This is a genomic window from Streptomyces sp. WZ.A104 (genome assembly GCF_002382885.1).
Classification (GTDB): Bacteria; Actinomycetota; Actinomycetes; order Streptomycetales; family Streptomycetaceae; genus Streptomyces.
The window spans coordinates 112,629-224,944 of the sequence record NZ_NWVL01000002.1 but is presented as its reverse complement, the minus strand read 5'-3'; the positions used below and the strand labels follow the sequence as shown (position 1 = coordinate 224,944).

101 protein-coding genes, 2 tRNA genes and 1 pseudogene are annotated in these 112,316 nt (G+C 71.3%); 74 read left to right on the top strand and 30 right to left on the bottom strand.

Features of this window, described 5'->3' with window-relative positions; all coding sequences use genetic code 11:
- Positions 1-1,123, bottom strand: a 1,123-nt coding sequence (locus CIB93_RS02105) for an ALF repeat-containing protein (RefSeq protein WP_257001969.1), incomplete at its 3' end; no start/stop codon positions are given.
- A gap of 295 nt (positions 1,124-1,418) precedes the next feature.
- Here CIB93_RS02105 and CIB93_RS02100 point away from each other — a divergent pair.
- The 13 genes from CIB93_RS02100 to CIB93_RS02040 all read left to right on the top strand — a co-directional run bounded on the left by CIB93_RS02100 (position 1,419) and on the right by CIB93_RS02040 (position 18,502).
- Positions 1,419-1,766: a hypothetical protein gene (locus CIB93_RS02100; protein WP_257001968.1), complete on the top strand. Its 348-nt coding sequence runs from the start codon at positions 1,419-1,421 to the stop codon at positions 1,764-1,766.
- A gap of 317 nt (positions 1,767-2,083) precedes the next feature.
- Complete coding sequence (gene rplU, locus CIB93_RS02095) at positions 2,084-2,404, top strand: 50S ribosomal protein L21 (RefSeq protein ID WP_008738952.1); 321 nt, start codon at positions 2,084-2,086, stop codon at positions 2,402-2,404.
- A 14-nt stretch (positions 2,405-2,418) separates the two neighbouring features.
- Positions 2,419-2,676 carry a 50S ribosomal protein L27 gene (gene rpmA / locus CIB93_RS02090; RefSeq protein WP_006124388.1) on the top strand — a complete coding sequence of 86 codons (258 nt, stop codon included), beginning with the start codon at positions 2,419-2,421 and terminating at the stop codon, positions 2,674-2,676.
- 145 nt (positions 2,677-2,821) lie between these two features.
- Positions 2,822-4,258 (top strand): GTPase ObgE, encoded by a 1,437-nt coding sequence (gene obgE, locus CIB93_RS02085; RefSeq protein WP_096623383.1) that lies wholly within the window; start codon positions 2,822-2,824, stop codon positions 4,256-4,258.
- Between the two features lie 476 nt (positions 4,259-4,734).
- Entirely contained in the window at positions 4,735-6,234 is a 1,500-nt protein-coding gene (locus CIB93_RS02080; RefSeq protein ID WP_096623381.1) for a bifunctional cytidylyltransferase/SDR family oxidoreductase, read from the top strand.
- Between the two features lie 225 nt (positions 6,235-6,459).
- Positions 6,460-8,565, top strand: a complete 2,106-nt coding sequence (locus CIB93_RS02075; RefSeq protein ID WP_257001967.1) for a hypothetical protein — start codon at positions 6,460-6,462, stop codon at positions 8,563-8,565.
- Positions 8,566-8,742: 177 nt separating this feature from the next.
- A complete protein-coding gene (locus CIB93_RS02070; protein WP_096623377.1) occupies positions 8,743-9,975 on the top strand; it encodes a glycosyltransferase family 2 protein in 1,233 nt (410 codons plus the stop codon).
- Between the two features lie 184 nt (positions 9,976-10,159).
- Positions 10,160-12,928 carry a CDP-glycerol glycerophosphotransferase family protein gene (locus tag CIB93_RS02065; RefSeq protein ID WP_096623375.1) on the top strand — a complete coding sequence of 923 codons (2,769 nt, stop codon included), beginning with the start codon at positions 10,160-10,162 and terminating at the stop codon, positions 12,926-12,928.
- Between the two features lie 220 nt (positions 12,929-13,148).
- A complete protein-coding gene (gene proB / locus CIB93_RS02060; RefSeq protein WP_096623373.1) occupies positions 13,149-14,267 on the top strand; it encodes a glutamate 5-kinase in 1,119 nt (372 codons plus the stop codon).
- Between the two features lie 128 nt (positions 14,268-14,395).
- The gene (locus CIB93_RS02055; RefSeq protein WP_096623371.1) at positions 14,396-14,887 is read left to right on the top strand and encodes a hypothetical protein; all 492 of its coding nucleotides are present in this window, start codon (positions 14,396-14,398) and stop codon (positions 14,885-14,887) included.
- Between the two features lie 99 nt (positions 14,888-14,986).
- The gene (locus CIB93_RS02050; RefSeq protein WP_096623369.1) at positions 14,987-16,270 is read left to right on the top strand and encodes a glutamate-5-semialdehyde dehydrogenase; all 1,284 of its coding nucleotides are present in this window, start codon (positions 14,987-14,989) and stop codon (positions 16,268-16,270) included.
- A 158-nt stretch (positions 16,271-16,428) separates the two neighbouring features.
- Positions 16,429-17,013 carry a hypothetical protein gene (locus tag CIB93_RS02045; RefSeq protein ID WP_096623367.1) on the top strand — a complete coding sequence of 195 codons (585 nt, stop codon included), beginning with the start codon at positions 16,429-16,431 and terminating at the stop codon, positions 17,011-17,013.
- Positions 17,014-17,350: 337 nt separating this feature from the next.
- Positions 17,351-18,502 (top strand): hypothetical protein, encoded by a 1,152-nt coding sequence (locus tag CIB93_RS02040; protein WP_096623365.1) that lies wholly within the window; start codon positions 17,351-17,353, stop codon positions 18,500-18,502.
- Between the two features lie 22 nt (positions 18,503-18,524).
- On the opposite strand, the gene CIB93_RS02035 is transcribed toward CIB93_RS02040, so the two are convergent.
- The gene (locus CIB93_RS02035) at positions 18,525-19,643 is read right to left on the bottom strand and encodes a M48 family metallopeptidase (RefSeq protein WP_096623363.1); all 1,119 of its coding nucleotides are present in this window, start codon (positions 19,641-19,643) and stop codon (positions 18,525-18,527) included.
- 111 nt (positions 19,644-19,754) lie between these two features.
- On the opposite strand from CIB93_RS02035, the gene CIB93_RS37620 reads away from it, so the two are divergent.
- The 10 genes from CIB93_RS37620 (at position 19,755) to CIB93_RS01995 (ending at position 24,902) form a co-directional block, all read left to right on the top strand.
- On the top strand, positions 19,755-19,907 hold the full coding sequence (locus CIB93_RS37620; RefSeq protein ID WP_179499923.1) for a hypothetical protein: 153 nt from the start codon (positions 19,755-19,757) through the stop codon (positions 19,905-19,907).
- A gap of 84 nt (positions 19,908-19,991) precedes the next feature.
- Complete coding sequence (locus CIB93_RS37615; protein WP_179499922.1) at positions 19,992-20,156, top strand: hypothetical protein; 165 nt, start codon at positions 19,992-19,994, stop codon at positions 20,154-20,156.
- 69 nt (positions 20,157-20,225) lie between these two features.
- Positions 20,226-20,843 carry a nicotinate-nucleotide adenylyltransferase gene (gene nadD / locus CIB93_RS02030; protein WP_047176562.1) on the top strand — a complete coding sequence of 206 codons (618 nt, stop codon included), beginning with the start codon at positions 20,226-20,228 and terminating at the stop codon, positions 20,841-20,843.
- Positions 20,844-20,862: 19 nt separating this feature from the next.
- On the top strand, positions 20,863-22,677 hold the full coding sequence (locus CIB93_RS02025; protein WP_096623361.1) for an LCP family protein: 1,815 nt from the start codon (positions 20,863-20,865) through the stop codon (positions 22,675-22,677).
- A 149-nt stretch (positions 22,678-22,826) separates the two neighbouring features.
- The gene (rsfS, locus tag CIB93_RS02020) at positions 22,827-23,258 is read left to right on the top strand and encodes a ribosome silencing factor (protein ID WP_010062919.1); all 432 of its coding nucleotides are present in this window, start codon (positions 22,827-22,829) and stop codon (positions 23,256-23,258) included.
- Positions 23,255-23,908, top strand: coding sequence for a histidine phosphatase family protein (locus tag CIB93_RS02015; RefSeq protein WP_096623359.1), 654 nt, complete (start codon positions 23,255-23,257; stop codon positions 23,906-23,908). The genes rsfS and CIB93_RS02015 overlap by 4 nt, the downstream gene beginning before the upstream one ends.
- A gap of 143 nt (positions 23,909-24,051) precedes the next feature.
- A tRNA-Ala gene (locus CIB93_RS02010) sits at positions 24,052-24,124 on the top strand.
- Positions 24,125-24,256: 132 nt separating this feature from the next.
- The gene (locus CIB93_RS02005) at positions 24,257-24,445 is read left to right on the top strand and encodes a hypothetical protein (protein WP_096623357.1); all 189 of its coding nucleotides are present in this window, start codon (positions 24,257-24,259) and stop codon (positions 24,443-24,445) included.
- Between the two features lie 3 nt (positions 24,446-24,448).
- Positions 24,449-24,682 carry a hypothetical protein gene (locus tag CIB93_RS02000; protein ID WP_096623355.1) on the top strand — a complete coding sequence of 78 codons (234 nt, stop codon included), beginning with the start codon at positions 24,449-24,451 and terminating at the stop codon, positions 24,680-24,682.
- A 147-nt stretch (positions 24,683-24,829) separates the two neighbouring features.
- Positions 24,830-24,902: transfer RNA gene (locus CIB93_RS01995), tRNA-Ala, on the top strand.
- Between the two features lie 71 nt (positions 24,903-24,973).
- Here CIB93_RS01995 and CIB93_RS01990 read toward each other — a convergent pair.
- Positions 24,974-26,551 carry an NADH-quinone oxidoreductase subunit NuoF family protein gene (locus tag CIB93_RS01990; RefSeq protein WP_096623353.1) on the bottom strand — a complete coding sequence of 526 codons (1,578 nt, stop codon included), beginning with the start codon at positions 26,549-26,551 and terminating at the stop codon, positions 24,974-24,976.
- Positions 26,548-28,143: a hypothetical protein gene (locus CIB93_RS01985; protein ID WP_096623351.1), complete on the bottom strand. Its 1,596-nt coding sequence runs from the start codon at positions 28,141-28,143 to the stop codon at positions 26,548-26,550. Before CIB93_RS01985 ends, CIB93_RS01990 begins: the two co-directional genes overlap by 4 nt.
- Before the next feature lie 531 nt (positions 28,144-28,674).
- Here CIB93_RS01985 and leuS point away from each other — a divergent pair.
- The 5 genes and pseudogenes from leuS to CIB93_RS01960 all read left to right on the top strand — a co-directional run bounded on the left by leuS (position 28,675) and on the right by CIB93_RS01960 (position 37,521).
- On the top strand, positions 28,675-31,548 hold the full coding sequence (leuS, locus tag CIB93_RS01980; protein ID WP_096623349.1) for a leucine--tRNA ligase: 2,874 nt from the start codon (positions 28,675-28,677) through the stop codon (positions 31,546-31,548).
- 157 nt (positions 31,549-31,705) lie between these two features.
- Positions 31,706-32,506, top strand: a complete 801-nt coding sequence (locus tag CIB93_RS01975) for a hypothetical protein (RefSeq protein WP_096623347.1) — start codon at positions 31,706-31,708, stop codon at positions 32,504-32,506.
- A 112-nt stretch (positions 32,507-32,618) separates the two neighbouring features.
- Positions 32,619-33,464, top strand: coding sequence for a DegV family protein (locus CIB93_RS01970; RefSeq protein WP_096623345.1), 846 nt, complete (start codon positions 32,619-32,621; stop codon positions 33,462-33,464).
- Positions 33,465-33,995: 531 nt separating this feature from the next.
- Positions 33,996-34,850 (top strand): ComEA family DNA-binding protein, encoded by an 855-nt coding sequence (locus tag CIB93_RS37610; RefSeq protein WP_306454797.1) that lies wholly within the window; start codon positions 33,996-33,998, stop codon positions 34,848-34,850.
- Positions 34,851-35,041: 191 nt separating this feature from the next.
- A pseudogene (locus tag CIB93_RS01960) lies at positions 35,042-37,521 on the top strand (ComEC/Rec2 family competence protein).
- 175 nt (positions 37,522-37,696) lie between these two features.
- On the opposite strand, the gene CIB93_RS01955 reads toward CIB93_RS01960, so the two are convergent.
- Entirely contained in the window at positions 37,697-38,158 is a 462-nt protein-coding gene (locus CIB93_RS01955; RefSeq protein WP_096623343.1) for a pyridoxamine 5'-phosphate oxidase family protein, read from the bottom strand.
- A 104-nt stretch (positions 38,159-38,262) separates the two neighbouring features.
- On the opposite strand from CIB93_RS01955, the gene CIB93_RS01950 reads away from it, so the two are divergent.
- Positions 38,263-39,252 (top strand): arylamine N-acetyltransferase, encoded by a 990-nt coding sequence (locus tag CIB93_RS01950; protein ID WP_257001965.1) that lies wholly within the window; start codon positions 38,263-38,265, stop codon positions 39,250-39,252.
- Between the two features lie 162 nt (positions 39,253-39,414).
- On the top strand, positions 39,415-40,308 hold the full coding sequence (locus tag CIB93_RS01945) for a YceI family protein (RefSeq protein WP_096623341.1): 894 nt from the start codon (positions 39,415-39,417) through the stop codon (positions 40,306-40,308).
- Between the two features lie 78 nt (positions 40,309-40,386).
- Here CIB93_RS01945 and CIB93_RS01940 read toward each other — a convergent pair whose 3' ends face one another.
- Positions 40,387-40,632, bottom strand: coding sequence for a hypothetical protein (locus CIB93_RS01940; RefSeq protein ID WP_096623339.1), 246 nt, complete (start codon positions 40,630-40,632; stop codon positions 40,387-40,389).
- A gap of 83 nt (positions 40,633-40,715) precedes the next feature.
- On the opposite strand from CIB93_RS01940, the gene holA reads away from it, so the two are divergent.
- The gene (gene holA / locus CIB93_RS01935) at positions 40,716-41,702 is read left to right on the top strand and encodes a DNA polymerase III subunit delta (protein ID WP_096623337.1); all 987 of its coding nucleotides are present in this window, start codon (positions 40,716-40,718) and stop codon (positions 41,700-41,702) included.
- Between the two features lie 410 nt (positions 41,703-42,112).
- On the opposite strand, the gene rpsT is transcribed toward holA, so the two are convergent.
- Positions 42,113-42,379: a 30S ribosomal protein S20 gene (gene rpsT / locus CIB93_RS01930; protein WP_003969243.1), complete on the bottom strand. Its 267-nt coding sequence runs from the start codon at positions 42,377-42,379 to the stop codon at positions 42,113-42,115.
- Positions 42,380-42,594: 215 nt separating this feature from the next.
- Here rpsT and lepA point away from each other — a divergent pair, with 215 nt between their 5' ends.
- From lepA to hemW, 4 genes are all read left to right on the top strand, one after another.
- The gene (gene lepA / locus CIB93_RS01925) at positions 42,595-44,469 is read left to right on the top strand and encodes a translation elongation factor 4 (RefSeq protein ID WP_096623335.1); all 1,875 of its coding nucleotides are present in this window, start codon (positions 42,595-42,597) and stop codon (positions 44,467-44,469) included.
- Between the two features lie 317 nt (positions 44,470-44,786).
- The gene (locus tag CIB93_RS01920; protein ID WP_096623333.1) at positions 44,787-46,676 is read left to right on the top strand and encodes a long-chain fatty acid--CoA ligase; all 1,890 of its coding nucleotides are present in this window, start codon (positions 44,787-44,789) and stop codon (positions 46,674-46,676) included.
- Between the two features lie 483 nt (positions 46,677-47,159).
- Complete coding sequence (locus CIB93_RS01915) at positions 47,160-49,178, top strand: SpoIIE family protein phosphatase (protein ID WP_096623331.1); 2,019 nt, start codon at positions 47,160-47,162, stop codon at positions 49,176-49,178.
- Between the two features lie 52 nt (positions 49,179-49,230).
- Entirely contained in the window at positions 49,231-50,472 is a 1,242-nt protein-coding gene (gene hemW / locus CIB93_RS01910) for a radical SAM family heme chaperone HemW (RefSeq protein ID WP_096623329.1), read from the top strand.
- 15 nt (positions 50,473-50,487) lie between these two features.
- Here the strand turns inward: hemW and CIB93_RS01905 are convergent, their stop codons facing one another.
- The 3 genes from CIB93_RS01905 to CIB93_RS01895 form a co-directional block, all read right to left on the bottom strand.
- Entirely contained in the window at positions 50,488-53,364 is a 2,877-nt protein-coding gene (locus tag CIB93_RS01905) for an ABC transporter substrate-binding protein (RefSeq protein ID WP_096623327.1), read from the bottom strand.
- Between the two features lie 181 nt (positions 53,365-53,545).
- Positions 53,546-54,364 (bottom strand): DUF3097 domain-containing protein, encoded by an 819-nt coding sequence (locus CIB93_RS01900; protein ID WP_096623326.1) that lies wholly within the window; start codon positions 54,362-54,364, stop codon positions 53,546-53,548.
- Positions 54,365-54,471: 107 nt separating this feature from the next.
- Complete coding sequence (locus tag CIB93_RS01895; RefSeq protein ID WP_096623325.1) at positions 54,472-55,203, bottom strand: MBL fold metallo-hydrolase; 732 nt, start codon at positions 55,201-55,203, stop codon at positions 54,472-54,474.
- Positions 55,204-55,367: 164 nt separating this feature from the next.
- Between CIB93_RS01895 and hrcA the strand changes: the two genes are divergently transcribed.
- From hrcA to CIB93_RS01860, 7 genes are all read left to right on the top strand, one after another.
- Positions 55,368-56,384, top strand: a complete 1,017-nt coding sequence (hrcA, locus tag CIB93_RS01890; RefSeq protein WP_096623323.1) for a heat-inducible transcriptional repressor HrcA — start codon at positions 55,368-55,370, stop codon at positions 56,382-56,384.
- Positions 56,385-57,527, top strand: a complete 1,143-nt coding sequence (gene dnaJ / locus CIB93_RS01885) for a molecular chaperone DnaJ (protein ID WP_096623321.1) — start codon at positions 56,385-56,387, stop codon at positions 57,525-57,527.
- Positions 57,528-57,659: 132 nt separating this feature from the next.
- Complete coding sequence (locus tag CIB93_RS01880) at positions 57,660-58,733, top strand: nitronate monooxygenase (protein ID WP_096623319.1); 1,074 nt, start codon at positions 57,660-57,662, stop codon at positions 58,731-58,733.
- The gene (locus CIB93_RS01875) at positions 58,730-59,476 is read left to right on the top strand and encodes a 16S rRNA (uracil(1498)-N(3))-methyltransferase (RefSeq protein ID WP_096623317.1); all 747 of its coding nucleotides are present in this window, start codon (positions 58,730-58,732) and stop codon (positions 59,474-59,476) included. The genes CIB93_RS01880 and CIB93_RS01875 overlap by 4 nt, the downstream gene beginning before the upstream one ends.
- A gap of 445 nt (positions 59,477-59,921) precedes the next feature.
- A complete protein-coding gene (locus CIB93_RS01870; RefSeq protein WP_096623315.1) occupies positions 59,922-60,281 on the top strand; it encodes a histidine triad nucleotide-binding protein in 360 nt (119 codons plus the stop codon).
- 26 nt (positions 60,282-60,307) lie between these two features.
- Entirely contained in the window at positions 60,308-61,222 is a 915-nt protein-coding gene (locus CIB93_RS01865) for a ribonuclease Z (protein WP_096623313.1), read from the top strand.
- A 114-nt stretch (positions 61,223-61,336) separates the two neighbouring features.
- Positions 61,337-62,329: an adenosine deaminase gene (locus tag CIB93_RS01860; RefSeq protein ID WP_096623311.1), complete on the top strand. Its 993-nt coding sequence runs from the start codon at positions 61,337-61,339 to the stop codon at positions 62,327-62,329.
- Here the strand turns inward: CIB93_RS01860 and CIB93_RS01855 are convergent.
- Positions 62,293-63,654, bottom strand: coding sequence for an MFS transporter (locus CIB93_RS01855; protein ID WP_096623309.1), 1,362 nt, complete (start codon positions 63,652-63,654; stop codon positions 62,293-62,295). The two genes, CIB93_RS01860 and CIB93_RS01855, sit on opposite strands and share 37 nt — an antisense overlap.
- Positions 63,655-64,076: 422 nt before the next feature.
- Between CIB93_RS01855 and CIB93_RS01850 the strand changes: the two genes are divergently transcribed.
- The 7 genes from CIB93_RS01850 to CIB93_RS01820 all read left to right on the top strand — a co-directional run bounded on the left by CIB93_RS01850 (position 64,077) and on the right by CIB93_RS01820 (position 70,137).
- Positions 64,077-65,180 (top strand): carbohydrate kinase family protein, encoded by a 1,104-nt coding sequence (locus CIB93_RS01850; RefSeq protein WP_096623307.1) that lies wholly within the window; start codon positions 64,077-64,079, stop codon positions 65,178-65,180.
- A gap of 161 nt (positions 65,181-65,341) precedes the next feature.
- Positions 65,342-66,418 carry a PhoH family protein gene (locus tag CIB93_RS01845; RefSeq protein WP_096623305.1) on the top strand — a complete coding sequence of 359 codons (1,077 nt, stop codon included), beginning with the start codon at positions 65,342-65,344 and terminating at the stop codon, positions 66,416-66,418.
- 12 nt (positions 66,419-66,430) lie between these two features.
- Positions 66,431-66,928 (top strand): rRNA maturation RNase YbeY, encoded by a 498-nt coding sequence (gene ybeY / locus CIB93_RS01840; RefSeq protein ID WP_096623303.1) that lies wholly within the window; start codon positions 66,431-66,433, stop codon positions 66,926-66,928.
- Positions 66,925-68,229 carry a hemolysin family protein gene (locus tag CIB93_RS01835; RefSeq protein WP_096623301.1) on the top strand — a complete coding sequence of 435 codons (1,305 nt, stop codon included), beginning with the start codon at positions 66,925-66,927 and terminating at the stop codon, positions 68,227-68,229. Before ybeY ends, CIB93_RS01835 begins: the two co-directional genes overlap by 4 nt.
- Positions 68,226-68,582 carry an MmcQ/YjbR family DNA-binding protein gene (locus CIB93_RS01830; protein ID WP_096623299.1) on the top strand — a complete coding sequence of 119 codons (357 nt, stop codon included), beginning with the start codon at positions 68,226-68,228 and terminating at the stop codon, positions 68,580-68,582. The genes CIB93_RS01835 and CIB93_RS01830 overlap by 4 nt, the downstream gene beginning before the upstream one ends.
- A 71-nt stretch (positions 68,583-68,653) precedes the next feature.
- On the top strand, positions 68,654-69,016 hold the full coding sequence (locus tag CIB93_RS01825; RefSeq protein WP_096623297.1) for a cytidine deaminase: 363 nt from the start codon (positions 68,654-68,656) through the stop codon (positions 69,014-69,016).
- A gap of 86 nt (positions 69,017-69,102) precedes the next feature.
- Complete coding sequence (locus CIB93_RS01820; RefSeq protein ID WP_179499920.1) at positions 69,103-70,137, top strand: GTPase Era; 1,035 nt, start codon at positions 69,103-69,105, stop codon at positions 70,135-70,137.
- 168 nt (positions 70,138-70,305) lie between these two features.
- On the opposite strand, the gene CIB93_RS01815 is transcribed toward CIB93_RS01820, so the two are convergent.
- Both CIB93_RS01815 and CIB93_RS01810 read right to left on the bottom strand, forming a co-directional pair.
- Positions 70,306-70,572, bottom strand: coding sequence for a protealysin inhibitor emfourin (locus CIB93_RS01815; RefSeq protein WP_096623295.1), 267 nt, complete (start codon positions 70,570-70,572; stop codon positions 70,306-70,308).
- A gap of 55 nt (positions 70,573-70,627) precedes the next feature.
- Complete coding sequence (locus tag CIB93_RS01810; RefSeq protein ID WP_096623293.1) at positions 70,628-71,704, bottom strand: M4 family metallopeptidase; 1,077 nt, start codon at positions 71,702-71,704, stop codon at positions 70,628-70,630.
- Between the two features lie 292 nt (positions 71,705-71,996).
- Between CIB93_RS01810 and leuA the strand changes: the two genes are divergently transcribed.
- The 4 genes from leuA (at position 71,997) to CIB93_RS01790 (ending at position 76,423) form a co-directional block, all read left to right on the top strand.
- Positions 71,997-73,781, top strand: coding sequence for a 2-isopropylmalate synthase (gene leuA, locus CIB93_RS01805; RefSeq protein ID WP_096623291.1), 1,785 nt, complete (start codon positions 71,997-71,999; stop codon positions 73,779-73,781).
- Positions 73,782-73,984: 203 nt separating this feature from the next.
- Positions 73,985-74,689 carry a TerB family tellurite resistance protein gene (locus CIB93_RS01800; RefSeq protein WP_096623289.1) on the top strand — a complete coding sequence of 235 codons (705 nt, stop codon included), beginning with the start codon at positions 73,985-73,987 and terminating at the stop codon, positions 74,687-74,689.
- 78 nt (positions 74,690-74,767) lie between these two features.
- Positions 74,768-75,514 (top strand): DNA repair protein RecO, encoded by a 747-nt coding sequence (recO, locus tag CIB93_RS01795; protein ID WP_096623287.1) that lies wholly within the window; start codon positions 74,768-74,770, stop codon positions 75,512-75,514.
- Between the two features lie 93 nt (positions 75,515-75,607).
- Positions 75,608-76,423, top strand: coding sequence for an isoprenyl transferase (locus CIB93_RS01790; RefSeq protein ID WP_096623285.1), 816 nt, complete (start codon positions 75,608-75,610; stop codon positions 76,421-76,423).
- A 56-nt stretch (positions 76,424-76,479) separates the two neighbouring features.
- Here CIB93_RS01790 and CIB93_RS01785 read toward each other — a convergent pair whose 3' ends face one another.
- The 4 genes from CIB93_RS01785 to CIB93_RS01770 form a co-directional block, all read right to left on the bottom strand.
- On the bottom strand, positions 76,480-76,914 hold the full coding sequence (locus CIB93_RS01785; protein ID WP_096623283.1) for a Fur family transcriptional regulator: 435 nt from the start codon (positions 76,912-76,914) through the stop codon (positions 76,480-76,482).
- A gap of 113 nt (positions 76,915-77,027) precedes the next feature.
- On the bottom strand, positions 77,028-77,927 hold the full coding sequence (locus CIB93_RS01780; RefSeq protein WP_096623281.1) for a metal ABC transporter permease: 900 nt from the start codon (positions 77,925-77,927) through the stop codon (positions 77,028-77,030).
- A complete protein-coding gene (locus CIB93_RS01775; RefSeq protein ID WP_096623425.1) occupies positions 77,927-78,709 on the bottom strand; it encodes a metal ABC transporter ATP-binding protein in 783 nt (260 codons plus the stop codon). Before CIB93_RS01775 ends, CIB93_RS01780 begins: the two co-directional genes overlap by 1 nt.
- 83 nt (positions 78,710-78,792) lie before the next feature.
- Positions 78,793-79,833 carry a metal ABC transporter substrate-binding protein gene (locus CIB93_RS01770; RefSeq protein WP_096623279.1) on the bottom strand — a complete coding sequence of 347 codons (1,041 nt, stop codon included), beginning with the start codon at positions 79,831-79,833 and terminating at the stop codon, positions 78,793-78,795.
- Between the two features lie 230 nt (positions 79,834-80,063).
- On the opposite strand from CIB93_RS01770, the gene CIB93_RS01765 reads away from it, so the two are divergent.
- From CIB93_RS01765 to CIB93_RS01755, 3 genes are all read left to right on the top strand, one after another.
- The gene (locus tag CIB93_RS01765) at positions 80,064-81,446 is read left to right on the top strand and encodes a glycine--tRNA ligase (protein ID WP_096623277.1); all 1,383 of its coding nucleotides are present in this window, start codon (positions 80,064-80,066) and stop codon (positions 81,444-81,446) included.
- 101 nt (positions 81,447-81,547) lie between these two features.
- A complete protein-coding gene (locus CIB93_RS01760; RefSeq protein WP_096623275.1) occupies positions 81,548-81,751 on the top strand; it encodes a hypothetical protein in 204 nt (67 codons plus the stop codon).
- A gap of 195 nt (positions 81,752-81,946) precedes the next feature.
- A complete protein-coding gene (locus CIB93_RS01755; protein ID WP_096623423.1) occupies positions 81,947-82,162 on the top strand; it encodes a DUF6243 family protein in 216 nt (71 codons plus the stop codon).
- A gap of 114 nt (positions 82,163-82,276) precedes the next feature.
- Here the strand turns inward: CIB93_RS01755 and CIB93_RS01750 are convergent, their stop codons facing one another.
- Positions 82,277-82,657, bottom strand: coding sequence for a DUF6463 family protein (locus tag CIB93_RS01750; protein WP_257001964.1), 381 nt, complete (start codon positions 82,655-82,657; stop codon positions 82,277-82,279).
- 60 nt (positions 82,658-82,717) lie between these two features.
- Between CIB93_RS01750 and CIB93_RS01745 the strand changes: the two genes are divergently transcribed.
- A complete protein-coding gene (locus CIB93_RS01745; RefSeq protein ID WP_096623273.1) occupies positions 82,718-83,281 on the top strand; it encodes a TetR/AcrR family transcriptional regulator in 564 nt (187 codons plus the stop codon).
- Between the two features lie 81 nt (positions 83,282-83,362).
- Here CIB93_RS01745 and CIB93_RS01740 read toward each other — a convergent pair whose 3' ends face one another.
- The 3 genes from CIB93_RS01740 to CIB93_RS01730 all read right to left on the bottom strand — a co-directional run bounded on the left by CIB93_RS01740 (position 83,363) and on the right by CIB93_RS01730 (position 84,485).
- Positions 83,363-83,788: a hypothetical protein gene (locus CIB93_RS01740; protein ID WP_257001963.1), complete on the bottom strand. Its 426-nt coding sequence runs from the start codon at positions 83,786-83,788 to the stop codon at positions 83,363-83,365.
- Positions 83,764-84,105, bottom strand: coding sequence for a hypothetical protein (locus tag CIB93_RS38575; protein WP_096623417.1), 342 nt, complete (start codon positions 84,103-84,105; stop codon positions 83,764-83,766). Before CIB93_RS38575 ends, CIB93_RS01740 begins: the two co-directional genes overlap by 25 nt.
- Before the next feature lie 119 nt (positions 84,106-84,224).
- The gene (locus tag CIB93_RS01730) at positions 84,225-84,485 is read right to left on the bottom strand and encodes a hypothetical protein (RefSeq protein ID WP_096623271.1); all 261 of its coding nucleotides are present in this window, start codon (positions 84,483-84,485) and stop codon (positions 84,225-84,227) included.
- Positions 84,486-84,578: 93 nt separating this feature from the next.
- Here CIB93_RS01730 and CIB93_RS01725 point away from each other — a divergent pair, with 93 nt between their 5' ends.
- The 3 genes from CIB93_RS01725 to CIB93_RS01710 all read left to right on the top strand — a co-directional run bounded on the left by CIB93_RS01725 (position 84,579) and on the right by CIB93_RS01710 (position 87,011).
- Complete coding sequence (locus CIB93_RS01725; RefSeq protein WP_096623415.1) at positions 84,579-85,418, top strand: helix-turn-helix transcriptional regulator; 840 nt, start codon at positions 84,579-84,581, stop codon at positions 85,416-85,418.
- Positions 85,415-85,624 (top strand): DUF397 domain-containing protein, encoded by a 210-nt coding sequence (locus tag CIB93_RS01720; RefSeq protein ID WP_096623269.1) that lies wholly within the window; start codon positions 85,415-85,417, stop codon positions 85,622-85,624. Before CIB93_RS01725 ends, CIB93_RS01720 begins: the two co-directional genes overlap by 4 nt.
- Positions 85,625-86,042: 418 nt before the next feature.
- Entirely contained in the window at positions 86,043-87,011 is a 969-nt protein-coding gene (locus CIB93_RS01710) for a glutaminase (RefSeq protein WP_096623267.1), read from the top strand.
- 105 nt (positions 87,012-87,116) lie between these two features.
- Here CIB93_RS01710 and CIB93_RS01705 read toward each other — a convergent pair whose 3' ends face one another.
- Positions 87,117-88,598, bottom strand: a complete 1,482-nt coding sequence (locus CIB93_RS01705; protein ID WP_096623265.1) for an MFS transporter — start codon at positions 88,596-88,598, stop codon at positions 87,117-87,119.
- A gap of 101 nt (positions 88,599-88,699) precedes the next feature.
- On the opposite strand from CIB93_RS01705, the gene CIB93_RS01700 reads away from it, so the two are divergent.
- Positions 88,700-89,662, top strand: coding sequence for a helix-turn-helix domain-containing protein (locus CIB93_RS01700; protein WP_373558705.1), 963 nt, complete (start codon positions 88,700-88,702; stop codon positions 89,660-89,662).
- On the top strand, positions 89,659-90,807 hold the full coding sequence (gene dusB / locus CIB93_RS01695; RefSeq protein ID WP_096623263.1) for a tRNA dihydrouridine synthase DusB: 1,149 nt from the start codon (positions 89,659-89,661) through the stop codon (positions 90,805-90,807). The genes CIB93_RS01700 and dusB overlap by 4 nt, the downstream gene beginning before the upstream one ends.
- 62 nt (positions 90,808-90,869) lie before the next feature.
- Here dusB and CIB93_RS01690 read toward each other — a convergent pair whose 3' ends face one another.
- Positions 90,870-91,625 (bottom strand): GntR family transcriptional regulator, encoded by a 756-nt coding sequence (locus CIB93_RS01690; protein WP_096623261.1) that lies wholly within the window; start codon positions 91,623-91,625, stop codon positions 90,870-90,872.
- A 267-nt stretch (positions 91,626-91,892) separates the two neighbouring features.
- Between CIB93_RS01690 and CIB93_RS01685 the strand changes: the two genes are divergently transcribed.
- The 8 genes from CIB93_RS01685 (at position 91,893) to CIB93_RS01650 (ending at position 102,251) form a co-directional block, all read left to right on the top strand.
- Complete coding sequence (locus CIB93_RS01685) at positions 91,893-93,071, top strand: ABC transporter substrate-binding protein (RefSeq protein ID WP_096623259.1); 1,179 nt, start codon at positions 91,893-91,895, stop codon at positions 93,069-93,071.
- Positions 93,071-93,988 carry an ABC transporter permease subunit gene (locus tag CIB93_RS01680; RefSeq protein WP_096623257.1) on the top strand — a complete coding sequence of 306 codons (918 nt, stop codon included), beginning with the start codon at positions 93,071-93,073 and terminating at the stop codon, positions 93,986-93,988. The genes CIB93_RS01685 and CIB93_RS01680 overlap by 1 nt, the downstream gene beginning before the upstream one ends.
- Positions 93,976-94,881 carry an ABC transporter permease gene (locus CIB93_RS01675; protein WP_179499918.1) on the top strand — a complete coding sequence of 302 codons (906 nt, stop codon included), beginning with the start codon at positions 93,976-93,978 and terminating at the stop codon, positions 94,879-94,881. Before CIB93_RS01680 ends, CIB93_RS01675 begins: the two co-directional genes overlap by 13 nt.
- 6 nt (positions 94,882-94,887) lie before the next feature.
- A complete protein-coding gene (locus CIB93_RS01670; protein ID WP_257001962.1) occupies positions 94,888-96,069 on the top strand; it encodes an ABC transporter ATP-binding protein in 1,182 nt (393 codons plus the stop codon).
- Entirely contained in the window at positions 96,066-96,728 is a 663-nt protein-coding gene (locus tag CIB93_RS01665; protein WP_257001961.1) for an HAD family phosphatase, read from the top strand. Before CIB93_RS01670 ends, CIB93_RS01665 begins: the two co-directional genes overlap by 4 nt.
- A 412-nt stretch (positions 96,729-97,140) precedes the next feature.
- Positions 97,141-99,852, top strand: a complete 2,712-nt coding sequence (gene ppdK / locus CIB93_RS01660) for a pyruvate, phosphate dikinase (RefSeq protein ID WP_096623255.1) — start codon at positions 97,141-97,143, stop codon at positions 99,850-99,852.
- 733 nt (positions 99,853-100,585) lie between these two features.
- Positions 100,586-101,617, top strand: a complete 1,032-nt coding sequence (locus CIB93_RS01655; protein WP_096623253.1) for a helix-turn-helix transcriptional regulator — start codon at positions 100,586-100,588, stop codon at positions 101,615-101,617.
- Between the two features lie 223 nt (positions 101,618-101,840).
- Positions 101,841-102,251: a VOC family protein gene (locus CIB93_RS01650; RefSeq protein WP_096623251.1), complete on the top strand. Its 411-nt coding sequence runs from the start codon at positions 101,841-101,843 to the stop codon at positions 102,249-102,251.
- A gap of 62 nt (positions 102,252-102,313) precedes the next feature.
- Here the strand turns inward: CIB93_RS01650 and CIB93_RS01645 are convergent, their stop codons facing one another.
- The 3 genes from CIB93_RS01645 to nirB form a co-directional block, all read right to left on the bottom strand.
- A complete protein-coding gene (locus CIB93_RS01645; RefSeq protein WP_096623407.1) occupies positions 102,314-103,480 on the bottom strand; it encodes an alkaline phosphatase PhoX in 1,167 nt (388 codons plus the stop codon).
- Between the two features lie 153 nt (positions 103,481-103,633).
- Positions 103,634-104,011 carry a nitrite reductase small subunit NirD gene (gene nirD / locus CIB93_RS01640; RefSeq protein ID WP_096623249.1) on the bottom strand — a complete coding sequence of 126 codons (378 nt, stop codon included), beginning with the start codon at positions 104,009-104,011 and terminating at the stop codon, positions 103,634-103,636.
- Positions 104,011-106,599, bottom strand: a complete 2,589-nt coding sequence (nirB, locus tag CIB93_RS01635; RefSeq protein WP_096623247.1) for a nitrite reductase large subunit NirB — start codon at positions 106,597-106,599, stop codon at positions 104,011-104,013. The genes nirD and nirB overlap by 1 nt, the downstream gene beginning before the upstream one ends.
- Before the next feature lie 258 nt (positions 106,600-106,857).
- Between nirB and CIB93_RS01630 the strand changes: the two genes are divergently transcribed.
- Positions 106,858-107,649: a TSUP family transporter gene (locus CIB93_RS01630; protein WP_096623245.1), complete on the top strand. Its 792-nt coding sequence runs from the start codon at positions 106,858-106,860 to the stop codon at positions 107,647-107,649.
- A 15-nt stretch (positions 107,650-107,664) separates the two neighbouring features.
- Here CIB93_RS01630 and CIB93_RS01625 read toward each other — a convergent pair whose 3' ends face one another.
- From CIB93_RS01625 to CIB93_RS01610, 4 genes are all read right to left on the bottom strand, one after another.
- Complete coding sequence (locus CIB93_RS01625; protein WP_096623243.1) at positions 107,665-108,297, bottom strand: class F sortase; 633 nt, start codon at positions 108,295-108,297, stop codon at positions 107,665-107,667.
- A 140-nt stretch (positions 108,298-108,437) separates the two neighbouring features.
- Positions 108,438-108,965, bottom strand: coding sequence for a hypothetical protein (locus CIB93_RS01620; RefSeq protein ID WP_096623241.1), 528 nt, complete (start codon positions 108,963-108,965; stop codon positions 108,438-108,440).
- 384 nt (positions 108,966-109,349) lie between these two features.
- The gene (locus tag CIB93_RS01615; RefSeq protein WP_096623405.1) at positions 109,350-109,811 is read right to left on the bottom strand and encodes a DUF5990 family protein; all 462 of its coding nucleotides are present in this window, start codon (positions 109,809-109,811) and stop codon (positions 109,350-109,352) included.
- Between the two features lie 62 nt (positions 109,812-109,873).
- The gene (locus CIB93_RS01610) at positions 109,874-110,677 is read right to left on the bottom strand and encodes an aminotransferase class IV (protein WP_096623239.1); all 804 of its coding nucleotides are present in this window, start codon (positions 110,675-110,677) and stop codon (positions 109,874-109,876) included.
- Positions 110,678-110,758: 81 nt separating this feature from the next.
- Here CIB93_RS01610 and CIB93_RS01605 point away from each other — a divergent pair, with 81 nt between their 5' ends.
- The 3 genes from CIB93_RS01605 (at position 110,759) to CIB93_RS01595 (ending at position 112,299) form a co-directional block, all read left to right on the top strand.
- Complete coding sequence (locus CIB93_RS01605; RefSeq protein ID WP_096623237.1) at positions 110,759-111,370, top strand: NADPH-dependent FMN reductase; 612 nt, start codon at positions 110,759-110,761, stop codon at positions 111,368-111,370.
- A 69-nt stretch (positions 111,371-111,439) separates the two neighbouring features.
- Positions 111,440-111,781, top strand: coding sequence for a divalent-cation tolerance protein CutA (gene cutA, locus CIB93_RS01600; RefSeq protein ID WP_096623235.1), 342 nt, complete (start codon positions 111,440-111,442; stop codon positions 111,779-111,781).
- Between the two features lie 8 nt (positions 111,782-111,789).
- Positions 111,790-112,299 (top strand): gamma-glutamylcyclotransferase family protein, encoded by a 510-nt coding sequence (locus tag CIB93_RS01595; RefSeq protein WP_096623403.1) that lies wholly within the window; start codon positions 111,790-111,792, stop codon positions 112,297-112,299.
- Positions 112,300-112,316: the final 17 nt, after the last annotated feature.

Sequence of the window (112,316 nt, the reverse complement as noted above, 5' to 3'; positions counted from 1 at the left end):
AGCGTGCCGCGGAGGCCTTCGAGGCGTCCTTGGACGCGGCGATCGCGGCGTTGTAGGCGCGGGCGGCGGCGTTTCCGGCCGAGGCGGCGGCAGCGGCCGCGGCCTGTGCGGCCTGGGCGGCGCGGCTGGAGGCGGCCTGGGCCGTACGCGAGGCGGCGATGGCCGTATTGGCGGCGGACGCGGCCCCGCGGGCGGCGCTCGCGGCGTTGTTCGCGGCTCTGGCCGACTTGCGGACGTCCTGCTGGGCGGCCTTGGCTTCCTCCGCCGCCTTCAGGGCGGCGGTCTTGGCCTTCTCGGCGGCCTCCTTGGCGCGCTCGGAGTAGGCGACGGCCTTGTCCGTCGTCTGCTTGGCGCGCTTGCCCTCGCGCTCCACGATCGCGACGAGCTGCTCGATCGTGGCGGCTTCCTCGTCGCGGGCACGGGCGATGTGCTGGCCGGAGGAGAGGAAGAGGCGGATCGCCTCGGGGGATCCGTCCTCCAAGGCGCGCTGCGCGTACTTCTTCACCTCGGGCGAAGCGGTGCTGAGGATGGTGAAGACCGCTACCCGGTCGTCCTCCTCCTGCGCTGTGTACTGGGTCGTCCTCAGGAAGGTCTCGAACGCTTCCTCGGTGTTGGCGTCCAGGGCCTTGGAGGCTTCGCGCTTCACCGCGGTGCCACCGTGGTTGAGGGCGGAGAACACCGCGACCCGCAGGTCTTCCTTGACCGGTGCGACGAAGCCGTCGCTCAGGAACTCGGCGATCGCCTCGTCCCCGCCGGACAGCGCCGCGTTCGCGCTGTCCGTCACGGACCGGCCCGCCTCGGAGAGGCTGGTCAGGATGGCGAAGCGGTTGTCCTCCGCGCGAGCGGCGGGCAGTTCGGTGGTGAGGAAGGCGGTCAGCGCGGCCGGCGTGCCGACGAGCGCGGCCGCCGCCCCCTCACGAACAGCGCGCCCGCCGGTCTTGTAGGCCCAGACGGCCTTGCCCTGATCGGTGGCGGGGAGGCCGTTCTCCGGATCACCGGGCGCGGTCGGAGCCGCGTGGGCGGGAGAGGCGCTGAGCGTGAGGATCGATGGCAGGGCGGGGACCGCCGCGGCTCCGGCGACGGTGGCGAGTATCCGGCGTCTGCTCCACAACGAAGGCGACAAGACGTGCATCCTTCCCGTTCGGGATACGTCGGTACAGAACTGCACGCATCCCCCAACTGCGCCTGTTACTTGTGGTGTTGAAGGGAAACGCGGCGTGTCCTGTGATTCCGCGGGAACATTACCTGCCTCAGCACAATCGTTCACGGTCCGTCAAAACCTTCTCCGCAAAGCCACAATGGGGATCGCGGCCGGGGCGGTACGGGCCCCGGCGGCCCGAAGGAGAAGGGGTACGTGTCGCGCTGATGCGGTTCTCTCCGGCGAAGTGGTCTGCCGCGTCCGGCTCAACCTGGAACGCGTGCGCACAGCCGAGGAAGCGCTGCGCACCTGGCTGCCGCTGATCTCCGAGCTCCAGCCGGTATCAGTGGCGGTAGAGGCGGCCCACCCGGACGGGCTGCGCGGGGGCTTCCTGGCCGACCTCCTCGTGGTGCGCCCCCTCCCGGAAGGCGGGGCCGCGGGCGACGGGGCCGCGCCGGACCGGCTGCTCGCCTCGGTGGGCACGCTGGCCCGGAGGCTCGGCCTGGACCCGGCGGGGTTCGTGGCCGACGAGGACGGCGTCGGCGGGGTGCTGAACGTGCGGGGCGAGGGTGGGGCCCGCCCGCGGTGCCTACCTGATCCTCGCCCTGACCGGTGCGGGCCCCCGTGACCCCGAGGGCGAGGAGGCGGAACACGTGGACCCGGGAGAGGGTCTGCCCTGAGCGTGAAGCCCCGTCGGGCATCCGGGACGTCCAAGGCCTCCAAGGCGGCGGTCGGACCCGGTTTGACCCCCGTCACCCCGCCCCGTAACCTTGACCCTCGGTGTGTTTCCGTACGCACCTACCCCTGAGCACATCCCTCCCGGTAACGGTCGGTGTTCGCGCCGTCCGCCAGGAGAGGCCGCTCATCCTTCCGGATCGACACGGGCCCCGGCCCGTGCGAGCGGCTGGCATCAGGGGATCCGTTCCGAGCGAGAGAGAGATCCGCGTGTACGCCATCGTGCGCAGCGGTGGTCGCCAGCACAAGGTTGCTGTCGGCGACATCGTTGAGGTTGACAAGATTTCCACTGCCAAGGTTGGCGACACGGTCGAGCTCTCGACCCTGCTCGTTGTCGACGGCGACGCCGTGACCAGCGACCCGTGGGTGCTGGCCGGGATCAAGGTCCAGGCCGAGATCGTGGACCACCACAAGGGCGCGAAGATCGACATCCTTCGCTACAAGAACAAGACCGGCTACCGCCGTCGCCAGGGTCACCGCCAGCAGTACACGGCGATCAAGGTCACCGGTATCCCCGCGGCTGCGAAGTAAGGGACTGAGAACACATGGCACACAAGAAGGGCGCATCGTCCACTCGGAACGGGCGCGATTCCAATGCTCAGCGGCTCGGCGTGAAGCGCTTCGGCGGTCAGGCCGTCAACGCCGGTGAGATCCTGGTCCGCCAGCGCGGCACCCACTTCCACCCCGGCGCGGGCGTCGGCCGTGGCGGCGACGACACGCTGTTCGCGCTGACCGCCGGTGCGGTGGAGTTCGGCACGCACCGTGGCCGCAAGGTCGTGAACATCGTTCCGCTCGCCGTCTGAGTTCTTTCGACGCGCGCAGAACGACACACAGCACCTTCCGAGGGCGGATCTCAGCTTTCCCGGCGAACGGGGAAGCGGGTCCGCCCTCGGCGTGTTACGACAGAGACAATTCCGTATTTTCCTGCTGTACCTGGAGGCACCAACCATGACCACCTTCGTGGACCGCGTCGAGCTGCATGCCGCCGCGGGTAACGGAGGCCACGGCTGCGCCTCCGTACACCGTGAGAAGTTCAAGCCGCTGGGCGGCCCCGACGGGGGCAACGGCGGACGCGGCGGCGATGTGATCCTCGTCGTCGAGCAGTCCGTGACCACGCTGCTGGACTACCACCACAGCCCCCACCGCAAGGCCACCAACGGCCAGCCGGGCGCCGGTGACAACCGTTCCGGCAAGGACGGCCAGGACCTCGTCCTGCCCGTGCCCGACGGCACCGTGGTCCTCGACAAGGCCGGGAACGTGCTCGCCGACCTCGTCGGCCAGGGCACCACCTTCGTCGCCGGTCAGGGCGGCCGCGGCGGCCTCGGCAACGCGGCGCTGGCCTCCGCCCGCCGCAAGGCCCCCGGCTTCGCGCTGCTCGGCGAGCCCGGGGAGAGCCGGGACATCGTCCTGGAGCTCAAGACCGTCGCCGACGTGGCCCTCGTCGGCTACCCGAGCGCGGGCAAGTCCTCGCTGATCTCGGTGCTCTCCGCGGCCAAGCCGAAGATCGCGGACTACCCCTTCACCACCCTCGTACCGAACCTCGGCGTCGTCACCGCCGGCTCGACCGTCTACACCATCGCCGACGTCCCCGGGCTCATCCCCGGCGCCAGCCAGGGCAAGGGCCTCGGCCTGGAGTTCCTGCGCCACGTCGAGCGCTGCTCGGTGCTCGTGCACGTCCTGGACACCGCGACCCTGGAGTCCGACCGCGACCCCGTCTCCGACCTCGACATGATCGAGGAGGAGCTGCGCCTGTACGGCGGCCTGGAGAACCGGCCCCGCATCGTCGCCCTCAACAAGGTCGACATCCCCGACGGCCAGGACCTCGCCGACATGATCCGCCCCGACCTGGAGGCCCGCGGCTACCGCGTCTTCGAGGTCTCCGCCATCGCGCACAAGGGCCTCAACGAGCTCAGCTACGCGCTCGCCGGGATCATCGCCGAGGCGCGTGCCGCCAAGCCGAAGGAGGAGGCGACCCGCATCGTCATCCGCCCCAAGGCCGTCGACGACACCGGCTTCACGGTCACCGCGGAGGACCAGGACCTCTACCGGGTGCGCGGCGAGAAGCCCGAGCGCTGGGTGCGGCAGACCGACTTCAACAACGACGAGGCCGTCGGCTACCTCGCGGACCGGCTCAACCGCCTCGGGGTCGAGGAGGCCCTGATGAAGGCGGGCGCCCGGGCGGGCGACGGCGTCGCCATCGGCCCCGAGGAGAACGCGGTCGTCTTCGACTGGGAGCCGACCGTGATGGCCGGTGCCGAGATGCTGGGCCGCCGCGGCGAGGACCACCGCCTGGAGGCCCCGCGCCCGGCGGCGCAGCGCCGCCGGGACCGGGAGGCCGAGCGCGACGACGCGCAGAAGGAATACGACGAGTTCGACCCCTTCTAGGCCCGCGTGCCGGAGGGCCTTCCGGGCCCGCCCGCGGAAGAGCCTTCCGGGCTTGTGTGCCCGAGGGCCTTCCCGGCCCTCCGGCCGGGGAGTATCCCGGGCCCGCCCGCCGAAGAACCCTCCGATCCCCGCCGTACGGCATCCCGGCTCCCGGGCCCCCAGCTCCCGGCCCCCGCCGGCGGCACCACCCCCACGGCCCGTCCTTGCGGAGGCGGGTCGTCCGGTAGCCTCGGGCCCGGGTGCCGGACGGTTCCCGCCGGTCACTCCGGGTGCGCGTGCTTCAGATGTGCGGATTACGCAACAAGTCTGTGGATTCGGTCACCCCGCGTGCCGACTCGGCGGCGCCCAACCTCCCTGGCCAGATGGTGAACTGCGGGTTTCCGCAGGCCTAGCGGCGGACGACGTCCACCTTGCGAGACGGTCACGGAGAGTGCGACCATCACACTGTTCCCCCGTCATAGCAAGGTAGGTCGTCTGTGTCTGTGCCGCACGAAGCCAAGCCCCGGACCACAGCGGTCGTGCTCGCTGGTGGTACCGGACAGCGCGTGGGCCTGTCGATCCCCAAGCAGCTGCTGAAGATCGCCGGCAAGGCCGTCATCGAGCACACGCTGACAATCTTCGAGAACGCCGAGGACATCGACGACGTCATCGTGCTGATGGCGCCCGGATTCGTGTCCGACGTCGAGAAGATCGTCGCCAAGGCCGGACTGTCCAAGGTCACCCGGATCATCGAGGGCGGCACCACCCGCAACGAGACCACCGAGCGCGCCATCGCGGCCCTCGGCGAGGGCCTCGCCGAGGGCGAGGACCGCAACGTCCTCTTCCATGACGCGGTTCGCCCCCTGCTGTCACAGCGTGTGATCAAGGACTGCGTCGACGCGCTGGAGCGCTACCAGGCCGTCGACGTCGCCATCCCGTCCGCGGACACGATCATCGTGACCCGTACGCACGGTGAGGACGGCGAGTTCATCACCGACGTGCCCGACCGCTCCCGGCTGCGCCGCGGCCAGACGCCGCAGGCCTTCAAGCTCTCGACCATCCGCAAGGCGTACGAGGTTGCGGCGGGGGACCCCAACTTCCAGGCCACCGACGACTGTTCGGTGGTCCTCAAGTACCTCCCCGACGTGCCGATCTACGTGGTCGCGGGCGACGAGTACAACATGAAGGTGACCCAGCCGGTCGACGTCTTCATCACGGACAAGCTCTTCCAGCTGGCCTCCACCGCCGCCCCGCGCCAGGCCGACGAGGCCGCCTACCGGGAGCTCCTCACCGGCAAGACCCTCGTCGTCTTCGGCGGTTCGTACGGCATCGGCGCCGACATCGCGGCCCTGGCCGAGAGCTACGGCGCGAAGGTGTACGCCCTGGGCCGCTCCACCACCGGTACGCACGTGGAGAACCCGGAGCACGTGGACGACGCGCTCTCCAAGGCGTACGGCGAGACCGGACGTATCGACTACGTCATCAACACCGCGGGCGTGCTGCGGATCGGCAGGCTGGCCGAGACCGACAACACCACGATCCAGGAGGCGCTGAACGTCAACTACCTGGCGCCCGTCCAGATCGCCCGCGCCTCGTACAAGTATCTCGCCGAGACCCAGGGGCAGTTGCTGCTCTACACCTCCAGCAGCTACACCCGCGGCCGCGCCGAGTACAGCCTGTACTCCTCGACCAAGGCCGCCATGGTCAACCTCACCCAGGCGCTCGCCGACGAGTGGGCGGGCGAGGGCATCCGGGTCAACTGCGTGAACCCGGAGCGCACCGCGACCCCCATGCGTACCAAGGCGTTCGGCCAGGAGCCCGAGGGGTCGCTGCTCTCCTCGGAGGCCGTGGCGCGCACTTCGCTGGACGTCCTGCTCTCCGCGCTGACCGGTCACGTCATCGACGTACGGCAGCAGGACCCGACCGCGGGTGCCTCCGAGTCCTCCGGGTTCGAGCAGGCGCTGGCCTCGGTGCTGGACCGTCAGGAAGATGTGTAATAATTCTTGACAAAAGTGCTTATTCGGGCCTCTGTTATCGCTTAGAGCGAGCACAGGGGCCCGAATGCGTGAAGCCGCACCTTCACATTTCCCCCAATAGGTGAATTAACCGGCACCCCCTGGAGCAGGTTCTTCGTGATCTCGACAGCCATTCGCCTGGCCCGTGTGGGCAGCAGGTCGGAACTGGCGGCAGCGTTGTTGATGGGGCTGGGATATCCCTGCGTCATGATCGCCGCGCTCGTTCCCCACATCTGGTTCTTCGCGGCGGCCGCCGCTGTCACGTATGCCGCGGACTGGTATCTGCACCAGCGGGGGAGCTATCTGATCAACCGGCTCAGCAAGGTGCGGGCCGGGCTGCCGATCCGCTTCCTGCTGCGCCAGTTGATGCTCATCCTGCTGCTGGCCCGGCTGGACCTCGCGGAGGAGCCGCTGTTCTACACGGCGGTCGCCTGCTTCCTGCTCTTCTACGGCCTCCAGGCACCGCACGGCGCCCTGGTGACCCTGATCCGGCTCCGCCGCACCATGCCGGTCGTCACCCGCAACGTGGACCTGCACGCCGTCCGCATCCCCGACGCCCCGCCGGGCGTGCTGCTGCGGCGCTCGGCCGAGAAGATGCTGCACCTGGACATCCCGGCGGTGGCGGGCATCCTGATCGCCGCCGAGACCGGCGTGGACGCCATCGGCTACGCGGGCGCGGCCCTCACGCTGCTGCTCGCCCTGCTCTCCATCGCGGTGCTCCTCCCGTACGTGCGCCGCAGCCGTCTGGCGCCCCCGGCCTCCGCCGTGCTCAAGGCCGTCGACGGCTGGCTGCGCGAGTACCAGCCGACGGTGGTGCTCTACTTCTCCGGCTCCAACGAGTCGGCCTACCAGGGCAACATGTGGCTGGAGACCATGGCCCGGATCGACGGACGGCCGCTGATCATCATGCGCGAGCGCGGTCTCGTTCCGCAGCTGGCCGAGACGTCCGTCCCGGTCATCTGCGTGCCCGCGGGCACCCACCTGATGAACCTGGACCTCTCCACCGTCCGGGTCTGTCTGTATCCGGCCAACGTCGGCAAGAACATCCACAGCCTGCGCGTTCCGACCATGAAGCACGTCTTCATCGGCCACGGCGACAGCGACAAGCTCGCCAGCGTCAACCCGTACTCCAAGGTCTACGACGAGGTGTGGACCGCGGGCCGGGCCGGGCGGGACCGCTACGCGCTGGCCGACGTGGGCGTCCGCGACGAGGACATCGTCGAGGTCGGGCGTCCGCAGCTGGAGCCCATCAAGAGCTGGACGGGCACCGTCAAGAACCCCATCCCGACCGTGCTGTACGCGCCCACCTGGGAGGGCTGGGACGACAACCCGGGCAACACCTCGCTGCTGCTGGCGGGCGAGAACATCGTGCGGCGGCTGCTGAACGCCGCCGACCCGGTCCGGATCATCTACAAGCCGCACCCCTTCACCGGCATCCGCAGCGCCAAGGCCAAGGCCGTCAACGCCCGGATCCGGGCGATGCTGGACAAGGCGGCCGCAGAGCGCGCCGCCGAGCCCCGCTGGGTGAAGGAGGCCGCATCGGCCGCCGCCGGACAGAGCGCGGCCAAGGCCGAGCTGGTCCGCATCGAGGCACGGCTCGCGGAGCTGACGGCCACCGGCCGCTCCGGCGGCGACGACGCGGAGGAGTCGCGGGTCTCGCTCGCCGACCCCGCCCGCGAGGCGGAGACCGCACAGCTGCGGGCCGAGTGGAACGACGCCTACTGGCGCTCCTTCGGTTGGTGGGAGCACCGTACGGTGACGGGGCCGCAGCCCAAGCTGTACGACTGCTTCAACGAGTCCGACGCCATGGTTTCGGACATTTCCAGTGTGGTCTCCGACTTCATCGCGAGCGGCAAGCCGTACGCGGTCACCGACTCCGCCGCCCTCGGCCCCGAGGAGTTCAAGCGGCAGAACACCGCCGTACGGGCCGCGGTCATCCTGTCCAACAGCGCCGAGGAGCTCGACGAGCTGCTGGCCGCGGTGGCCGACCCGGCGGCGGACACGCAGGCCCAGGCCCGTCGTGAGCTGAAGACCTACCTCCTGGGGCCGGACGAGCCGACGTCCATGGAGCAGTTCAACGCCGCCGTACGGGCGCTGGCCGCCAAGGCCGAGGCCCGCAACCAGGGTGTCGCCCAGCGGGTCGGTGAGCAGGCCGTGGCGGTCCCGGACGCGGAGGCCGCGACCAGTGGCGCCGGTGCCGGGGACCCGCAGGCGGCCGCCGAGGCCGACGCCGCCGCGGACCCGGACGCTCCGGCCGTGCCCGGCGCCGAGGCGGAGGCCGCCGTCACCGAGGGGACCTCGTCCGTGCGCTGACCGGCGTCCGTCCGGCCGACGTACAACTGATCGAACTGGCCGAAAACCAGGCAACCCCGATTGCGACCCGTACGTCTCTCCTTCGGGAGGGATGTACGGGTCGTTCGGCATGTCGATGCGCAAAAGGTGCAGAGTCGGGCAATCTGCCTTCTTTCGTGATCCAATCGACAGGTGCACATGGCCGACATGCCCAGGAAGAACCACGAGCCCGATGTCAGTGTGATCATCGGTGCTTATGACGCCATGCCCTACCTGGTCCGTTGCCTGGAGTCCGTCGAGGCGCAGACCATCGGCCCGGCCCGCATGGAGATCGTCGCGATCGACGACGGTTCCACCGACGGCACCGGCGAGTATCTCGAGAAGTTCGCCGCACGGACCGCCGTTCCCATGAGGGTCGTCCGGCAGGAGAATTCCGGCGGACCCAGCGGCCCGCGCAATCGCGGACTCGGTCTCGCCCGCGGCCGGTACGTCTTCTTTCTCGACGCCGACGACTATTTCGGCGAGGAAGCCCTGGAGCGCATGGTCGCCATGGGGGACCGGGCGGGCACGGACGTGGTGCTCGGAAAGATCGTCGGCGTCAATCGCGGTGCCGCGAAGTCGATGTGGAAAGAGACCGTCGAACGCGCCGACCTGTATTCCTCGAACGTCAAATTCACCCTCAGCGCACAGAAACTCTTCCGGCGCGACCTTCTCGTACGCCTCGGCATGAGCTTCGACGAGAAGCTGAAGACCGGCGAGGACGCCCTGTTCACCATGGAGGCGTACCTGCGCGGCAACGGAATCTCCGTCGTCGCCGACTACACCTGCTACTACCTGGTGGGCCGCGAGGACCGCAACCAGATGACCAAGAAGGGCAGCTATACGCGCCGCTTCGACTCGGCCCGCGCCCTCATGGGGCTCATCGCCGAGCACGTCCCCCCGGGGCCCCGGCGCGACTTCCTGATGGTGCGCCCCTTCGTCATCACGCTGCTGCCGCAGTTCGGCCCCGGACTGGTGAAGCAGAAGGGCGAGGTCCGCGAGCGGAAGGCGGCGCTCGCCGCCCCCCTGATGAAGGCCTACTGGACCCCGGAGGTCGGCCGCAACCTCAAGGTCAACGAACGGCTGCGGCTGATGTGCCTCGCCGAGGGGCGTCTCGACCTGCTCCTGGACGTCGCGGCCTTCCTGCGCGACAAGAAGGAGCCCGCGGTCGTCCGCCGGGGCGACCGCCTCATGCTGGCCTACCCGCACTTCGGCGAGAGCTCCGTGCTCCCCGACCGGGCCTTCGAGGTGACCGTCACCGAGTGGATCGGCGGCCGGCGGATCGAGGCGCCGAGGGCGAAGCCCCGGGCCTCCTTCGCCCGGCGCCTGGTCCGCAAGGCCCGCCGTACGGTGCTCAGCGCCCTGCGTACCCCTCGGGCCCACCGGGTCTGACCGCCCGGCCGGGAAGCCCGGCAGCCGCGCACACCCGCCCCGGACAGCGACCGGGGCGGGTCGTTCCCGTGCGCGGTGTCACGTCATACTGTTGGGCAACCGTGAGACCGTTGGAGAGGTCTCATTAACGCCCCGTCCTCCTGGGGTTCACCATCTGCACGTCCCCCCGGAAAGGCCCTCACCCGTGGCGTCCCTCGAAGCGATCCCCGACGAGCTCAGCCGGCTCATGAAGTACTTCCCGGAGACTCCGGTCGAGGAGCGCCCCGCCTTCCACAGCGCGGCCAAGGACTTCCTGGACCGGGCCGCCCCCAAGCTCGTCCGCAAGTTCTCCCCGATGGCCCGGGTCAAGTGGCACCTGGCGGCCAGCGGACGCGGCGACGAACTGGTGGACCTGCTGCACTACGAGCGCGAGAACCCGGGCGCCTTCTCCGTCCGTGGCCTGCGGCGCGCCCGCATCGAGCTCCCCGGCGTCGAGAGCTCCTCCCTCCCCTCCTCGGTGCGCAACTTCAACCGCAGCGAGCTGCCCGTGCGCGGCAAGCTCCTCGACCTCGTCTGGGAGGACGGCAAGCTCCTCGTCAAGGGCTACGCCTACATCCCCAACGTTCCCTCGGCCACCGGCAAGCGCTCGCTGCGCGTCGCCGTGCTCCGCCGCCAGGGCAGCCGCTCCACCCTCCCGCTGCGGCTGCGCACGGTCCTGGAGCCCCGCGCCACCGCCGAGGCCAAGGGGGCCCTGCACAACTACGACTGGTCCGGCTTCGAGATCGGCATCGACCCGTCCCGGCTCCGCGTACGCGGCCAGTGGCAGCCCGGCACCTGGCGGCTCGGCATCGGCATCCCGCGCCCCGGCGGCATGTCGGTGGGCAGCATCACCAAGAACAACGCGGGCGCGGCCGGACACAGCTACACCCGCGTCCTGGACGACGGCGTCCGCCTCGTCGCCGGCTTCGACCGCAACCGGCTCAAGCTCTCCGTGGACGTCGTCCCCGCCGAGGTCATCGCCCAGGAAGCCGACGGCGACACCCTCACCGTCACCCTGCGCTCCCGCGTCACCACCCCCGCGGGCAAGTACCCCACCGCCCTGCGCATCGACCACGAGCCCAGCGGCTTCGCCACCGACCTGCCCCTCCAGCAGGGCGAGACCGGCCCCGACGGCTGGCTCCGCCACACCGCCCGCCTCGACTTCGCCGACCTGCCCGTCGACGACGTACAGCCCGGCAAGGCCGTCAAGTACCGCGCACTGATCGTCTTCGCCGACGGCACCACCCGCCGCGCCACCAACGGCACCGGACCCGTCACCGGCGTCCACCCGCTGCCCGGCGGACGCGAGTTCGCGATCCTCACCGACGGCGCCGGGAACTTCACCCCGCAGGTCCGCACGGTCCAGCCGGTCGTCGACGGCGTCGAGTGGAGCGCCGACGGCGAACTGGTGCTGTCCGGCGCCTACACCGGCCCGGCCGAGCAGATGAAGATGGTCCTGCGCCACACCGGCCGCAACGAGGACCGCCCGCTGCCCGTCGAGTTCGCCGAGGGCCGCTTCACCGCGCGCCTGCGCCCGGACACCATGCCCACCTACGAGGGCACCGTGCCGCTGCGCGCCGGGCGGTGGATGCCCCGGCTGCGCCTGCGCACCGAGTGGGACCACACCCACGACCTCCCCGTCACCATCCGCCCCGACCTCGTCGGCACACTCCCGCTGGTCCACCGCGGCGAGCACCGCACATACACCGTCGAGCGGGTCGACTTCGACCGGATCTTCGTGGAGTCGGGCCCGGTCCTCGACCCGGAGCTGCGCGGCGCCTACCGCCAGCGCCTGATGCGCGACGTCTACACCCCCGAGCAGCGCGAGCTGCCGCTGCGCGAGGCCGTGCTCTACAACAGCTTCGGCGGCAAGCAGTTCTCCGACTCGCCCCGCGCGGTCTACGAGGAGCTCAAGCGGCGCGGCACTGAGGTCGAGCACATCGCGATGGTCCATGACCAGCAGGTCGTGCTGCCGCCCGGCGTCCGGGGCGTCGAGTGGGGCAGCAAGGAGTGGTACGAGGCACTGGCCCGCAGCCGGTACGTCGTGACCAACGGCGGCATCCGCGAGTGGTTCGTCCGCCGCGAGGGCCAGGTCGTCGTCCAGACCTGGCACGGCACCCCGCTCAAGCGCATCGGCGCCGACCTCCTCGGCACCCCCAAGGCGAACCTGGCCTACATCGCGAGCCTCCCGCAGCGCTCGCGCCAGTACAGCCTGTTCATCACGCCGAACGCCTTCACCACCCCGATCATGACCAACTCCTTCCGCCTCCAGTGCGAGGTCCTGGAGGCGGGCTACCCGCGCAACGACGTCTTCCACGCCCCCGACCGCGTCAAGCGCGCCGCGGCCGTACGCGAGAAGCTCGGCATCCCCGCGGGCAAGAAGGTCGTGCTGTACGCCCCCACCTGGCGCGACGACCAGCGCTACGGCGGCCGCCGGTTCAAGCTGGACAACCAGATCGACGTCGAGGCCGCCCAGCGCGAGCTCGGCGAGGACCACGTGCTGCTCTACCGCAAGCACCACAAGGTCCTCGACTCCATCCCCGGCGCCGGCCAGGGCTTCGTCTACGACGTCACGTACTACCCGGACATCGCCGACCTCTACCTGATCGCCGACGTGCTGATCACGGACTACTCCTCGGTCCTGTTCGACTTCGCCCACTCCGGCCGGCCGATGCTCTTCTTCACGTACGACCTGGAGCACTACCGCGACACCCTGCGCGGCTTCTACTTCGACTTCACCTCCCGCGCCCCCGGCCCGCTGATCAAGACCTCCGAGGACCTGGTCGCCGCGATCCGGAACATCGACGCGGTGAGCGAGGAGTACAAGGAGAAGTACGCCCAGTTCCGGGTCGACTTCTGCGAACCGTCCGACGGCCGCGCCGCCGCCCGGGTCGTGGACCGGATGCTCGCGATCAAGGACGAGCAGCAGGGCTGAACACACCGGCACGCCAAACTGCTCGCCCGGACTGTCCACCGGACGGAACGGGCGGGCGGCGGGGGCGGCCGCTCGCGTACTGTGACGTGCCGGGGGCGGTCGCGACGGCAGTGGGTGCGGCTCCACGTCCCCCACCGAACCACCGGGGCGAAGCAGAGCGAGGAAGTACGTGTCAGAGCACAGGCCGTCGGAGCGCGGGCCCTCGGAGCGCCGCACCGGAGTGACCGGCGCCCGCCGGATCGTCGTCAAGGTCGGCTCCTCCTCGCTCACCACGGCCTCCGGCGGCCTCGACGCCGACCGGGTCGACGCCCTCGTCGACGTCCTGGCCAAGGTCAGGGACGGCGGCGAACGCGAAGTCGTCCTCGTCTCCAGCGGGGCCATCGCCGCCGGACTCGCCCCGCTCGGCCTGGTCCGCAGGCCCAAGGACCTGGCCCGCCAGCAGGCCGCCGCCAGCGTCGGCCAGGGCCTCCTGGTGGCCCGCTACACCGCCTCGTTCGCCCGCTACGGAGTCCGCGTCGGCCAGGTGCTCCTGACCGCCGACGACACCAGCCGCCGCGGCCACTACCGCAACGCCTACAGCACCCTGGACAAGCTCCTGGAGATGGGCGCCGTCCCCGTCGTCAACGAGAACGACACCGTCGCCACGGACGAGATCCGCTTCGGCGACAACGACCGGCTCGCCGCCCTCGTCGCCCATCTGGTCCACGCCGACCTCCTCGTCCTGCTCTCCGATGTCGACGGCCTCTACGGCGGCCCGCCCGGCACCCCCGGCGCCTCCCGCATCGCCGAGGTCACCGGACCCGACGACCTGACCGGCGTCACCATCGGCAGCGCCGGAAAGGCGGGCGTCGGCACCGGCGGCATGGTCACCAAGGTCGAGGCCGCCCGTATCGCCACCGCCGCCGGAGTCCCCGTCGTCCTCACCTCCGCCAGCCGGGCCGCCGACGCGCTCGCGGGCCGTGACACCGGCACGTACTTCCACCGCACCGGCCGCCGCTCCGCCGACCGCCTCCTGTGGCTGGCCCACGCCTCCACCCCGCAGGGCGCGCTCACCCTCGACGACGGCGCCGTACGGGCCGTGGTGGAGCGGCGCACCTCGCTGCTGCCCGCCGGGATCTCCGCCGTCGAGGGCGAGTTCAGCGCCGGCGACCCGGTGGAACTGCGCGATCTGCGCGGCGCCCCCGTCGCCCGCGGGCTCGTCAACTTCGACGCGAAGGAGATCCCCCAGCTGCTCGGCCGCTCCACCCGGGATCTGGCCCGTGAGCTGGGGCCCGCCTACGAGCGCGAGATCGTACACAGGGACGATCTGGTCATTCTCACGCCTCGCCTCACCCCCTGAAACGGCTGAAAGTCCCGCCCTCCAGCAGTGACCTTTACCAAAACGGCCCCACTCGCGGCTGTGGACTGGTCCACTTTGTAGCGGGGAAACAGGGGTATCGCACAGCAACACATCACAGGAGGCCGCCGGTGAGACGAGCGCGCCCGGGGGCGCCGCCCCGAGGCACGGCCAGCCGCGCCCTGACGAGTGTCGGATCGGGGGCGGATCTCGACCGGAATCCACTCCCGGCCGACACCGCCGCGCAGGAGCCGGTCACGACGGCGAAGGAGGAGTTCCCGCAGTCGAAGCTCTGGCACATCACCCTCAGCGTCTCGGGCACCGAGACTCCGCTGGGAGAGGTCAGACGCGGCCTGGAACAGCTCGCGCACGACCATCCCTTCCTGCTGACCAGCCGCTATGCCAACGACCACGCGGAGATCCGCTACTGGGAAGAGGCCCGCGATCTGCACGACGCGGCCGCGGTCGCCCTGCGGCTGTGGGGGGAGCACCGCTCCAGCGCCCAGCTCCCGCCCTGGGAGATCGTCGGCCTGGAAGTCATCGACCGCGAGACCTACCACCTGCGCATCGCCGAGGGCTACGGGCCGCCGCCCGCCGCCCCCGTGGGCGTGCACCCCTACTGACCCCCGGGGTGCTCCGGGGGACGTCCGCCCCTCGGGTCGGCCGTCTCGCATCACGGGATACGTGACGGATGCCCGCAGAGCGCGCATTACTCTGCGGGCATGACCACGCTCTCGCCCTACGACAACCTCTCCCCGGTCGCGCAGACCGCCTACCGGGCCCGCGCGGCCGCCGCCGACATCGCGCCACTGCCGCGTGCGGCCAAGGACGACGCCCTGCTTGCCATCGCCGACGCCCTCGAAGTACGGACGAGCGAGATCGTCGAGGCCAACGCGAAGGACGTCGAGCGCGCCCGCGAGGCCGGGACGAGCGAAGGCATCATCGACCGCCTCACCCTCACCCCGGAACGCATCCGCGCCATCGCCGCGGACGTCCGGGACGTGGCGGCCCTGCCCGACCCGGTCGGTGAAGTGGTGCGCGGCTCGACCCTGCCCAACGGCATCGACCTGCGCCAGGTGCGGGTCCCGCTCGGCGTGGTCGGCATCATCTACGAGGCCCGTCCCAACGTCACCGTCGACGCCGCCGCCCTCTGCCTGAAGTCCGGCAACGCGGTCCTGCTGCGCGGCTCCTCCTCCGCCTACGCCTCCAACACCGCCCTCGTCCGGGTCCTGCGCGACGCGGTGGGCGGCTCGGGCCTCCCCGCCGACGCGGTCCAGCTCGTTCCGGGCGAGAGCCGTGACTCCGTACGCGAGCTGATGCGGGCCCGCGGTCTGGTCGACGTCCTCATCCCGCGCGGCGGCGCCTCGCTGATCCGCACGGTCGTCGAGGAGTCCACCGTCCCCGTCATCGAGACCGGCACCGGCAACTGCCACGTCTACGTCGACGCGCAAACGGATCTCGCCATGGCCGTCGACATCCTGATCAACTCCAAGGCGCAGCGCCCCAGCGTCTGCAACGCGGCCGAGACCCTGCTCGTCCACAAGGACATCGCCGACACCTTCCTGCCGCTCGCCCTGGACGCGCTGGCCGAGGCCGGGGTCACCGTCCACGGCGACGAGCACGTCCTCGCCCGGGCGGAGGGCACCAAGGCCACCGTGGTCGCGGCGACGACGGAGGACTGGGAGACCGAGTACCTCTCGTACGACATCGCGGCGGCGGTCGTCGACTCCCTGGACGCCGCGGTCGCGCACATCCGCCTCTGGTCCTCCGGCCACACCGAGGCGATCGTCACGACCTCCCAGGCGGCCGCCCGCCGGTTCACCCAACTGGTCGATTCGACGACGGTCGCCGTGAACGCCTCCACGCGCTTCACGGACGGCGGGCAGTTCGGCTTCGGCGCCGAGATCGGCATCTCCACGCAGAAGCTGCACGCCCGGGGCCCGATGGGCCTGCCGGAGCTGACCTCGACGAAGTACATCGTCACCGGCGACGGCCACGTCCGTTAGGGCCTGTCGTTCGGATCATGCCGGGCTCGCGGGCGCTCCCGCCCGCCCCGGCCGGAGCGGGCGCGGATGCTGAGCCCGGCCGCGCGTTCCCCTCCCCCCGACCGGGGGAGTTCGCGGGGTCCCTGCCGAAAAGGTCCCGACAGGGCTACGCTGAATCCGTGCCGGACGACGTGGGGGGCAAGCCGTTCCCGGACGGCTGGGAGCCCGACGACGACCGCGGGGGCGCGGACGAGGATTTCGCCACCGTGGTGTTCGACGAGGACTTCGTCCGGGCCGCGGCCGTCCACGAGCCCACCGCCGTGGAGCGCCTGCTCGCCGCCGCCGAGGCCCGCGCCGAGGCCGATGCGGCCCGCGCCCGCCGCACCCGCCGCCCCGACGACGACCGTTACGACGAGCACGGCCCCTACGGCTACCACGACCCGCAGGACCTCGACTACGACCCGGACCACGGCGACGGGCACGACGCCACCGCCCCGGGCCCCTACGGCCGTCACGGCGGCTCCCTGCGGCCCTACCGCAACTCCGCCCGCTGGCACCGTCCCGTCGCCTGGCTGCTGGCGCTGATGATGGGCATCGGTATGGTCGCCCTCGCCTTCAGCGCCGTCTACCGGGGCGCGTCGGCCAATCGCCAGGACCAGGTGCCGCCCCCCGTCACCAGCGGCGTCGACAAGCCCGGAGCCGCCCCCTCGGCCTCCGCCGACCACTCCCGGCCAGCGGTCTCGGCCGAACCCGGCCTCCCCTGACCGCTCGGGAGCAGGGCCCTCGTGCCGGTGCGTTCCGGCAGCCGTTCGCCCGGCTGTCGTAACCCCCGTACGCCGGTATCGGCAGCTGTTCGCTTCGTCCCTCGCCCCCCGTGTGCCACGGCCCCGTTCCGGGTCCTCGCCCGACCCTCCCGTCACCCGTTCGCCGGTGCCCGCACCGGCAGCTCCCCCAGCTCTCCGCGTTTACGCACGCGGCAATCGACCTACCCTCAAGATGTGACCCCTCGTTCCCAGGGGGGCTTCTCGCTGCCGGACACCGCTCGTCCGAAGCAGACCGTTGCGCACCGAACCGACCGGTGTGGAGATCGGGAGAGAAGTCATGACAGGCCGCTCAGAACCGCCGGACGGCCCGCCCGAGAACTCCGCGGGCGGCGAGGACGAATACCGCTCCCTCGTCTTCGACGAATCGTTCGTCCAGGCTGCCCGGATGCAGGAGTTCTCGGCCCAGGAGCGGATGGGCGAGCACGCCCGCGCGGTGCGCGCCCTGCCCGAGCCACCGGCCGCCCTCCGCAGCGGAGGCGGCTCCCGGACCGCCATAGCGCTGATCGTCCTGATTGCCCTGGCCTTCGCCCTCGCCGTCTACATAGGCTTCCGCAGCCCCTACCCCCAGCCGCCCACCCGACGGGCCGAACCCCTGAGGACCACTGTCGTCCCCCTCGCCCCTCCGGGGGCCGTCCCCGGCGGTTCCCCCGAGCGGCTGTACGCGTCCGAGCCGGTCGCCGGTCTCCGCACCGGCGCGGAAGGGATCAACTTCCCCGCCGTGCGGCGTACGCGGAACTTCTCCGACAGCCAGATCACCGCCGCTCTCGCCACGGTCAAGGACTACCTGGTGGAGTCCTCGCTGAACCCCGACGTCCTCACCGGCGATGTCCGCAGGCCCGTCGAGCACCTCCTCGATCCCGACCAGCGGGCACAGTTCGAACAGAGCCTGAGCACCCCGGCGGACGACGGGCGGCACGCCGCCACCGGCTGGCTGGTGCGCTTCGACCCGGCCCACGTGGAACTCGCGGACCCGCACGTCCGGGTCCAGGGCACGCTCCGCTACGAGGAGGAGGGAGCGGGCGCACTGGGGGTCGTCTCGGACCACACGTTCACCTACGCCGTGCGCCCGGCCGATGGACCCCACGGGGAGGACGGCGCCTCCCTGTTCACCGTGCGTCGCGAGCTGCACTTCCGCTTCGACCGGGAGGATCTGCGGCTGCACCGGCTGGAGCTGCGCACCGCCTACGTCCAGGCCGGGCCGCACTCATGCTCGGCCGATGCGGCCGGGACGCTCCGCCCGCTTCTCGCCGGGGAGCGGGCGGACGACCGCGGTCCCGCCGCCACCGACCCGTATGCCACGGGCCGACCCACGGCGGCGCTGTGCGGGACCCTGGCGGCCGTCAGCTCCCCGACGGCTTCGGCGGCAGCCACGACGACCCCGACGGACTCGGCGGCCGGCCGGAGCTCCCCGAGCAGCCCCTCGCAGTAGTCAGGCCCCGGTCCTCAGGCCCTCAGTCGTCCGGGTCCTGAGGCCGGCCGGATGTGCCCTTCTCGCCCGTGGCGGAGCCCCCGGCCGGGCCCTGCGCCCCGCCCTTCGTGCCTCCGCCCGCGGCGCCGGTGAACTTGTCGCGCAGCTTGCCGCCCAGGTCCCCGGCGCCTCCGGCGATGTCGCCGACCAGCTTCATCAGCGGGTCCTTGCTGGTGCGCACCGTGTCGGCGTAGTGCGAGGCGGACTCCCGGAACGAGTCCGTCACCGAGGTGTCCTTGTCCTCCTCGCGGCGCGGGTAGTGGCCGTCCATGATCCGCTGGAAGTCGCGGCTCTCCGACCACTTCTTCAGCTCGGCGGCCCGCACCGCGGTGAACGGGTGCGTCCGGGGCAGCACATTGAGGATCTTGAGGACGGAGTCGCGCAGGTCTCCGGCCTTCTCGTACTCGTCGGCCTGGGCGAGGAAGGCGTCCACGTTCATCTCGTGGAGGTGATTGCCGCCGGCGATCTTCATCAGGCCGCGCATCGAGGCCTTGGTGTCCTGGCCCACCAGGAGCCCGGCCCGGTCCGCGGACAGCTCCGACTTGCGGAACCACTCGCGCAGCGCCGTCACTATCGCCATGATCGCGACATTGCCCAGCGGGATCCAGGCGACCTTCACGGCCAGATTGGTGAGGAAGAGCAGTATCGTCCGGTACACCGAGTGACCGGAGAGCGCGTGGCCCACCTCGTGGCCCACCACCGCCCGCATCTCCTCCTCGTCGAGCAGCTCGACCAGGCCGGTGGTGACCACGATGATCGGTTCGTCAAGACCGATGCACATGGCGTTGGGCTGCGGGTCCTGCTTGACGTACATCGGCGGGACCTTCTCCAGGTCCAGGATGTAACAGGCGTCCCGCAGCATGTCGTTGAGGTGGGTGAACTGCGCTTCGCTCACACGGACGGAGTCGGAGAGGAACAGCAGCCGCAGGCTGCGCTCCGGGAGCAGCCCGCTGAGCGCCTTGAACACGGTGTCGAACCCGGTCAGCTTGCGCAGGGCCACCAGGGCCGAGCGGTCGGCGGGGTGCTCGTAGGCCCGGGAGGAGATCCCGGCAAATCGCCTGCGCTGCCTGCTCGGCACGTTCTCGTGACTGTTGTCGGTCATGGATGGCCCCCTGTTCGTACGAGACGTTGCTCGTCCCCCGGACAAAAACCAGCCTATGCGCTGGCGCTACGGTGTGCGGGGGGCTGTGGATAACTTTGAGGAGCGCCCGAAATGCCGCACACCGCCGTACTGCTCGCCGCCGCGTCCGAGGAGCAGGGACCCGGCAGCACCCTGAGGATCGTGCTGCTCGTCGCGATCCTCGGAGCGGTGCTCCTGGCCTGGTTCCTGCTGCGCGGATACCGCAACGATGACAACAACGACTGAGTCGGCGTGAGCGTGCCCGGGGGGCCCGCATACGATGTGCCCGACGTCTTCCTTCCGATTCACGATCGATAGGTCCTGCCGAAGATGAGCCTCACGAGCACCGCACACCAGCTGGTCACCATTGCCTCCGGGGGTGGCGAGGGCGGTGGCAACCACGAAAGCCTCAACCCCTACCTCATCGGCGCCGGCGCCTTCCTCGCGCTGATGTTCCTGCTGTGGGTCACCACCCGCTTCAACCGCGACCGCTGAGGTCAGAGACCGCTGAGTCTGAGACCGCTGAGTCAGCGGCGTACAGCTGTGCCAGTAGGCTCTGCACGCATGGGAGAGCAGGAAGTGCCTACCGGCCCCGGCAAGCGCCGGCTCGGCGTCATGGGCGGGACATTCGACCCGATCCATCATGGACACCTGGTGGCGGCCAGCGAAGTGGCCGCCCAGTTCCATCTGGACGAGGTCGTCTTCGTTCCGACCGGGCAGCCGTGGCAGAAGAGCCACAAGAAGGTCTCCCCGGCCGAGGACCGCTATCTGATGACGGTCATCGCCACCGCGTCCAACCCGCAGTTCTCCGTCAGTCGCAGTGACATCGATCGTGGCGGACCGACGTACACCATCGATACGCTGCGGGACCTGCGCGAGGTCCACGGCGACGCGGACCTCTTCTTCATCACCGGCGCCGACGCGCTCTCCCAGATCCTCACCTGGCGCGACGCGGAGGAGCTGTTCTCGCTCTCCCACTTCATCGGTGTGACCCGCCCGGGTCACGTGCTCACGGACGACGGGCTGCCCGAGGGCGGTGTCTCCCTCGTGGAGGTACCCGCGCTGGCGATCTCGTCCACGGACTGCCGTGAGAGGGTCGCGCAGGGGGAACCGGTCTGGTACCTGGTGCCGGACGGCGTGGTTCGCTACATCGACAAGCGCCAGCTGTACCGCGGCGAATGAGCCACGGAGAGGGGCACCGGTGAACGACCGACAGAACCCGTACGACCCGTATTACCAGGAGCCGCAGGTCATCGGCTACGACGCTTACGGGCAGCCGGTGTACCAGCAGCAGGCGCAGCAGCCGTACGACCAGCAGGGGCAGCAGTACGACCCCTACGCCGCGCACCAGGGCCAGGGGCAGGGCCACGCGCACCAGGCCCCCGAGGCGGGGTACGGCTACGACGCGTACGGCAACCCCCAGCAGCAGCCGCAGCCCCCGTACGACCCCTACGCAGGCCAGTACCAGGGCCAGCACCCGGGGCAGACGCACCAGAGCCAGACGCACCCGGGTCAGACGTACCAGGGCCAGGCCCAGCAGGGGCAGGGTGCCGAGCAGGGGTACGGGTACGGCTCCTACACCGACTACGGCTACGCCACCGGGCAGCAGCCCGCCGCGGTCGACACCGGTCAGCACTGGAGCGTCCCGCAGCAGGGCGCCGCCCCCGCACCGGAACAGGCCCCGCAGTCGCACACAGCGGAAGCCGCGGAAGCCGAAGCGGAGGCCGACGCGGCCGTTCCGGGGCAGCGCAAGCCCGCTCCCGACTACCGAACCGAGCAGTTCTCGTTCATCGAGGAGCCCGATGAGGACTCCGAAGACGTCATCGACTGGCTGAAGTTCACCGAGAGCCGCAGCGAGAGGCGCGAGGAAGCGCGCCGCAAGGGCCGCAACCGGATGGTCGCCCTGATCGTCGTCGCCGTTCTCGTGGTCGTCGGCGGAGTCGGGTACCTCTGGTCCGCCGACATGATCCCCGGCCTCTCCGGTCCGGACGACAAGAAGGCCGTCGCCGCCGGAGCCCAGCAGCGCGACATGATCGTGGTGCACCTGCACGACACCAAGAAGGGCGCCACCTCCACGGCGCTCCTCGTCGACAACACCACCACCAAGCAGGGCACCACCGTTCTGCTGCCCAACTCCCTCGCCGTCGCGGGCGACGACGGGACCACCACCACGCTCGGCAAGTCCGTCGACGACGACGGCAGGACCGGCACCCGGGAGGCGATCGACACCCTCCTGGGCACCCGGATCACCGGCACCTGGCGGCTGGACACTCCCTACCTGGAGAACCTCGTCGAGCTGGTCGGCAACATCGAGGTCGACACCGACACCGACGTGCCCGACACCAAGAAGGGCGCCTCGCCCCTGGTGAACAAGGGCGAGGCGCAGACGCTCAGCGGCCCGATGGCCGTCGCGTACGCCACGTACCGCGCACCGGGCGAGCCCGAGGCCAAGCAGCTGATGAGGTTCGGCGAGGTCATGCGGGCCACGCTGCGCAAGATCTCCGAGGATCCCAAGGCCGCGACCATCACCATCGAGACGCTGCTCCAGGTGCTCGACCCGTCGCTGCCCGAGAAGGACCTCGGGGCCTCGCTCGCCAAGCTCGCCGCGCATGCCAAGGTCGGCGACTACAAGACGGCCCTCCTGCCGGTCCAGGAGGACGGCACGCTCACCGAGGAGGCCACCCGCAGCGTCGTCAAGGACATCCTGGGCGGTGCGGTGAAGGCCCCCGAAGAGGGTGCGCCCCTCCGGGTCGCCGTTCGCAACGCCACGGGTGACGACAAGGCCGCAGAGGCGGCCCGGGTCCAGCTGATCAACGGCGGCTACGCCTTCGTGGACAGCGGCAAGGCCGAGGCCGAGTCCTCTTCCGTCGTGCTCTACCGGTCCGCCGAGGACAAGGAGAAGGCCGTCGAGGTGGCCAAGACCCTGGGCCTGTCCGACGACGACGTGAAGAAGGGCGAGCCGGCCGCGAACGCCGACGTGTCCGCCGTCCTCGGTCAGGACTACGAGATCAAGTAGCCGCTGCGGGTTCACCGGCCGACGTTCCTCCGAGGCCTCGGACGTCGGCCGGTGAAGCGCGGCAAAGCTCTGGGTGAAACGCAGTAAAGCTCTGTCGGTGGTCCGTGAGACCCTAGAGGTTGCATCCGACCGCCGACGAAAGCCTGCATGTGACCGCCACGGACCGCTCCATCGAGCTCATCAACGCCGCCGCTCAGGCGGCCGCCGACCGGCTCGCGCACGACATCATCGCCTACGACGTCAGCGATGTGCTGTCGATCACCGACGCCTTCCTGCTGGCCTCGGCCCCCAACGACCGCCAGGTCAAGTCGATCGTCGACGAGATCGAGGAGCGGCTCCAGAAGGAGCTCGGCGCCAAGCCGGTGCGCCGCGAGGGCGACCGCGACGCCCGCTGGATCCTCCTCGACTACGTCGACATCGTCATCCACGTCCAGCACAGCGAGGAGCGCGTTTTCTACGCGCTGGAGCGCCTGTGGAAGGACTGCCCGGAGATCGCCCTCCCCGAGGACGCGATCAAGACCCGCGGCAAGGCCGAGGAGCACGCGCAGCTCAACGGCGGCACGGAAGGTGACCAGAGCTGAACGGCAGCAGCAGCGGCAGGGGCCGCAGGATCGTCCTCTGGCGGCACGGCCAGACGGCATGGAATCTGGAGCGTCGTTTCCAGGGCTCCACGGACATCGAGCTCACCGAGGCCGGCCTCGGGCAGGCCCGCCGGGCCGCCCGGCTGCTCGCCTCGCTGAAGCCGGACGCCATCGTGGCCTCCGACCTCCGGCGGGCGGCGGCCACGGCCGCCGAGCTGGCCGCAGTCAGCGGCCTGACCGTCGCTCATGACGCGGCTCTTCGCGAGACGTACGCAGGCGCCTGGCAGGGGCTGACGCACCACGAGATCGTCGAGCGCTACGGGGAGCAGTACGCCGCTTGGAAGCGCGGCGAGCCCGTGCGCCGGGGCGGCGGCGAGCTGGAGACCGAGGTCGCCGACCGGGCCGCTCCGGTCGTCCTGGAGCACGCCGAGAAGCTCCCCGCCAACGGCACGCTGGTCGTGGTCAGCCACGGCGGCACGATCAGGACGACGATCGGCCGCCTGCTGGGTCTGGAGTCGCATCACTGGGAAGGGCTCGGCGGGCTGTCCAACTGCTGCTGGTCCGTTCTCGGTGAGGGAGCGCGTGGCTGGCGGCTGCTGGAGCACAACGCGGGAACGCTGCCCGAGCCGGTGCTCGGCGACGACGACTAGGGCCGCGTTCGGATCGGGCCGGACCGGGCGCCGTTCCCGGCCGTCCACGGGCGGCACCGGGCCGGATTTCACTTTCCGGCAGGTCACAGGCTAAAGTTCTTCTTGTTCGCAGCGCGGAAACGCAGGGAAACACAGCGAACAGCGGGGCTATAGCTCAGTTGGTAGAGCGCCTGCATGGCATGCAGGAGGTCAGGAGTTCAATTCTCCTTAGCTCCACAATCAGGATCCCGTCCCCGCCAGGGGGCGGGATCTTCTGCGTGGAGGACGCACGGCGGGCTGACCCTCTTGCGGGGTCATGGCAGAATCGGAACGCCGGAGGGGGCGACGGACCGATCGGGAGGGAGCGCGATGCCTGCGACTCGCGAACACGTCCCCGACCTGCCGCTTGTCGCCGCCCTGCGCTCCGGCTCTCCAACGTCCGAAGATCGATCCCGGCTCGGCTGTCCGTCCTGCGGTTCGTCCCATGTCGCCCAGGTTCTGGGTGACAACGGAGGGGTCTCCTACGTGTGCACGGCCTGCGGCCACAGCTGGAGCTGACTGATGGGTGCACACAGGCGTAAGTGCGACTGGTGCGACAGCGGTACGCCCATTGTCAGGGACATGGACCCGGTCAACGCGGAGTACCAGTACTGGTGCGAGGAATGCGCGCGGGCGCTGATCATAAAAGGCGACCCCATCGAGACGTACCGGGAGCTGGAGGGGGAGCCGATCTACGGGAGGCTCCTGGAGGAGCACTGCACCCTCAAGCGCTTCTACTCGTTCGCGACTGCCTGATCGCGACCGTCTGACCTGTGGTCGGCCCATCACTCACCCGGGATGAATCGGGCATCTCGGTACGGACCGGAAGCGATTTGGTGAAGCACCGGGGGGACCGTGTAATGTTCTCGATGTCGCCAAGGGAAACCGGGCGGCAAACAACAAGGGGCTATAGCTCAGTTGGTAGAGCGCCTGCATGGCATGCAGGAGGTCAGGAGTTCAATTCTCCTTAGCTCCACAGTGAAGTAGCGGGCCACCCGGATCGGGTGGCCCGCTACTTTTGTTCCGACCTTCTGTCAGGCTGCCTGATCAGCCGCGCCCGCTGCCCAGCGCCCGCCGGTTGGCGGCCGGGAGGGCGGGGCGCGTCTCGGCGGGCGGCTGCTCGATCCTGAGCGCCAGGGCGGGGCAGCGCCGTACGGCCCGCTGGGCCCGCCCGCGCAGATGCATCGGTACGGCGGCGTCCGCCAGCGCCGGATAGCCGTCGGGGCCCAGCCTGATGAGCTCGGGGACGATGTCCGCGCACAGGCCGTGGCCCTGGCAGAGCGTCCAGTCCACGGCCAGCTTCTCACCGCTCGGAATCGACTCCTCCAGATCCTGGTAGCCAGGTCCGGGCAGCGGCAGCACCCCGGCCGTCTCCCGCCCGCAGCCGCCGTCCAGGACGTGTGCGGCGAGGTCGTCCGTGAACGCCGACAAGGTGGAGAGCAGGAACCGCGCCGAACCGTCCGGGTGTTTGCACGCCCCCCGGCCCTTCACGGCCTGGGTGACCTCGCGCAGGGCCTCCAGGGCCGCGGGCCCGCCCCCGTTCAGCAGGTCGGAGAGGCCGCCCGCGGCGGCGGGGAGCCCCAGCTTGCACGGGCCGCACTGCCCGGCGGTCTCGGCGGCCAGCCAGTTGGCGATCCGGAGGGACTCGCCGAGCGGGCAGGTGTCCGGCCCGATCGGCAGGATGGCGCCGGCCCCGAGCGCGCCGCCCACGGTGGCCAGGGACTCGCGGGAGACTACGGCGTTGTGCGAGGAGACCGCGTCGATCCAGTTGCCGTGATAGCCGCCCGTCAGAACGCCCTGCGGCAGCGGGGGAGCGTCGGCCAGTTGCAGGATGTACCGCAGCGGCACCCCGGTCGGCACCTCGATGACCATCGGCCGCGCCACCGCTCCGGAGACGGTGAGCAGGACGGTGCCCGGTTCGTTCGGCAGGCCGGTGTGCCCGTAGCGGCGCGGGCCGATCCGGGCGGCGACGGCGAGCTGTGCGTACGTCTCCGCGTTCGACAGCAGGGTAGGGGCGCCGCCCACCCCGGTCTCCGCCGCCCGCTCGCGCCGGCCCGGCGGCAGGGCGGGCCCGCCGTTCGCCGCCCGGATCACCGAGGATGCCTCGCCGGAGACCATGCGTTCCGGGGTGCGGACCACCCGGGCGCGCAGCGGCAGGCCGCGCCGGTCGGAGAGGCCGCGCTCGGCGAGAGCCGCCCGCACGGACACCTCTGTGGAGTTACGGGTGACGGCGACAACCAGGGTGCGTGCGCCGAGTGCCTCCGCGGCCAGCAGGGCGCCGTCCAGGATGAGGTGGGGGGCGCGGTTGAGGAGCACGGTGTCCTTGCGGCAGGCGGGTTCGCCCTCACTGCCGTTGATCACGACGACGGGCCGCACACCGCGGCGGATGGACGCCTTCGCCACCGCCCGCAGCTTCCTGCCGAAGGGGAAACCGGCACCTCCCCTTCCGCGTAGGGATATCGCCTCGGCCAGTTCGGCCAGCCGCTCGCCCGTCATCGGTTCGAGTGGCCCGTGGACCTTCAGGTGCATGGCGAGGTCGAGCCGTTCCACGAGGTCGAAGCCGGTGGTCAGCTGCGGCAGGCCGACGACGCGGACCTCGGGAACATCGGGGAGGGGGACGTTCACGGTCGGTCTCCTGCGGGTGCGTGCCAGGGTTCGCCTGCCGGGGGAGCGGCGAACGGCTCGGCAGGCGGCTCGGCGCCGGGGGCGATCAAGGGGGAGGCGAAGGGAGTGGTCGTGGTGGTGCTGTCCGGTGTCGGGGGGCCGCTGTCGTACTCCGGCGTGCCGTAGGAATGGGACGGCGTGCCATAAGAAGGCGTGCCATAAGAAGGCGTGCCGTAAGGAGGTGCTGCGTAAGAAGACGTCGCGTCAGCCTGTATGCCGCCGGTGGGCGCCGGTCCGTGGGCGCCTTCGGACGGCAGCGGGGCGGAGGGCGGGGGGTACGGAGTCGGCGCGCCGGTGTCGTATTCCGGAGTGCCGTAAGTAGGCGTCGTGTCGAACCGGGATGCGTACAGAGGTGGTTCCTGGGGCGGCGCGTAGGTGTGCTCGGCCGCGTTGGACGGGCTGGGGTGCGCCGGCGCGGGGGATGTGGGGTGCGCCTGTGCGGGAGGCGCGGGGGACGGCGAGGGCCAGCGGCTCTCCGACGGGAGTGAGGGGCCACCGCCGAGCGAGACAGCGCGATATCCGGCCGCTATCCCCGGACCGGGCCCCTTCCGCCATCCCTGAACCGGCGTGTCCCCGGGAGGGTCGAAGGTGATGCGGTCGGCGCTGCGGGGCGGGGGCTCGTACAGGGGGGCCCGGCTGCCGTACAGCGTCTCCGTCGGTGACTCGTGCAGCGAGCCGGGGATCGCCGACGGCGGGGACTCCGCCGGGGGTATCGGCGCCGACAGGGTGCGCGGGCGCACGGGCGTGCCCCGTACGTCCCCGCCCGGCTCGCTCCAGCCGACCGGGTCGGACCAGGGCTCCGCACCGGAGGACGGGGACTCGCGCAGGACCGGGTCCGGGGCGGGCGGCGGGCCCTGGCCCAGCAGCTCCGCGATCCGGTCGGCGATCCGCCGCTTCGTCGGGCGGGGCAGCAGCCGCAGGCACAGCACGCCCGCGACACCGGCCAGGCACAGGCCGTACATCACGACCACCCAGGTCGCGGGCGCGCGGCCCGCGTACAGGCCGTGGACCAGCGCGGCGCACCAGGCCGGATAGGACAGCCCGTGCAGGGCGCGCCACCGGCCCGCGATCCCGCCCGCCTCCCGGGGGGACCCGAGCGACTGGCCGAGCCGGGTGGCCGTGGGGGAGGGCTGGGCGAACGCGCTGCGCAGGGCGCCGGTCGCGGCCGTGACGACCATCAGCAGACCGGCCAGCGAGCCGAAGCCGATCAGCCCCGCCGTGCCGGTGACGCCGAGGCCGAAGGGTATGAGGGCACCGATCAGGTCGACATGCCCGAGGGCGACCTTCACGGTGCCGTGCAGCAGCAGAAAGCCGAGCGAGGCCACGGCGGTGGCCCGGTGGATGCCCTGGCAGACGATCCGCTGGCGGGTGGACAGAAACAGCCGGTCCGTGGCCAGCAGGCCCCAGGCGACGGCCGCGCTGAGCGACACCAGCGACAGGACGCCGGTGGTGAAATCGAGGGTGGTGCGCAAGCCGTCGCTCCCTGCGACGGCGAGTAGGGGGACGAAGACCAGGGCGGCGACAGTGAGGCCGCCCTGTACCGGCCGACTCATTCCGGGGCTCATGGTGGGGGATACGCGGATCTTGCGATGAGGGTTCATGGGGGCGACTCCGAATAGTTCGGCAAAGCGGTCCCGTTGCCGCATGCTAGGACGCCCCATACCAACCAGTACGGGCTTTGCGTGGTTGCCCCGATAGAAGTGGGTACGCCGAGTAACCTCCGCTTCCCGGGAGTTCCCTCCGTCCCGTGAGTCGCCTCAGGACTCAGTGGAATACCCACGGGAAGTCCGCGGAACGCACACCGCGCACCCACGGAAACATCACGCGCCGACTACGGAGGGCGACGGAGGGAGGGTGGGGTCCCGGCTCTCGCGCGCCGTGTCCGCTCTCCGGTCGCTCCCCGCTCCCTTCCGGGCCCGTGCGGTACCCTGACGCCATGCGTGCCGTACGCCTTCTGCTTAGCGAGCCGCGCTGAACAGTTCCGACCGGTGAGAACGCCTGGTCGGAGTCAGCGCGGCGTCCCCTCCTGTGCGAGGGGATTTTTCGTTTCCCGGCAGATGACGATCGATGGAGCTTTGAGGATCATGAGCGAGACGAATTCCGCTGCCGAGACGGCTGCGCCGCACCGCTACACGGCGGCGATGGCCGCCGACATCGAGGCACGCTGGCAGGACTTCTGGGACGCCGAGGGGACGTACGAGGCGCCGAACCCCACCGGTGACCTGGCGGGCGACCCGGAGCTGGCCGCCAGGCCGAAGAAGTTCATCATGGACATGTTCCCGTACCCCTCGGGTGCCGGGCTGCACGTCGGGCACCCCCTGGGCTACATCGCCACCGATGTCTACGCCCGCCACCAGCGGATGACCGGCCACAACGTGCTGCACACCCTGGGCTTCGACGCCTTCGGCCTGCCCGCCGAGCAGTACGCGGTCCAGACGGGCACGCACCCCCGGGTCTCCACCGAGGCCAACATGGAGAACATGAAGGTCCAGCTGCGCCGTCTGGGACTGGGACACGACAACCGCCGCTCCTTCGCGACGATCGAGTCCGAGTACTACAAGTGGACGCAGTGGATCTTCCTGCAGATCTTCAATTCCTGGTACGACACCGAGGCCGACCGGGCCCGCCCGATCGCCGAACTGGTCGAGCAGTTCGAGAACGGCACCCGCGCGACCCCCGACGGTCGTGAGTGGAGCGAGCTGACCGCCGCCGAGCGCGCGGACCTGCTGGGCCAGTACCGTCTGGCGTACGCCTCCGACGCGCCCGTCAACTGGTCGCCCGGTCTGGGCACCGTGCTGGCCAACGAGGAGGTCACCGCCGACGGTCGCTCCGAGCGCGGCAACTTCCCCGTCTTCAAGGCCAAGCTGCGCCAGTGGAACATGCGCATCACCGCCTACGCCGACCGGCTGCTGAACGACCTGGACGGGCTGGACTGGCCCGAGGCCATCAAATTGCAGCAGCGCAACTGGATCGGGCGCTCCGAGGGTGCCCGGGTCGAGTTCCCGGTCGACACCGCGGGCGGCATCACCGTCTTCACCACCCGTCAGGACACCCTGTTCGGCGCCACGTACATGGTGCTGGCCCCCGAGCACGACATGGTCGAGCGGATCATTCCGGCCGCCTGGCCCGAGGGCACCCACCCGGTATGGACCGGCGGACACGCGAGCCCGGCCGAGGCCGTCACCGCGTACCGCAAGCAGGCCGCCGCCAAGTCCGACGTCGAGCGGCAGGCCGAGGCCAAGGACAAGACCGGTGTCTTCACCGGCGCGTACGCCACCAACCCGGTCAGCGGTGAGAAGGTCCCCGTCTTCATCGCGGACTACGTCCTGATGGGCTACGGCACCGGCGCGATCATGGCCGTACCGGCGCACGACGCGCGCGACTTCGCCTTCGCGCGCGCCTTCGAGCTGCCGATGCGCTGTGTCGTCCAGCCGTCCGACGACCGCGGAACCGACCCCTCCACGTGGGACGACGCCTTCAGTTCGTACGACGCGAAGCTGGTCAACTCCGCGAACGACGAGATCTCGCTGGACGGCCTGGGCGTCGTCGAGGCCAAGGCGACGATCACCGAGTGGCTGAAGGAGCACGGTGTCGGCGAGGGCACCGTCAACTTCCGGCTGCGCGACTGGCTGTTCAGCCGCCAGCGCTACTGGGGCGAGCCCTTCCCGATCGTCTACGACGAGGACGGCATCGCCCACCCGCTGCCCGAGTCGATGCTGCCGCTGGAGCTGCCGGAGGTCGAGGACTACTCGCCGCGCACCTTCGACCCGGAGGACGCAAGCGCGCAGCCCGAGACCCCGCTGTCACGCAACGCCGACTGGGTCAACGTCACGCTGGACCTGGGCGACGGGGCCGGTCCGCGGAAGTACCGCCGCGAGACCAACACCATGCCCAACTGGGCCGGTTCCTGCTGGTACGAGCTGCGCTACCTGGACCCGAACAACGACCGGCAGCTGGTCGACCCGGAGATCGAGCAGTACTGGATGGGCCCGCGCGAGGGCCAGCCCACCGGCGGTGTCGACCTGTACGTCGGCGGCGCCGAGCACGCCGTGCTGCACCTGCTGTACGCGCGCTTCTGGTCCAAGGTGCTGCACGACCTGGGCCACATCTCGTCGGCCGAGCCGTTCCACAAGCTGTACAACCAGGGCATGATCCAGGCCTTCGTCTACCGCGACAGCCGGGGCATCGCCGTCCCGGCCGCCGAGGTGGAGGAGCGCGACGGCGGCTTCTACTACGAGGGCGAGAAGGTCAGCCGCGTCCTGGGCAAGATGGGCAAGTCCCTGAAGAACGCGGTCACGCCGGACGAGATCTGCGCCGAGTACGGTGCGGACACCCTGCGCCTGTACGAGATGGCGATGGGCCCCCTGGACGTGTCGCGTCCCTGGGACACGCGGGCCGTCGTCGGCCAGTACCGGCTGTTGCAGCGGCTGTGGCGCAATGTGGTCGACGAGGAGACCGGCGAGGTCACCGTCGTCGACACGGAGCCCGGCGAGGACACTCTGCGGGCCCTGCACAAGGCCATCGACGGGGTCGGCCAGGACCTGGCGGGAATGCGGTTCAACACCGCCATCGCCAAGATCACCGAACTGAACAACCACCTGACGAAGGCCGGTGGCCCGCTGTCGCGCTCGGTCGCCGAGCGGCTGGTCCTGCTGATCGCCCCGCTGGCCCCGCATGTGGCCGAGGAGCTGTGGCGCCGACTGGGCCACACCGAATCGGTCGTCCACCAGGACTTCCCCGTGGCGGACCCGGCGTACGTCGTGGACGAGACGGTCACCTGCGTCGTCCAGATCAAGGGCAAGGTCCGGGCCCGTCTGGAGATCTCCCCGTCCATCACGGACGAGGAGCTGGAGGCGCTGGCCCTGGCTGACGATGCGGTCGTGGCGGCGCTGGGCGGGGCGGGCATCCGCAAGGTGATCGTGCGTGCCCCGAAGCTGGTGAACATCGTCCCCGCGTGACGGTTCTTGTGGGTGGCGTGATGGCCTTTGCGGATGGTTAGGGCCATCCCCTACGGGCAGGTTGGGGGTTCCGAAGGAACCCTCGGCCTGCCCGTTCCGTTTACGGTGGAGGGGGCGACCGGTATCGGCGGGCCGCATCGAGAAACCGAGGGCATTCATGGAAGCCGCGATCACGATCCTGGCGCTGCTCTTCGTCGCGTTCATCGCGCTGGGCGTCTACGTGACCGTGAAGGTCGTCGGCGCGGCCAAACGGGGCGTGGACCGCACGATCACGCAGGCCCGCCGCACCGTGGAGGACACCACGCTCCGGGCCAAGAGCTTCGGCCAGCCCGGTGTCGTCGGCGAGCTCGCACAGCTCCGGCTCGCCCTGCGGACGTCGATGCGCGCCACCCAGGACGCCCTGCACGCCGGTGTGGCGGAGGACGCCTCGCTCTCGGAGTCGGTGGCGCTCTTCCGGCGGCTGAGCGCGCACGGTCTTGAGCTGGACGACGAGCTGAAGCGGCTGGAGCGCGAGCCGGACCGGTCGACGGTCGCGGCCCTGCTGCCCCAGCTGAAGGAGCGGACCCAGCGGATCACGCACTCGGCGGAGTCGCTGCGCTGGGCGGCGCGGGACCGGGCGCGGCAGTTCGCCGACGACGACCTGGACGCGCTGAACGCACAGATCGACGTCGAGGCCGGTGCGCTGCGGCACTGGACCGTCGAGGAGCCGTCTCGTGCACCGGGTGCCGGGGCGTCCGCGACCCCGGGCCACGGCCCCGGAACGTCCACGGCCCCCGGCCACGGCCCCGGAACGGACTGGCCCGAACCGGCCGCCTCGGCCGGAAGCAGCAGCACGGCCGACGAGGCCTGGTCCGGTCAGGCCGGCGAAGAGGCCCCGCAGGCGATCACCGCACCGGACCCGCGGAAGCGCACGAGCTACCCGTGGGAGAAGTCCGCCCGGCCGGAAACGACGAACTGACGCACGCGATCCGGGAAGCGCTCCGACCGCATACGTTCCGAAGTGACCATGAATGATCAGAGGCCCGGGGCCGGGCTGCCGCACTCCCGGTACGCCAGGTAACCTCCGCCACATGTCCCGCCATGTCGCTGTCGTCACCGATTCCACGGCCTATCTGCCGCGCCCGACGATGGAACGGCACGGCATCACCGCGGTGCCGCTGACCGTCGTCCTGGGCGATCAGGCGCTGGAGGAGGGCACGGAGATCTCGGCCCGTTCACTCGCCCTGGCGCTGCAGAAACGCCACTCCGTGACCACGTCCCGCCCGAGCCCCGAGGTCTTCGCGGCGGCCTATCGGGCGGCGGCCGTCGGCGGGGCCGACGCCGTGGTGTCGCTGCACCTTTCGGCGGAGTTCTCGGGCACGTACGACGCGGCGCTGCTCGCGGCGAAGGACGCCCCCATCCCGGTACGGGTGGTGGACACCGGCATGGTGGCCATGGCCCTCGGATTCTGCGCCCTCGCGGCGGCGGAGGCGGCGGAGGCGGGGGGCGGCCTGGACGAGGTGGCGGCGGCCGCGGAGAAGCGGGCGGCTGGGACGTCCGCCTACTTCTATGTCGACACGCTGGACTATCTGCGTCGGGGCGGCCGTATCGGCACGGCCCAGGCCCTGCTGGGGTCCGCCCTGGCGGTGAAGCCGATCCTGGAGCTCGACGGAGGCCGGATCGAGCTGCTGGAGAAGGTAAGGACGGCGTCCAAGGCGATTGCCCGCCTGGAGGAGATCGTGGCCGAGCGTGCGGGCGAAGCGGCGGTGGACATCGCCGTCCACCACCTCGCTGCTCCGGACCGCGCCGACCGCCTGGCCGAGCGGCTGCGCGAACGTGTCCCCGGTCTGGTCGACCTGCACGTCAGCGAGGTCGGCGCGGTGATCGGTGCGCACACGGGGCCGGGGCTGCTGGGTGCGGTGATCTCGGTGCGGTGATCGAGGTTCGTGGCTCGTGGCTCTGTGATTTGGTTCCGTGATCGTGGTTCCGTCATTTTCTGGGGCGGGGCTGTTTTTCACCCCGAGGAGTGGTCGAGTTATCCACAACTGGCGGTCTTTCCACAGGAATCGGGTCTGTTCAGCGGGTTCGGACGGATGTGCCTAACGTCGTGAGGCATGGCCCTTCGAACTCCTCGGGTGTCCGCTCCCGATGCCTTTTCCGTCCAGTCGTCCATCCATTCGTCAGCTCAGCTGAACGATCTTCTGCCTGATCCTGATCCTGATCCTGTGCCGGGGAGGCCGCTCGGGTGGCCGCGGCCCGGTTCTGGCACTCGCCCGAGCGGTCGGGCGGGCATCCGGCCCGGGTCTCGACACGCTGCCCGCCCGCGCGCCCGCAGGGGTGGGCGCCACTCCGCGCGGGGGCATGCCGCCCTTGCCGCTGCGGCGGGTCGACGGCGGGCGGATGCGCTGATGGAGGGCGTCCCCGGGGCTGACGGCGGAGTGGACCCCGGGCCTGCTTCCGTCCCCGTCGTGCCCGCCTCCGTCCCCGCCTCCGTCCCTGTCGCCGCTCCCGAGCGGGATGCGGGGCGCGACGACGGCGCGAATGTCCCGGAGGTGTCCGGCGAGCCGTCGCGTGCCCGTCGTCTTGTGTCGGCGGTCCGGGAGCGGCTGCTGGTGTGGGTGCGGATCCGGTGTGCTCTGGCCCCGCGGACGCCGCTGGTGCTGGGCCTCGTGCTGCTCGCCGCCGTGGCTCTTGGCGCGTTCCACTTCTGGTCCGCGCGGCCCCAGGCGGTGCGTGCGCCGGAGCCGGTCGCCGCGGAGGGGGACGCGACGGACCTCGCGCTGCCGCAGGAGCCGTTACGGTCCGGCGGCCCCGACCCGGTGCCCCGCCCGGTTGCCGGGGAAGCGCAGGGCCCGGCCGCGGGCGGGGAGGTCGTGGTCGATGTGAGCGGCAAGGTGCACCGGCCGGGCGTTCGTCGGCTCCCGGCGGGCTCGCGGGTGGCGGACGCGCTCCGTGCGGCCGGTGGTGTGAGGGACGGCACCGATGTCACCGGGCTCAACCGGGCGCGGGTCCTGGCCGACGGTGAGCAGGTCGTCGTCGGTCTTCCGCCCGGCCTCACCGCCCCCGGCGCGACCGGCGGCGGAGGCGGATCGCCCGGGGCGGCGGGTGCGCCGGGGCTGCCCGGCCCCGCAGCACCGCTGAGCCTGAACACGGCGACCGCGGATCAGCTTGAAACCCTGCCGGGGGTCGGGCCTGTGCTGGCCCAGCGCATGATCGACTACCGCACGGAGAACGGTGGATTCCGGTCCGTCGACGAGCTTCGCCAAGTCACAGGAATCGGCGACCGCCGATTCGCCGACATCCAACCGCTAGTACGGCCATGAGTGGCCTGTGGGCCCGGCAGAGGCCCCTTGGTTGGAGTCCGGTTCCGGTTCCGGTTCCGGGCCCGGGTTCGAGTCCGAGTCCGGGTCCGGGCCCGGGTTCGAGTCCGGGTCTGGGTACGGATCGCGATGAGGGTTCCCGTACGGAGAGTGGTGCGGACACGGCTGCTGGTGCGGGCGCGAGTGGCGGTGCCGTGGGGGTGCCGGGGGAGAGGGCTTCTCGGGCGGAGGGGCCCGTGGACCTGCGGCTCGTCCCGCCCGCCCTGGCGACCTGGGCGGCCGCGGCGTGGGCCCTGAGGCTGCCGGGGCGCTGGGCGGCCGTGGTGGTCGTCGCCTGTGCCGTACCGGCGCTCGTTCTGCTGGTAGTCGCCTTTCGGGCACCTTCTCGGGAGAGGAGGGGCGTCGGGCCCGGGGCCGCTGCCGCTGCCGGGGCCGTTCTGCTCTGCGCGGCGGCGGGTGCGGCCGTGGCGGGGTTCCATGGGGCCGATGTGCGGCGCGGTCCCGTTCCGGGGCTGGCGCAGGAGGACGCGCGGGTCGAGGCCGAGGTGCGGGTGACCGCCGATCCGCGCCCGGCCCGTCCGGCTGTGCGGGGCAACCACAGCGCCCCGGCCCTTCTCCTGATCGACGCCGATGTCATTGAGATGGTGGCGCCCGACGGCCGGGGCTCCCGGGTACGTACGCCGGTGCTGCTCATGGTTCCGGTCGGCGACCACCGGGAGGACTGGCAGCAGGTGTTGCCGTCCACCCGGCTCCGGGTCAGCGGTCGGCTCTCGCCACCGTTGCACGAGGGTGAACGCCTCGCCGCCGTCCTGAGGGTGGACGGTGCGGGCGTGCCGCGGATCACGGGGCCGCCGACATGGATCCAGCGCGCTGCGGGGGAGCTGCGCGCCGGACTGCGGGAGGCGACGGACGGTCTCGACGCGGACGCGCGGGCGTTGCTGCCGGGGCTGGTCGTCGGTGACACCTCCAGGGTCTCGCCCGAGCTGCACGACGCCTTCAAGGCGACCGACCTGACGCACCTGCTCTCCGTTTCCGGGGCGAATCTCTCGATTCTCCTCTTCCTCCTCATCGGTCCGCCGGGGGCGGCGCTGAGCAGCGAACGGCGTGGCCTGGCACCCAGGTTCGGCATCACCTTGCGGGGGACCGCAGTGATCGGCGGTGCGCTGACGCTGATGTTCATCGTGGTGTGCCGCCCGGAGCCGAGCGTGCTGCGCGCGGCCACGTGCGGCCTTATCACCCTTCTCGCGATCGGGACCGGGCGCCGGAGGTCCCTGATCCCCGCTCTGGCGGCGGCGGTTGTCCTCCTGGTGTTGTACGACCCGTGGCTGGCCCGGAGTTATGGGTTCCTGCTGTCGGTCCTGGCGACCGGCGCGTTGTTGACGCTCGCGCCCCGGTGGAGTGCCGCACTCCAGGCCCGGCGGGTGCCGGGCCGACTCGCCGAGGTGCTGGCAGCCGCGGCGGCCGCGCAGGCCGTGTGCGCGCCGGTGGTGGTGGTCCTCGCCTCGCGGGTCAGCCTGGTGGCGGTTCCGTGCAACCTGCTGGCGGAGTTCGCGGTGGCGCCCGCGACGGTGCTCGGGTTCGCGGCCCTCGCGGTCGCCCCGGTTTCCATGCCGGTGGCCGAGTTGCTGGCCGAGGTCGCGGGCTGGCCGGTCGGCTGGATCGCCACCGTCGCCCGTACGGGGGCGGGCCTGCCCGGGGCCGAGGCGGAGTGGCCCGGAGGCTGGACGGGCGCGGCGCTGCTGGCCGGTCTCACGGTCCTGACAGTGCTCGTGCTACCCCGGCTTGCCCGTCGCCCCTGGCTGTGTGCGGCCGTCGGGCTGCTCCTCGTCCTGGTGGTGCTTCGACCAGTCCCTCTCACCCGGATCATGACCGGATGGCCGCCGCCGGACTGGGCGTTCGCGCTCTGCGATGTCGGGCAGGGCGATGCGATGGTGCTCGCGGCGGGGGAGGGCACGGGAGTGGTCGTCGACGCCGGGCCCGATCCCCGTGCGGTCGACCGGTGTTTGCGCGATCTCGGAGTCACCCGGGTGCCGCTCGTGGTTCTCACTCACTTCCACGCCGACCATGTGCGTGGGCTGCCTGGTGTGCTCCGGGGCAGGACGGTGGGCGCGATCCAGACGACGAGCCTGAAGAACCTCCCGAACAGGCCGCGTTCGTGCGGCGGGCAGCGGCCGCGGCACGGGTCAAGACGGTGCGGGCCGTGGCCGGTGAGCACCGCCGGGCGGGCCCGGTCGACTGGCGGGTGCTGTGGCCGCGCGACGGACCCGGGAGAGCGGGGCGGAAGGGGGCCGGGGCGGTTGCCGTGCGCGAACCGAACGACTCCAGCGTCACCCTGCACGTACGGGCGGCAGGAGGGCTGACCCTGTTGCTCCTGGGGGACCTGGAGCCTCCGGCCCAGCGGGAATTGCTGCGCAGCCGGGCGGCACCGGGCCGAGTGGATGTCCTCAAGGTGGCCCACCACGGTTCGGCGTTCCAAGACGCGGGGCTGTTGCACAGAGCACGGCCGAGGCTGGCGCTCATCTCCTGCGGGGCGGACAACCCGTACGGCCACCCCGCGCCCCGTACGGTCGATGCGCTCAGGGGCGCCGGGGCCCGGGTCCTGCGCACCGACACCGACGGCCCGATCGCGGTGACGGGCGCCGGGAAGGAGCTGCGGGCGGTGGGCCGGTCATGACACCGCCGGAGTCTGTCCCGCCGTTCGTCCGCCGTCCGCCGTCCGCCGTCCGCCGTCCGCCGTCCGCCGCCTGCCGCCTGCCGTCCGCCTGCCGTCCGCCGTTCGCCTGGCGTCCGCCCGCCGCTCCGCTCGCGCGTTGTGCCCCCGTGCCGCCTGCGGGGCCGGACCGTGCGGGTCAGACCAGCCACTTCCCGGCGAGCATGAGGTCGCGGTCGGTGAGTTCGTTCACCTCGCGCCAGGCGCGCACGGTCTGGGGGGTGATGCGCAGGAACACCCAGGGGGAGCGGCGGCGCGGGTCCCACCGGAGCTTCGTGGCGAAGGCGTCGCCCACGGCTGTGGGGAGGTCCGCCCCCTCCACGATCTCCGCCTCGCCTTCGATGAGCACCACGTCGCGGGTGGGGCCGAGGGTCACCCTGACCGGGCCGCCGGGGGTCACGTTGACGGCGGTCGGGTTGGTCCGTCGTGTCGACATCACCAGCGTGCCGGTGGCGTCGTCCCAGAGGAACGACAACGGCACCAGCGTGGGGACGCCGTCCGAGGACGCCGTAGCCACCCACGCGTCCTCGTCCTGCCGGAGGTGGTCGAAGACGTCCTGTTTGCGCTGTTCCCGGGTGCGTGCGGGATCGTGGTCGGTCATGGCCGACACGCTAGACAGCGATCACCGTGCGGCGCCTCGGGCGGGGGGCCTAGGACCGGAGCACCAGGCGAGCGCGCGAGTTCTGGACGGACCAGACTGGGGCCATGACCTTGCCACAGCCACACCCGACCTCCGATGCCTCGACCACCTCAGCTGCCTCTGATGCGTCGACCACCTCAGGCGCTTCAGCTGCGTGGACCACCTCAGCCGCTTCCGATGCCTCGACTGCCTCGGCAGCCTCGCTCGCGTCGACCAGGGGCCCCGGCCGCTCCGGGGCCGACGGTGTCACGGACGGCACGGTCCGCGCCTATCTCGACCGGATCGGCGCGGACCGGCCGGCGCGGGCCGACATCGAGGCGCTGCGCGAGCTCCAGCGCAGGCACCTGCTGTCCGTGCCCTTCGAGAACCTGTCGATTCACCTCGGTGAGGACATCGTGCTGGAGGAACAGGCCCTTCTGGACAAGGTGATCGGCGGGAGGGGCGGCTTCTGCTACGAACTGAACGGCGCGTTCGGCGCGTTGCTGCGGGCGCTCGGCTTCCGGGTGAGCCTGCTCCAGGCCCGCGTCTTCGGTGACGGCGGCCGCCTGGGCATCCCGTACGACCACATGGCACTGCGGGTGGAGACCGAGGACGGTACGGGGCCCTGGCTGGCGGACGTCGGGTTCGGCGACCACGCGCTGAGGCCGCTGGCGCTGGCGGACTTGACGGAACAGGAGGACCCCCGGGGTGTGTTCCGGTTCCGGGCGGCGCCGGAGGGGGACCTGGATCTGCTGCGCGGCGGCTCGCGGCAGTTCCGGCTGGACCTGCGGCCGCGGACGCTGACGGAGTTCCGGGGCGGGGCCTGGTACCACCGCACCTCGCCGGACTCCCACTTCACCCGCTCCCTGGTGTGCTCGCGGTGCACGGATACCGGGCGGGTGACCTTGAGCCGGCGGGCCCTGATCACCACGGTCGGCGGCGAGCGGCACCGTACGGAGCTGGCCACGGACGAGGAGGTGCTGGCCGCCTACCGGGACCACTTCGGGCTGCGGCTCTCCCGGGTTCCCGAGGTCCGGGGACGCTTCCCGGGGGACGGAAATTCGGACCTTAGGTAACACCTGCGTACAGCTCGGCACAAGACCTTACGATGCACTCCGTTTGCCTCGAACGCCGCAACAGTGATCGAATGCATGCTCGTCGGCGGGCCGCTGTTCCGACAACGACGTCCATCTGTCAGGGGCCCTGAAGTGCGAAGCGCCCCTGGGGGTTCGGAGAAGATGTTCGGCCGTTGGCTGGGAAGCAAGGGAAGCAGGAGCCAGGCAGGCGCGGGGCGCGGTGGGGCGCTCGCGGGAGTCCGGGTGCACCGTTCCGCGGGCGTTCTCAGTTGCCGGGTGCTGGACCCGGTCAGCGAACCTGTCCAGCAGGCCGAGTTCGTCGTCACGGACGGGGCGGGGCGCAAGGTGGTGGGCGGCGAGACGGACCCCTTCGGCAGCGTGCTGGCCACGGTCCCGGCGGGCGAGTACCGGCTCGCGGTCACGGCCGAGGGCTTCACCCCGTTCCACGGCGCGGCGACGGTCGACCAAGGGGCGCACGCCACCCTGGGAGATGTGACCCTCCAAGTGGCCCAACCCCAGCAGCTGCCCGCTCCCGGCGAATGGGACATCGACCCGAACCACTCGCAGATCGGCTTCACCGCCCGGCACATCGGCCTGGCACGCATCCACGGCCGGTTCAACACCTTCGCCGGTGCGGTCCGGATCGCCGACCGCATGGAGGACTCCGCCATGCACGTGATCATCGACGCGGCGTCGATCGACACCAATGTGCAGATGCGCGACGACCACCTGCGCTCCGGCGACTTCCTCGACGTCGGCCGCTACCCGACGCTGGAGTTCTACAGCGAGCGCTTCGTCCACCGCGGCGGCAACCGCTGGGGGGTGACCGGGGCGCTGACCCTGCACGGGGTCAGCCGCACGGTGACGCTGGACACGAGGTACCTCGGTCTCGGCAACGGTCTGGAGGGTGATCCGCGTGCCGCCTGCCGGGCCACCACCGAACTGCACCGCGAGGACTTCACGCTCACCTGGCAGACGATGCTGGCGCGCGGGATCGCCGCGGTGGGCTCCAGCATCGCCGTCGACCTGGACATCCAGACCGTTCCCCGGGGGTGAGGGGCCGGGGCCGGGGTGCGGGCAGGGTGTGAGAGCCGGGCCCTGCGGAGTCCCGGGGAGGTCTTACGGGGGCTCCGGTTACGGGGCCTCCAGCCACCCCTCGTACTCCGCGACGAACGCGTCCAGCGCGGCCGGGTCCAGGCGCCCGGCCGCGTCCTCCACGACCACCAGCCACTGGGCGTCCTCGGCGTCGTCCTCACCGGCCAGGGCGTCCCGTACGAGCTGAGGCTCCTCGGTGACCCCGAAGCGGTCGGCCAGCTCCCCGGCCACCTCCTCCGCGGCGTCGCGGTCGGGCAGCACCAGTACGTGTCTCACATCGCTCACCCGCCCATTCTCGGACACGGGCTCCCGGGCGACGGGCGGTGGGGCGCCCCGGCTGTCAGTGGGCCGTGGGATGCTGGATCGCGATGGCCACCAGGAAGAATTCCACCGACGATCCGCTCGCCCCCGTCACGCTCGCCGTGGGCCAGGAGGACCTCCTCCTGGACCGTGCCGTGCAGCAGGTGGTGGCGGCCGCGCGCGCTGCCGATGCCGATACGGACGTACGGGATCTGGCGTCCGACCAGTTGCAGCCCGGCACGCTCGCCGAGCTCACCAGCCCCTCGCTCTTCGCCGAGCGCAAGGTCGTGATCGTGCGCAATGCGCAGGACCTCGCGGCGGACACGGTCAAGGACGTCAAGGCGTATCTCGGTGCGCCGGTCGAGGAGATCACGCTCGTCCTGCTGCACGCGGGCGGGGCCAAGGGCAAGGGGCTCCTGGACGCGGCGCGCAAGGCGGGTGCCCGGGAGGTCGCCTGCCCGAAGACCACGAAGCCCGCCGAGCGGCTCTCGTTCGTACGGTCGGAGTTCCGGACCCATGGGCGGTCCGCGACACCGGAGGCCTGTCAGGCGCTGGTCGACTCCATCGGCAGCGACCTGCGGGAGCTGGCCAGTGCGGTGTCCCAGCTGATCGCGGATGTCGAGGGCACGATCGACGAGGCGGTCGTCGGGCGTTACTACACGGGGCGGGCGGAGGCGTCGTCGTTCACCGTCGCCGACCGGGCGGTCGAGGGGCGGGCGGCGGAGGCGCTGGAAGCGCTGCGGTGGTCGTTGTCGACCGGGGTCGCGCCCGTGCTGATCACCAGTGCGCTGGCACAGGGGGTGCGGGCGATCGGGAAGCTGTCCTCGGCGCGGGGCGGGCGGCCGGCCGACCTCGCCCGGGAGCTGGGGATGCCTCCGTGGAAGATCGACCGGGTGCGGCAGCAGATGCGGGGGTGGACGCCGGACGGGGTCGCGGTGGCCCTGCGGGCCGTGGCGGCGGCGGATGCGGGAGTGAAGGGTGGAGGGGACGATCCCGAGTACGCCCTGGAGAAGGCCGTCGTCGTGGTCGCCCGGGCGGCGAGGTCGGGGCGGTAGCCCTCTCGGGGCGCGGTGGGCGGTTCGCCATAAGGTTCGCCGTTGCGTGCGGGCTCTCCTGTGAGCGCCGGTTCCGTCCTCAAGCGCCGGACGGGCTGGGCATGCCCCGAGTGGGCCGGGCGTCCCTGGGTGGGCTGGGTGTCCCCGCGTCGTCCGGAGGCCCCCGGACGGCCTGGATATCCCCCGGAGGTATATCCCGGGGCAACCCCGGGGCCCGATATGCACATGCCGAAGCCCCGGTCCTTGATCTGGGGAGATCGAAGACCGGGGCTTCGGGTCACACTCTTGGTGCGCCGCACCCGCGTGGCGAACGCAGGTTCGGTGTGCGGCGCGGGGTGCCGGTCAGGGACGGGAGAGAGGGCCCGTCGAGTCCGTTCCGGCGGTCACATCAGTGAGCTTCGGGATGAAGCTCAGGCCTGCAGGGAGGCAACCTTGGACGCCAGCGCCGACTTCTTGTTGGCGGCGGCGTTCTTGTGGATGACACCCTTCGAGACAGCCTTGTCGAGCTGACGGGAGGCGTCGCGGACGGCCGTGGTGGCCTTCTCGACGTCACCCGCGACGACGGCCTCGCGGGCCTTGCGGATCGCGGTCTTGAGCGACGACTTGACGGCCTTGTTGCGCAGGCGCGCCTTCTCGTTGGTCTTGTTCCGCTTGATCTGGGACTTGATGTTCGCCACGAAAGAGCCTTTTCAGGTTCGTTGGATCTTCTATGTGCGCCACGCCGCTGATGAGAGCCACGAGGCACAGCTGTCCACGGTAGCAGTCACCCTCGGACCGGCCCAAACCGGTCGCTGTCCCGCAGGCGTGGGACGATGGAGCCTACGTATCGATCCGACCGACCCGACATCGACCCGAGACACGGCGTTCGGCGTCTCAAGAATCAGGACCCTGCGTGCCCGCGACTCCTTCCAACGTGCCAGAGCCGAGCCGTACCGACCCGGCGCTGATCCGCAATTTCTGCATCATCGCGCACATCGACCACGGCAAGTCGACCCTCGCCGACCGGATGCTTCAGCTGACCGGAGTGGTCGACCAGCGGCAGATGCGTGCTCAGTACCTCGACCGGATGGACATCGAGCGCGAGCGCGGCATCACCATCAAGTCCCAGGCGGTCCGGCTGCCCTGGGCGCCCACCGAGGGCGAGGACCAGAGCCGGACCCACGTCCTCAACATGATCGACACCCCGGGCCACGTGGACTTCACCTACGAGGTCTCCCGTTCGCTCGCGGCCTGCGAGGGCACGGTCCTGCTGGTCGACGCCGCTCAGGGCATCGAGGCCCAGACACTGGCCAACCTCTACCTGGCGATGGAGAACGACCTCACCATCGTCCCGGTGCTCAACAAGATCGACCTGCCGGCCGCACAGCCGGAGAAGTTCTCCGAGGAGCTGGCCAACCTCATCGGCTGCCAGCCCGAGGACGTGCTCAAGGTCTCCGCCAAGACCGGCGTGGGCGTGGACGCGCTGCTCGACCGGGTCGTGCGGGATGTTCCGGCCCCGGTCGGGGTCGCGGACGCCGCTGCCCGCGCGATGATCTTCGACTCGGTCTACGACCCGTATCGCGGTGTCGTCACCTACGTCCGTGTCGTCGACGGTCAGCTCAACAAGCGCGAGCGCATCAGGATGATGTCGACCGGCGCCACCCACGAGCTGCTGGAGATCGGCGTCTCCTCCCCGGAGATGACCCCGGCCGACGGCATCGGCGTGGGCGAGGTCGGCTACATCATCACCGGTGTGAAGGACGTGCGGCAGTCCAAGGTCGGTGACACGATCACCTCGCTGAGCAACGGGGCGACCGAGGCACTGGGCGGTTACAAGGACCCGAAGCCGATGGTCTTCTCGGGGCTGTATCCGCTGGACGGCTCGGACTACCCCGACCTGCGCGAGGCGCTCGACAAGCTCCAGCTCAACGACGCCGCCCTGGTCTACGAGCCGGAGACCTCCGCCGCGCTCGGCTTCGGCTTCCGCGTCGGCTTCCTCGGCCTGCTCCACCTGGACGTGGTCCGCGAGCGGCTGGAGCGCGAGTTCGGCCTCGACCTGATCGCCACCGCGCCCAACGTGGTCTACCGGGTCGAGATGGAGGACGGCACCGAGCACATCGTCACCAACCCGAGCGAGTTCCCCGAGGGGAAGATCGACAAGGTGCACGAGCCGGTCGTGCGCGCCACGGTGCTGGCCCCCAGCGAGTTCATCGGCGCGATCATGGAGCTGTGCCAGGGCCGGCGCGGCACCCTGCTCGGCATGGACTACCTCTCCGAGGACCGGGTCGAGATCCGCTACACCCTGCCGCTCGCCGAGATCGTCTTCGACTTCTTCGACCAGCTGAAGTCCAAGACGCGGGGTTACGCCTCCCTCGACTACGAGCCCACCGGCGAGCAGTCGGCCCACCTCGTCAAGGTCGACATCCTGCTGCACGGCGACAAGGTGGACGCGTTCTCCGCGGTCACCCACAAGGACAAGGCGTACGCGTACGGTGTCCGGCTCGTCGCCAAGCTCCAGAAGCTCATCCCGCGGCAGAACTTCGAGGTGCCCATCCAGGCGGCCATCGGCTCCCGGGTCATCGCCCGTGAGACCGTCCGCGCCATCCGCAAGGACGTCCTCGCCAAGTGCTACGGCGGTGACATCTCCCGTAAGCGGAAGCTGCTGGAGAAGCAGAAGGAGGGCAAGAAGCGGATGAAGATGGTCGGCAACGTGGAGGTGCCGCAGGACGCCTTCATCTCCGTCCTGTCCACCGACGAGTCCGCCGGGGAGAGCAAGGGCAAGAAGTAGCCCGGGAGAGCAAGGCACGAAGAACCCGGGAGAGCAAGGGCGGGAAGCAGCCGGGGGCAAGGCAGGAATGCGGCCCCGCGTCGAAGCCCGAGGGCCCTCATCACCGCAGTACCGTGCGGTGGTGAGGGCCCTTTCGTTATGAAAGCGGCGGCCCGTTGCCTCTTACGTGGTGGACGAGTGCGCTCTACTCTGATCACGACTCGATGGTTACTGGCCAGTTAAACAAGCCGAACAAGCAGGTTGCGCAGCACACGAGCATCAGCAGTCGCCGTATCAAAGAAGCCGGTCGTAGCAATGCCGCAGGCCCGGAGGACGTCGTGAGCGACACACAGACTTTGATCGATAACCGGCCGCCCTCCGTGGCGGCCCTCTTCATCGACCGCGTGGCGGCCACCCCCGACGGGGAGGCGTACCGCTATCCGGTGCCGTCCGCTTCGGGCGAGGGTCCCGACGACTGGAAGTCGTTGACCTGGGGACAGGCCGCCGAGCGGGTCTACGCCATCGCCGCCGGTCTGATCACGCTCGGCGTACGGCCGGAGGAGCGGGTCGCCCTCTCCTCCGCCACCCGGGTGGAGTGGATCCTCATCGACCTCGGGGTGATGTGCGCGGGCGCCGCGACCACCACGATCTACCCGTCCACGAACGCGGAGGAGTCCGCGTTCATCCTGGCCGACTCCGAGAGCCGGGTGCTCATCGCGGAGGACGCCGAGCAGCTGGCCAAGGCCCGGGAGACCCGCGCCGACCTGCCGGACCTCGCCCATGTCGTGGTCATCGACCCGGCCGGGGTCGAGCCGGCCGAGGGCGACCCCGAGGGCTGGATCATCACGCTCGCCGACCTGGAGGCCCGGGGCGCCGAGCTTCTCGCCAAGACGCCGGACGCGGTCACCGAGCGGGTCGCCGCCATCACGTCCGACCAGCTGGCCACCCTCATCTACACCTCGGGCACCACCGGTCGCCCCAAGGGCGTACGGCTGCCGCACGACAACTGGTCGTACATGGCCAAGGCCACCGTGGCGACCGGGCTGATCACCGCGGAGGACGTGCAGTACCTCTGGCTGCCGCTCGCCCACGTCTTCGGCAAGGTCCTCACCTCCGGCCAGATCGAGGTCGGCCACGTCACCGCCGTCGACGGCCGCATCGACAAGATCATCGAGAATCTGCCGGTCGTCCAGCCGACCTACATGGCCGCCGTGCCCCGGATCTTCGAGAAGGTCTACAACGGGGTCGCCTCCAAGGCCCGTGCGGGCGGCGCCGCCAAGTACAAGATCTTCCAGTGGGCGGCCGGGGTCGCCCGCGAGTACGCCAAGGTCTCCCAGGACAACTTCCGGCGTACCGGCAAGGCATCCGTCCCCTTCGCGCTCGGCGCCAAGCACAAGGTCGCCGACGCGCTCGTCTACTCCAAGATCCGTGAGGCGTTCGGCGGCCGGCTGCGCGCCTGCGTCTCCGGCTCCGCCGCCCTCGCCCCGGACATCGGCTACTTCTTCGCGGGCGCCGGGGTCCACATCCTGGAGGGCTACGGCCTCACCGAGACCAGCGCCGCCTCCTTCGTCAACCCGGGCGAGGCCTACCGCACCGGCACCGTCGGCAAGCCGCTCCCCGGCACCGAGGTGCGCATCGCGGACGACGGCGAGATCCTGCTGCGCGGCCCCGGCGTCATGGAGGGCTACCACAAGCTGCCCGACAAGACCGACGAGGTCCTGGAGTCGGACGGCTGGATCCACACCGGGGACATCGGCGAGCTCTCGGCCGACGGCTACCTGCGCATCACCGACCGCAAGAAGGACCTGATCAAGACGTCGGGCGGCAAGTACGTCGCCCCGGCGGAGGTCGAGGGCCAGTTCAAGGCGGTCTGCCCGTTCGTCTCCAACATCCTGGTGCACGGCGCGGACCGGAACTTCTGCACCGCGCTCATCGCCCTCGACGGCCCCACCATCCTCGGCTGGGCCGCCGAGAACGGCCTGGAGGGCAAGTCGTACGCGGAGGTCGTCGCCGCCCCGCAGACCGTCGAGCTCATCGACGGGTACGTCAAGCGCCTCAACGAGGGCCTTCAGCGCTGGCAGACCATCAAGAAGTTCCGCCTCCTGCCGCGTGACCTGGATGTCGAGCACGGCGAGCTGACCCCCAGCCTCAAGCTGAAGCGGCCGGTCGTCGAGCGGGAGTACCAGGGGCTCATCGACGAGATGTACGCGGGCTCGCGCGAGGCGTAGGAGCCGTCGGCTCCACCACGAACCGTCCGGGGGCTCGGCCCCGGACCGGCACGGGCGGGGAGTCCGGACCCTCACGGGCCCGGGTTCCCCGCCCGCTGCACGTGCACCGCACGGTCCCCCGAGGCGCTTCAAGCCCGGCGGGGGCGGTGAGACCGGCCACGCGCGGCACCGCTCGCACGGCGGTCCACGTGCGGCACCGCTCGCACGGCGGTCCACGCGCGGCACCGCTCGCACGGCGGTCCACGTGCGGCGACCCCGCCCGTACCGGCTGTGGCATGCGGGCATCCCGCGCGCGCCGCGGCGAGTACGGCCGAGGGTCGCCGAAAGCCGCGCGGCTGCTGCTCCGGTGTTCGGCCGCGCGAGCTTTCGCGAGGCCTTGCGTTCGACCCCGCTCGATTTTCCGACCACTTCGGTAACTCGGTGCTTATGGGTGCGTCCGGTCTGTCACTCTGTCGGAGTCGTCGGACCCGTAGGAGCCGCACTGTGGCACCCATCCCCTTGCAGCGGGACACCGTGCAGCGTCCCGGTACCACTCGTGCCGGGTACGCACACGGCCCGCGCCCGGTCAGCCGCACCAGCCTGCCCGGAACACCCCTCGCCCCGTCCGCCGCCCGCCGGTTCGTGCGGGCGGCGCTCGCGGAGTGGACCGGGCTCGGGGTGCCCGCTGCCGTGGGCTTTGGCGACCGGCTCGCGGACGATGCCGTGACCGTCACCAACGAGCTGGTCACCAACGCCGTCGTGCACGCCGGGACCACGGTCGACCTCGTGCTGAGGCTTGAGGTCCCCGGGCCGGAGGTGGCGGGTGGCGGGGAGCCGACGGCCGCCCTCGTGCTGGAGGTCACCGACCACCACCCGGCCCGCCCGGTGAGCGGCGACGAACCGCCCGCCGAGGCCCCCGCCGCCCCGCCCGACCCCGCCGAGTACGGCCGGGGGCTCCAGCTCGTCGCCTCCCTCGCCGAGTCCTGGGGCATCACCTACCGCACCGGCCTCAAGACCGTCTGGGCCCGCCTCCCCGTCGACGACTGGAGTGGCCCGCCCGCCCGGCCCGACCAGGACGCCCTCCGGCGTGGTCTGCGCGCCGCCCGGATCATCGCCCCAGCCGCCCGGCGCACCGAACGCGACGACGCGGTCTGGGACGGCCGGGGCGCCCCGGCCTTCCTCGCCGAGGCGTCCGACCTGCTCGCCGGGCAGCTCGACGAGGACCTGGTGGCCGCCATAGCGGGCCAGCTGCTGGTGCCCCGCCTCGCGGACTGGTGCGCGATCTGGCTGGAGGCCGAGGGCGGGGGACCGGCCGCCGAACCCCGGCTCGCCCGGGTCTGGCACAGTGACGAGAACGGCACCGAGCCCTTGCGTACGGCCCTGGAGAGGGAACCTCTACGTCTCCCGGCCGGTATCGGCTCCGGCCCCGTATCCGTCCCCGTGCCCTGGCCCGCCCACCGCGGCGAAGACGCCCGTCACGGCGACGACATCCACCACGCCGGGGACGCCCACCCCGCCGAGGCGGTCCGCGAGTACACCCCGCCCTCGCACCCCGGCAGCCGCGACAGCGCCGCGCTCGCCTTCCGGATCACCGCCGGCGGCCGCGTGCTCGGGACCGTCCTCGTCGGGCGTGAAGGCGTCGCCCAGGTCCCGGAGGCGGTCGCGTCACTCATCGAGGACTTCGTACGTCGCCTCGGCCTCGCCGTCGGCGCGGCCCGCGCGTACACCCGGCAGGCCACCATCAGCCGCATCCTCCAGCGCGGCCTGCTCCCCAGCAAGGTCGCCGACATCCCCGGCGTCACCAGCGCCCTCGTCTACGAACCGAGCGACGACGGAGTGGTCGGCGGCGACTTCTACGACGTCTTCCCGTGCCCCGGCGACCGCTGGTGCTTCGTCCTCGGCGACGTCCAGGGCTCAGGCCCCGAGGCCGCCGTCGTCACCGGCCTCGCCCGCCCCTGGCTGCGGCTGCTCTCCCGGGAGGGCTTCGGCGTCGGCGAGGTGCTGGACCGGCTCAACCGGCTGCTCCTCGACGACGCCATGGAGGCCGCCGAGGCAGCCGCCCTGATGGTCGCCGCTGCCGGGGGGCAGCAGCTCCACGACGGCTCGCAGTCCCGGTTCCTGTCCCTGCTGTACGGGGAGGTCGTGCCGCTGACCGGCGGCGGGGTCCGCTGCACGGTGGCCAGCGCCGGGCATCCGCTGCCCCTGCTGCTGCGGCCCGACGGCTCCGTACGCCCGGCGGCCGAGCCGCAGGTGCTGCTGGGGGTGCTGGAGGAGGTGGCGTACGAGAGCCAGACCTTCGACCTGGCGCCCGGGGACAGCCTGCTCTGCGTCACCGACGGGGTGACCGAGCGGCGGTCGGGCCCGCTGATGTTCGACGACGGGGACGGGCTGGCCCGGGTGCTCGCAGGGTGCGCCGGGCTGCCCGCCGACGCGACGGCCGAGCGCATCCGACGTGCGGTTCACGAGTTCGCCGAGCAGCCGCCGGACGACGACGTGGCCCTGCTGGTGCTGCACGCGGACTGAAGCGTGCCGGTGAAAGGCGGCCCGGTCCGGCGGACTCCCGCGGCGAGCGACAATGGTCCCTATGCCTTCCGTACTGCCCGATGGTGAGCCCGTGCCCGACGACGGGGCGCTGCCCCGCCATGCCCTGGAAGGCGCAGCCGACCGCCCGCTCGGCTTCTACCTGCACGTTCCGTACTGCGCCACCCGCTGCGGCTACTGCGACTTCAACACCTACACCGCCACCGAGCTGCGCGGCTCCGGCGGCGCCCTGGCCTCCCGGGACAACTACGCCGCCCACCTGATCGAGGAGGTCCGCCAGGCCCGCGAGGTCCTCGGCGACGACCTCCGCCCTGTCCGTACGGTCTTCGTCGGCGGCGGCACCCCCACCCTGCTGCCCGCCGCCGACCTCGTACGGATGCTGGCGGCTATCAGGGACGAGTTCGGGCTCGCCGAGGACGCGGAGATCACCACCGAGGCCAATCCGGAGTCCGTCGATCCGGCCTATCTCTCCGCGCTGCGCGAGGGCGGCTTCAACCGGGTCTCCTTCGGAATGCAGAGCGCCAAGCAGCACGTCCTGAAGATCCTGGACCGCACGCACACCCCCGGCCGCCCCGAGGCCTGTGTCGCCGAGGCGCGGGCCGCGGGCTTCGACCACGTCAACCTCGACCTGATCTACGGCACCCCCGGCGAGTCGGACGACGACTGGCGGGCCACCCTGGACGCGGCGATCGGCGCGGGCCCCGACCACGTCTCCGCGTACGCGCTCATCGTCGAGGAGGGCACCCAGCTCGCCCGCCGCATCCGGCGCGGCGAGATCCCCATGACCGACGACGACGCCCACGCCGACCGCTATCTGATCGCGGACGAGGCCTTCGCCGCCGCCGGGTTCGACTGGTACGAGGTCTCCAACTGGGCCACCACCGAGGCGGGCCGCTGCCTCCACAACGAGCTGTACTGGCGCGGCGCCGACTGGTGGGGCGCGGGCCCCGGAGCCCACAGCCACGTCGGCGGGGTCCGCTGGTGGAACGTGAAGCACCCGGGCGCGTACGCGCAGGCGCTCGCCGAGGGCAGGTCGCCCGGCGCGGGCCGCGAGATCCTCGCCGATGAGGACCGCAGGGTCGAGCGCATCCTGCTGGAGCTGCGGCTTCGCGAGGGCTGCCCGCTCTCCCTCCTGAAACCCGACGGCCTCGCCGCCTCCCACCGTGCCCTGGCCGACGGCCTGCTGGAGCCGCGGCCGTACGAAGAGGGCCGCGCGGTCCTCACCCTGCGCGGGCGGCTCCTGGCCGACGCCGTCGTCCGCGACCTCGTCGACTGACCCCGGCGCGCCCTCTCACGGCTTGCAGTCCTTCGCCGTCAGCGGCGGTGCGACCCCGGCGGGCTTGCCGCAGACGAGGGTCCGCTCGGCGGACGGCCCGGGGCGGACCACCTTGACGATGTTCAGGCCGTGCACGTTGTCGGAGACCGAGGCCCTCGCCCGGCTGAACGAGATCGTTCCCGTGGGCATGTTGTTCAGGTCCACCGTGTGCAGCGTCGCCCACGTCTCGGCGGCGCTCCGGGGGGCGTCCCCGCGTGCGGCGGCGTCGTACAGGGCCGCCGTCGCGCTGTAGGCGATGACGGTCTGCCCGCTGGCGAACAGCTCGTCCTCGTACGCAGGCCGCCCCGAGGCCAGGCTCGTGACCTGGCCCTCCGGGTGCAGGGCCCGCAGGGTGCGGTGCGCGTCCCCGTAGAAGCCGAGGTTCTTTCCCCGGTCCAGCGGGGCGAGCGAGCTGTGGTAGAGCGTGACGTTCGTCGCGATGGACGTGCTGTCGCTGAACGTGCTCTTCGTCAGATCGTCACCCGTGAACACCGTCATCCGCCGGTCCGAGCACCCGGTGGTCTCCGACAGGCCCCGCATCAGGGTCCGTACGTCCTCGACGCGCCCCGCGAAGTACAGCGCGTCCGGGACCCGCTCGGCCTGGCAGATGGTGGTCAGCGGGGCGTTGAGACTGGCGCCGCCCGCGAGGCCGTACTCCACGTCCCGGCCCAGCGTGAAGCCCGCGTCCCGGAGCATCTCCTTGCCCGCGGCCCGCTGCTCGGCGGTGTAGCGGTCCTTGTCCCCGTTCCGGGCCCGGCGCGACAGCACGATCGAGTGCGGGGCCTCCATGGTCTTCGCGATCTGCCCGGCGACCAGCCCCAGCGCGTACGTCTGCTCCTCGTCCGTCGCCGCGAGACCGAAGTAGTTGGGGTACCGGCGGGGGAGGTCGCTGCTGGAGTTCGTCGTGTTGACCAGCGGCAGCCCGGCGTCGCGCAGCAGCGCCGCCGCGTCGTCGCTCTCGTCGGTGTTACGGCCCAGGCCCACCACGCCGACCACCGTGGGGTCACGCTCCGCCACCTCGATGATCTTGCGGACGGCGGTGAGCTGCCGCAGCATGTCCTCGCCGCCGTTGGCGGTGAGCACCCGCAGCTTGACCGACCGCCGCACGGTCTTGTTCACCGCCCGCTGCTGGAGGTAGACGCCGGTCAGCTCCTCCAGGCCCTTGCGGGTCTCCTCGCGGTCCCTGCCCGTGGAGGTGAGCGGACCGGCGTAGATGACCGTGACGTACCGGTCGCCCGGCTCGATGTCCGCGTTCTCCTCGCGGATCGCCCGCTCGATCCGGTCGAACGTGATGCCCTTCCCGGCCCCGTTCAGCTCCAGGTCGTTGCCGCGTGCGAACCGCACATCGGGCGCGGTCGCCACCCCGACGCACTCCCGGTCCCCGTCGGCCCCGGCCCAGATCGCGTCCGTGTTGCGGTCGGTCAGCGGGCCGTGGCAGTACGTCTCCCGCCAGTGCCCGGCCCACAGGAACGCCCCCAGCAGGCTGCCCACCACGACCAGCGCGATGCTCGCCCGCGACATCACCCACCACGCCCAGGTGCGCCGCACCCGGTAGGTCACCAGCTGGGCGTGGGCGTGCTCGTGGGTCAGCTTCTCCGTGGACAGCGGCAGCCGCAGCACCCACGCCAGCGTCGCGGCCGCCACCGGCGACTGCCCCAGGCTCAGATCGTCGACCCACCGCTCGTACCTGGCCCGGGCCCCCGACGCACCGGTCGGCGCGCCGGGACCCGGCCGCTCCGGGCGCAGCGGCGGAGTGTGCCGCATGATCTCGGCGGCCGGCAGCGAGGCGAGCAGCAGCAGCGGATCGACCTCACTGCGCCGCGACCGTACGTTGTTGATCGCGTTGATCAGCAGGATGCCGCCGTCGTCCTGGGTGGCCCGGGGCAGGAACACCACCGGCGGCACCGTGCGCTTGCTGCGCCGCCAGTCCAGCGCGTGCGGCCGGTAGGCGTGCCGCAGGTCCTCCAGCAGCGCCTGCACCCGCAGCTCCAGATGGAACTGGCGCGCGTGCTCGTCGCCCGCCCCCGCGTCCGCCACCCGCTCCGCGACCGCCGCCGCCCGCGCCCGGATCACCCGCCACGAACCGCTCGGCGAGAACCACGACCAGCCGTCCGAGGGATAGCCGGTGCTGGAGGCGGCCAGTGAGGAGGTGGTGGCGAACCAGCGGCTGGCCCGGCGCAGCCACAGCAGCGGCGGCGCGGCCCGGGTCAGCAGCCCCGCGACGGCCAGGGCGATCAGCGCGCCCGCCGCCACCAGGGCCGTCAGCAGCCAGTCGATCTCCCCGAACAGCACACTGAGCAGCGCGATGAACAGCGCGCCGACGAAGGTCTCCGGCCGCACCGAATCCCGAAGCGAGTCCCACCAGGTGCCCCGGCGCGGCCGGTCCGCCCGCCAGCGCAACCGGCTCAGCTGCTCCAGAATCCTTTCCTCGCGCACCCCCTCCGCGCCGCCGCCGGACTGCTCGACCACCGTCGCGGTCGCCTGCTCGACCGCCCCGAGCAGCCGGGAGCGCGGAAAGGAGAACGGCTTGTACTGGGCGTTCTCGCGGGTCTCCCACGGCTTCTCGGACAGCGTGCGCACCATGTCGAGCGCCGCTTCGTACGGTGTGGCCCCGTCGCCGTCCAGCAGCCGCACCGGCACCCGGCGCAGCTCGTTGGCCTGATGCACCTGGTGGACGAGCCGCTCGACCCGGGCGTCGATCTCAGGCCCGGCTCCGGCGTCCGCCGCCTGGGCGACCACGAGCGGCATCACCGGACGGTTCACCCGGTACCGGTCGATCAGCTGCTGCATCAGGTGGAAGACGGCGGAGGCCGCCTCATTGTCCGCACTGTCCCGCCAGACCTCGCGCGCCATCGCCCCGTGCCCTTCCCCCGTGCCCTTCCCCCGTGTCCATGAGCCCGTGTCCATGAGCCCGTGTCCCCACCCTCAATAACCGATGGTGCGCGTGGGGCGCAGGCATTCACAGGGATCGGCACATGATCGTCCTGGAGGGGGGCGGTCAGGCCCACGTCGGGCCGGTGTCAGGCCCTGGACATCAGGCCGGAAGGGTGACGAAGTCGATCAATTCCTCCACGCGGCCCAGGAGTTGTGGTTCAAGATCCTTGTAGCTGTGCACCTTCGACAGAATGTGCTGCCAGGCCGCCCCGGTGTTCTCCGGCCACCCCAGCGCCCGGCACACCCCCGTCTTCCAGTCCTGCCCGCGCGGTACGACGGGCCAGGCGCCGATCCCCACCGAGGACGGCTTCACCGCCTCCCACACGTCGATGTACGGGTGCCCCACCACCAGCACATGAGCACCGGTCACCCGCTCGGCGATCCGGGACTCCTTGGAGCCGGGCACCAGATGGTCCACCAGCACCCCCAGCCGGGCGTCAGGACCCGGCGCGAACTCCCCGACGATCGCGGGAAGGTCGTCGATGCCCTCCAGGTACTCCACGACCACGCCCTCGATGCGCAGGTCGTCGCCCCACACCCGCTCGACCAGCTCCGCGTCGTGCCGGCCCTCCACATAGATCCGCCCGGCCCGCGCCACCCGGGCCCGCGCACCGGGCACCGCCACCGAACCGGAGGCCGTACGGGCGGGGCGCACCGGACCGCCCGCCGACGGGCGTACCAGTGTGACGACCTTGCCCTCCAGCAGGAAGCCGCGGGCCTCCATCGGGAACACCCGGTGCTTGCCGAAGCGGTCCTCCAGGGTGACCGTGGGCCCCTGGGCCGTCTTCTCGCAGCGGATCACCGCCCCGCAGAAGCCGGTGGCGACCTCCTCCACGACCAGATCGGGCTCGGCGGGGACCTCGGGCACGGGGGCGGACCGCTTCCACGGCGGGGTCAGGTCCGGCTGGTAGCTGCGCATGCCCCGACGATAATCGTCACACCGGCGCGACAAACCTCACGCCGCGACCCTCAGGGAGCCGTTCCGCCACCGTGGGAATCCTCACGCCGCAGCCGCATGCCACGACCTCACGCCACCGCGAACCGCTCCGCCAGTGCCGCCCGTTGCGCCCGGACGAACGCCGCGTCGACAGCCGCCCCGTGCCCCGGTACGTACACCGCGTCCTCGCCGCCCAGCTCCAGCAGCCGGTCCAGAGCGGCCGGCCAGCGCGAGGTGACCGCGTCCGGGCCCGCCTGCGGTTCGCCCGACTCCTCGACCAGATCGCCGCAGAGCACCACCGCCGGGTCCGGGCCCGCCCCCGGCACCAGCACCGCGAGGTCGTGGCTGCTGTGCGCGGGGCCCAGGTCGGCCAGCAGTACCCGGCGGCCGCCGCCCAGATCCAGCGTCCGCTCGCCGTGCACCTCGTGGCGCGGGGCCACCAGCGTGTCCGCCGACCCGGCCGCCTCGTCCTCCGGCACCCCGTGGTGCACCGCCGACGCGTACAGCTCCTGCCCCCTGTCCCGCAGCAGGGCCGTGAGGCCCGCCGACCCGTACACCTGGGCCCCGGCGAACGCCGCCGTGCCCAGTACGTGATCGAAATGGGGGTGGCTCAGTGCGATATGCGTCACCCTGCGACCGAGCAGCGCCTCGGCCTGCCGCCGCAGCTCGACGCCCTCGCGCAGTGTCGAACCCGTGTCGTGGAGCAGCACGCCCTCCGTCCCGGCGACCAGCGCGACGGTGGCGTCCCAGCCGGGGAGCCGCCGTCGGCCGATACCGTTGCCCAACCGCTCCCAGCCGAAGTCTTCCCAAGCGACGTCCATACGGCGACGCTATCGGCGGCGACCTGCGGTCTCCCGCCGGGACCTGGCCGGTCGCCCTTGCCCACGCCCCACCCCGCCCCCGTACACTGACCGGGGGATTGCTGGCACTCGTACGCACCGAGTGCCAGACAGGGACCGGAGAACGACAGCTGGAGGTGTGCGCGATGCTCAGCGAACGCAGACTCGAAGTGCTGCGCGCCATCGTCCAGGACTATGTCGGCACCGAGGAGCCCGTCGGCTCCAAGGCGCTCACGGAGCGGCACCGGCTGGGCGTCTCCCCGGCCACCGTCCGCAACGACATGGCGGTGCTGGAGGACGAGGGCTTCATCGCGCAGCCGCACACGAGCGCGGGGCGCATCCCGACCGACAAGGGGTATCGCCTCTTCGTCGACAAGCTCGCGGGCGTCAAGCCGCTGTCCTCGCCCGAGCGCCGGGCCATCCAGAATTTCCTGGACGGCGCGGTCGACCTCGACGACGTCGTCGGGCGGACCGTGCGGCTGCTCGCGCAGCTGACCCGGCAGGTCGCCGTCGTGCAGTACCCCTCGCTGACCCGCTCGACGGTGCGGCACGTGGAGCTGCTGTCGCTGGCCCCCGCCCGGCTGATGCTGGTCCTGATCACGGACACCGGCCGGGTCGAGCAGCGTATGATCGACTGTCCCGCGCCGTTCGGTGAGGCATCGCTCGCGGATCTGCGGGCCCGGCTCAACAGCCGGGTCGTCGGACGACGCTTCGCGGATGTTCCGCGGCTGGTGCGGGAGCTGCCGGAATCCTTCGACAGCGAGGACCGGGGGACGGTCTCCACGGTTCTCTCCACTCTTCTCGAAACCCTGGTCGAGGAGACGGAGGAGCGGCTGATGATCGGCGGCACCTCCAACCTCACCCGCTTCGGACACGACTTCCCGGTGATGATCCGGCCGGTGCTGGAAGCACTGGAGGAACAGGTCGTCCTGCTGAAGCTGCTGGGTGAGGCCACGGACTCGGGCATGACCGTACGGATCGGGCACGAGAACGCCCACGAGGGGCTCAACTCCACGTCCGTCGTCGCGGTCGGCTACGGTTCGGGCGACGAAGCAGTCGCCAAACTCGGCGTGGTCGGACCGACCCGCATGGACTACCCCGGAACGATGGGAGCGGTACGCGCAGTGGCACGTTACGTCGGACAGATCCTGGCGGAGTCGTAAGTGGCCACCGACTACTACGCCGTACTCGGCGTACGCCGCGACGCATCGCAGGACGAGATCAAGAAGGCATTCCGTCGGCTCGCCCGCGAGCTGCATCCGGATGTCAACCCGGACCCGAAGACCCAGGAGCGGTTCAAGGAGATCAACGCCGCTTACGAGGTGCTGTCGGACCCGCAGAAGAAGCAGGTCTACGACCTCGGCGGCGACCCGCTCTCCGCCAACGGCGGTGGCGGCGGCGGCGCGGGCGGTTTCGGTGCCGGAGGCTTCGGCAACTTCTCCGACATCATGGACGCGTTCTTCGGAACGGCCTCGCAGCGCGGGCCCCGCTCGCGCACCCGGCGCGGCCAGGACGCCATGATCCGGCTGGAGATCGACCTCGCCGAGGCGGCCTTCGGCACCACCAAGGACATCCAGGTCGACACGGCGGTCGTCTGCAACACGTGCAGCGGCGAGGGCGCGGCCCCCGGCACCTCCGCCCAGACCTGTGACATGTGCCGCGGCCGCGGCGAGGTCTCGCAGGTCACCCGGTCCTTCCTGGGCCAGGTCATGACCTCGCGGCCCTGCCCGCAGTGCCAGGGCTTCGGTACGGTCGTGCCGACGCCGTGCCCGGAGTGCGCCGGTGACGGCCGCATCCGCTCGCGCCGCACGCTCACGGTCAAGATCCCCGCGGGCGTCGACAACGGCACCCGTATCCAGCTCGCCGGTGAGGGCGAGGTCGGCCCCGGCGGCGGCCCGCCCGGCGACCTCTACGTCGAGATCCACGAGCTGCCGCACTCCGTGTTCCAGCGGCGCGGCGACGACCTGCACTGCACGGTCACCATCCCCATGACGGCGGCGGCCCTGGGCACCAAGTGCCCGCTGGAGACGCTGGACGGCCTGGAGGAGATCGACATCCGGCCCGGCACCCAGTCCGGCCAGTCCGTGCCGCTGCACGGGCGCGGGATCACACATCTGCGCGGCGGCGGCCGGGGCGACCTGATCGTGCACGTCGAGGTGATCACCCCGTCCAAGCTCGACCCGGAGCAGGAGCGGCTGCTGAGGGAGCTGGCGAAGCTGCGGGGTGAGGAGCGGCCCACCGGCCAGTTCCAGCCAGGTCAGCAGGGTCTCTTCTCTCGTCTGAAGGACGCGTTCAACGGTCGCTGAGCCGCTTTTCGCCTTTCACCGCACCGCCCGCCGGACTTCTTCCGGCGGGCGGTGCGGCGTGCGACGGAAGAACCGGTCAGGTCGTCGGCTGGCTGATTCGGCCCTGTGCACGGGACGTGGCACGATGCGGTCATGTCCTCCGAGTTGACCGATCTCTGCCGGTATCCGATCGTGCAGGCCCCGATGGCGGGCGGCGCGTCCGGACCTCAGCTCGCCGGAGCCGTCGCCGAAGCGGGCGGGCTCGGGTTTCTGGCCGCCGGGTACAAAACGGCGGACGGGATGTACAACGAGATCAAACAGCTGCGGCGGCTCACCTCCCGGCCGTTCGGCGTCAACCTCTTCATGCCGCAGCCCGCGCTCGCCGACCCCAGCGCCGTGGACGTCTACCGCCAGCAGCTCGCCGGTGAGGCCGCCTGGTACGAGACACCGCTCGGCGACCCGGACAGCAGCGGCGACGACGGCTACGAGGCGAAGGTCGCGATCCTGCTGGAAGACCCGGTCCCCGTCGTCTCCTTCGCCTTCGGCTGCCCGACCCGCGACACCCTCGACGCGTTCGCCAGGGCGGGCACGCTGACCATCGTCACGGTCACCTCCGCCGAAGAGGCCCAGGCGGCGCAGTGGGCGGGCGCCGACGCCGTCTGCGTCCAGGGCGTCGAGGCGGGCGGCCACCAGTCCACCCACCGCGACGACCCGCAGGCCGACCACACCGGCACCGGGCTGCTCTCCCTGGTCACCCAGGTCCGCGAGACCGTGCAGATCCCCCTCGTCGCCGCCGGCGGCCTGATGCGCGGTGCCCAGATCGCCGCCGTCCTCGCGGCGGGCGCGGACGCCGCCCAGTTCGGCACCGCCTTCCTGATCTGCCCCGAGTCCGGGGCGCACCTGCTGCACAAGCAGGCCCTGACCAACCCGCTGTTCGTCCGCACCGAGCTGACCCGCGCCTTCTCCGGGCGGCCCGCACGCGGCCTGGTCAACCGTTTCATCCGCGAGCACGGCCCGTACGCCCCCGCCGCCTACCCCCAGGTCCACTACGTCACCAGCGGGCTGCGCCAGGCCGCCGCCAAGGCCGGGGACGCGCAGGGCATGGCCCTGTGGGCGGGGCAGGGCCACCGGATGGCCCGTGAACTGCCCGCGGGCGAGCTGGTCGAACTGCTCGCCGCCGAACTGGAGGCCGCCCGGTCGGCCCTGAGCATGAGGAGCCCCCGGTGACCGCACCGGTCTTCGTCGTCGAACGGATGCCCACCGGGCCGGAGTTCGTCCTGGAAGGACCCGAAGGGCGGCACGCCGTCTCCGTGAAGCGCCTCCAGCCCGGCGAGGACGTCGTCCTCACCGACGGCCTCGGTCACTGGGCGGAGGGTGTCGTACGCGCCGTCGAGGGCAAGGACCGCCTCACGGTCACCGGTCTGGAGAGCATCCACGAGGAGCCGGAGCCCACACCCCGGATCACCGTCGTCCAGGCGCTCCCCAAGGGCGACCGCGGCGAGCTGGCCGTGGAGACCATGACCGAGACCGGCGTCGACGCGATCGTGCCGTGGCAGGCCGCCCGCTGCATCACCCAGTGGAAGGGCGATCGGGGCGCCAAATCCCTGGCGAAATGGCGCAGTACGGCACGCGAGGCGGGCAAGCAGTCCCGCCGGGTGCGCTTCCCCGAGGTGGCCGAGGCCCTGACGACCAAGCAGGTCGCCGCCCTGCTGGCCGACGCCGACTTCGCCGGGGTCCTGCACGAGGACCGCGACCACGACAGCACCCCGTTGGCCACCGCCGAACTCCCCGCCGAGGGCACGATCGTGCTCGTGGTCGGCCCCGAGGGCGGCGTCTCCCCGCAGGAACTGACCGCCTTCGCCGAGGCGGGCGCCCGCCCCTACCGTCTCGGCCGCAGCGTGCTGCGTACCTCTACCGCAGGGACGGCCGCGACGGCGCTGCTGCTGGGACGTACCGGCCGCTGGGGGTGAACGGGGCGCCGGGGGCGAACAGGCCCTGACGGCATGGCCGTCTGGGCCGGGCGCGCCCGGGGCCGGGCCCGAGGGGCCGCCCACATCGCGCCGGCCGAAGCGGTGTCCGCCTGGAACCCGACAGCGCCTGGGCGCGGCAGGAGCTCGCCGCGATCCAGGCCGCCGCCCCCGGCGTCCGGTGGTGCTGGCCCAGGCGGTCTGGGGGGACGCTGCTCGCCGTCGTGATCGCCCTGGTCCCGTGGAGCGGACGCGGCCTGCCGCGGGTGCTGTTTAGGACCGGTCTCACACCCGTCCTCCTGACGATCCGGTTCGACCGCCCGCGCAGGCGCTGAACCGCACCCCGTCGGCCGGACCACCTTCGGTGCCGGGCGCCCGGCGTTAGCATGCCCGTGTACTGATCTTCGGAGAAGCGAACCGACCACGAGCGAACGAGGAGGCCCCGGCCATGGCGGGAGAGCCGCAGACCGACTGCCTGTTCTGCAAGATCGTCTCGGGAGACATCCCGGCGACCATCGTCCGCGAGAGCGAGACCACCGTCGCCTTCCGCGACATCAACCCCCAGGCCCCCACCCACGTCCTGGTCATCCCCAAGGTCCACTACCCGGACGCCGCCTCGCTGGCCGCCGCCGAACCGCAGATCGCCGCCGACGTCCTGTGTGAGGCCGGAGCGGTCGCGGCCGACGAGAAGGTCGACGGCAGCGGCTACCGGATCATCCTCAACACGGGCTCCGGCGCGGGACAGACCGTCTTCCACGCCCACGCCCACGTCCTGGGCGGCCGTGGCCTCCAGTGGCCCCCCGGATAGCGCCCGCCCCGTAGGAGTCTCTCGCCATGTCCGTACGCGAGCTGGTGGTGCTCGGCACCGCCAGCCAGGTCCCCACCCGGCACCGCAACCACAACGGCTATCTGCTGCGCTGGGACGGCGAGGGCATCCTCTTCGATCCCGGCGAGGGCACCCAGCGCCAGATGCTGCGGGCCGGGGTCGCCGCACACGACATCGACCGGATCTGCGTCACCCACTTCCACGGCGACCACTCCCTCGGGCTCGCCGGGGTGATCCAGCGGATCAACCTCGACCAGGTGCCGCACCCCGTCACCGCGCACTATCCGGCGAGCGGGCAGCACTTCTTCGACCGGCTGCGGTACGCCACGGCCTACCGCGAGACCGTCGAGCTGACCGAGGCCCCGGCCGCCGGAGCGGGCGGAGTCCTCGCCACCACCGGCTCGTACACCCTGGACAGCCACAAGCTCTCGCACCCCGTCGAGTCCTACGGCTACCGCCTCACCGAGCCCGACACCCGCCGCATGCTGCCCGCCCTCCTCAAGGAGCACGGCATCACCGGACCGGATGTCGGCCGCCTCCAGCGCGAGGGCGCGCTCGGCGGCGTCACGCTGGAGGAGGTCTCCGAACACCGGCGCGGGCAACGGTTCGCGTTCGTCATGGACACCCGGCTCTGTGACGGGGTGTACGCGCTCGCCGCGGGTTGCGACATGCTCGTCATCGAGTCGACCTTCCTCGACGAGGACGCGAAACTGGCCGCGGACCACGGCCACCTGACCGCCGGACAGGCCGCCGGGGTGGCGAAGGAGTCGGGCGTACGCCACCTCGTGCTGACCCATTTCTCCCAGCGCTACAGCGACCCGGAGCTCTTCGAAACCCAGGCCCGTGCGGCCGGGTTCGACGGCGAACTCACCGTCGCGCAGGACCTGATCAGGGTCCCGCTCCCCACCCGGCACCACCACTGAGATCAACCGCACCACCACTGAGAACGCCCGCACCACCACTGAGAACACCCGCACCACCACTGAGAACACCCGCACCACCACTGAGAACACCCGCACCACCGTTTGCGAGACACCGTGCACCTCCCCAAGGCAGAACTCCACCTCCACATCGAAGGCACCCTCGAACCCGAGCTGGCCTTCGCCCTCGCGGAACGCAACGGGGTGACCCTGCCGTACGCCACCGCCGACGAGCTGCGCACCGCCTACCGCTTCGAGGACCTCCAGTCCTTCCTGGACCTCTACTACGCGCTGATGGCCGTCCTGCGCACCGAGGAGGACTTCGCCGAACTCGCCGACGCCTACCTCGCCCGCGCCGCCGCCCAGGGCGTGCGGCATGCCGAGATCTTCTTCGACCCGCAGGCCCACACCGCCCGGGGCGTCCCGATCGGCACGGTCATCGGGGGCCTCGGCCGGGCGCTGGAGCGCAGCGAGGAGACCCACGGCGTCTCCACCCAGCTGATCATGTGCTTCCTGCGCGACCTCTCCGCCGCATCGGCCCTCGGCACCCTGGACGCCGCGAAGCCGTATCTGCACCGGATCAGCGCGATCGGCCTGGACTCCGCCGAGGTCGGCCACCCGCCCGCCAAGTTCCGCGAGGTGTACGAGGCGGCCACGGCGCTCGGCCTGCGCAAGGTCGCCCACGCCGGGGAGGAGGGCCCGCCCGCGTACATCCGCGAGGCCCTCGACGTCCTCGGCGTCGAGCGCATCGACCACGGGCTTCGCTGCCTGGAGGACCCGGAGCTGGTGGAGCGGCTGGTCGCCGACCGGGTGCCGCTCACGCTCTGCCCGCTCTCCAACGTAAGGCTGCGGACGGTCGACACGCTGAAGGACCATCCACTGCCGGACATGATGGCGGCGGGCCTGCTGTGCACGGTGAACTCCGACGACCCCGCCTACTTCGGCGGGTACGCCGGGGACAACTTCGACGCCGTACGGGACGCGCTCGCCCTGGACCGGGAGCAGCTGCGCACCCTGGCCCGCAACTCCTTCGAGGCGGCCTTCCTCGACCACGACGAGGAGCGCCGGGCGCGCTACCTCTCCGAGGTCGAGGCGTACGCGTTCGACTGACCGGGCCCGCTGTCCGGACCGGCCGTCCGGATCGCGCTGCGCACCAGCCGCCTGCGCCGCAGGGCCGGTACGCGAAGCTCCGTGACGGGCTGCTCCGGCGAACCGAGCTTCGGTACGGCGCCGGACAGGCTGCCGGTGGTGGCGGCCAGCAGGGCGGCCGGTGCGCCACCGCGGCGGCGCACCGAACCGGGCACCAACGGACGGCCACCGACGTGCAGCGCCACCGCGGTGACGGGCGCGGCGACCAGCAGAGTGGCCGCGCCCAGGATCAGCCCCATCACCGGGTAGCCCGCCTCCTCGGAGAGCACGCTGCCCAGCAACGGGCCGCAGGCCACCCCCAGGGAGGAGGCGGAGCCCGCCAGGACCGCCCAGCGGCCGCGGACGTCCAGCGAGGCGGCCAGACCGATGAGATAGGACAGGACCACCGGGTAGAAGGTGTTCCACAGGACCTCGCCGGTCGCGAAGGAGGCGAGGTCCCGGGCAGAGGAACTGAGCACGATGCTCCCCGCGATGACCATCGTCCCCAGCCCGATCGGCACCGCCCGGCCGAGCCGCGCGCCGAGCACCCCGGCGCCCATCACTCCGAGCAGCCCCGCGCCGAGCGCGGCCGCGAACACCGCGCCGACGGTGACCTCGGACAGCCCCGCCTGGACCACGCCGATGCGGCTGCTGACGCCCCACAGCGCGTTCTGTGCCATGGACCAGACGAGCATGCCGCCGGCCAGTACGAGACCGGAGCGCCGGTGCGGCAGCCGCCCGGTGGTCTGCGAGGGGGATTCCCCGGCCGTCGTCGCACCGCCCAGCCGGGCGGTCGCGGGCCAGACGAGCAGGGCCGCCAGGGCGATCGAGGCGAACGGAAGCCGGTGCCCGCCGCCGAGATGGGGGATGGTCAGGTAGAGGGCTCCCGCCGTGGCCGACACGGTGAGCAGGCCGAGCGAGGACGTCCGGTGCGGGTCGCGCTGCGCGGCGATCCCGGCTGCGGCGACCGCCGTCGCGGTCCCCGAGCCGAAGCCGCCGACGACCACGCCGGCCACCACCAGCGGCACGGACCCGGCCAGCGCGGCGCAGCCGTATCCCACGGCGGCCAGCGCAAGGCCGACCCGGGCCGGGGTGCGGGCCCCGTACCGCTCCACCCGGCCCGCCAGGGTGAACCCGGCACTCGCCGAACTCAGCAGCAGGGCGCTCCCGACCAGGCCCGCCTGCGCGGGACTCAGCCCGAGATGGGCGCTGAGCCGGCCGACGACGGTGGGGAGCAGATAGGCGGCGAGGTAACCGGCGGTGAACACGGCGACCAGGGGCCACGCGGCGCGGGGGCGCGAGGACATGGGCGTTCCTGAAGACATGCCTGAGCAGGCAGGGGGAGGGGAGGGGTACAGCGGCGAGGGCACAGCGGAAGGGCGGAGCAGGGCAGGGGAGGGCACAGCGAGGCGAGCGGGGAATGCGGAACGCGGAGGTTCGCAGCGAGGTGCTGGGAGATGCGGCTCTCGTCGGACAACGTCCCCGAAGGTGCGCGCGGGGCAATTTGTATCAAGCGCTTCCGGCCCCACGAAAGCCCGTCAGATGTGATCTGAGTCACTTATGGGTTTATGCGGGGAGGCCCGGGGTAGTCGCGCATGTTTATGCAGGTCGGACCGGGCGGAGCGGATCGGCGACGGCACCCCCGTTCGCGGCGCCCGATCGGGCAGACTGGCCGCACCTCACACTGTCCGGATCCCCCCGAGATCCGCCGCACGACCGGGAGCGCACGGTGAGCACAGACACTCCGGGCATCGACCCGCTGCTGGCGCTGCGCGCCCCCCGGGACCCCTTCTGCGACGTCTTCCTGACAGGCCCGGTCTTCCTCGACATCATCTTCACCGGCCTGGACAGCGCCCCCGTGCGCGGCACCGAGTCCTGGGCGCGGGGCATGGGCTCCAGCCCCGGAGGCGTCGCCAACATGGCCACCGCGCTCGCCCGGCTCGGCCTGCGTACCTCGCTCGCCGCCGCCTTCGGCGACGACCACTACGGCGAATACTGCTGGGACGCCCTCGAACAGGGCGAGGGCATCGACCTGTCGATGTCGCACACCGTCCCCGGCTGGCACTCCCCGGTCACCGTCTCCATGGCGTACGAGGGTGAGCGCACGATGGTCTCGCACGGCCACGAGGCTCCGCCGCCCACCGGAACCGGGGCGCCCGGCCCGGCCTTCCCGCAGTGCCCGCCGCGCGCCCGCGCCGCGATCGCCTCGCTCGCCCCGGGCCGGAGCGAGCCCTGGGTCGCCACCGCCGCCCAGGCCGGGGCCCGGGTCTTCGCCGACGTCGGCTGGGACGAGACCGGCCGCTGGGATCTGGAGGCCCTGCCCGACCTGGCGCACTGCGAGGCGTTCCTGCCCAACGCCGAGGAGGCGATGCGCTACACCCGCACCGACTGCCCGCTCGCCGCCGCCCACGCGCTCGCCGGACGCGTCCCGCTCGCCGTGGTCACCCTGGGCGCCGAGGGCGCGTACGCCGTCGACGGGCGCACCGGCGTCAGCGCCCAGGTGCCCGCCATCGAGGTGGAGGCGCTCGACCCCACCGGCGCCGGGGACGTCTTCGTCGCCGGGTTCGTCACCGGCACCCTCGCCGACTGGCCGCTCGCCGACCGGCTCGCCTTCGCCGGACTCACCGCCGCCCTCTCCGTCCAGGAGTTCGGCGGCTCGCTCTCCGCACCCGGCTGGGCGGAGGTCGCCGCCTGGTGGCAGCAGATCCGCACCTGCGACGACCAGGACCCCGCCGCCCTGGAGCGCTACGCCTTCCTGGACGACCTGCTGCCCACCACGGCCCGCGCCTGGCCCCTGCGGCGCGCGGTGCCCACGATCGGCTTCCGCCAGTGAGCGGGCACTTCCGGCAGTGAACGGGCGCGGGCCGTGTCGCACACACGGCCGGTAAAACCACTCTGCGTTGTCAGCGGCAGGTCGTAGGCTTGGGAATCCAGAGGTTGTCGAGCAGCGAGAACCCTGCAACGGGAGGTATGCGCAGGCCCGAGGGCCGGCCCATGACTCAGACACCCACACAGCCGCAGGCGCGTGCCCAGATCAGGATCCCGGCCGCACACCCCATGGTGATGCTCCTCGGATCGGGTGACTCGCTGTTGCGCGTGATCGAAGAGGCCTTCCCGGCGGCCGACATCCATGTCCGGGGCAATGAGATCAGTGCCACGGGCGAGGCGGCCGATGTCGCTCTCATCCAGCGCCTGTTCGACGAGATGATGCTCGTGCTCCGCACCGGAGCGCCGATGACGGAGGACGCAGTGGAACGGTCGATCGCCATGCTCAGGGCGGCCGGCAACGGACAGGGAGAGCCCCAGGGCGAGACGCCCGCCGAGGTGCTCACACAGAACATCCTCTCCAACCGCGGCCGCACCATCCGCCCCAAGACGCTCAACCAGAAGCGGTACGTCGACGCGATCGACCAGCACACGATCGTCTTCGGTATCGGCCCCGCCGGTACGGGCAAGACCTACCTCGCCATGGCCAAGGCGGTCCAGGCACTCCAGTCCAAGCAGGTCAGCCGCATCATCCTGACCCGCCCCGCCGTCGAGGCGGGGGAGCGGCTCGGCTTCCTGCCGGGCACCCTGTTCGACAAGATCGACCCGTATCTGCGCCCCCTCTACGACGCCCTGCACGACATGCTCGACCCCGACTCGATCCCGCGGCTGATGGCGGCGGGCACGATCGAGGTGGCGCCGCTGGCGTACATGAGGGGCCGCACCCTCAATGACGCCTTCATCATCCTCGACGAGGCGCAGAACACCAGCGCCGAGCAGATGAAGATGTTCCTCACCCGTCTCGGCTTCGACTCCAAGATCGTCATCACCGGTGACATCACCCAGGTCGACCTGCCGAGCGGTACCAAGAGCGGGCTGCGGCAGGTCCAGGAGATCCTGGAGGGCCTGGACGACGTGCACTTCTCCCGGCTCACCTCCCAGGATGTCGTCAGGCACAGGCTCGTCGGCCGTATCGTCGACGCGTACGAGAAGTACGACAGCCGAAACGGTCAACGGGACGGTGAGTCGGACGGCCGGGCAGAGGGCCGGGCCGACGGCCGCCGTGACCGCCGAAAAGGGAAGTAGTCGCAGCGCACCATGTCGATCGACGTCAACAACGAGTCCGGAACCGAGGTCGACGAGCAGGCGATCCTCGACATCGCCCGCTACGCACTGGCCCGGATGCGGATTCACCCGCTGTCCGAGCTCTCGGTGATCGTGGTGGACAGCGACGCCATGGAGCAGCTGCACATCCAGTGGATGGACCTCCCGGGTCCGACCGATGTCATGTCCTTCCCGATGGACGAGCTGCGTCCGCCGGCGAAGAACGACGAAGAGCCCCCGCAGGGGCTCCTCGGTGACATCGTGCTCTGCCCGGAGGTCGCGAAGAAGCAGGGTGAGGAGGCGCCGACCCAGCACTCCATGGACGAGGAGCTCCAGCTTCTGACCGTCCACGGAGTGCTGCACCTGCTGGGGTACGACCACGAGGAGCCCGACGAGAAGGCCGAGATGTTCGGTCTCCAGGCCGCGATCGTGGACGGCTGGCGCGGGGAGCAGGGGCTCACCGGCGCGTCCCCGGCCCCCACCGTCTCGTGAGCGCGCCCCTGATCACCGGTGCCGTGCTGCTGGTGATGGTCGGCTGGCTGGCCGCCTGCGCCGAGGCGGGCATCGCCCGCACCTCCAGCTTCCGGGCGGCGGAGGCGGTCCGGGCCGGTCGGCGCGGCAGCGCCAGGCTGGCGCAGATCGCCGCCGACCCGACCCGCTATCTCAACGTCGCCCTGCTGGTGCGGGTCGCCTGCGAGATGTCTGCCGGGGTGCTGGTGACGTACGTCTGCCTTCAGGAGTTCCCGGAGACCTGGGAGGCACTGGCCGTCGCGATGGGCGTGATGGTCCTCGTCAGTTACGTCGCCATCGGCGTCTCCCCGCGCACCATCGGCCGCCAGCACCCGCTGAACACGGCCACGGCCTCGGCGTACGTCCTGCTGCCGCTGGCCCGGATCATGGGGCCGATCCCGCAGCTGCTGATCCTCGTCGGCAACGCCCTGACCCCGGGCAAGGGATTCCGCAAGGGACCTTTCGCCAGCGAGGCCGAGTTGCGCGCCATGGTCGACCTCGCCGAGGCGGAGTCGCTGATCGAGGACGACGAGCGCCGCATGGTGCACTCCGTCTTCGAGCTGGGTGACACCCTGGTCCGCGAGGTCATGGTGCCGCGCACCGACCTGGTCTCCATCGAGCGCTACAAGACGATCCGTCAGGCCCTCACCCTCGCCCTGCGCTCCGGCTTCTCCCGGATACCGGTCACCGGCGAGAACGAGGACGACATCGTCGGCATCGTCTATCTGAAGGACCTGGTCCGCAAGACGCACATCAACCGCGAGTCCGAGGCCGATCCGGTCTCCACCGCGATGCGCCCCGCCGCCTTCGTCCCCGACACCAAGAACGCCGGGAACCTGCTGCGCGAGATGCAGCGGGACCGCAGCCATGTCGCCGTCGTCATCGACGAGTACGGCGGCACGGCGGGCATCGTCACGATCGAGGACATCCTGGAGGAGATCGTCGGCGAGATCACCGACGAGTACGACCGCGAGCTGCCGCCCGTCCAGGAGCTGGCGAACGGCTGCTACCGGGTGACCGCGCGCCTCGACATCGGCGACCTCGGCGACCTCTTCGGGCTCGACGAGTACGACGACGAGGACGTGGAGACCGTCGGCGGACTGCTCGCCAAGGCGCTCGGCCGGGTCCCGATCGCCGGTGCGTCGGCCGTCGTCGACCTCCCCGACGGCCGCGGGCTCCGGCTGACCGCCGAGTCCACGGCCGGCCGCCGGAACAAGATCGTCACGGTGCTGGTGGAGCCGCAGGAGAAGGGCCCCGAGGGCGAGGAGAGGGAGACGGGATGACGCCGGAGCGGCTACGGGCCTTCTGCCTGGAGTTCAACGCGAGTGTGGAGGAGTTCCCGTTCGGACCCGAGACCTCGGTCTTCAAGGTCCTCGGCAAGATGTTCGCCCTCACCGCGCTCGACGCGCGCCCGCTGACGGTCAACCTCAAATGCGACCCGGACGAGGCGATCCGGCTGCGCGGGGTGCATCCGGCGGCCGTCACGCCCGGCTGGCACATGAACAAGCGCCACTGGAACACGGTCACCGTCTCCGGAGTCCCGGACAAGCTGCTGCGCGAAATGATCGAGGACTCCTACGACCTGGTGGTCGCCGGACTCCCGAAGGCGGACCGGCTGCGGCTGGACCGCCCGTAGCGCCCCGGAGAAGCGGTCCCTGATCAGGGGTGAGGGCGCCCGGCCCGCCGGGCCCTTCGTATGCTCGTGCCATGACCGACACCACCGGCACCACCGACCTCGACGCCGAGGACCGCAAGATCGTCACACTGGCGCGCAGCGCCCGGGCCCGCAACGGAGTGCCCGAGGGCGCCGCCGTACGGGACGAGACGGGGCGTACGTACGTGGCGGGCACGGTGGCGCTCGACTCGCTGAAGCTCAGCGCCTTGCAGACCGCCGTCGCCATGGCGGTCGCCAGCGGCGCCACCTCCCTGGAGGCCGCGGCGGTCGTCTCCGCCGCCGAGACGCCCTCCGACGACGACCGGGCCGCGGTGCGCGACCTGGGCGGACCGGAGACCCCGGTGCTGCTCGCGGGCCCGGACGGCACCCTGCGGCTGCGGGTCTCGGCGGGCTGAGACAGGAGGTTCGGGGCGGGCGCGCCCGGTGCTCCGGCGCGCCCCCGCGGGCCCACTGTGCCGGAGCGCCGCCGCGATCGGGGAGAATGGTCGCCATGAGCGCTCGACCGAACCAAGAAGCCGCTGCCCCGCAGGCGGAGAACACCTCCCCCCACCGGGCCGGTTTCGCCTGCTTCGTGGGCCGTCCCAACGCGGGCAAGTCCACCCTCACGAACGCTCTCGTCGGTCAGAAGGTGGCGATCACCTCCAACCGCCCCCAGACCACCCGGCACACGGTGCGCGGCATCGTGCACCGTGACGACGCGCAGCTGATCCTGGTCGACACCCCCGGCCTCCACAAGCCGCGCACGCTGCTGGGCGAGCGGCTCAACGACGTCGTACGGACCACCTGGGCCGAGGTCGACGTGATCGGCTTCTGCCTGCCCGCCGACCAGAAGCTCGGCCCCGGCGACAAGTACATCGTCAAGGAGCTCGCGGGGATCAAGAAGACCCCCAAGATCGCCATCATCACCAAGACCGACCTGGTCGAGTCCAAGGCGCTGGCCGAACAGCTCCTCGCCGTCTCCGCGCTCGCCGAGGAGCTGGGCTTCGAGTGGACCGAGATCATTCCGGTCTCGGCGGTCAAGGAGGAGCAGGGGGCCGGACGCGCTGCCTCGGGCGAGGGCAAGGGTGATGACGGGCGAGGGGCGGGCCAGGTGGCCCTGCTCGCCGACCTCATCGCCCCGCTGCTTCCCGAGGGCCCGCCGCTCTACCCGGAGGGTGACCTCACCGACGAGCCGGAGATGGTCATGGTCGCGGAGCTGATCCGCGAGGCCGCGCTGGAAGGCGTACGCGACGAGCTGCCGCACTCCATCGCGGTCGTCGTCGAGGAGATGCTGCCGCGCGAGGACCGGCCGGCGGACAAGCCGCTGCTGGACATCCACGCCAACGTCTACATCGAGCGGCCCAGCCAGAAGGGCATCATCATCGGCCCGAAGGGCAAGCGTCTGAAGGACGTCGGCACCAAGTCGCGCAAGCACATCGAGGCGCTGCTCGGCACACCCGTCTTCCTGGACCTGCATGTGAAGGTCGCCAAGGACTGGCAGCGGGACCCCAAGCAGCTGCGCAAGCTCGGGTTCTGAGCCGGCCCTGGACCGGTGGCTCAACGCCACGGGGCTCGGAGGACGCCGCGGCCGTGCGGAGCCGCTGAGACTCCCCGGGGCCGAAGGGCGCGAGTGCGGCCCCGGGAACGGCCCCGAAGCAGCCGCGCGAGCTCGGGTTCCCGCTCTCGTACGGCACGGGTGCCGATCTCACGCGCCCTCCTTCAGGACGCGTGAGATCAGCGTGCGCTGCGCCCCGGTCAGATCGGGGTCAGCGCAGTACACGGTGCGGTCACCGGCCGTGATCTCGTACCGGAATCCGTCCGGCACCCCGGGCGGCGGCGCGTCCGGGGCGTCGGCGAGCGCCTCCTCGGCCAGCGACTCCCACTCCGCCGCGTCCGCCCGGCCCTCCGTGTCGACCTCGCGGCGGCGGGCGATGCCGGCGAAGCCGCCGGTCCGGGTGACCTGAATACGCATGGGGTCCTGTCTAGCCGGGGCCGGGTGAACGCTCAAGACCGCCTCGCGGCGCTCCTCAGGCCCGGGTCGGGACGCCCACCTCCGACCAGGCCTTGAGGACCGCCTCCCGCTCGTCGCCCTCGCCGAAGCGACTCCCCGCCGCCGCGACCGTCAGCCGGGCGAACTCCGCGAAGTCCGCGGTGGCCGTCAGCTCGCCGCCGGTCAGCACGTCGAACCAGATCTGTCCGGCGCGCTCCCAGGAGTTGCCGCCGAGGGCGGTGGCCAGGAGGTAGAAGGCGCGGTTGGGGATGCCGGAGTTCAGGTGGACGCCGCCGTTGTCCCGGTCCGTCTCGATGTAGTCCTCCATGGATCCCGGCTGCGGGTCCTTGCCGAGGAGGTCGTCGTCGTAGGCCGTGCCCGGGGCCTTCATCGAGCGCAGTGCGACGCCGCTCACCCGGGGCGCGAGCAGCCCCGCCCCGATGAGCCAGTCGGCCTGTTCCGCGCTCTGGCCCAGCGAGTACTGCTTGACCAGCGCGCCGACGACGTCGGACACGGACTCGTTGAGCGCGCCGGACTGGCCCTCGTAGCGCAGGTTGGCGGTGTACTGCGTGAGTCCGTGGGCCAGTTCGTGGGCGATCACGTCGACCGCGACGGTGAAGTCGAGGAAGATCTCGCCGTCGCCGTCCCCGAAGACCATCTGCTCGCCGTCGAAGAACGCGTTGTTGTACTCCTGGCCGTAGTGCACGGAGCCGATCAGCGGCAGGCCCTTGCCGTCGATGGAGCTGCGGCCGTATGCGGAGAGCAGCAGCTCGAAAGTGGCGCCGAGCCCGGCGTACGCGCGGTTGACGCTGGCGTCGGAGGTGGGCTTGTCGCCCTCGTCGCGGACCGTGACGCCCGGCAGTGCGGTGCGGTTCTCGCAGTCGTACACCGTGCGGTGCGGCCTGGTCGGGACGGCGCCCGCGCTCGGGGCGGCGGGGGCGGCGGCCAGCGCCGTCGTCCGGCGGCGGTCGCGGCGCAGGCCGTCGGCCTCCAGAGTTCGGCGGGCCGGCTCCGCGAGCCGGGCGTCGGCGGACCGGGCCAGGTGGTCGAGGACGTGGGGCGGAACGATGGTGCAGAAGACGGGGTGGAGCTCGCCGTCGGTTCGAAGGTGCATGCCTACGACTGTGGCACTACGTCACCACGCTGTCACTGGTTGCGACGACGATTGACGAAATGGAGTGATGAGTCACTGTTTACCCGTCATCGGCGGCCGGTCCCGCATACTGATACGCACCGACACCACGGGCCACACTCGGTTACGCTCGTCGCATCATGCGTTTCGGGCTGCTTCTCCTTAGCTGCCGCGGCGAGGGCCTGTAGTCGTAGGCCGACCCCCTCCCCGCGGAGTCTGGTGTGCAGCGACACAGTCGGCCGACCCCTTGTCGGACCCCGAGGAGCCCTACGTCATGACCACCGTGAATCCCGCCGGTAACGCTGTCGGCCGCCCCACGCCGATCACCAACGCGACGCAGCTGCAGAAGCCTTCCGGGATGCCGGTCCACAAGTACGGCCGATACGAGGCCGTCGACATCCCCGACCGCACCTGGCCCGACAACCGGATCACCGTGGCGCCCCGCTGGCTGTCCACCGATCTGCGCGACGGCAACCAGGCGCTGATCGACCCGATGTCCCCGGCCCGCAAGCGCGAGATGTTCGACCTGCTGGTCAAGATGGGCTACAAGGAGATCGAGGTCGGCTTCCCGTCCTCCGGCGAGACCGACTTCAACTTCGTCCGCTCCATCATCGAAGAGGGCGCGATCCCCGAGGACGTGACGATCTCCGTCCTGACGCAGGCCCGCGAGGAGCTGATCGAGCGGACCGTCGAGTCGCTGGTGGGCGCCCGCCGCGCCACCGTGCACCTGTACAACGCCACCGCCCCCACGTTCCGCCGGGTCGTCTTCCGGGGTTCGAAGGAGCAGGTCAAGCAGATCGCGGTGGACGGCACCCGGCTGGTCATGGAGTACGCCGAGAAGATCCTGGGCCCCGAGACGGTCTTCGGCTACCAGTACAGCCCGGAGATCTTCACCGACACCGAGCTGGACTTCGCCCTGGAGGTCTGTGAGGCCGTCTGCGACGTGTGGCAGCCGGAGGAGGGGCGCGAGATCATCCTCAACCTGCCCGCCACCGTGGAGCGTTCGACGCCCTCCACCCACGCGGACCGCTTCGAGTGGATGTCCCGCCACCTGACCCGCCGCGAGCACGTATGCCTCTCGGTCCACCCGCACAACGACCGGGGCACCGCCGTCGCCGCCGCCGAGCTGGCCATCATGGCGGGTGCCGACCGCATCGAGGGCTGCCTGTTCGGGCAGGGCGAGCGCACCGGCAACGTCGACCTGGTCACCCTGGGCATGAACCTGTTCAGCCAGGGAGTGGACCCGCAGATCGACTTCTCGCAGATCGACGAGATCCGCCGCACCAGCGAGTACTGCAACCAGATGGAGATCCACCCGCGCCACCCCTACGCGGGCGATCTGGTCTACACGGCCTTCTCCGGCTCCCACCAGGACGCCATCAAGAAGGGCTTCGACGCCATGGAGGCCGACGCGGCCGCCCAGGGCAGGACGGTCGACGAGATCGAGTGGGCCGTGCCGTATCTGCCGATCGACCCGAAGGACGTCGGTCGCTCCTACGAGGCCGTCATCCGCGTCAACTCGCAGTCCGGCAAGGGCGGCATCGCGTACGTCCTGAAGAACGACCACAAGCTGGACCTGCCGCGCCGGATGCAGATCGAGTTCTCCCGGATCATTCAGGCCAAGACCGACGCCGAGGGCGGCGAAGTCACCCCGGCCCAGATCTGGACCACCTTCCAGGACGAGTACCTGCCCAACCCGGACGACGCCGAGGCCCGCTGGGGACGCATCCAGCTGCGCTCCGGCCAGACCACCTCCGACACCGACGGCACCGACACCCTGACCGTCGAGGCGGTCGTGGACGGCTCCGACACCGTCCTGACGGGCTCCGGCAACGGCCCGATCTCCGCGTTCTTCGAAGCGCTGCAGGCCATCGGCATCGACGCCCGGCTGCTGGACTACACCGAGCACACGATGAGCGAGGGCGCCAGTGCCCAGGCCGCCTCGTACATCGAGTGCGCGATCGACGGCAAGGTCCTGTGGGGCATCGGCATCGACGCCAACACCACCCGCGCCTCGCTCAAGGCCGTCGTCTCCGCGGTCAACCGCGCGGCCCGCTGACCGGCTGAGGACCTCCTCGTACGGACGTCCGGTTCGACCCTGTACGGCCGCATTGCCGAGCCCCGATCGCCCTCTCCGGGCGGTCGGGGTTCGGCCATGTCCGAGGGTTGTGACGTCCGAGAGGCTGACGCCACATCACGGATGTGGCTAACATCACGTCCAACCCACGGCAGTGTTGCCGGAGCGTCACGGAGGTGTGCGACGTGCGATCAGTCAAAGGACAACGCGCTCTGAGGCCGGTCCTCTGCGGCGTTCGCACCGTCTGGAACACCGTCGGCGACGGCTCCTTCTTCTGCCCCGGCTGCGGGGGAGACCGCAACTACCGCCGGCTCACCGGCCACCGCCGCCTCACCGTCCTCGGCGTCCCGCTGCTCCGCCGCGGCGAGACCGGGCCCGTCGTCGAGTGCGCCGCCTGCCGCGCCCACCACGCCCCCCAGGCGCTGGACCACCCCACCACCACCCGGTTCTCCGCGATGCTCCGCGAGGCCGTCCACACGGTCACGCTGGCCGTCCTCGCCGCCGGCGGCACCACCTCCCGTACGGTCCTGGAGGCCGCGGTCTCCACCGTGCGCGACGCCGGGCTCGACGACTGCACCCAGGAGCAGCTGTACACCGTGGTGGAGGTGCTGGCCGCCGACACCGGCCACGGCTCCGGGGCCGACCCGGCGGCCGAGGCGTGCGGCCCGACCCTCGCCATCGAGCTGCACGAGGTGCTGGCCCCGCTGGCCCCGCATCTGGCCACCGCGGGCCGCGAGTCCGTACTCCTCCAGGGGGCCCGGATCGCGCTCGCCGACGGCCCCTACTGCGCCGCCGAACGCCAGGTGCTGACCACGGTCGGCCGCGCCCTCCAGCTCCCCGCCGACGACACCGCCCGCCTGCTGGCCGCGGCCGCCCGCACGCCCTCATAGCCCCCGTACACCCCTCGTGGACCGGGAGAACGGCCCAGGGGCCTCCGCCGCCGGCCCCCGGTGGGCGACAATGGGCCCATGAGCTTGTTCCGGGACGACGGCATCGTGCTGCGTACGCAGAAACTGGGCGAGGCCGACCGGATCATCACGATCCTGACCCGCGGCCACGGCCGGGTCCGCGCCGTCGCCCGGGGGGTGCGCCGCACCAAGTCCAAGTTCGGCGCCCGCCTTGAGCCCTTCTCCCACGTCGACGTGCAGTTCTTCGCGCGCGGCAGCGAGCTCGTCGGCCGCGGGCTGCCGCTCTGCACCCAGAGCGAGACGATCGCCCCGTACGGCGGCGGCATCGTCGCCGACTACGCCCGCTACACCGCGGGCACCGCGATGCTGGAGACCGCCGAGCGGTTCACCGACCACGAGGGGGAGCCGGCGATCCAGCAGTATCTGCTGCTCGTCGGCGGCCTGCGGACCCTCGCCCGGGGCGAGCACGCCCCCCACCTCATCCTGGACGCGTTCCTGCTGCGCTCGCTCGCGGTCAACGGGTACGCGCCCAGCTTCGAGGACTGCGCCAAGTGCGGAATGCCCGGTCCGAACCGGTTCTTCTCCGTCGCGGCGGGGGGCGTCATATGCGGTGACTGCCGGGTCCCCGGCAGCGTCGTACCCTCGGCACAGGCCCTGGGCCTGCTGAGCGCGCTGCTCAGCGGCGACTGGGCGACGGCGGACGCGTGCGAGGCGCGTCATGTCAGGGAGGGGAGCGGGCTGGTGTCCGCCTATCTGCACTGGCATCTGGAGCGCGGACTGCGCTCGCTGCGGTACGTGGAGAAGTGACGTGGTGCGTCGGACAGACGACGCGGTGCGTGGACAGGACCCACCCCCTCAATTGCCGGTGGGTCCAAGTGACACAGGGAGACTGAGAAGCTCATGGCAGTACGCGGGATCCTCGGCGGCCGTAACCGGCGCACGTACAAGACCCCCGAGCCGCACCTTTCGGGCGCGACGCCCCCGAAGATCCCCCGCGAGCTGGTGCCCGAGCACGTCGCCGTCGTGATGGACGGCAACGGCCGCTGGGCCAAGGAGCGGGGTCTGCCGCGCACCGAGGGCCACAAGGTCGGTGAGGGCGTGGTCATGGACGTTCTCAAGGGCTGTATCGAGATGGGCGTGAAGAACCTCTCGCTGTACGCCTTCTCCACGGAGAACTGGAAGCGCTCGCCGGACGAGGTGAAGTTCCTGATGAACTTCAACCGCGACGTGATCCGCCGCCGCCGTGACGAGATGGACGAGCTCGGCATCCGCATCCGCTGGGTGGGCCGCATGCCCAAGCTGTGGAAGTCCGTTGTCCAGGAGCTCCAGGTCGCCCAGGAGCAGACCAAGGACAACGACGCGATGACGCTGTACTTCTGCGTCAACTACGGCGGCCGCGCCGAGATCGCGGACGCCGCGCAGCGCATCGCGCAGGACGTGGCGGCCGGGAAGCTCGACCCGTCGAAGGTCAACGAGAAGACGTTCCAGAAGTACATTTACTACCCGGACATGCCGGACGTGGACCTCTTCGTGCGTCCCAGCGGCGAGCAGCGCACCTCGAACTACCTGATCTGGCAGAGCGCGTACGCCGAGATGGTCTTCCAGGACGTTCTGTGGCCGGATTTCGACCGTCGGGACCTGTGGCGGGCCTGCCTGGAGTACGCCCAGCGCGACCGCCGCTTCGGCGGTGCGGTGGAGGCGGAAGCCGCCAAGTGATCACGCAAAGGGGCGGGCCCGGTACGCATACCGGGCCCGCCCCTTCCTGATGTCTCCTACGCCTTCTTCTCGGCGCACTCCGCACACGTCCCGAAGATCTCGACAGTGTGCGCGACGTTGACATAGCCGTGCTGGGCGGCGATCGTCTCGGCCCACTGCTCGACGGCCGGGCCCTCGACCTCCACCGCCTTGCCGCAGAGCCGGCAGACCAGGTGATGGTGGTGGTCACCGGTCGAGCAGCGCCGGTAGACGGCCTCGCCCTCGGTGGTGCGCAGCACATCGACCTCGCCCGCGTCGGCGAGGGACTGAAGGGTCCGGTAGACCGTGGTCAGGCCCACGGAGTCGCCGCGGTGCTTGAGGACGTCGTGCAGCTCCTGGGCGCTGCGGAACTCGTCGACCTCGTCGAGCGCCGCCGCCACCGCCGCCCGCTGCCGGGTGGACCGGCCGCGTACCGGCGCTGCGTTCGTGCCACTGATCGGCGCCGTGGCCACAGGTGCCTCCTCGTGTCGCCCGTACATGTGTCGGGCCATTGTGCCAGCCCGCCCGGGTGCCTCAGGCGCACACGTACGGTGTGACGCCGTCACACGTGCACGGTGGGACGTCGTCACACGTGCACGTCGTCCGTGCCCCGGCGGGCGGCCGGTACCTCCAGGGTGCACTCTGCCTCCCTCGCCGCGCTCGCCCGGGCCCGGTGTTTCGCGAGCGGAGCGGCGAGCGCGGTCAGCGCGACGAATACCGCGATGGCCAGCAGCACGATGGTCGCGCCCGGCGGAACGTCCTGGTAGTACGAGGTCACGGTGCCGGTCAGGGTCACCGCCGTGCCGATCGCCACGGAAAGCACGAAGGTCACCTTGAAGGACTTGGTGATCTGCTGGGCGGCCGCCACCGGCACCACCATCAGCGCGCTGACCAGCAGCAGCCCGACGACCCGCATCGCGACGGTCACGGTCACCGCGGCCACGACCGCGACCAGCAGGTTCAGCACCCGCACCGGCAGCCCGGTCACCCGGGCGAACTCCTCGTCCTGGCTGACGGCGAACAGCTGCCGCCGCAGCCCCACGGTGACCAGCACCACGAAGGCGGCCAGCGCGCAGATCGCGATGACGTCCTCGTCGGAGACCGTGGAGAGCGATCCGAAGAGGTATGAGGTCAGGTTGGCGTTGGAGCCCGTGTCGGACAGGTTGATCAGCATCACGCCGCCCGCCATACCGCCGTAGAACAGCATCGCCAGGGCGAGATCGCCGCGCGTGTGTCCGTACCAGCGGATCAGCTCCATGACGACCGCACCGGCCACGGCGACGGCGGTGGCCATCCACACGGGGCTGGTGGAGAGCAGGAAGCCGAGGCCGACCCCGGTCATCGCGATGTGCCCGATGCCGTCGCCCATCAGGGCCTGCCGGCGCTGCACCAGGTAGATGCCGATGGCGGGCGCGGTGATGCCGACCAGGACGGCCGCGATGAGCGCCCGCTGCATGAAGGGAGGGTTCAGGAATTCCAGCATCATCAGGTCAGCAGTCCCGTCCGGACCGGCTCGGCGGCCGCATGGGGGTGTACGTGGTCGTGGCCGGGCAGGGCGTGCTGGCCGAGTGCCTCGGGGGGCGGGCCGTCATGCGTGACGCAGCCGTCGCGCAGGACGACGGCCCGGTCGATGAGGGGCTCCAGCGGGCCCAGCTCGTGCAGCACCAGCAGCACGGAGGTGCCCAGCGCCACCTGCTCGCGCAGAGTCGAGGCGAGGATCGCCTGGCTGGCCAGGTCCACCCCGGCCATCGGCTCGTCCATGATCAGCAGCTCCGGCTCGGCGGCCAGGGCACGGGCGATCAGGACCCGCTGGTGCTGGCCGCCGGAGAGGGCGCTCACGGAGTCCTTGGCGCGGTCGGCCAGGCCCACCAGCTCGATGGCCCGGTCGACGGCCGCCCGGTCCGCCTTCCCCGGCCACCGCAGCTTCGTACGGGCGAGCCGCCCGGAGGCGACGACCTCACGGATCGTGGCGGGCACCCCGCCCGCGGCCGTGGTGCGCTGCGGGACGTAGCCGACCCGGCCCCAGTGGCGGAATCGGCGCAGCTCCGTGCCGAACAGCTCGACGGTGCCGCCGGTCAGCGGGACCTGGCCGATCGCGGACCGTACGGCGGTGGACTTGCCGGACCCGTTGGCCCCGAGGAGCGCGACGACCTCGCCCCGGCGCACGGTGACGTCCACCCCGCGAAGGACGGGGCGCGCGCCGAGGGTGGCCGTGGCGCCGCGCAGGCTCAGGACGGCCTCGCGGGTGGTGCTCTCACCCTCTGCCATGAGTGCCTCCGATCCGGTGGTGGTGCGGGTCCTGATGGGGGTGTGGGGCCCGGTGGTGGTGCCGGGCCCGGTGGTGGTGCGGGTCACTTCGCGCCGAGCGCCTTCTTCAGCGCGGTCAGGTTGGACTGCATGACCTCGAAGTAGTCAGCGCCCTTGGACTTCTTCGTGATTCCCTCCAGCGGGTCCAGGACGTCGGTCTTCAGCCCGGTGTCCTTCGCGAGGGTCTTGGCGGTCTTGTCGCTGGCGAGCGTCTCGAAGAAGACCGTGGTGGCCTTCTCCTTCTCCGCGATGGTGTGGAGCTCCTGGATACGGGCCGGGGTCGGCTCGGCCTCGGGGTCGATGCCCGCGATGCCCTGCTGGGTGAGCCCGTAGCGCTCGGCGAGGTAGCCGAAGGCGGAGTGGGTGGTGATGAAGGTCTTGGTGGCGGTGTTCTTCAGCCCGGTCTCGTACGCCGTGTTCAGCTGGTTCAGCTCGGTGACCAGGGCCTCGGTGTTCTTCTGGTAGTCGGCGGCGTGGTCGGGGTCGGCCTTCTCCAGGGACTTGCCGACACCCTTGGCGACCTCGGCGTACTTCACCGGGTCCAGCCAGACGTGGGGGTCGCCGCCCTCCTCGCCGTGGTTGTGGCCGTCGCCCTCGGAGTGCTCCTCGTGGGCTTCCTCTTCGTGGCCGTGCTCGTCCTCGTGGCCGTGCTCTTCTTCGCCTTCGTGGCCGTGATCGTGGCCGCCGACCTCGGCTCCGTGGTCCTCCAGCGCGGTGAGGGTCGCGGCGTCGACGGTGTTCTTCACACCGGACTGCTTGATCGCGTCGTCCACGACGGGCTGGATGCCCTTGAGGTACAGCACATAGTCGGAGTCGCTGATGGAGCCGATCTGGCGCGGGGTGAGTTCCAGGTCGTGCGGTTCGACGCCCGGCTTGGTGAGGCTGGTGACGGCGACGTGCTCGCCGCCGATCCGCTCGGCCAGGAACTGCATCGGGTAGAAGGACGCCGTCACCTTCAGCTTGTCACCGCTGCCGCCGCTGCCCCCGTCCGCCGCGTCGGAGGTGGAGCAGGCCGAGAGAGCGGTCAGACCGAGGACGACTGCTCCGGCGACGGCGGTGGTGGGTATCAGACGACGTACGTTCATGACAGTCATTTTCAACAAATGTGGAAACGATTGTCAACAAGGCAGATGAGATGCCCGGAAGATCACATGGCGGAGGCGGCGGAGTCCTGCGCGCCCCCACCGATTTGATCCAGGGGGTGCGCGCGCCGGTAATCTGAAGCATTCGCCCGCCCGTCTCCCGACCACCACCCCCCACCGAGGCGCTACGCGCCGCACCTGTCCAATTTCGCCGTCGTAATGAAGAGAGCACCGTGGCCGCCGACAAGATCGACACCATCGTCAGCCTGAGCAAGCGCCGTGGCTTCGTCTACCCCTGCAGTGAGATCTACGGTGGTCAGAAGGCCGCCTGGGACTACGGGCCGCTGGGCGTGGAGATGAAGGAGAACCTGAAGCGTCAGTGGTGGCGCTACATGGTCACCGCGCGCGAGGACGTGGTCGGTATCGACTCGTCGGTCATCCTGGCCCCCGAGGTCTGGGTCGCCTCCGGCCACGTCGCCACTTTCTCGGACCCGCTCACCGAGTGCACCTCCTGCCACAAGCGCTACCGCGCCGACCACCTGGAGGAGGCGTACGAGGAGAAGCACGGCAAGCCGCCGGTCAACGGCCTCGCCGACCTCAACTGCCCCAACTGCGGCAACAAGGGCACCTTCACCGAGCCCAAGCAGTTCTCGGGTCTGCTCTCCACCCACCTCGGCCCGACCCAGGACTCCGGCTCGGTCGCCTACCTGCGCCCCGAGACCGCCCAGGGCATCTTCACCAACTTCGGCCAGGTGCAGCAGACCTCGCGCAAGAAGCCGCCGTTCGGCATCGCGCAGATGGGCAAGTCCTTCCGGAACGAGATCACTCCGGGCAACTTCATCTTCCGGACCCGCGAGTTCGAGCAGATGGAGATGGAGTTCTTCGTCAAGCCGGGCGAGGACGAGGAGTGGCAGCAGTACTGGATGGACCAGCGCTGGAACTGGTACACGGACCTCGGCATGCGCGAGGAGAACATGCGCTGGTACGAGCACCCGCAGGAGAAGCTGTCCCACTACTCCAAGCGCACCGCCGACATCGAGTACCGCTTCCGCTTCGGCGGCAGCGAGTGGGGTGAGCTGGAGGGCGTCGCCAACCGCACCGACTACGACCTCAAGGCGCACTCCAAGGCCTCGGGCACGGACCTCCAGTACTACGACCAGGAGGCCAACGAGCGCTGGACGCCGTACGTCATCGAGCCCGCGGCCGGTGTCGGCCGCGCGATGCTGGCGTTCCTCCTCGACGCCTACGTCGAGGACGAGGCGCCCAACGCCAAGGGCGTCATGGAGAAGCGCACCGTGATGCGCCTCGACCCGCGCCTGGCGCCGGTCAAGGTCGCGGTCCTGCCGCTCTCCCGCAACCCGCAGCTCTCGCCGAAGGCCAAGGGCCTGGCGGCCGACCTGCGCAAGAACTGGAACATCGAGTTCGACGACGCGGGCGCCATCGGCCGCCGCTACCGCCGCCAGGACGAGATCGGCACCCCGTTCTGCGTCACCGTCGACTTCGACACCCTCGACGACAACGCGGTGACCGTGCGCGAGCGCGACACCATGAAGCAGGAGCGCGTCTCCCTGGACCAGATCCAGGCGTACCTGGGCGCCCGTCTGCTCGGCTGCTGACGGCTCCGTACGCTTCCGTACGCGCGTGAGGCCCCCGGTTCCGGGTACGGAACCGGGGGCTTCGTCGTCCACCGGAGCCCCGCCGATCCGGGAGGTACGCGATGCCGTCGATCACCACCAGCAAGGTCACCAGATGGGACCAGCACGGCCGTGAACACGTCGTGCGGGTAAGGAAGTCGGGCATGACGCGCCAGTTGACGTGCGCCACCTGCGGGTGGCGGCGCTCGGCGCAGTTCCTGCCGTGGCTGAAGGCCGAGGAGCACCTCACCGAGGCCCACCAGGCGACGGTCGACCCGACGGCCTGAGCTCCCCCGGCGGCCCGAAAACCTGGTGCGGCGCGCTCCGGGAGCGGGGTACGGTTCCGGCATGTCTTCGTTCTTCCAGATCTACGAGTGAGAGCGCGGCGGGTGCGACTTCCCCCGCCGCCCATCGGATCGATTGCGATCACCGATCACCCGATCACTTCCTTCCTCACTTCTCACCACGAACGGGAGAACGCCGTGGCCAAGAGCCGCAACAACCTCCTCGGTGTCGGCGGACAGCGCAAGAAGCTGTCCCGCGCCGAACAGCAGGGCGCGGGTTCCGCGCGAGACGCCGACCGCAAGGCCGCCGAGAGCAAGAAGCAGGAGCTGGTCCGCAAGATGCGCGAGCGCGCCGAGGCCCAGGCTGCCACCACCACCGAGCCGGGCGAGCAGGGCGGCCCCGCGCAGAGCTGACACCTGAGCTCCATCTCGTACGACGGTGGGCCCGGATCATCCGGGCCCACGCGCGTGTCCCGGCAGGCCGGTTCAGGTGGAGCGCGTCGGTGCGCCGGAGGGACCGAAGGCGCCTCACGCCGAACGAGCAGCCCGCGCGCCTCGGATCAGCAGCACCGCCGGGATCAGCCCCAGCAGCAGCGGCGTCGGCTCCAGAACCGCGGCCGCCACCACGCACCACACCGCCAGCCCCCAGCCGATGGACGCCGGCGGGGCGATGCTGCGCCGGGCCAGGTCGGATACGAGCGCACCCAGCAGCATCATCGGCGCGGCGAAGCTGCCGAGTGAGACCCAGAACGCACCGTTCGCGTCGCGGGGGTGGATGAACTCGTCACGCGGCAGCCCCCACAGTGCCCCGGTGAACCACTCGTCGACGTACTCGACGTTCTGCACGCCCATCACGATGAGGTGCATCGCTCCCAGGAATATCAGGATTCGTCCTGCCCAGCTCCCCATTGTCGCTCCCCCTTTTCGAGACCGTGAGTTTCGGAACCGTGGGTACCGTAACATGGCCTCATGGGACGACCTAGAGACAGCCGGGTCGACGAAGCGATCCTCGCCGCCACCCGCAGCCTCCTGGCGGAAAGCGGATACGCCGGGCTCACGGTTGACGCTGTCGCCGAGCGCGCGCGGATCGGCAAGGCGGCGATCTACCGGCGCTATGCGACGAAGCAGGAGATGGTGTTCGCGGCAGCCGTGCACAACGTGGACCTGCCCCCGCCCCCCGATACGGGAAGTCTGCTCGGGGACCTGACGGTGCTCGTCCAGGAGATCGTGGACCACGTCACCACGCCGGTGGCCGCCGCCGCTATCCCCGGGCTGCTCGCCGACATACGCAGCTCGCCGGAGCTCGCCGCTCGCTTCCGCAACGCCTTCGTCACCGTCCAGCAGGCCGGCCTCGCCGAACTGCTCGGCCGAGCGGTCGCCCGCGGTGAGCTCCCGTCTTCTCCGGACGTCGACCTCGTCCACGCGCTGGTGGCCGGCCCGGTCTTCGCCACGGTCTACCTCCAGAACCGTTCCCCGGACGGCCTGGCCGAACGGCTCGGCCGGATCGTCGCCGCCGCTCTCACTGGGGTCTGACCTGCCCATGTCGGGCCGCCTCCACGATGCCGCCCACCGTCTCAGCCGGTCCGACAAGCGGCGCAACGGCCGTGCGCTGGTTCACGGTTGAGCCCACCCCTTCGGGTCCTCGCCGGATACGAGCCCCTCGGCGATCAGATCACCGAGCGGGTCGGTCACGCCCCAGGAGTGGGGCGAGGTGTGGTGGTCGAAGAACGTGCACCGCCGCACGACGCCTGTGCCGAGGTGCCGGAGGACGGCGGGGCACCACGGGACGGCCTCGGCCCGGTGGACACGTTCCGGTCCGGTGCCGGTCCAGAAGAACCACGGGGCCGGTGCGTCCGGCGTCTCGGCCGCTCCGAGGCGCGCGGCGTGCTCGGTGCGCTGGTCGTGCTCGCCGAGTTCGCAGAGGAGGTACGAGAGGTGTGAGAGGCAGGGGAGGTGCAAGTGGTGTGTGAGGTACGGAGGGGCAGGGGTCACGGCGGTGCACTGGAGCACGTCGCTCATCTCCGTGTCGTCTCCTGCCACCCGGCGAGCGTCAGACTCAGCCCGACGGCAGGGTCGAGGACCGTGAACAGCACGGGAAGGCCCGCCTCCAGGGCCCGTATCGCGTGATCCTGGTGCGCGGCGTCGGTGGCCCAGAGGCGCAGCCTCTCCGGAGCGCCGGACCCGTGGAAGCGAACCGGTCGTACGTCGGCGGTCGGCAGCCGGAAACGGTCGGCCGCGTCAGGAAGTCCGTGCCCGTTGGCGAGGCGGAGGGCTTGTCGGCGCAGCCACAGGAGGGCGAGCCGTCGGTTCCGTACGCTGACCCCGCCGAGGGAGGCGGACCGCTGTCCGACGGACAGGGTGACCTCGGCCGCGTAACCCGTCGCGGTTCGCGTCCTATGGCACGCCTGCGGTCGCCGTACTGGACCAGGGCCCGGAGGCGGCGGGGGGAGTCGGACCCGTAACCGGGCGAGTGGCCTCACAGGACCTCACCCCGGCTACGGGCGTTGAGCCGTGCGGTACGGGCGCGAAGCTGCTCGCTGACGAGCGCGGGCCGTAGTCGGCGGGGCTCGGCCTCCCATTCGGCGCCGCCGCCGACGGGGCGGAGCGACCAGTAGGGACCGGCGACCCCACGGAACTCACCGACGCGGTCGTCGCGGCTGGTGTCGACCAGGAGAGTTCCGGGGGTGGGGGGTTCGGGGGGCTCTTGAGTATTCGGGCGCATGTTCTCGCCGTACATCGATCGCTCCTCTCCGTAGCTGTTCGGCTACCGGGGCGATTCAGCGTGACCTAGGGTCGAGTTGTCTTCAACGTGGGGATACGGGAGGGCACGTTGGTAAACCGTAAGGAGCTGAATCCGGAGGCGAGCCCGCAGGCAGCCTTCGGCGCGCGTTTACGCAGGATGCGTGAGGAACGTGGGTGGATTCAGGATCAGCTGGCGACGCTGGTCGGCTGCTCGGGCAGGCATGTCTCGGCGATCGAAACTGGCCGCAAACCGGCAACTCTGCCATTCGCGAGGAAAACTGACCGGGTATTTGATCTCATCGGATCGCCCGAATCGTTCGAGCGCGAGTGGCAGGAGATGAAACACGGGAGCTTGCTGGAGGGCTTCCCGGAGTACGTGGGGTACGAGGGGCGCGCGGTTGAGCTCCGGCTCTACGAAGTTGGGATCATTCCGGGGCTGTTGCAGACCCCGGAGTACGCACGGGTACTTGCCGACAGCGCCGTACGGCGAGGGGCGATCACGCCGGAGCAGGCTGACGAACGCGTGTCCTTCCTCGCGGAGCGGCAGGCGGCGTTGGTGAGGCCCAGACCGCCCATGCTGTTCGTGACCATGGACGAGAGCTGCATCCGTCGCCCTGTGGGTGGTTCAGCCGTCATGAACGCTCAGCTGGACCGTCTGATCGAGTTCTCCGAACTGCCCAACACGCTGCTCCAGGTGGCTCCGTACGAGATCGGCGAGCAGCGGACCTTCGATCTGCCGGTGAACATCCTGACGCTGCCGGACCGGTCCGTGATCTGCTACGCGGAATCGCAGACCCAGGGCCATCTGGACCGGGAAAGCTCGTTCGTGCTGCCCATGTTGACGGCCTACCATCAGCTTCAGGGCGCGTCGCTGTCGCAGACGGCGTCTGTGGCCAAGATCAGCCAGTTGCGAAAGGGCACCCAGTGACGACCGAATCCCCCCGATGGTTCAAGTCCTCGTACAGCAACAACGGCGGCAACTGCGTCGAGGTCGCCGCCAACCTCGTCGCCTCGCGCGGCATCGTGCCGGTCCGTGACTCCAAGAGCGTGGACGGCCCGGTGGTCGACGTTCCGGTCGCCGCGTTCTCCGCGTTCGTCGGGGGAGTGCGGACCGGGAAGTTCGACGCCGTCTGACGAGCCGAGCCAGGACCGCCCCACTGTGCCGTGCATGGTGGGGCGATCCTGCTGTTCGGGGAGCGGGGAGCGGGGAGCGGGGAACGTTCTGGTGGCCGCGATCGACACAGCGGGCTTGAGCCCGAGCGCCGACGGATCGCGCGTGCACTGAGTACCGGCGGGTCGCTCACGCGCCGTGGGATTCAGCGGTTGGCGCGCGAACAGTGGGGGACCGGCCGATCTGTCCGGGTGGCGGATCTCGCGGGGCGGGGCCTGGTGGTGGACCAGGGCGAGGTGTGCCTGGCCCGTGAAGCGTCCGGGGCGCGTAGCGCGGGGGTCTTGTTGGCTGATTCCGGTGGGCGGGTCAGACTATGGGCGACCTTCCGCTTCGACTCCGCCCGCCGTGCCTCCTCGCTTTCTCCCCCCGTCAGGAATTGCCGTGTCCCACACCTCCGCCGCCCCCCGGCCAGGCAGCCCGGTCCAGCGCGCCGGCACTCACCGCTTCAGCGATGTGATCAGCCGCATAGCCGAGGAGATGGCCACCCTCACCGACCACGGCAGCCCTGCCGACTACATACCGATGCTCGCCGGTGCCGACCCCCGGCGGTTCGGCATGGCCGTCGCGGAGCCGGACGGGACGGTCTACGGTGTCGGCGACTGGCAGCAGCCGTTCTCGACGCAGTCCATCACCAAGGTGTTCGCCCTGGCGCTGGCGCTCTCCCTGGACGGCGAGCAGCTCTGGCGGGGCGTGGGCCGCGAGCCCTCGGGCAACCCCTTCAATTCCCTGGTACAGCTGGAATACGAGAACGGTGTCCCCCGGAACCCGTTCATCAACGCCGGAGCTCTGGTCGTGACCGACCGGCTACAGGCCCTGACCGGGGACGCCGCCGGTCAGGTGCGGGAGCTGCTGCGCTCGGAGAGTGGCAATCCCGCCATCGACTTCATGCCGGAAGTCGCAGCCTCCGAAGCGGCCTACGGTGACCGCAACGCCGCTCTGGCTCACTTCATGGCCGCCTACGGCAACATCACGCTCCCGGTGCCCGAGCTGCTCTCCGCCTACTTCCGCCAGTGCTCGATCGAGGCGTCGTGCGCGGACCTGGCCCTTTCGGCGGGGTTCCTGGCCCGGCACGGGGTCCGGGCCGACGGTTCCGCGCTGCTGACCCGCAGCCAGGCGAAGCAGGTCAACGCGGTGATGCTCACCTGCGGGACGTACGACGCCGCCGGAGATTTCGCCTATCGGGTGGGGCTGCCGGGCAAGAGCGGCGTCGGCGGGGGGATCATCGCCATCGTGCCCGGGGTGTGCACCTTGTGCGTATGGAGCCCGGGCCTCGACCGGCGCGGCAACTCGGTGGCGGGCGTGTCGGCCCTTGACCGTTTCACCACGCTCACCGGGCTGTCCGTGTTCTGACGAGTCTCGTGGACCGGGCCGGCAGCACACGATCCACCGGCTTTCCGCGACGGTAGCTGCGGAATGCCGTGCCGGTGGCCGATCGGCCACCAACCGCGCGGCCGGTCAGGCCACCGTGCGCGGCAGCCGCAGGCTCAGCCCGGTCGTCAGCGCCACCGCCGCCAACTGCACCAGCAGCGTCACGACCAGCGCGTCCCGCATGCCCAGGCCCGGCACCAGTGCCAGGAACAGGGTGCCCAGCGTGGCCACTCCGAGGGCCAGCGCCGCCTGCTGGGCCGTCGTCAGCACGCCGCCACCCACTCCGGCCTTCTGCGGCGGTACGTCGGAGAGCACGATCCGGAACAGTACGGGGAGCTGGAAGCCCTGTCCGAGGCCCGCGATCGCGATCCCGGGCGACAGGCCCCACGGCCCGAGACCCTGCCACGTGTAGTGCACGGTCAGGGCCAGCACCACCACGCCCACAGCCTGGATGAGCCCGCCCGCGGTGACGACCCGGGCGCCGTAGCACCGGACCAGCCGGGGACCGGCGAGCGAGGCCGCGAAGAACGTCAGCGCCATCGGGACCAGGGAGAAGCCGGCCGCCGCCGGGCCCAGGCGCAGGCCTTGCTGGAGTGCCACCGCGATCACGAACAGGAAGCCGCCGTAGCCGATCGAGAACGGCACCACCAGGGCCAGGCCCCGCCTCAGCGACTCCAGGCGCAGCAGGCTCGGCGGCACCAGCGGCACGTGGCCCAGCCGGTCGGCCCGCCGCTCCACCAGGAAGAAGGCGTACACCGCGAACGGGAACAGCCCCAACGAGACCCAGGCCCACCACGGCCACCCGGCGGCCCGCCCCTCCGTCAGAGGGGCCAGCAGCGTCACCAGCGACAGGGCCAGCAGCAGCGTCCCGGGCACGTCGACGGGTGCGGGGCGGTCGGAGCGGGTCTCCGGTACCGCACGGGCGGCCAGGACCAGGCCCACGATCGCCACCGGCACGTTCACCAGGAACACCGACCGCCAGCCGGCGCTCTCGCCGAACACCGAGGACATCGGCGCGGCCGCCACCAGCGCACCGCCCAGGATCTGGCCCGTGACCATCGAGAGGCCGGCCGTCGCCCCGTACAGGCTCATCGCCCGAGCGCGGCGCGGGCCCCGTGTCGCCGCCTGGATCGTGGCCAGCACCTGCGGCAGCATCAGCGCGGCGGCGGCACCCTGCGCGACGCGGGCGCCGACCAGTGCCCAGGCGCTGGGAGCGAGTCCGCAGGCGAGCGAGGTGAGCCCGAAGGCCGCCATCCCGATCAGGAAAAGACGCCTGCGGCCCATCGTGTCGCCGAGCCGCCCGCCGATGACCAGCAGGACGGCGTACGCGAGCCCGTAGCCCGCGACCACGAGTTCGAGCAGTGCGGCGCCCGCGTCCAGATCGCGGTCGATCGTGGCCAGGGCGACGTTCACGATGAAGAAGTCGATGAGCGGGAGTGCTGCACCCAGCAGCACGGTGAACAGGCCCAGCGGGCCGAGCACCAGGGCGGAGCCTTCGTGCCGGACGGGTTCCGGACCGGCGGTGGCGGGGGTCGCCCGGGGGGACGGATGTACGGAAGATTCACTCACGGCGTCGACCCTCCCGCCGAACCCGGAGCGGTACCAGAGTCTCCTTATCCTGGTACCAGCGGCACCTGGCGACAGGCCGGGGCACCCGGCAGGCTGGAGGCATGACGACCATGGCAGCCGACATCCGGCCCGCGGCGGGTGAGCCGGGCGAGACGTCCGCGTCCGACGTCAGGCGGCACGAACTCGCAGCCTTCCTGCGCAGTCGCCGTGAGCGCATCACCCCCGAACAGGTCGGTCTCGTCCGCGGCCGCCGCCGACGCACCCCCGGGCTGCGCCGCGAGGAGGTCGCCCAGCTCTCCGCGGTCGGGGTCACCTGGTACACCTGGCTCGAACAGGCCCGGGACATCCAGGTCTCCGCCCAGGTGCTCGACGCCCTGGCCCGCGCCCTGCTGCTCGACCCGAGCGAACGCGCCCACCTCTTCGTGCTCGCCGCCGCCTCTGATCCGGCCCCCGGCACGGATTGCGCCACGGTCACCCCGGCGCTGCGGGCCGTGGTGGAACAGCTGGACCCCATTCCGGCCTGCGTCCAGAACAGCCGGTACGACATCCTCGCCTACAACCGAACCTACGCCCGGCTCCTCTGCGACCTGGACGCAGTGCCGCCCGAGGACCGCAACTGCCTGCTGCTGGCCTTCACACACGACGACTGGCGGGCCTCGACCGTCGACCTGCCCGAAGCCACCCGGATGATGGCCGCCAAGTTCCGCGCCTCGACGGCCCGGCACCTGGCCGAGCCGGCCTGGAAGGCGCTGCTGCACCGGCTGGAGACGCGGTCGCCGGAGTTCCGGGAGGTGTGGGAGCGCCACGAGGTGATTGACCAGCGGGGGCCGACGAAGTACATCCGCAACGCCCACGTGGGGCTGCTGCACGTCGAGCAGACCAGTCTCTGGCTCGGCCCGGCGAGCGGGCCGCGCCTGGTCAGCTACCCGCCGGTGGACGCCGGGACCCGCGCCGGGCTGGAGCGGCTGCACCGGATCGCCCTCGACACCGGGCCCGGCGCTCCCCCGACCGCTGAGGTAGGCCGGACCGCCACCCGTCCGGCGTACGCGACAATGGAGCAATGACCACGCTCGCCCCCGCCCTCCCGCAGCTCCGCATCGGCCCGCACACCGTGCGGCCGCCGGTCGTGCTGGCCCCGATGGCCGGCATCACCAATGCCCCGTTCCGGACGCTGTGCCGGGAGTTCTCCGGGGGTAAGGGGCTTTTCGTCAGCGAGATGATCACCACGCGGGCGCTGGTCGAGCGCAACGAGAAGACCATGCAGCTGATCCACTTCGACGCCACCGAGAACCCGCGCTCCATCCAGCTGTACGGAGTGGACCCGGTCACCGTCGGCAAGGCCGTCCGCATGATCGTCGACGAGGGCCTCGCCGATCACATCGACCTGAACTTCGGCTGCCCGGTTCCCAAGGTCACCCGCAAGGGCGGCGGCTCCGCGCTGCCGTACAAGCGGCCCCTGCTGCGGGCCATCCTGAACCAGGCGGTCTCCAACGCCGGGGATCTGCCCGTCACCATCAAGATGCGCAAGGGCATCGACGACGACCACCTCACCTTCCTCGACGCGGGCCGCATCGCCGTCGAGGAGGGCGTCACCGCCGTCGCCCTGCACGGCCGCACCACCGCCCAGCACTACGGCGGCACCGCCGACTGGGACGCCATCGCCCGGCTCAAGGAACACGTCCCCGAGATTCCCGTCCTCGGCAACGGGGACATCTGGTGCGCCGATGACGCCCTGCGGATGATGCGCGAGACCGGGTGCGACGGCGTTGTCGTCGGGCGCGGGTGCCTGGGGCGGCCCTGGCTCTTCGCCGATCTGGTGAGCGCCATGGAGGGGCGCCCGACCCGGCACGCGCCCGCCCTGCGCGAGGTCGCGGACGTCATGGTGCGCCACGCGACGCTGCTGGGGGAGTGGATCGGTGACGAGGCGCGCGGCGTGATCGACTTCCGCAAGCACGTCGCCTGGTATCTGAAGGGCTTCGCGGTCGGTTCCGAGATGCGCAAGAAGCTGGCGGTCACCTCCTCGCTGGAGGAGCTGGCCGGACAGCTGCACGAGCTGGACCTCGACCAGCCCTGGCCGGACGGCGCCGACGGGCCGCGCGGGCGTACCTCGGGCAACAACCGGGTCGTCCTGCCGGACGGCTGGCTGAAGGACCCGTACGACTGCTCGGGCGTCAGCGCCGACGCGGAGCTGGACACCTCGGGCGGCTGACGCCGTACGAAGCCGCATGGGATCGGGCGGCTGACGCCGTACGAATCCGCACGGGACGGGCCTCACCCCCCTACGTCCGGGCCCGCCCGTCTCTCCAGCGGGGCCGCCGCCGCGGAGTTCATCACGTTGAAGACCACGCTGCCCGCCCGGTAGCGGTCGTCCGTCCACTCGATGGCCCGGCCCGCCGCCGTGTACGTCAGGTGGCGCTGCCGCAGCAGCGGGCTGGCCCGGCGCACCCTCAGCAGCCGGGCGTCCTCGCTGCCCGCCGCGACCGCGTCGATCAGGTGCTCGCCGTAGTGCGCGACGATGTCCGCCCGCTCCGCGATGCTGTCCATGATCGAGACGCAGTCCTCCGGCAGCGCCAGGACCACCGGGGCCACCCAGTTCGCGTACACGGTCCGCTCGACCATCACCGGCTCGCCGTCGAGCCACCGCAGCCGCAGCACGTACAGCACTTCGCTGTCCGGCGCGGTGTCCAGGCGTTCGGCCTCCTCGGCGGTCGCGGTGCGCATCGTGCGGGTCAGGATGCGGCTGGTGACCTCGCACCCCATCGCCTGTGCCCACTGGGCGAAGCTGTTGAGCTGCTGGAAGCTCTGGCGGCGCTCCTGGCGCAGGACCACCCGCCGGGCCCCCTGCCTGGAGCCGATCAGACCCTCCGAGGCGAGCAGCGCCACCGCCTGGCGGACCGTGCCGCGCGAGGCCTCCCAGCGGGCGGCGAGGTCGCTCTCGGAGGGCAGCCGGGAGCCCAGCGGATAGGCGCCGCTGCGGATCGCCTGGCGCAGCGACTCGGCGATCTCCCGATAACGCGAATGGCCCACGAGCCCCCCTCGGCCGGCTGATGCGGATCGTGGCTGTGTACAGGTCCGCTCTTCGGTGACGGTCCTGCCGCTCACTCTAACGCCGTCGCGGAGCGTTTCGATGCGCGGTCGTTACCTAGCACAGCCCCTGGATGATGGGCTTTCCTCTTCCTGCCCTCTTGCGGCAGTGGACATGGGACGTTTACTTCCCGGACACCTGGTCCGGGCGAACTGGTGCCAGCTTGTATGAACAAGTGGCCCTCACGTTTCGCTCCTGGGAGACCTACCGTGCGCAGAGCCCGACCCCGCCCCCGTATCCGCGCCAACAGCCGTGCCGTTGCCGCCCTCGCCCTCTCCACCGCCGCCCTCACCGCGCTCACCGCCTGCGGCGCCGCACCCGAGGAGAAGGCCGAGACCGGCGCGAACGGGGTGAAGTGGACCGAGGCCACCTCGGCCGCCGACTTCGGCGGGCTGGAGGAGCTGGTCGCCGCCGCCGAGAAGGAGGGCGAGCTCAATGTGATCGCTCTGCCGCCGGACTGGGCCAACTACGGCGAGCTGATCAAGGCCTTCCAGGAGAAGTACAAGATCAAGATCAAGAGCGAGACGCCGGACGCCTCCAGCGCCGACGAGATAGCCGCCGTCAAGTCCCGCAAGGGCCAGAAGCGCGCCCCCGACGTCCTCGACCTCGGCATCGCCTTCGCCCGCAGCGGCGCGGCCGAGAACCTCTTCGCCCCGTACAAGGTCGCCTCCTGGGACAAGATCCCCGACAGCCAGAAGGACGCGGACGGCCGCTGGTACAACGACTACGGCGGCTACGTCTCCATCGGCTGCGACGCCGCCCGTATCAAGAACTGCCCCGAGACCTTCGCCGACCTGCTGAAGCCCGAGTACAAGGGGAAGGTCGCCCTCAACGGCAACCCGACCAAGTCCGGCTCCGCGTTCGGCGGGGTGTACGCGGCCTCCCTGGCCAACAAGGGCTCGTTCGGGGACATCCAGCCCGGCATCGACTTCTTCGGCAAGCTGAAGAAGAGCGGCAACTTCATCCCCGTCGAGTCCACCCCGGCGACCGTCGAGAAGGGCGAGACGCCGATCAGCATCGACTGGGACTACCTGAACGCCGGGTACGCCGACCAGTTCAAGAGCAAGGGCGTCGACTGGCAGGTCTCCGTGCCGAGCGACGGCGTCTACGCCCAGTTCTACTCGCAGGCCGTCAACAAGGACGCCCCCCACCCGGCCGCCGCCCGGCTGTGGATGGAGTACCTCTACAGCGCCGAGGGCCAGAACCTCTGGCTCAAGGGCTACGCCCGGCCCGTGCTGCTGCCCGCGATGACCGAGGACGGCACCGCCGACAAGACCTTCGTCGCCAAGCTGCCGAAGGTCGAGGGCACCCCGACCTTCCCGAGCTCCGAAGAGCTCGACAAGGCGAACACCACGCTCTCCGAGAACTGGGACAAGGCCGTCTCCTGATGACCGTTCCCCACCCGTCCGCCGCCCCGGGACCCGGGGCGGCCGCCGTGAAGGCCGGTGGCCGCACCGCCCGCCGTCGGCCGCCCCGCGCCTGGCTCGGCGCGCTCCCGCTGCTCGTCTTCGCCGGACTCTGCTTCGGACTGCCCGCGGGCGCCCTGCTGTACGGGGCCGTCACCCGCACCGACCCGGTCGCCGGCACCACCGAGGTCACCGGCGAACACCTGTCCCGCTCGCTCCAGGGGCCCTACCTCACCTCGCTCACCGGCAGCGTCCAGCTGTCCGCGCTGACCGCCGCGCTCGCCACCGTGCTCGGGGTGCTGATCGCCCAGGCCGTCGTCACCTCCCGGCGTGGCACGCTGCGCGGGGCGGTACTCACCGCCTCCGGGGTGCTCGCCAACTTCGGCGGGGTTCCCCTGGCCTTCGCCTTCGTCGCGACCCTCGGCATCTCCGGGGTCGTCACGGAGCTCGGGCACCTGGAGGCGCTCGGCTGGAACCTCTACTCCTTCACCGGGCTCACCGTCATCTACCTCTACTTCCTGGTCCCGCTCATGGTGCTGGTCGTCGTCCCGGCGCTGGACGGGGTGCGCCCGCAGTGGCGGGAGGCCGCGCTCAACACCGGGGCCGGCACCTGGCAGTTCTGGCGCCACGTGGGCCTGCCGGTCCTCGCGCCCTCGCTGCTCGGCGGCTTCGTCCTGCTCTTCGGCAGCGCCTTCGCCGCGCACGCCACGGCCGCCGCCCTCGTCGGCGGCTCCGTCCCGCTGGTCACCCTCAAGATCGCCGATGCGCTCGCCGGGAACGTCCTGGTCGGCCAGGAGAACGTGGCGCTCGCGCTGAGCCTCGACATGATCGTGATCGCCGGACTGGTGATGGCGGTCTACCTGCCCCTCCAGCGACGGAGCTCCCGATGGCTGCACTGACCCCTGTCTCCACCGCTTCGGTCCCCACCACGGTGAAGAAGGCCCGCCGCCCGCGCCCGCGCTACTGGCGCGGGGCCGTGCTGGCGATCGCCGGGCTGTACTTCACCACCCCCCTCGTCTCCTCGTTCGTCTTCACCGTCCACGTCCCCGGGCAGGGCGTCTCCTTCCAGGCGTACAGCGGGATTCTGTCGGCCGAAGGCTTCACCGAGAGCCTGTTCCTCTCGCTCTCCCTCGCCGCCGCCACCATCGCCCTGGCCCTGCTGCTCGTCGTGCCCGCCCTCGTCGCGGTCCGGCTCGGGCCGCCCCGGCTGCGCGCCGTCGTCGAGATCGTCTGCATGATGCCGCTGGTGGTGCCGCCGATCGCGCTGGTCACCGGGATCGCCACGGTGCTGCGCTGGGGGCCCGAACACTTCTCGCGCACCCCGCTCTACCAGACCTTCCTCGCCGTGCAGAACGAGTCGTTCCCGGTGGTGCTGGTGCTCGCCTACACCGTGCTGGCACTGCCGTTCGTCCACCGCTCGCTGGATGCCGGACTGCGCGCGGTCGACGTGCCCACGTTGGTGGAGGCGGCCCGGAACTGCGGAGCGGGCCGGGGGTACGTCATCGCGCGCGTCATCCTGCCCAACCTGCGCTCCTCGCTCGCCGGGGCCTCCTTCCTGACCCTCGCGCTGGTGCTCGGCGAATACACGGTCGCCTCGCTGCTGGGCTTCCGCCCCTTCGCGGTGTGGATCGTCACCGTCTCCGGCGCCGAGGCCCGGATGTCGGTCGCCGTGTCCCTGCTCTCCCTGCTGATCACCTGGGCCCTGCTGCTCGTCCTCTCGCGCGCCGGAACCGGGTCCTCCACCGCCGTCCCGGCGGCCGCCTCCACCACCTCCGTACCCGGCAAGGAGTAGCCACCCATGTCAGCCCTGCCCACCGCCGCCGCCCAACGCCCCGAGCCGCCCCGCACCGCCGGGGCCGGGTCGCCCGCCGACGGGCGCGCCGCCACCGGAGCGCGAGTGGAGTTCCGCTCGCTGCGCCGGGCGTTCGGCCCGACCGTGGCCCTCGACGGACTCGACCTCACCGCCGAACCCGGCGAACTGCTCGCCCTCCTCGGCCCCTCCGGCTGCGGCAAGACCACCGCGCTGCGGGTACTGGCCGGATTCGAGCAGCCGGACTCCGGCGAGGTCCTCGTGGACGGCGAGGACATCACCCGCATCCCCGCCAACCGGCGCGACGCCGGCATGGTCTTCCAGTCCTACAGCCTCTTCCCGCACCTCAACGCCCGCGACAACGTGGCCTTCGGCCTGCGCGTACGGAAGGTGCCCGCGGCCGAGCGGCACGCCACCGCCGCCGAACTCCTCGACCTCGTCGGACTCCCCGACCACGGCGGCCGCTTCCCGCACCAGATGTCCGGCGGCCAGCAGCAGCGGGTCGCCCTGGCCCGCGCGCTCGCCCTGCGGCCCCGGGTGCTGCTGCTCGACGAACCGCTCTCGGCACTCGATGCCAAGGTCCGGCTCTCCCTCCGCGAGGAGATCCGCCGCCTCCAGCTCTCGCTGGGCATCACCACCATCTTCGTCACCCACGACCAGGAGGAGGCCCTCTCCATGGCCGACCGGGTCGCCGTCCTCAACGCGGGCCGCCTGGAGCAGTGCGCGCCCCCGGCCGAGCTGTACGAGCGCCCCGCCACCGCGTTCGTCGCCGAGTTCGTCGGCACCATGAACCGGCTGCCGGGACGGCTGACGGGCGGCGGCTGGGTCGAGGTCGCGGGGGCCACCCTCCCGGTCGACGGTGATGTTCCCGCGGGCCGGGGCCCGGTCGAGGTCCTCATCCGGCCCGAGAGCATCGGCGTCACCGCCGACCCGGACGGCACCGCCACGGTCGTCTCCGCCTCCTTCCTCGGCTCGGTCACCCGGGTCCTCCTCGACCTCCCGGACGGCGTCGCGGCCAAGGCCGACCTCCCCTCCCGGGACGCCACGGAGCTTGCTCCCGGGGTACGGGCACGGGTCACCCCGGTCCGCCGCCCGGTGCTGGTCGTGCCCGCACGGGAAACGGCGGCGCCGGAAGCCATGGACGCCGGCGAGCGCCGGGTGGACGCGTGAACGCCCCCGCCGCCGTGCTCTTCGACATGGACGGCACCCTCGTCGACACCGAGGTGCTCTGGTGGGAGACGGCACGGGAGGTCGCCGCCGGGCTCGGCCACGAGCTCACCGCCGCCGATGCGCCCGAGGTCGTCGGCCGGGCCGTCGAGGACACCGCCGCTCATCTGATCGCCGTGACGGACCGGGCCGCGTCCGCGCTCCCCGGCATCGCCGTCGAACTGACCGACTCGTTCTTCCGCAAGGTCGACGCGGGCGCCCCGCTGCGCCCCGGGGCCGCCGCCCTGCTGGCCGCGCTGAAGGCCGCCGCAGTGCCGTACGCCCTGGTCAGCGCCTCGCCGCGGAGTGTCGTGGACGCGGTGGTGGAAGGCTCGCTGGCCGGGGCGGGCTTCGCCTTCACCCTGTCGGCCGACGACACCGTACGGACCAAGCCGCATCCCGATCCCTACCGGGCGGCTGCGCTGCGGTTCGGCGTCCCGGCCTCGGCCTGTGTCGCCGTGGAGGACTCCCCGGACGGCACGGCCTCCGCCGATGCCGCGGGGTGTGCGGTGCTGGTGGTGCCCTCGTTGCTGCCGGTGGAGCCCGCGCGGGGGCGCACCTTCGCCCGTAGCCTGGAAGAGGTCGACCTCGGAGTGCTGAGCGGCTGTCTGCGGTCCGGATGAGGTGCTGATGAGGTGCTGATGAGGTGCTCATGAGGTCCGAATCCTGAAATTCGGGGTCCGAATCGAGCGTGATTCGCGCCACCCTTGATCGGGGTTGCGCTCAGATGAGCGGAATATGAGTGGCTGCACTTCTGGAAGGCCTGGCACTCAGTGCCACGTAGCTGATTTCGAGAAGTGGACTCACTTGCCACTTGAGAAGCTCAGATGAGCGAGAATGGTCAAGTTTCGGCCATGCGGCCTTCAAGAGATGAATGAATGACTTCGCTCGTCTCCGTAGAGCGGCCCTTTCGATCTGCTGGCGGATGGGTGGTTGCGGCCGCATGACGACCAAGTGGACGTACCCAGACACCTTCGATCTGGGTATGTTCCTCGCCGTCAGGGCAGCCACCGCGTCCTCGAGGAGTCGAGACCCGTGTCGGAAAACAACGATCCCCAGAAGTTCGTCTACGACTTCACCGAGGGCAACAAGGATCTGAAGGATCTTCTGGGCGGCAAGGGTGCGAACCTCGCCGAGATGACCAACCTCGGGTTGCCGGTGCCTCCCGGCTTCACGATCACCACCGAGGCCTGCAAGGTCTACCTGGAGAGCGGTGAGGCGCCGACCGCGCTGCGCGACGAGGTGAGTGCGCACCTGGCCGCGCTGGAGGCGCGGATGGGCAAGCGGCTCGGCCAGGCGGACGACCCGCTGCTGGTCTCCGTCCGCTCCGGCGCCAAGTTCTCCATGCCCGGGATGATGGACACGGTCCTCAACATCGGCCTCTCCGACGCCTCGGTGGCCGGTCTCGCCACCCAGTCCGGTGACGAGCGCTTCGCCTGGGACTCCTACCGCCGCCTGATCCAGATGTTCGGCAAGACCGTCCTCGGGGTCGACGGCGACCTCTTCGAGGAGGCCCTGGAGGCGGCCAAGCACGCCAAGAAGGTCACGGTCGACACCGACCTGGCGGCGGCCGACCTCAAGAAGCTCGTCAAGCAGTTCAAGAAGATCGTCGAGACCGAGGCCGGACGGGAGTTCCCGCAGGACGCGCGGGAGCAGATGGACCTGGCCATAAACGCGGTCTTCGACTCGTGGAACACCGACCGGGCCAAGCTCTACCGCCGCCAGGAGCGCATCCCCGGCGACCTCGGCACGGCCGTCAACGTCTGCTCGATGGTCTTCGGCAACCTGGGCCCCGACTCCGGCACCGGCGTCGCCTTCACCCGTGACCCGGCCAGCGGCCACCAGGGCGTCTACGGCGACTACCTCCAGAACGCGCAGGGCGAGGACGTCGTCGCCGGCATCCGCAACACGGTGCCGCTCGCCGATCTGGAGTCGATCGACAAGAAGTCGTACGACCAGCTCATGCAGATCATGGAGACGCTGGAGAACCACTACAAGGATCTCTGCGACATCGAGTTCACCATCGAGCGCGGCCAGCTCTGGATGCTCCAGACCCGGGTCGGCAAGCGCACCGCCGGTGCCGCCTTCCGGATCGCCACCCAGCTCGTGGACCAGGGCCTGATCGACGAGGCCGAGGCCCTCCAGCGGGTCAACGGAGCCCAGCTCGCGCAGCTGATGTTCCCGCGCTTCGACGACGACGCCAAGACCGAGCTCCTCGGCCGGGGCATCGCCGCCTCGCCGGGTGCCGCTGTCGGCAAGGCCGTCTTCGACTCGTACACCGCGATCAAGTGGTCCCGCTCCGGCGAGAAGGTCATCCTGATCCGCCGCGAGACCAACCCCGACGACCTCGAAGGCATGATCGCCGCCGAGGGCATCCTCACCTCGCGCGGCGGCAAGACCTCGCACGCGGCGGTCGTGGCGCGCGGCATGGGCAAGACCTGTGTCTGCGGCGCCGAGGACCTGGAGGTCGACACCAAGCGCCGCCGGATGACGGTCGGCGGCACGGTGATCGAGGAAGGCGACCTCGTCTCCATCGACGGCTCCACCGGCAAGGTCTACCTGGGCGAGGTACCCGTCGTACCGTCCCCGGTCGTCGAGTACTTCGAGGGCCGGATGCACGCGGGCGCCGACGACGCCGACGAGCTGGTCGCCGCCGTGCACCGGATCATGGCGTACGCGGACCGGGTGCGCCGACTGCGCGTGCGGGCCAACGCGGACAACGCCGAGGACGCCCTGCGCGCCCGCCGCTTCGGCGCCCAGGGCATCGGCCTGTGCCGCACCGAGCACATGTTCCTCGGTGAGCGCCGCGAGATGGTCGAGAAGCTGATCCTGGCGGACACCGACGACGAGCGCGAGAGCGCGCTCGCCGCTCTTCTGCCGCTCCAGAAGGCCGACTTCATCGAGCTGTTCGAGTCGATGGACGGGCTGCCCGTGACCGTACGGCTGCTGGACCCGCCGCTGCACGAGTTCCTGCCCGACATCACCGAGCTGTCGGTGCGCGTCGCGCTCGCGGAGTCGCGCAAGGACGCCAACGAGAACGACCTGCGCCTCCTCCAGGCCGTCCACAAGCTGCACGAGCAGAACCCGATGCTGGGTCTGCGCGGGGTGCGCCTGGGCCTGGTCATCCCCGGCCTGTTCGCCATGCAGGTGCGGGCGATCGCCGAGGCCGCCGCCCACCGCAAGAACGCCAAGGGCGACCCGCGCGCCGAGATCATGATCCCGCTGGTGGGCACGGTCCAGGAGCTGGAGATCGTCCGCGAGGAGGCCGACCAGGTCATCGCGGAGGTCCAGGCGGCCACCGGCACCGACCTGAAGCTGACCATCGGCACCATGATCGAGCTGCCGCGCGCCGCGCTGACGGCGGGCCAGATCGCGGAGGCCGCCCAGTTCTTCTCGTTCGGCACCAACGACCTGACCCAGACGGTGTGGGGCTTCTCCCGCGACGACGTGGAGGCCTCGTTCTTCACCGCGTACCTGGAGAAGGGCATCTTCGGGGTCTCCCCGTTCGAGACGATCGACAAGGACGGCGTCGGCGCGCTGGTCCGCAGCGCCGTCGAGGCGGGCCGGGCCACCCGCCCGGACCTCAAGCTCGGCGTCTGCGGCGAGCACGGCGGTGACCCGGAGTCGGTGCACTTCTTCCATGAGGTGGGCCTGGACTACGTCTCCTGCTCGCCGTTCCGCATCCCGGTCGCCCGCCTTGAGGCCGGCCGGGCCGCAGCCGAGTCCCGGGGCAGTGACAGCCGCTGACCCGGACTCACCGGTCCGGGGTGCACGAACACCCCGGATCTCCTGGGCAGGGCCGCACGAACGGCCCTGCCCACCGACCAGGGCCGCAGAGCGGCCCGTCCCTCCGGGGTCGCCGCCGAAGACCGAGCCAGGACCCTCACCGGCTCGACCGGCCCGACGGCGGCCCCGGAGCACCCGGAAGCGGCGGCACCCTGTGCGGGGGTGCCGCCGCTTCGCCCTGCCCTGTGGAAGCCGCCCCGGCCCCCGGAGCGATCGGCGCTCCGGGGGCCGGGATGCCCGGAAATGATCGGCGAGTACGGGACCGGCATGCACGGATGTGACCGGCGGTAGGGGAGAGTCGTCAGAAGCGAGCACGGAATACCGCCCGGAGAATGTGGCGCAGAGCACATTGCTTCGTTTAATGCGCAAAGAAATTCGGGTGACGGGCGACCCTCCGGGGTCCGATGGACCGGGGTGCGGTCCATGGATCCCCACCCATGGACCGCACCCGGCTTACCCCCATCGGGTACGGAGCCGCACCGTCGCCCACCGCCGCCGAACACACAAAGCCCCCCACGGCCTTCACGTGCTCATCCGGTGGGCACCGGATGCGTACCCGACGTCGTACAGCCTTTCGGGTGAAGCGGAACGGGGCGAGACGTTTCACTTCTGGCCGAAACCCCGTGGTGACCTCCTGTGACGGCCCGCATACCCTTCGGTGGGGGCAATTGCGGATGCAACAGGTGGGGGAGTAGTGCTGCGTATCCATGTGTCCAGGCTGGACCTTTCGCGGGTGCGGATGGCCACGAGGCCGGACGCGCTGTGGGAAACGATTCTCAGCTTTCACCGGCTGAGGGACCGGCGTGCTTCGACCATCTTCGGGAAATGGCGTACGGAAACCCGGACGCGGTTGAATGGCGAAGTACACCTGCTGGCGGCGGTCGTCCCGCCCCGCGGCTATTTCCCGGATTTTCTGACGCCCTCCCAGGAGGGGGCCGAGCCTTTCGGTCTCGACACCGGAATGGAGGCCCTGCGCGACACCCCCGCCGACCGTGTCCGCGAGGAGCTGGAGCTGCTGGCCGCCGGGCGGCAGCGGCAGCGGGCGGGCCGCCCGGCCGGGCAACGGCCCCCGGGGAGAGCGAGCGCGGCACTGCCCGCCGCACTCCTGGAGGGCCGTGCCGAGCCGCTCGGCCGGCTGATCGGGGCCCTCCGCAGCTACCACCACGCCGCCGTCGAACCGTACTGGCCGCACATCAGGGCCAGCATCGAGGCGGACCGGGCCGTCCGGGGCCGGGCGCTGCTGGACGGCGGCGCGGACGGGCTCCTGGCCACCCTGCCGCCGATGATCCGCTGGCGCTCACCCGTGCTGGAGGCCGACTACCCGGTCGACCGCGACCTGCATCTGGACGGGCGCGGGCTGCTGCTCCAGCCCTCGTTCTTCTGCCGGGGCACGCCCGTCGTCTACCGGGACCCGTCCCTCCCGCCGGTGCTCGTCTACCCGGTGACGCACCCCGGCGCCCCGGAGTTCGCGGAGCCGGGCCCCTGGCTCGGCCGCCTCGTCGGCCACACCCGCTCGGCCGTCCTCCAGGCCATCGGCAACGGCTGCACCACGAGCGAACTGGCCCGCCGGGCGGGGGTGTCCCTGGCCTCCGCGAGCCAGCACGCCTCCGTGCTGCGCGAGGCGGGCCTGGTCCTGACCCTGCGCCACGGCAGCTCGGTGCTCCACACCCTGACCCCGCTGGGCGGCTCCCTCCTCCGCGGCGGCGCGCCGCTGGCCCTGCCCTGAGCGAAGGGCCTCCGGGCCCGGGGCGCCCCGGGGGTTCGGCGCCGGGGCCTGTCGTTCGGGTCGGGCCGGGCTCGCGGGGGGCCGGTGCGAACGTGAGCGAGGGCGCGAGTGGAATCTGCTTCCCCGAACACCGATGAGTTCCGCGTGGCACCGTCGTCTAACCATCGAAAGCGCCGGACGGATCGACCGGGGCGCGACGGGACAGAGGGAAGAGGGACCGACCATGGCTCAGATGATCTTCGTGAACCTGCCGGTGAAGGACCTGGAGACCGCGAAGGGCTTCTTCGAGAAGCTCGGCTTCACGGCCAACCCGCAGTTCACCGACGACAAGACGGCGTGTGTGGTGATCAGCGACACGATCTTCGTCATGCTGCTGACGGAGCCGCGCTTCAAGGAGTTCACCAAGAAGGACATCGCCGACGCCTCGAAGACGACCGAGGCCATCCTCGCCCTGAGCGCCGACAGCCGCGAGGAGGTGGACCGGATCGTCGAAGCGGCCCTGGCCTCCGGCGGCTCCCCGGCGGGCGAGACGCAGGACATGGGCTTCATGTACGGCCGCTCGTTCCAGGACCCCGACCACCACATCTGGGAGGTCATGTGGATGGACCCGTCGGCCGTCGAGGGCGGCGCCTGACACCCCGGGCCGCCCAGGGGTGTCCGACCCCTCCGGGTCCCGGAGGGGTCGGGGTGGTGCGGTCAGCCCCGGAACGGGCCCGTCACCTCGTAGGTGATGCCGCCCGACGAGCTTCCGCTCGTGCCGCGCTGCGAGGAGAAGTAGAGCCGGCTGCCGTCCGGCGAGAACGCGGGCCCGGTGATCTCCGAACCGGACTGGCCGGTGATCCGCAGGAACGGCGCCACCGTGTCGTCCGGAGTGATCAGGCAGATCTCCATGTTGCCGCCGTCCTCCGCCACGTAGAGGTCGCCGGAGTCGGACCGGGTGACGTTGTCGACCCCGGTCAGCGGGGCCGAGCCGCCCGTCACCAGCGAGTCGTCGTAGACGAGCGTGATCGACGAGTTGTCCGCGTCGTACGCCCACACCCGGTTGTCGCCCTTGGTGGTGAACCAGCAGGTGCCCGCCGCGTAGAAGCAGCCCTCCCCGCCCTTGAAGACCTTCGCCCCCGGCACCTGGTGCCGGGTCTGGGTGGAGGAGGCGGCCGGGTCCGGCACGTCCGCCCAGGTCACCGGGGTCGAGGTGCCCGAGCCCGCCACCAGCACCTGAAGGGTTCCGCTCGACAGGTCGCCCCAGGTCGTGGGCCGGAAGCGGTAGAAGCGGCCGTCCGACTCGTCCTCGGTGAGGTAGACGTAGCCGTGGTCCGGGTCCGATGCGGCCGCCTCGTGCTTGAAACGGCCCAGCGCGGGCCGCCGCACCGCCGCGTTCACCCCCCACGGGTCGGTCTCGTAGACGTATCCGCGGGTGACCTCCTCGCAGGACAGCCAGGTGTTCCACGGGGTCGCGCCGCCCGCGCAGTTGTTGTTCGTCCCGGACAGGATGCGGTACGCGGAGGTCACCGTCCCCGAGGAGTCGAAGCGCACCGCGCTCGCCCCGCCGCCTCTCCACGATGACACCTCGGCGTTGGAGACGTAGATCCAGCCCGAGCCGTCGGCGTACACCGCCCCGCCGTCGGGAGCGCTGTGCCAGCGGTAGGAGGTGCCGGGCACGGTCTGCCCGGAACGGGCCACGATGCGGCTGGTGAAGCCGCTCGGCAGCCGGATGCCGTTGCCGTTGGCCGGCTGGAGCGCGCCGTACGGGCCGGGGGCCGGCTGGGCCGGGTCGGCGAAGGCGGCCCCCCGCCACAGCGTGCCGCCGAAGGCCGCCGCCGAGCTGCCGATCACCGCGGTGCGCAAGAAGTTCCGACGTTCCACGATCACTCCACGCATGACTGAGGGCCCCCCGCTCCGGACGGACCGGCGGGTCGCGCATCGCGACTGTAGGAGTACGGAGTTGACGGCCCGTCAATGGCAGATGAACGTCCGGGGAGGGGCGGGTGCGAAGCGGTACGAACCCGCCCCGCACCCTCAGTCGGTCCGCACCGCGAACACCGGCACCGCCGCCCCCGCGTCGTCCAGACAGGCCCCCGTGGCCAGGTCGAAGCGCTGCTTGAGCAGGGGCGAGGCCACGAACGGCCGCCCGCCGGCCGAGCCGAGCAGCCCGCGCGCCAGGACGTACGCCCCGGTGAACGGGTCCCGGTTGCCGATCGCGTACACCTGCCCGGAGCGGTCCATGAACAGGGCCGCCTGGTCGCCGTCCGGCAGCAGCACCGCGACGCCCCGCCCGGGGGTGAGCAGCGACCGGTCGCAGACCGGCAGCCACGCGTCCGCGCAGGACAGCCGGACCGTTCCCGAGGCTGTCGCCTCCGAGGCCGTCGTCTTCGTGGTGATCGTTTCCGTGGTCATCAGGATGCGGTCCCTTCGAGGGTGCGGACGGCGAGCACCGGACCGGCCAGCAGCTCCAGATCCGGCTTTATCTGATCGCGTTCCGGAACGAACCTCACCGAGGGGTCGGGGGCCTCGGGCGCGTTGACGAAGGTGACGAAGCGGCGCAGCCGCTCCGGGTCGTTGATGGTCTCGGCCCACTCGTCGCGGTAGCCCGCCACATGCCCGGCCATCAGCCGCTCCAGCTCCTCGCAGATCCCCAGCGAGTCGTGGACGACCACGTCCCGGACGTGCTCCAGGCCGCCGTCGATCCGCTCCAGCCAGGCCGAGGTGCGCTCCAGCCGGTCCGCCGTACGGATGTAGAACATCAGGAACCGGTCGATCAGCCGCACCAGTTCGGCGTCCGAGAGGTCCTGGGCCAGCAGGTCGGCGTGGCGCGGGGTGGCCCCGCCGTTGCCGCCGACGTACAGGTTCCAGCCCTGGGCGGTGGCGATGATCCCGAAGTCCTTGCCCCGGGCCTCCGCGCACTCGCGGGTGCAGCCGGAGACCGCCGACTTCAGCTTGTGCGGGGAGCGCAGGCCCCGGTAGCGCAGCTCCAGGTCGATCGCCATCTTCACCGAGTCCTGGACGCCGTAGCGGCACCAGGTCTGCCCCACACAGGACTTGACCGTGCGCAGGGACTTCCCGTAAGCGTGTCCGGACTCGAAGCCCGCGTCCACCAGCCGGGTCCAGATCAGCGGGAGCTGGTCGACCCGGGCGCCGAAGAGGTCGATGCGCTGGCCACCGGTGATCTTCGTGTAGAGGCCGAAGTCACGGGCCACCTCGCCGATCACGATGAGCTTCTCCGGGGTGATCTCACCGCCCGGGATGCGCGGCACGATCGAGTACGACCCGTTGCGCTGGAGGTTGGCGAGGAAGTGGTCGTTGGTGTCCTGGAGCGCGGCCTGCTCGCCGTCCAGCACATAGCCGCTCGCGCCGACCGCCGGGGCCAGCGAGGCGATGACCGAGCCGACCGTCGGCTTGCAGACCTCGCAGCCGTCCCCGCCCCGTGCCTCCTGGCGGCCGTGCGAGTCGAGCAGCTCGGCGAAGGAGGTGACCCGCAGGGTGCGGACGATCTCGTACAGCTCGCTGCGGCTGTACGGGAAGCAGCCGCACAGCCCCGCGTCCTCGGGCGGCGGCAGCAGCTGGCCGATCACCTTGAGGCAGCCGCCGCAGCCCGTACCGGCCTTGGTGCACTTCTTCACCTCGGGCAGCGTGGTGTGTTCGCAGACCGCGCCCTTGGTGACGTTGTGGCAGGAGCAGATCACCGCCTCGTCCGGCAGCGCGGACGGGCCGAGCGCCACCGGACCGCCCGCCCCGGCGGGCAGCACCAGCTGCTCGGGGGCGACCGGCAGCACCGCGCCCGTCATGGGCCGCAGGGTGCCGTACTGGTCCGCGTCCCCGACCAGCACCCCGCCCAGCAGGGTGCCGTCCGGCGCGATCACCAGCTTCTTGTACACCCCCGAGCGGGCGTCGGAGTACACCACGTCCAGCGAGCCGTCGGCCGCCCCGTGCGCGTCCCCGAACGAGGCCACGTCCACACCGAGCAGCTTCAGCTTCGTGGACAGGTCCGCCCCGGTGAACGCGGACCGCCCGCCCACCAGCGTCTCGGCCGCCGTCTCGGCCATCTCGTAGCCGGGCGCCACCAGCCCGTACACCCGGCCGTCGGCGGCGAGCGCGCACTCACCGATCGCGAGCACCGCCGGGTCCGACGTCCGGCACTGCTCGTCCACGACGATCCCGCCGCGTTCGCCGACCGCCAGACCGCAGTCGCGGGCCAGCTGGTCCCGGGGCCGTACGCCCGCCGAGAAGACCACCAGGTCGGTGGCGAGCGAGGACCCGTCCGACAGCGCCATCCCGCTCACCGCCCCGCCCGCGTCCGCGAGGACCTCCTGAGTACCGACCCCCGTGTGGACGCTCAGCCCCATCTCCTCGATCGTCCGCAGCAGCGCCGCGCCCCCGCCCTCGTCCACCTGGACCGGCATCAGCCGGGGCGCGAACTCCACCACGTGGGTGCGCAGCCCGAGCCCCTTCAGCGCCCCCGCCGCCTCCAGACCGAGCAGTCCGCCGCCGACCACCGCACCGGTGGCCGCCCCCTTCGCGTACTCCTCGATCGCGAGCAGGTCCTCGATGGTCCGGTACACGAAACAGCCCCGGGCGTCCTTCCCCGGCACCGGCGGCACGAACGGGTACGAGCCCGTCGCCAGCACCAGCGTGTCGTACGGGAACACCGCCCCGGACCGCGCGGTCACCGTCCGCCCCGCCCGGTCGACGCTCTGTGCCGGGTCGCCCACGCGCAGCTCGAAGCCGTGCCGCTCCATGAACCCCGGTTCCACCAGGGAGAGGTCCTCGGGACTGCGCCCGGTGAAGTACGAGGTCAGCTGTACCCGGTCGTAGGCGGGCCGGGGTTCCTCGCAGAGCACGACGACCCGGGCCCCGCCGGCCGCCGGGGTCAGTCCGCGCCCGGCCAGGGCCTCCAGGAACCGCTGGCCGACCATGCCGTGCCCGACGACCACGATCGTCGGTACGGCGGTGTGCGCCGGGGAGTTCGGGGTGGTGGGCTCCGGCATCTCAGTGGCCTCCGTCGGTTGTCCTCATGCCATGAGCCTGGGCGGCAGGTGTTACCCGGCCGCATCCCTCCGGTTTCCCGGGCGGAACCTTGCGCTCAGCGTCGCCGCCGGGGGTGTGTGAGGGGCCTTCGGAGTGCCGGCCGGGGGCGTGGGGGGGCTTCGGAGGGCCGGCCGGGGTGTGTGAGGGTCTTCGGCGGGCCGGCCGGGTGTGCGGGGGCCCTTTCGAAGACCGTCCGAGCCACCCCTTAGTGTCGGGCCGTGCCCGAGATATCGCTGACCGTCCTCGTTCTCCTCTGCCTGGCCGCGGCCGCCGCGGGCTGGGTCGACGCAGTGGTGGGCGGGGGCGGGCTGCTGCTCCTGCCCGCGCTCCTGCTCGGCCTGCCGAACGCACCGGCGGCCCACGTCCTCGGGACCAACAAGGCCGTCGCGATCGTCGGGACCACGGGCGCGGCCGTGACGTTCGTACGCAAGGCCCCGGTACGGGTCGGGCTCGCGGTACGGGTCGGGTTGATGGCGCTCGCCGGGTCGATGACCGGGGCGTTCTTCGCCGCCGGGATCAGCAGTGAGGCGCTCCGCCCGGTGATCATGGTGGTGCTGCTCGGGGTCGCGGCGTTCGTCATGCTGCGCCCCTCGTTCGGCACGGCCGCGGCGGGCGACGGCACCGGACGGCCGGTCGGCCGAGCCCGGATCGTCACCGCGATCGTGCTGGCCGGCGGCGGGATCGGCTTCTACGACGGCCTGTTCGGGCCGGGCACCGGCACCTTCCTGGTGCTGGCGCTGACCGCCGTGCTCCACCTGGATCTGGTGACCGCGTCGGCCACCGCGAAGATCGTCAACGTGTGCACCAACGCCGGAGCGCTGGCGATGTTCGCGTACCAGGGCACGGTGCTGTGGCAGCTGGCGGCCGTGATGGCCGTCTTCAACCTCGCGGGCGGGATGGTCGGGGCCCGGATGGCGTTGAGCCGGGGGAGCGGCTTCGTTCGCGCGGTGCTGCTGACCGTGGTGTTCTCGCTGGTCGCCAAGCTCGGCTTCGACCAGTGGAACGCGTAGGGGGGCGGGTCGCGTTCAGCGCACGTCGGTCAGGTGCGCGTACGCCACCACGTTGCCCTGGTAGCCGGTCTCCTTGGAGAAGCCGCCGCCGCAGGTGATCAGCCGCAGCGCGGCGTGCGGCGAGTCGCCGTAGACGCGCCGGTCGGGGAAGTCGTCGTTGTCGTAGACCTCGATGGCGTCGATCGAGAAGACGGCGACGCGCCCGTCCCTGCGGACCACCTCGACCCGGGCCCCCTTGGTCAGGGCGCCCAGGGCGTAGAAGACGGACGGGCCTTCGGCGTTGTCCACGTGCCCGGCCACGATCGCGGTGCCCTGCGCGCCGGGCGGCACCCCGCCCCCGTACCAGCCCGCGAGGTTGCGGTCCTCGTCCGGCGGCACGTCGAGGCTGCCGTCGGCGGCCAGCCCCAGCCGCGTCATCGGCGCGTCCACCTCGATGCTCGGGATGCGGATGCGGACCGGCTCGGAGGAGGGCAGCGGCGCGGCGACGGGGGAGCCGGGCTGGAGCTCGGGCCCGGCGGCGAAGGCCTGGGCGCTGGAGGGCTGCGGCGGGATCAGCTGGGTGCCGGAGCCGTTCTGGACGAGCCAGATGCCGCACAGCACGGCGATGCCCACCAGCCACCCCTTGGCCTTCTGCGCGCTCTGGGACACGTCGTCGTCCTTCGTCTGCCCGGGTGGTCCTTCGTCTTCTTCGTCGTTCTTCGTCGTTCCTCGTGACGAGGGCGGCGCGAGGAGGGCGGGCGGAGCGCGCTCGGGGACGCGCCCCGCCCGGTCGGTGGGGAAGCGGTGGTTCAGCTTCCTTCGGTGCCCTCGGAGCGGCGACGCAGCAGCCACAGGCCCCCGACGGCCGCCAGGCCGATCACGCCGACGCCGAGTGCGACCTGTGTGGAGTCCGGCTCGACGCTGCCGCCCACCCCGGTCCGCACATGGCCGGACGGCTTCTCGTGCCTGCCGCCGCCGATCACCTTGAGGCTGCCTGCCGCGTCCTTGCCGTTGTGGCAGAAGACGAAGACCTCGTAGGTGCCGGGCCTGGTGTCGTGCGGCACGGTGAACTGGCCGACCGAGTCCTCCTTGTGGGTGCCGGGACGCACCCTGAAGTCCTCGGCGTTCAGGTCGCTGGCGTCGCCGTCACCCCCCTTCGGGCCGCAGAGGGTGGTGTTCACGGTGACGGTGGCCCCCGGGGTCGCGGTCGACGGGGTGATCTCCAGCCGGCCGACGTCGCCTGCGTACGCGGACGGGGCGGCGGTGGTGAGACCGAGCGCGATGACGGTGAACGCGGCACCGACGGTGCCGGTCACAAGGCGGGCAGGACTGCGCATGGGGATCCTCCGGGCAGACGGCGCGAGCAGGTGTGTCCTGTCCCCGAGACAACGGGGGCCGGGCCGCCCGCGCCTTCTGACGTCGAATCAGCTTTCACTCGTACGGACCGGCGCGGCGTCCTTGCCGGAATGGATCACCGCAGGTCGTGGGGGTGCGACTGGGCCGTTCGGTCCGTGCCGGCCGCCCGGGTGCCGATCGGGTGACCGGGCGGGCGGAGTGTGACGCAGCTCACATGTATGGCCTCGCGGGGTCCGGGCACACGCAAGTAACCCCCCATGGGACTCATTCCCGCCCCCCACGGCACCCGCACCCACCGGACCCTCTGCCCCCGGGGTCCGGTGGGGGGCGGGGCCGGATCCGCCTCCGGCCGACCACCGGTGTGGTCACGTCCCGTCCGTGGCGCTCCAGGTGATCTGCGGCGGGCGCACCCGGGCGCACAGCGGCTGCCCCTTGGCGTCGGTGAGTCCGAGTCGCCCGGTGAGATGCCCGGTGCGCGCGGCGGCTTCGAGGACGTCCGGACCGATGTCGCCGAACATCAGCTTGGCGCGCCGGAACATGGTGAAGACCCCGGCGTCGTCCACCGTGCCCCAGGACAGATAGACGAACCGCCCGCCCAGCCGGTTCTGCACGTACGGTCCCGACACCTCGATCCCGTCGGCCGTCGGGGTGGCCGTGCAGTCGAGCGTCCACCCGGCCGACGGGGCGTCCCCCGGGTGCAGGCCGAGCAGCTCGCCGGGCCGGTCCTTGCGCTGGACGCCGACGTGGATGTTCGCGAAACCGGGGAAGTCGGTTTCCGGGCCGCAGGCGCGGCCGGGAAGGTCCGACGCCTCGATATGGATCTGCATCTGCATGCCCCCATGGTCCGGCACCGCCCAGGACGCCAGCCCCGACCTCGGGAGCGCGGGCGTCACAGGGCGTCCTGCGGGGCACTCCCGTACGCCCGGTCCAGCTGCTTCAGCAGCTCCTCGTCGACCGCGAACCGCCGGTCGTCGATCCGCCCCACCGGCGCGATGCCCCGAGTGTTGCAGACGAAGGCCGCCCGGTAGCGGCCCACGCCGTCCGGGCCCTCCAGTGTCACCGGGCGGCGCACCGACGGCCGTCCGGCCCGCTCCAGCCCCTGATCCAGCAGCGTCATCGTGGTGCCGGTGAGCGCCGGGGCGTCGGGCCACACCACCGAGGCCCCGTCCCAGAAGCCGATGCTGGTGGTCGCGCCCTCGGCCACCACCCCGCCGGGCAGCGTCAGCAGCGCCTCGTCGAAGCCCGCCCGCCCGGCCAGCAGCCCGTGGTACGCCTGCCCGAAGTCGCCGGGCCGCTTGATGTGCGGGGCGGTGCGCGCGTACGGCACCGACCTCAGGCTCCGTGCCCCGGTCGACGGCCGCGCGGGCTCGTCAACGGTCACCATCACCCGCGTACGGCCGCCCCCGGGCGGCAGGTATCCGTTCACCCGCACCGAGGCGTCCCGCACCCCCGCCCCGTCCAGGGCGTGCCGGATCAGCTCCCGCACCCGGCCGCCGTCCAGGGGCTGACCGAACAGCTCCCGGTTCGCGGCGTCCAGCCGGGCGAGATGCAGCCCTAGCCCCCGCACCTTGCCGTCCCGCACCTGTAGGGCGGTGAAGTGGCCGAAACCGTGGAGGGCGGGAATCAGCAGGTCGTCCTCGGTGGCCGGGTTCCCGTCGAACTCGACACGGACGGCGAATCGTTGCGTCCTCATCCGGCCACGGTAAAACGTTCCGGCCAGGGTTCGACCGGAGGGCTTGACCTGAACCATGGTTGAGGCTGAAAGCTCGACCTCATGAACACCACACCGGTATCTCCCGTATCCGCTCCGGCCCCCCTCAATGTGGCCGTCATCCTCGGCAGCAACCGCACGGGCCGCTTCGGACCCGTGATCGCCGACTGGTTCCTGGGCCGCGCGGCCCGTCACCCGGGCATCGAGACCGACCTCGTGGACGTCGCGGAGGCCGACCTCCCCACCGCCCTCTCCTTCAGCCCCGGCCCCGAGGAAGCCTCCCGGCTCGAAGCGGTCTCCACCCGGCTGGCGGCGGCCGACGCCTTCGTCGTGATCACCCCCGAGTACAACCACTCCTTCCCCGCCCCGCTGAAGAACCTGATCGACTGGCACCGCGAGGAGTGGCAGGCCAAGCCCGTCGCCTTCGTCTCGTACGGAGGCGTCTCAGGGGGCCTGCGGGCCGTCGAGCAGCTCCGCCAGGTCTTCGCCGAACAGCACACCGTCACCGTCCGCGACACCGTCTCCTTCCACAACGCGGGCGCTCTCTTCGACGACGAAGGACGCCACCGGGACCCGGCCGACGCCGACGCGGCGGCCAAGACGATGCTGGACCAGCTGGTGTGGTGGGGAACCGCGCTGCGGGACGCCCGGATTCTCCGTCCGTACGGCGGCTGAACCGCAGGGGAACGACAATCGGGTCAGGGCCCCGGGGCAGGGGCCCGCCGTACTCCGAGGAGACCGACGATGACAGCGCCGCCGGCATGGCTGACCGTACTGACCACGACCGACAGCGAGGACAAGGCCCGTCAGCTGGCCCGGTCCGCGGTGGAGGCCCGGCTGGCGGCCTGCGCGCAGATCTCCGCCCCCGTCACCTCGGTCTACCGGTGGCAGCACGCCATCGAGTCGACCGAGGAGTGGCAGGTGTTCCTCAAGACGACCGCCGAGCGCTACGACGAACTGGAAGCGCTCATCGAGCGGGAGCACGACTACGACACGCCGGAGATCATCGCCCTGCCGGTGATCCGCGGCAGCGCCCGCTACCTCGGCTGGGTGACGGCGGAGACGGCCCCCGAAGCCGCCCTGTGACGGCGGCCATGAGCGCGACCGCCCCCGACTCCCCGCCCGCCGTCGAACGGCCCTTCTTCGTGTACGGGACGCTGCTCCCCGGCGAACCCAACCACGACCTGTTCCTCCGCGGCCGTACGACGGGGGAGCGCCCGGCCGTGCTGCCCCGGGCGCTGCTCTACGACGGGCCCGGCTACCCGTACGCGATCGACGGCCACGGCCGGGTCCACGGCACGCTGCTCGTCGCCGCGCCCGGGGTGTACGGGGAGCTGCTCGGGCTCCTGGACCATCTGGAGGAGTTCCTCGGCCCGGGCCACCCGCGCAACCTGTACGAACGGGTCGTCCGCGAGGTCGAGTCGGCGCCCGACCCGGCGGCGGGCGGTGCGGGCGGGCCGACCGGCGGGGCCGGGGAGTCCGTGCAGGCGTGGGTCTACCTCGCCGCGGCCGCCGTCACCCGCTCGCTGCGGACCGGCGGCGTCCTCATCCCCGAGGGGCGGTGGATCACCGGACGAGCCCCGGGCGGCCCGGACAACCCCTGACAGCGCACGTCACCCGG

Bases quoted from the DNA above. Each gene is read 5' to 3' on its own strand.
- CIB93_RS02075 (WP_257001967.1), top strand. From the start codon at position 6,460: ATGATCGCCGCGCTCGTTCCCCACATCTGGTTCTTCGCGGCGGCCGCC.
- CIB93_RS02005 (WP_096623357.1), top strand. From the start codon at position 24,257: ATGCCTGCGACTCGCGAACACGTCCCCGACCTGCCGCTTGTCGCCGCC.
- CIB93_RS37620 (WP_179499923.1), top strand. From the start codon at position 19,755: ATGCCGCACACCGCCGTACTGCTCGCCGCCGCGTCCGAGGAGCAGGGA.
- CIB93_RS01770 (WP_096623279.1), bottom strand. From the start codon at position 79,833: ATGAACGTACGTCGTCTGATACCCACCACCGCCGTCGCCGGAGCAGTC.
- CIB93_RS01845 (WP_096623305.1), top strand. From the start codon at position 65,342: ATGACTCAGACACCCACACAGCCGCAGGCGCGTGCCCAGATCAGGATC.
- CIB93_RS01880 (WP_096623319.1), top strand. From the start codon at position 57,660: ATGTCCTCCGAGTTGACCGATCTCTGCCGGTATCCGATCGTGCAGGCC.
- hemW (WP_096623329.1), top strand. From the start codon at position 49,231: ATGGTCCCTATGCCTTCCGTACTGCCCGATGGTGAGCCCGTGCCCGAC.
- CIB93_RS01750 (WP_257001964.1), bottom strand. From the start codon at position 82,657: ATGGGGAGCTGGGCAGGACGAATCCTGATATTCCTGGGAGCGATGCAC.
- ybeY (WP_096623303.1), top strand. From the start codon at position 66,431: ATGTCGATCGACGTCAACAACGAGTCCGGAACCGAGGTCGACGAGCAG.
- dusB (WP_096623263.1), top strand. From the start codon at position 89,659: ATGACCACGCTCGCCCCCGCCCTCCCGCAGCTCCGCATCGGCCCGCAC.
- CIB93_RS01670 (WP_257001962.1), top strand. From the start codon at position 94,888: ATGTCAGCCCTGCCCACCGCCGCCGCCCAACGCCCCGAGCCGCCCCGC.
- CIB93_RS01615 (WP_096623405.1), bottom strand. From the start codon at position 109,811: ATGCAGATCCATATCGAGGCGTCGGACCTTCCCGGCCGCGCCTGCGGC.
- cutA (WP_096623235.1), top strand. From the start codon at position 111,440: ATGACAGCGCCGCCGGCATGGCTGACCGTACTGACCACGACCGACAGC.
- nirB (WP_096623247.1), bottom strand. From the start codon at position 106,599: ATGCCGGAGCCCACCACCCCGAACTCCCCGGCGCACACCGCCGTACCG.
- CIB93_RS01865 (WP_096623313.1), top strand. From the start codon at position 60,308: ATGTCCGTACGCGAGCTGGTGGTGCTCGGCACCGCCAGCCAGGTCCCC.
- CIB93_RS02040 (WP_096623365.1), top strand. From the start codon at position 17,351: ATGACAGGCCGCTCAGAACCGCCGGACGGCCCGCCCGAGAACTCCGCG.
- CIB93_RS02000 (WP_096623355.1), top strand. From the start codon at position 24,449: ATGGGTGCACACAGGCGTAAGTGCGACTGGTGCGACAGCGGTACGCCC.
- CIB93_RS01955 (WP_096623343.1), bottom strand. From the start codon at position 38,158: ATGACCGACCACGATCCCGCACGCACCCGGGAACAGCGCAAACAGGAC.
- CIB93_RS01815 (WP_096623295.1), bottom strand. From the start codon at position 70,572: ATGCGTATTCAGGTCACCCGGACCGGCGGCTTCGCCGGCATCGCCCGC.
- CIB93_RS01675 (WP_179499918.1), top strand. From the start codon at position 93,976: ATGGCTGCACTGACCCCTGTCTCCACCGCTTCGGTCCCCACCACGGTG.
- CIB93_RS01870 (WP_096623315.1), top strand. From the start codon at position 59,922: ATGGCGGGAGAGCCGCAGACCGACTGCCTGTTCTGCAAGATCGTCTCG.
- CIB93_RS01830 (WP_096623299.1), top strand. From the start codon at position 68,226: ATGACGCCGGAGCGGCTACGGGCCTTCTGCCTGGAGTTCAACGCGAGT.
- CIB93_RS01970 (WP_096623345.1), top strand. From the start codon at position 32,619: ATGTCCCGCCATGTCGCTGTCGTCACCGATTCCACGGCCTATCTGCCG.
- CIB93_RS01595 (WP_096623403.1), top strand. From the start codon at position 111,790: ATGAGCGCGACCGCCCCCGACTCCCCGCCCGCCGTCGAACGGCCCTTC.
- CIB93_RS01820 (WP_179499920.1), top strand. From the start codon at position 69,103: ATGGTCGCCATGAGCGCTCGACCGAACCAAGAAGCCGCTGCCCCGCAG.
- holA (WP_096623337.1), top strand. From the start codon at position 40,716: ATGGCCACCAGGAAGAATTCCACCGACGATCCGCTCGCCCCCGTCACG.
- CIB93_RS01680 (WP_096623257.1), top strand. From the start codon at position 93,071: ATGACCGTTCCCCACCCGTCCGCCGCCCCGGGACCCGGGGCGGCCGCC.
- CIB93_RS01790 (WP_096623285.1), top strand. From the start codon at position 75,608: ATGGCAGTACGCGGGATCCTCGGCGGCCGTAACCGGCGCACGTACAAG.
- CIB93_RS01975 (WP_096623347.1), top strand. From the start codon at position 31,706: ATGGAAGCCGCGATCACGATCCTGGCGCTGCTCTTCGTCGCGTTCATC.
- leuA (WP_096623291.1), top strand. From the start codon at position 71,997: ATGACCACCGTGAATCCCGCCGGTAACGCTGTCGGCCGCCCCACGCCG.
- CIB93_RS01730 (WP_096623271.1), bottom strand. From the start codon at position 84,485: ATGTACGGCGAGAACATGCGCCCGAATACTCAAGAGCCCCCCGAACCC.
- CIB93_RS01700 (WP_373558705.1), top strand. From the start codon at position 88,700: ATGACGACCATGGCAGCCGACATCCGGCCCGCGGCGGGTGAGCCGGGC.
- CIB93_RS01900 (WP_096623326.1), bottom strand. From the start codon at position 54,364: ATGCGCAGCTACCAGCCGGACCTGACCCCGCCGTGGAAGCGGTCCGCC.
- CIB93_RS01650 (WP_096623251.1), top strand. From the start codon at position 101,841: ATGGCTCAGATGATCTTCGTGAACCTGCCGGTGAAGGACCTGGAGACC.
- rpmA (WP_006124388.1), top strand. From the start codon at position 2,419: ATGGCACACAAGAAGGGCGCATCGTCCACTCGGAACGGGCGCGATTCC.
- CIB93_RS01985 (WP_096623351.1), bottom strand. From the start codon at position 28,143: ATGAGTCGGCCGGTACAGGGCGGCCTCACTGTCGCCGCCCTGGTCTTC.
- CIB93_RS02035 (WP_096623363.1), bottom strand. From the start codon at position 19,643: ATGACCGACAACAGTCACGAGAACGTGCCGAGCAGGCAGCGCAGGCGA.
- CIB93_RS01825 (WP_096623297.1), top strand. From the start codon at position 68,654: ATGACCGACACCACCGGCACCACCGACCTCGACGCCGAGGACCGCAAG.
- leuS (WP_096623349.1), top strand. From the start codon at position 28,675: ATGAGCGAGACGAATTCCGCTGCCGAGACGGCTGCGCCGCACCGCTAC.
- CIB93_RS01855 (WP_096623309.1), bottom strand. From the start codon at position 63,654: ATGTCCTCGCGCCCCCGCGCCGCGTGGCCCCTGGTCGCCGTGTTCACC.
- recO (WP_096623287.1), top strand. From the start codon at position 74,768: ATGAGCTTGTTCCGGGACGACGGCATCGTGCTGCGTACGCAGAAACTG.
- hrcA (WP_096623323.1), top strand. From the start codon at position 55,368: ATGCTCAGCGAACGCAGACTCGAAGTGCTGCGCGCCATCGTCCAGGAC.
- CIB93_RS01905 (WP_096623327.1), bottom strand. From the start codon at position 53,364: ATGGCGCGCGAGGTCTGGCGGGACAGTGCGGACAATGAGGCGGCCTCC.
- CIB93_RS02050 (WP_096623369.1), top strand. From the start codon at position 14,987: ATGACCACGCTCTCGCCCTACGACAACCTCTCCCCGGTCGCGCAGACC.
- CIB93_RS02070 (WP_096623377.1), top strand. From the start codon at position 8,743: ATGGCCGACATGCCCAGGAAGAACCACGAGCCCGATGTCAGTGTGATC.
- CIB93_RS01950 (WP_257001965.1), top strand. From the start codon at position 38,263: ATGACCTTGCCACAGCCACACCCGACCTCCGATGCCTCGACCACCTCA.
- obgE (WP_096623383.1), top strand. From the start codon at position 2,822: ATGACCACCTTCGTGGACCGCGTCGAGCTGCATGCCGCCGCGGGTAAC.
- CIB93_RS01620 (WP_096623241.1), bottom strand. From the start codon at position 108,965: ATGCGCAGTCCTGCCCGCCTTGTGACCGGCACCGTCGGTGCCGCGTTC.
- CIB93_RS01610 (WP_096623239.1), bottom strand. From the start codon at position 110,677: ATGAGGACGCAACGATTCGCCGTCCGTGTCGAGTTCGACGGGAACCCG.
- CIB93_RS01895 (WP_096623325.1), bottom strand. From the start codon at position 55,203: ATGGACGTCGCTTGGGAAGACTTCGGCTGGGAGCGGTTGGGCAACGGT.
- CIB93_RS01810 (WP_096623293.1), bottom strand. From the start codon at position 71,704: ATGCACCTTCGAACCGACGGCGAGCTCCACCCCGTCTTCTGCACCATC.
- CIB93_RS01745 (WP_096623273.1), top strand. From the start codon at position 82,718: ATGGGACGACCTAGAGACAGCCGGGTCGACGAAGCGATCCTCGCCGCC.
- CIB93_RS01945 (WP_096623341.1), top strand. From the start codon at position 39,415: ATGTTCGGCCGTTGGCTGGGAAGCAAGGGAAGCAGGAGCCAGGCAGGC.
- CIB93_RS01605 (WP_096623237.1), top strand. From the start codon at position 110,759: ATGAACACCACACCGGTATCTCCCGTATCCGCTCCGGCCCCCCTCAAT.
- CIB93_RS01780 (WP_096623281.1), bottom strand. From the start codon at position 77,927: ATGATGCTGGAATTCCTGAACCCTCCCTTCATGCAGCGGGCGCTCATC.
- nirD (WP_096623249.1), bottom strand. From the start codon at position 104,011: ATGACCACGGAAACGATCACCACGAAGACGACGGCCTCGGAGGCGACA.
- nadD (WP_047176562.1), top strand. From the start codon at position 20,226: ATGGGAGAGCAGGAAGTGCCTACCGGCCCCGGCAAGCGCCGGCTCGGC.
- CIB93_RS01775 (WP_096623425.1), bottom strand. From the start codon at position 78,709: ATGGCAGAGGGTGAGAGCACCACCCGCGAGGCCGTCCTGAGCCTGCGC.
- CIB93_RS37615 (WP_179499922.1), top strand. From the start codon at position 19,992: ATGAGCCTCACGAGCACCGCACACCAGCTGGTCACCATTGCCTCCGGG.
- CIB93_RS01760 (WP_096623275.1), top strand. From the start codon at position 81,548: ATGCCGTCGATCACCACCAGCAAGGTCACCAGATGGGACCAGCACGGC.